Annotated in this window: 102 protein-coding genes, 1 tRNA gene and 8 pseudogenes (1 of these 111 running past the window's edge); 51 read left to right on the top strand and 60 right to left on the bottom strand. The window is 61.6% G+C overall.

Features of this window, described 5'->3' with window-relative positions; translation table 11 throughout:
- The 5 genes from NKJ20_RS13970 to pqqE all read left to right on the top strand — a co-directional run.
- Positions 1-426, top strand: partial view of a substrate-binding domain-containing protein gene (locus NKJ20_RS13970; protein WP_352744686.1) — the 3' end only. The gene continues 438 nt to the left of window position 1, outside the view; 426 of the gene's 864 nt are visible here — the last part of the coding sequence; its start codon lies beyond the left edge, outside the window; its stop codon occupies positions 424-426.
- Between the two features lie 463 nt (positions 427-889).
- Positions 890-1,828, top strand: a complete 939-nt coding sequence (gene pqqB, locus NKJ20_RS13965) for a pyrroloquinoline quinone biosynthesis protein PqqB (protein WP_352744684.1) — start codon at positions 890-892, stop codon at positions 1,826-1,828.
- Positions 1,825-2,583: a pyrroloquinoline-quinone synthase PqqC gene (pqqC, locus tag NKJ20_RS13960; protein WP_352744682.1), complete on the top strand. Its 759-nt coding sequence runs from the start codon at positions 1,825-1,827 to the stop codon at positions 2,581-2,583. The genes pqqB and pqqC overlap by 4 nt, the downstream gene beginning before the upstream one ends.
- Positions 2,580-2,876 (top strand): pyrroloquinoline quinone biosynthesis peptide chaperone PqqD, encoded by a 297-nt coding sequence (pqqD, locus tag NKJ20_RS13955; protein ID WP_352450661.1) that lies wholly within the window; start codon positions 2,580-2,582, stop codon positions 2,874-2,876. The genes pqqC and pqqD overlap by 4 nt, the downstream gene beginning before the upstream one ends.
- Complete coding sequence (gene pqqE, locus NKJ20_RS13950) at positions 2,873-3,994, top strand: pyrroloquinoline quinone biosynthesis protein PqqE (RefSeq protein WP_352620316.1); 1,122 nt, start codon at positions 2,873-2,875, stop codon at positions 3,992-3,994. The genes pqqD and pqqE overlap by 4 nt, the downstream gene beginning before the upstream one ends.
- 21 nt (positions 3,995-4,015) lie before the next feature.
- Here the strand turns inward: pqqE and fghA are convergent, their stop codons facing one another.
- The 5 genes from fghA to NKJ20_RS13925 all read right to left on the bottom strand — a co-directional run bounded on the left by fghA (position 4,016) and on the right by NKJ20_RS13925 (position 10,335).
- Complete coding sequence (fghA, locus tag NKJ20_RS13945) at positions 4,016-4,867, bottom strand: S-formylglutathione hydrolase (RefSeq protein ID WP_352646211.1); 852 nt, start codon at positions 4,865-4,867, stop codon at positions 4,016-4,018.
- A 459-nt stretch (positions 4,868-5,326) separates the two neighbouring features.
- Complete coding sequence (locus NKJ20_RS13940) at positions 5,327-6,781, bottom strand: aldehyde dehydrogenase family protein (protein ID WP_352638002.1); 1,455 nt, start codon at positions 6,779-6,781, stop codon at positions 5,327-5,329.
- A complete protein-coding gene (locus NKJ20_RS13935; protein WP_352744679.1) occupies positions 6,778-8,052 on the bottom strand; it encodes an NAD(P)/FAD-dependent oxidoreductase in 1,275 nt (424 codons plus the stop codon). The genes NKJ20_RS13940 and NKJ20_RS13935 overlap by 4 nt, the downstream gene beginning before the upstream one ends.
- A gap of 55 nt (positions 8,053-8,107) precedes the next feature.
- Positions 8,108-9,286: an alanine racemase gene (locus NKJ20_RS13930; RefSeq protein WP_352744676.1), complete on the bottom strand. Its 1,179-nt coding sequence runs from the start codon at positions 9,284-9,286 to the stop codon at positions 8,108-8,110.
- Positions 9,287-9,297: 11 nt separating this feature from the next.
- On the bottom strand, positions 9,298-10,335 hold the full coding sequence (locus tag NKJ20_RS13925) for a GNAT family N-acetyltransferase (protein ID WP_352744673.1): 1,038 nt from the start codon (positions 10,333-10,335) through the stop codon (positions 9,298-9,300).
- A 56-nt stretch (positions 10,336-10,391) separates the two neighbouring features.
- Between NKJ20_RS13925 and NKJ20_RS13920 the strand changes: the two genes are divergently transcribed.
- Entirely contained in the window at positions 10,392-11,330 is a 939-nt protein-coding gene (locus tag NKJ20_RS13920) for an ornithine cyclodeaminase family protein (protein WP_352744670.1), read from the top strand.
- A gap of 145 nt (positions 11,331-11,475) precedes the next feature.
- Here NKJ20_RS13920 and NKJ20_RS13915 read toward each other — a convergent pair whose 3' ends face one another.
- From NKJ20_RS13915 to NKJ20_RS13890, 6 genes are all read right to left on the bottom strand, one after another.
- Entirely contained in the window at positions 11,476-12,807 is a 1,332-nt protein-coding gene (locus tag NKJ20_RS13915; RefSeq protein ID WP_502902806.1) for an NAD(P)/FAD-dependent oxidoreductase, read from the bottom strand.
- Between the two features lie 29 nt (positions 12,808-12,836).
- On the bottom strand, positions 12,837-13,715 hold the full coding sequence (locus NKJ20_RS13910) for an ABC transporter permease (RefSeq protein WP_352450652.1): 879 nt from the start codon (positions 13,713-13,715) through the stop codon (positions 12,837-12,839).
- Positions 13,716-13,747: 32 nt separating this feature from the next.
- Entirely contained in the window at positions 13,748-14,698 is a 951-nt protein-coding gene (locus tag NKJ20_RS13905; protein WP_352744664.1) for an ABC transporter permease, read from the bottom strand.
- Positions 14,699-14,782: 84 nt separating this feature from the next.
- Positions 14,783-16,453 carry a peptide ABC transporter substrate-binding protein gene (locus NKJ20_RS13900; protein ID WP_352450650.1) on the bottom strand — a complete coding sequence of 557 codons (1,671 nt, stop codon included), beginning with the start codon at positions 16,451-16,453 and terminating at the stop codon, positions 14,783-14,785.
- A 23-nt stretch (positions 16,454-16,476) separates the two neighbouring features.
- Positions 16,477-18,141 carry an ABC transporter ATP-binding protein gene (locus tag NKJ20_RS13895; protein ID WP_352744660.1) on the bottom strand — a complete coding sequence of 555 codons (1,665 nt, stop codon included), beginning with the start codon at positions 18,139-18,141 and terminating at the stop codon, positions 16,477-16,479.
- Positions 18,142-18,557: 416 nt separating this feature from the next.
- Entirely contained in the window at positions 18,558-18,761 is a 204-nt protein-coding gene (locus NKJ20_RS13890; protein ID WP_352744657.1) for a hypothetical protein, read from the bottom strand.
- A 156-nt stretch (positions 18,762-18,917) separates the two neighbouring features.
- On the opposite strand from NKJ20_RS13890, the gene NKJ20_RS13885 reads away from it, so the two are divergent.
- The 6 genes from NKJ20_RS13885 to NKJ20_RS13860 all read left to right on the top strand — a co-directional run bounded on the left by NKJ20_RS13885 (position 18,918) and on the right by NKJ20_RS13860 (position 23,370).
- Complete coding sequence (locus NKJ20_RS13885; protein ID WP_352744655.1) at positions 18,918-20,243, top strand: NAD(P)/FAD-dependent oxidoreductase; 1,326 nt, start codon at positions 18,918-18,920, stop codon at positions 20,241-20,243.
- 84 nt (positions 20,244-20,327) lie between these two features.
- Entirely contained in the window at positions 20,328-21,401 is a 1,074-nt protein-coding gene (locus tag NKJ20_RS13880) for a tartrate dehydrogenase (RefSeq protein WP_352593981.1), read from the top strand.
- 10 nt (positions 21,402-21,411) lie between these two features.
- Positions 21,412-21,888, top strand: a complete 477-nt coding sequence (locus NKJ20_RS13875; protein WP_023678802.1) for an Lrp/AsnC family transcriptional regulator — start codon at positions 21,412-21,414, stop codon at positions 21,886-21,888.
- Between the two features lie 304 nt (positions 21,889-22,192).
- Complete coding sequence (locus tag NKJ20_RS13870; RefSeq protein ID WP_352450646.1) at positions 22,193-22,513, top strand: nucleotidyltransferase domain-containing protein; 321 nt, start codon at positions 22,193-22,195, stop codon at positions 22,511-22,513.
- Entirely contained in the window at positions 22,500-23,039 is a 540-nt protein-coding gene (locus NKJ20_RS13865) for a ribonuclease toxin HepT-like protein (protein ID WP_352744653.1), read from the top strand. Before NKJ20_RS13870 ends, NKJ20_RS13865 begins: the two co-directional genes overlap by 14 nt.
- Positions 22,993-23,370, top strand: coding sequence for an HVO_A0114 family putative DNA-binding protein (locus NKJ20_RS13860; protein WP_352744652.1), 378 nt, complete (start codon positions 22,993-22,995; stop codon positions 23,368-23,370). The genes NKJ20_RS13865 and NKJ20_RS13860 overlap by 47 nt, the downstream gene beginning before the upstream one ends.
- A gap of 348 nt (positions 23,371-23,718) precedes the next feature.
- On the opposite strand, the gene NKJ20_RS13855 is transcribed toward NKJ20_RS13860, so the two are convergent.
- A complete protein-coding gene (locus NKJ20_RS13855) occupies positions 23,719-25,095 on the bottom strand; it encodes an aspartate aminotransferase family protein (protein ID WP_352744650.1) in 1,377 nt (458 codons plus the stop codon).
- Positions 25,096-25,522: 427 nt separating this feature from the next.
- Between NKJ20_RS13855 and NKJ20_RS13850 the strand changes: the two genes are divergently transcribed.
- The 3 genes from NKJ20_RS13850 to NKJ20_RS13840 all read left to right on the top strand — a co-directional run bounded on the left by NKJ20_RS13850 (position 25,523) and on the right by NKJ20_RS13840 (position 28,680).
- Positions 25,523-26,212, top strand: coding sequence for a haloacid dehalogenase type II (locus tag NKJ20_RS13850; protein ID WP_352450642.1), 690 nt, complete (start codon positions 25,523-25,525; stop codon positions 26,210-26,212).
- 306 nt (positions 26,213-26,518) lie between these two features.
- Positions 26,519-27,394, top strand: coding sequence for an MBL fold metallo-hydrolase (locus NKJ20_RS13845; protein ID WP_352532727.1), 876 nt, complete (start codon positions 26,519-26,521; stop codon positions 27,392-27,394).
- 209 nt (positions 27,395-27,603) lie between these two features.
- On the top strand, positions 27,604-28,680 hold the full coding sequence (locus NKJ20_RS13840; protein WP_352744741.1) for an IS630 family transposase: 1,077 nt from the start codon (positions 27,604-27,606) through the stop codon (positions 28,678-28,680).
- On the opposite strand, the gene NKJ20_RS13835 is transcribed toward NKJ20_RS13840, so the two are convergent.
- From NKJ20_RS13835 to argE, 5 genes are all read right to left on the bottom strand, one after another.
- Entirely contained in the window at positions 28,677-30,152 is a 1,476-nt protein-coding gene (locus NKJ20_RS13835) for an NAD-dependent succinate-semialdehyde dehydrogenase (protein WP_352744647.1), read from the bottom strand. The genes NKJ20_RS13840 and NKJ20_RS13835 overlap by 4 nt on opposite strands.
- An 18-nt stretch (positions 30,153-30,170) precedes the next feature.
- Complete coding sequence (locus NKJ20_RS13830; protein WP_352744645.1) at positions 30,171-31,214, bottom strand: tartrate dehydrogenase; 1,044 nt, start codon at positions 31,212-31,214, stop codon at positions 30,171-30,173.
- A gap of 171 nt (positions 31,215-31,385) precedes the next feature.
- Positions 31,386-31,742 (bottom strand): cupin domain-containing protein, encoded by a 357-nt coding sequence (locus NKJ20_RS13825; RefSeq protein ID WP_023678793.1) that lies wholly within the window; start codon positions 31,740-31,742, stop codon positions 31,386-31,388.
- Positions 31,743-31,756: 14 nt separating this feature from the next.
- Positions 31,757-32,680: a 2-hydroxyacid dehydrogenase gene (locus NKJ20_RS13820; RefSeq protein ID WP_352744642.1), complete on the bottom strand. Its 924-nt coding sequence runs from the start codon at positions 32,678-32,680 to the stop codon at positions 31,757-31,759.
- A 16-nt stretch (positions 32,681-32,696) separates the two neighbouring features.
- Positions 32,697-33,821, bottom strand: a complete 1,125-nt coding sequence (gene argE, locus NKJ20_RS13815; RefSeq protein ID WP_352744639.1) for an acetylornithine deacetylase — start codon at positions 33,819-33,821, stop codon at positions 32,697-32,699.
- Positions 33,822-34,063: 242 nt separating this feature from the next.
- Here argE and NKJ20_RS13810 point away from each other — a divergent pair, with 242 nt between their 5' ends.
- Entirely contained in the window at positions 34,064-34,942 is an 879-nt protein-coding gene (locus NKJ20_RS13810) for a GNAT family N-acetyltransferase (RefSeq protein ID WP_352450636.1), read from the top strand.
- A gap of 88 nt (positions 34,943-35,030) precedes the next feature.
- Here NKJ20_RS13810 and NKJ20_RS13805 read toward each other — a convergent pair.
- The 3 genes and pseudogenes from NKJ20_RS13805 to NKJ20_RS13795 form a co-directional block, all read right to left on the bottom strand.
- Positions 35,031-35,423 (bottom strand): annotated as a pseudogene (locus NKJ20_RS13805) (ATP-binding cassette domain-containing protein); the annotation flags it as partial.
- Positions 35,424-35,545: 122 nt separating this feature from the next.
- Positions 35,546-35,943 (bottom strand): annotated as a pseudogene (locus NKJ20_RS13800) (type II toxin-antitoxin system VapC family toxin).
- Complete coding sequence (locus NKJ20_RS13795; protein WP_352744636.1) at positions 35,940-36,206, bottom strand: AbrB/MazE/SpoVT family DNA-binding domain-containing protein; 267 nt, start codon at positions 36,204-36,206, stop codon at positions 35,940-35,942. The pseudogene NKJ20_RS13800 and the gene NKJ20_RS13795 overlap by 4 nt, the downstream one beginning before the upstream one ends.
- Positions 36,207-36,743: 537 nt before the next feature.
- On the opposite strand from NKJ20_RS13795, the gene NKJ20_RS13790 reads away from it, so the two are divergent.
- The 10 genes from NKJ20_RS13790 to NKJ20_RS13745 all read left to right on the top strand — a co-directional run bounded on the left by NKJ20_RS13790 (position 36,744) and on the right by NKJ20_RS13745 (position 49,224).
- Positions 36,744-37,583 carry a succinate dehydrogenase/fumarate reductase transmembrane subunit gene (locus NKJ20_RS13790; RefSeq protein WP_352744633.1) on the top strand — a complete coding sequence of 280 codons (840 nt, stop codon included), beginning with the start codon at positions 36,744-36,746 and terminating at the stop codon, positions 37,581-37,583.
- A 665-nt stretch (positions 37,584-38,248) separates the two neighbouring features.
- Complete coding sequence (locus NKJ20_RS13785; protein ID WP_352744631.1) at positions 38,249-39,295, top strand: NAD(P)-dependent alcohol dehydrogenase; 1,047 nt, start codon at positions 38,249-38,251, stop codon at positions 39,293-39,295.
- A gap of 314 nt (positions 39,296-39,609) precedes the next feature.
- Complete coding sequence (locus tag NKJ20_RS13780) at positions 39,610-40,521, top strand: carbohydrate ABC transporter permease (RefSeq protein WP_352744628.1); 912 nt, start codon at positions 39,610-39,612, stop codon at positions 40,519-40,521.
- Positions 40,521-41,420: a carbohydrate ABC transporter permease gene (locus NKJ20_RS13775; RefSeq protein ID WP_352744626.1), complete on the top strand. Its 900-nt coding sequence runs from the start codon at positions 40,521-40,523 to the stop codon at positions 41,418-41,420. Before NKJ20_RS13780 ends, NKJ20_RS13775 begins: the two co-directional genes overlap by 1 nt.
- Positions 41,421-41,468: 48 nt before the next feature.
- Positions 41,469-42,998, top strand: coding sequence for an ABC transporter substrate-binding protein (locus tag NKJ20_RS13770; RefSeq protein WP_352744624.1), 1,530 nt, complete (start codon positions 41,469-41,471; stop codon positions 42,996-42,998).
- Between the two features lie 65 nt (positions 42,999-43,063).
- A complete protein-coding gene (locus tag NKJ20_RS13765) occupies positions 43,064-44,593 on the top strand; it encodes a xylulokinase (protein WP_352744623.1) in 1,530 nt (509 codons plus the stop codon).
- Entirely contained in the window at positions 44,586-45,911 is a 1,326-nt protein-coding gene (locus NKJ20_RS13760; protein WP_352744620.1) for an iron-containing alcohol dehydrogenase, read from the top strand. Before NKJ20_RS13765 ends, NKJ20_RS13760 begins: the two co-directional genes overlap by 8 nt.
- Before the next feature lie 77 nt (positions 45,912-45,988).
- Positions 45,989-47,071, top strand: a complete 1,083-nt coding sequence (locus NKJ20_RS13755; protein WP_352744618.1) for an ABC transporter ATP-binding protein — start codon at positions 45,989-45,991, stop codon at positions 47,069-47,071.
- Complete coding sequence (locus NKJ20_RS13750; RefSeq protein WP_352744615.1) at positions 47,072-48,127, top strand: hypothetical protein; 1,056 nt, start codon at positions 47,072-47,074, stop codon at positions 48,125-48,127. It begins immediately after the preceding gene.
- 182 nt (positions 48,128-48,309) lie between these two features.
- A complete protein-coding gene (locus NKJ20_RS13745) occupies positions 48,310-49,224 on the top strand; it encodes a sugar-binding transcriptional regulator (protein ID WP_352744612.1) in 915 nt (304 codons plus the stop codon).
- Positions 49,225-49,276: 52 nt separating this feature from the next.
- Here NKJ20_RS13745 and NKJ20_RS13740 read toward each other — a convergent pair whose 3' ends face one another.
- From NKJ20_RS13740 to NKJ20_RS13720, 5 genes are all read right to left on the bottom strand, one after another.
- A complete protein-coding gene (locus NKJ20_RS13740; protein ID WP_352744609.1) occupies positions 49,277-50,008 on the bottom strand; it encodes an ATP-binding cassette domain-containing protein in 732 nt (243 codons plus the stop codon).
- A gap of 2 nt (positions 50,009-50,010) precedes the next feature.
- Complete coding sequence (locus tag NKJ20_RS13735) at positions 50,011-50,991, bottom strand: ABC transporter permease (protein ID WP_352744607.1); 981 nt, start codon at positions 50,989-50,991, stop codon at positions 50,011-50,013.
- A gap of 202 nt (positions 50,992-51,193) precedes the next feature.
- A complete protein-coding gene (locus NKJ20_RS13730) occupies positions 51,194-52,177 on the bottom strand; it encodes a sugar ABC transporter substrate-binding protein (protein ID WP_502895713.1) in 984 nt (327 codons plus the stop codon).
- A 37-nt stretch (positions 52,178-52,214) separates the two neighbouring features.
- Complete coding sequence (locus NKJ20_RS13725; protein WP_352450623.1) at positions 52,215-53,420, bottom strand: mandelate racemase/muconate lactonizing enzyme family protein; 1,206 nt, start codon at positions 53,418-53,420, stop codon at positions 52,215-52,217.
- 14 nt (positions 53,421-53,434) lie between these two features.
- Entirely contained in the window at positions 53,435-54,154 is a 720-nt protein-coding gene (locus NKJ20_RS13720; RefSeq protein ID WP_352744605.1) for a FadR/GntR family transcriptional regulator, read from the bottom strand.
- A 144-nt stretch (positions 54,155-54,298) separates the two neighbouring features.
- On the opposite strand from NKJ20_RS13720, the gene NKJ20_RS13715 reads away from it, so the two are divergent.
- Both NKJ20_RS13715 and NKJ20_RS13710 read left to right on the top strand, forming a co-directional pair.
- Positions 54,299-54,505 (top strand): hypothetical protein, encoded by a 207-nt coding sequence (locus NKJ20_RS13715; protein WP_352744602.1) that lies wholly within the window; start codon positions 54,299-54,301, stop codon positions 54,503-54,505.
- A gap of 13 nt (positions 54,506-54,518) precedes the next feature.
- Positions 54,519-55,508, top strand: coding sequence for a Tim44 domain-containing protein (locus tag NKJ20_RS13710; RefSeq protein WP_352744738.1), 990 nt, complete (start codon positions 54,519-54,521; stop codon positions 55,506-55,508).
- 601 nt (positions 55,509-56,109) lie between these two features.
- On the opposite strand, the pseudogene NKJ20_RS34150 reads toward NKJ20_RS13710, so the two are convergent.
- A pseudogene (locus tag NKJ20_RS34150) lies at positions 56,110-56,243 on the bottom strand (IS21 family transposase); the annotation flags it as partial.
- Positions 56,244-56,397: 154 nt separating this feature from the next.
- On the opposite strand from NKJ20_RS34150, the gene xth reads away from it, so the two are divergent.
- Positions 56,398-57,186, top strand: coding sequence for an exodeoxyribonuclease III (xth, locus tag NKJ20_RS13705; RefSeq protein ID WP_352744601.1), 789 nt, complete (start codon positions 56,398-56,400; stop codon positions 57,184-57,186).
- Between the two features lie 74 nt (positions 57,187-57,260).
- Here the strand turns inward: xth and ligD are convergent, their stop codons facing one another.
- Complete coding sequence (ligD, locus tag NKJ20_RS13700) at positions 57,261-59,033, bottom strand: DNA ligase D (RefSeq protein WP_352682392.1); 1,773 nt, start codon at positions 59,031-59,033, stop codon at positions 57,261-57,263.
- Between the two features lie 637 nt (positions 59,034-59,670).
- Between ligD and NKJ20_RS13695 the strand changes: the two genes are divergently transcribed.
- Together NKJ20_RS13695 and NKJ20_RS13690 are read left to right on the top strand one after the other, a co-directional pair.
- Positions 59,671-60,822: a hypothetical protein gene (locus tag NKJ20_RS13695; RefSeq protein ID WP_352744600.1), complete on the top strand. Its 1,152-nt coding sequence runs from the start codon at positions 59,671-59,673 to the stop codon at positions 60,820-60,822.
- The gene (locus tag NKJ20_RS13690) at positions 60,789-61,622 is read left to right on the top strand and encodes an adenylate/guanylate cyclase domain-containing protein (protein ID WP_352744599.1); all 834 of its coding nucleotides are present in this window, start codon (positions 60,789-60,791) and stop codon (positions 61,620-61,622) included. Before NKJ20_RS13695 ends, NKJ20_RS13690 begins: the two co-directional genes overlap by 34 nt.
- A gap of 284 nt (positions 61,623-61,906) precedes the next feature.
- On the opposite strand, the gene NKJ20_RS13685 is transcribed toward NKJ20_RS13690, so the two are convergent.
- The 11 genes and pseudogenes from NKJ20_RS13685 to NKJ20_RS13635 form a co-directional block, all read right to left on the bottom strand.
- Positions 61,907-62,335 (bottom strand): nucleotidyl transferase AbiEii/AbiGii toxin family protein, encoded by a 429-nt coding sequence (locus NKJ20_RS13685; RefSeq protein ID WP_502902805.1) that lies wholly within the window; start codon positions 62,333-62,335, stop codon positions 61,907-61,909.
- 31 nt (positions 62,336-62,366) lie between these two features.
- Positions 62,367-62,597 carry a hypothetical protein gene (locus NKJ20_RS13680; protein WP_352450617.1) on the bottom strand — a complete coding sequence of 77 codons (231 nt, stop codon included), beginning with the start codon at positions 62,595-62,597 and terminating at the stop codon, positions 62,367-62,369.
- Between the two features lie 162 nt (positions 62,598-62,759).
- On the bottom strand, positions 62,760-62,993 hold the full coding sequence (locus tag NKJ20_RS13675) for an AbrB/MazE/SpoVT family DNA-binding domain-containing protein (RefSeq protein ID WP_352450616.1): 234 nt from the start codon (positions 62,991-62,993) through the stop codon (positions 62,760-62,762).
- A gap of 389 nt (positions 62,994-63,382) precedes the next feature.
- Complete coding sequence (locus NKJ20_RS13670; RefSeq protein WP_352450615.1) at positions 63,383-63,718, bottom strand: hypothetical protein; 336 nt, start codon at positions 63,716-63,718, stop codon at positions 63,383-63,385.
- Positions 63,719-63,849: 131 nt separating this feature from the next.
- Positions 63,850-64,965 carry an ABC transporter substrate-binding protein gene (locus NKJ20_RS13665; RefSeq protein WP_352744594.1) on the bottom strand — a complete coding sequence of 372 codons (1,116 nt, stop codon included), beginning with the start codon at positions 64,963-64,965 and terminating at the stop codon, positions 63,850-63,852.
- A gap of 74 nt (positions 64,966-65,039) precedes the next feature.
- Positions 65,040-65,975 carry an SMP-30/gluconolactonase/LRE family protein gene (locus tag NKJ20_RS13660; RefSeq protein WP_352744592.1) on the bottom strand — a complete coding sequence of 312 codons (936 nt, stop codon included), beginning with the start codon at positions 65,973-65,975 and terminating at the stop codon, positions 65,040-65,042.
- Positions 65,976-66,004: 29 nt separating this feature from the next.
- Complete coding sequence (locus tag NKJ20_RS13655; protein WP_352450612.1) at positions 66,005-67,060, bottom strand: ABC transporter permease; 1,056 nt, start codon at positions 67,058-67,060, stop codon at positions 66,005-66,007.
- A 19-nt stretch (positions 67,061-67,079) separates the two neighbouring features.
- Positions 67,080-68,575 (bottom strand): annotated as a pseudogene (locus NKJ20_RS13650) (sugar ABC transporter ATP-binding protein).
- Between the two features lie 82 nt (positions 68,576-68,657).
- On the bottom strand, positions 68,658-69,542 hold the full coding sequence (locus NKJ20_RS13645) for an NAD(P)-dependent oxidoreductase (protein ID WP_352450610.1): 885 nt from the start codon (positions 69,540-69,542) through the stop codon (positions 68,658-68,660).
- A complete protein-coding gene (locus NKJ20_RS13640) occupies positions 69,539-70,114 on the bottom strand; it encodes a gluconokinase (RefSeq protein ID WP_352693926.1) in 576 nt (191 codons plus the stop codon). The genes NKJ20_RS13645 and NKJ20_RS13640 overlap by 4 nt, the downstream gene beginning before the upstream one ends.
- On the bottom strand, positions 70,083-70,820 hold the full coding sequence (locus NKJ20_RS13635; RefSeq protein ID WP_352450688.1) for an SDR family oxidoreductase: 738 nt from the start codon (positions 70,818-70,820) through the stop codon (positions 70,083-70,085). The genes NKJ20_RS13640 and NKJ20_RS13635 overlap by 32 nt, the downstream gene beginning before the upstream one ends.
- A gap of 172 nt (positions 70,821-70,992) precedes the next feature.
- Between NKJ20_RS13635 and NKJ20_RS13630 the strand changes: the two genes are divergently transcribed.
- The gene (locus tag NKJ20_RS13630) at positions 70,993-71,913 is read left to right on the top strand and encodes a 2-hydroxyacid dehydrogenase (protein ID WP_352744735.1); all 921 of its coding nucleotides are present in this window, start codon (positions 70,993-70,995) and stop codon (positions 71,911-71,913) included.
- Positions 71,914-71,927: 14 nt separating this feature from the next.
- Positions 71,928-72,959, top strand: coding sequence for an L-idonate 5-dehydrogenase (locus NKJ20_RS13625; RefSeq protein ID WP_352450608.1), 1,032 nt, complete (start codon positions 71,928-71,930; stop codon positions 72,957-72,959).
- 40 nt (positions 72,960-72,999) lie between these two features.
- Here the strand turns inward: NKJ20_RS13625 and NKJ20_RS13620 are convergent, their stop codons facing one another.
- From NKJ20_RS13620 to NKJ20_RS13600, 5 genes and pseudogenes are all read right to left on the bottom strand, one after another.
- Positions 73,000-73,410: a heme-binding protein gene (locus NKJ20_RS13620; protein ID WP_502902804.1), complete on the bottom strand. Its 411-nt coding sequence runs from the start codon at positions 73,408-73,410 to the stop codon at positions 73,000-73,002.
- A 43-nt stretch (positions 73,411-73,453) separates the two neighbouring features.
- Entirely contained in the window at positions 73,454-74,494 is a 1,041-nt protein-coding gene (locus tag NKJ20_RS13615) for a LacI family DNA-binding transcriptional regulator (RefSeq protein ID WP_352450605.1), read from the bottom strand.
- A 233-nt stretch (positions 74,495-74,727) separates the two neighbouring features.
- Positions 74,728-75,336 (bottom strand): RES family NAD+ phosphorylase, encoded by a 609-nt coding sequence (locus NKJ20_RS13610; RefSeq protein WP_352744587.1) that lies wholly within the window; start codon positions 75,334-75,336, stop codon positions 74,728-74,730.
- Positions 75,337-76,020 carry an XRE family transcriptional regulator gene (locus NKJ20_RS13605; RefSeq protein WP_352744584.1) on the bottom strand — a complete coding sequence of 228 codons (684 nt, stop codon included), beginning with the start codon at positions 76,018-76,020 and terminating at the stop codon, positions 75,337-75,339.
- An 83-nt stretch (positions 76,021-76,103) separates the two neighbouring features.
- Positions 76,104-76,447, bottom strand: a pseudogene (locus NKJ20_RS13600) (helix-turn-helix domain-containing protein); the annotation flags it as partial.
- A 40-nt stretch (positions 76,448-76,487) separates the two neighbouring features.
- On the opposite strand from NKJ20_RS13600, the gene NKJ20_RS13595 reads away from it, so the two are divergent.
- Positions 76,488-76,730 (top strand): type II toxin-antitoxin system Phd/YefM family antitoxin, encoded by a 243-nt coding sequence (locus tag NKJ20_RS13595; RefSeq protein ID WP_352450602.1) that lies wholly within the window; start codon positions 76,488-76,490, stop codon positions 76,728-76,730.
- Between the two features lie 110 nt (positions 76,731-76,840).
- Positions 76,841-77,764: pseudogene (locus tag NKJ20_RS13590) on the top strand (tyrosine-type recombinase/integrase); the annotation flags it as partial.
- 28 nt (positions 77,765-77,792) lie between these two features.
- Here NKJ20_RS13590 and NKJ20_RS13585 read toward each other — a convergent pair.
- Together NKJ20_RS13585 and NKJ20_RS13580 are read right to left on the bottom strand one after the other, a co-directional pair.
- The gene (locus NKJ20_RS13585; RefSeq protein ID WP_352744582.1) at positions 77,793-78,311 is read right to left on the bottom strand and encodes an RES family NAD+ phosphorylase; all 519 of its coding nucleotides are present in this window, start codon (positions 78,309-78,311) and stop codon (positions 77,793-77,795) included.
- Entirely contained in the window at positions 78,308-78,697 is a 390-nt protein-coding gene (locus NKJ20_RS13580) for an antitoxin Xre/MbcA/ParS toxin-binding domain-containing protein (RefSeq protein WP_352744579.1), read from the bottom strand. Before NKJ20_RS13580 ends, NKJ20_RS13585 begins: the two co-directional genes overlap by 4 nt.
- Positions 78,698-78,883: 186 nt before the next feature.
- Between NKJ20_RS13580 and NKJ20_RS13575 the strand changes: the two are divergent.
- The 4 genes and pseudogenes from NKJ20_RS13575 to NKJ20_RS13560 form a co-directional block, all read left to right on the top strand.
- Positions 78,884-79,078, top strand: a pseudogene (locus tag NKJ20_RS13575) (recombinase family protein); the annotation flags it as partial.
- Positions 79,079-79,265: 187 nt separating this feature from the next.
- The gene (locus NKJ20_RS13570) at positions 79,266-79,940 is read left to right on the top strand and encodes a protein-L-isoaspartate(D-aspartate) O-methyltransferase (protein ID WP_352744733.1); all 675 of its coding nucleotides are present in this window, start codon (positions 79,266-79,268) and stop codon (positions 79,938-79,940) included.
- Between the two features lie 159 nt (positions 79,941-80,099).
- Positions 80,100-80,804, top strand: coding sequence for a Crp/Fnr family transcriptional regulator (locus NKJ20_RS13565; protein WP_352744577.1), 705 nt, complete (start codon positions 80,100-80,102; stop codon positions 80,802-80,804).
- Between the two features lie 993 nt (positions 80,805-81,797).
- Positions 81,798-82,496 (top strand): LuxR C-terminal-related transcriptional regulator, encoded by a 699-nt coding sequence (locus tag NKJ20_RS13560; RefSeq protein ID WP_352744730.1) that lies wholly within the window; start codon positions 81,798-81,800, stop codon positions 82,494-82,496.
- A gap of 810 nt (positions 82,497-83,306) precedes the next feature.
- Here NKJ20_RS13560 and NKJ20_RS13555 read toward each other — a convergent pair.
- The 5 genes and pseudogenes from NKJ20_RS13555 to NKJ20_RS13535 all read right to left on the bottom strand — a co-directional run bounded on the left by NKJ20_RS13555 (position 83,307) and on the right by NKJ20_RS13535 (position 86,057).
- Positions 83,307-83,603 (bottom strand): hypothetical protein, encoded by a 297-nt coding sequence (locus NKJ20_RS13555; protein ID WP_352450598.1) that lies wholly within the window; start codon positions 83,601-83,603, stop codon positions 83,307-83,309.
- Between the two features lie 218 nt (positions 83,604-83,821).
- Positions 83,822-84,128: pseudogene (locus NKJ20_RS34145) on the bottom strand (PIG-L family deacetylase); the annotation flags it as partial.
- Positions 84,129-84,229: 101 nt separating this feature from the next.
- Entirely contained in the window at positions 84,230-85,069 is an 840-nt protein-coding gene (locus NKJ20_RS13545) for a LuxR C-terminal-related transcriptional regulator (protein WP_352450597.1), read from the bottom strand.
- 321 nt (positions 85,070-85,390) lie between these two features.
- Positions 85,391-85,669, bottom strand: coding sequence for a hypothetical protein (locus NKJ20_RS13540; protein ID WP_352450596.1), 279 nt, complete (start codon positions 85,667-85,669; stop codon positions 85,391-85,393).
- Between the two features lie 193 nt (positions 85,670-85,862).
- Positions 85,863-86,057 (bottom strand): hypothetical protein, encoded by a 195-nt coding sequence (locus NKJ20_RS13535; protein WP_352450595.1) that lies wholly within the window; start codon positions 86,055-86,057, stop codon positions 85,863-85,865.
- 204 nt (positions 86,058-86,261) lie between these two features.
- On the opposite strand from NKJ20_RS13535, the gene NKJ20_RS13530 reads away from it, so the two are divergent.
- The 4 genes from NKJ20_RS13530 to NKJ20_RS13515 all read left to right on the top strand — a co-directional run bounded on the left by NKJ20_RS13530 (position 86,262) and on the right by NKJ20_RS13515 (position 91,147).
- A complete protein-coding gene (locus tag NKJ20_RS13530; RefSeq protein ID WP_352744574.1) occupies positions 86,262-88,253 on the top strand; it encodes a polysaccharide biosynthesis/export family protein in 1,992 nt (663 codons plus the stop codon).
- Positions 88,254-88,439: 186 nt separating this feature from the next.
- Positions 88,440-89,069: a class I SAM-dependent methyltransferase gene (locus NKJ20_RS13525; protein ID WP_352744572.1), complete on the top strand. Its 630-nt coding sequence runs from the start codon at positions 88,440-88,442 to the stop codon at positions 89,067-89,069.
- 453 nt (positions 89,070-89,522) lie between these two features.
- A complete protein-coding gene (locus NKJ20_RS13520; RefSeq protein WP_352450591.1) occupies positions 89,523-90,812 on the top strand; it encodes a GNAT family N-acetyltransferase in 1,290 nt (429 codons plus the stop codon).
- A gap of 250 nt (positions 90,813-91,062) precedes the next feature.
- A tRNA-Asn gene (locus NKJ20_RS13515) sits at positions 91,063-91,147 on the top strand.
- A gap of 313 nt (positions 91,148-91,460) precedes the next feature.
- Here NKJ20_RS13515 and NKJ20_RS13510 read toward each other — a convergent pair.
- Positions 91,461-91,658: a hypothetical protein gene (locus NKJ20_RS13510; RefSeq protein ID WP_352744570.1), complete on the bottom strand. Its 198-nt coding sequence runs from the start codon at positions 91,656-91,658 to the stop codon at positions 91,461-91,463.
- A gap of 796 nt (positions 91,659-92,454) precedes the next feature.
- On the opposite strand from NKJ20_RS13510, the gene NKJ20_RS13505 reads away from it, so the two are divergent.
- The 4 genes from NKJ20_RS13505 (at position 92,455) to NKJ20_RS13490 (ending at position 98,667) form a co-directional block, all read left to right on the top strand.
- Positions 92,455-93,084, top strand: coding sequence for a 4'-phosphopantetheinyl transferase family protein (locus NKJ20_RS13505; protein WP_352744568.1), 630 nt, complete (start codon positions 92,455-92,457; stop codon positions 93,082-93,084).
- Positions 93,085-93,340: 256 nt separating this feature from the next.
- Complete coding sequence (locus tag NKJ20_RS13500) at positions 93,341-94,387, top strand: TubC N-terminal docking domain-related protein (protein WP_352450588.1); 1,047 nt, start codon at positions 93,341-93,343, stop codon at positions 94,385-94,387.
- A 47-nt stretch (positions 94,388-94,434) separates the two neighbouring features.
- A complete protein-coding gene (locus NKJ20_RS13495) occupies positions 94,435-97,410 on the top strand; it encodes an amino acid adenylation domain-containing protein (protein ID WP_352744565.1) in 2,976 nt (991 codons plus the stop codon).
- Between the two features lie 78 nt (positions 97,411-97,488).
- A complete protein-coding gene (locus NKJ20_RS13490) occupies positions 97,489-98,667 on the top strand; it encodes an acyl-CoA dehydrogenase family protein (RefSeq protein WP_352744563.1) in 1,179 nt (392 codons plus the stop codon).
- 114 nt (positions 98,668-98,781) lie between these two features.
- Here the strand turns inward: NKJ20_RS13490 and NKJ20_RS13485 are convergent, their stop codons facing one another.
- From NKJ20_RS13485 to NKJ20_RS13450, 8 genes are all read right to left on the bottom strand, one after another.
- A complete protein-coding gene (locus NKJ20_RS13485) occupies positions 98,782-99,621 on the bottom strand; it encodes a class I SAM-dependent methyltransferase (protein WP_352744560.1) in 840 nt (279 codons plus the stop codon).
- 28 nt (positions 99,622-99,649) lie between these two features.
- A complete protein-coding gene (locus tag NKJ20_RS13480; protein ID WP_352744557.1) occupies positions 99,650-100,966 on the bottom strand; it encodes a lipopolysaccharide biosynthesis protein in 1,317 nt (438 codons plus the stop codon).
- Complete coding sequence (locus NKJ20_RS13475) at positions 100,957-102,234, bottom strand: glycosyltransferase family 4 protein (protein WP_352450583.1); 1,278 nt, start codon at positions 102,232-102,234, stop codon at positions 100,957-100,959. The genes NKJ20_RS13480 and NKJ20_RS13475 overlap by 10 nt, the downstream gene beginning before the upstream one ends.
- 14 nt (positions 102,235-102,248) lie before the next feature.
- Positions 102,249-102,893 carry a hypothetical protein gene (locus NKJ20_RS13470; RefSeq protein ID WP_352450582.1) on the bottom strand — a complete coding sequence of 215 codons (645 nt, stop codon included), beginning with the start codon at positions 102,891-102,893 and terminating at the stop codon, positions 102,249-102,251.
- Between the two features lie 100 nt (positions 102,894-102,993).
- The gene (locus NKJ20_RS13465; RefSeq protein WP_352744554.1) at positions 102,994-104,745 is read right to left on the bottom strand and encodes a putative glycosyltransferase family protein; all 1,752 of its coding nucleotides are present in this window, start codon (positions 104,743-104,745) and stop codon (positions 102,994-102,996) included.
- A gap of 224 nt (positions 104,746-104,969) precedes the next feature.
- Positions 104,970-106,115 (bottom strand): glycosyltransferase family 4 protein, encoded by a 1,146-nt coding sequence (locus NKJ20_RS13460; RefSeq protein ID WP_352450580.1) that lies wholly within the window; start codon positions 106,113-106,115, stop codon positions 104,970-104,972.
- On the bottom strand, positions 106,115-106,921 hold the full coding sequence (locus NKJ20_RS13455; protein ID WP_352450579.1) for a glycosyltransferase family 2 protein: 807 nt from the start codon (positions 106,919-106,921) through the stop codon (positions 106,115-106,117). The genes NKJ20_RS13460 and NKJ20_RS13455 overlap by 1 nt, the downstream gene beginning before the upstream one ends.
- A 666-nt stretch (positions 106,922-107,587) precedes the next feature.
- Positions 107,588-109,243, bottom strand: a complete 1,656-nt coding sequence (locus NKJ20_RS13450; protein ID WP_352744549.1) for a glucosamine inositolphosphorylceramide transferase family protein — start codon at positions 109,241-109,243, stop codon at positions 107,588-107,590.
- 399 nt (positions 109,244-109,642) lie between these two features.
- Between NKJ20_RS13450 and NKJ20_RS13445 the strand changes: the two genes are divergently transcribed.
- From NKJ20_RS13445 to NKJ20_RS13430, 4 genes are all read left to right on the top strand, one after another.
- Positions 109,643-109,873 (top strand): hypothetical protein, encoded by a 231-nt coding sequence (locus NKJ20_RS13445; RefSeq protein ID WP_352744548.1) that lies wholly within the window; start codon positions 109,643-109,645, stop codon positions 109,871-109,873.
- A gap of 192 nt (positions 109,874-110,065) precedes the next feature.
- Positions 110,066-111,232, top strand: a complete 1,167-nt coding sequence (locus tag NKJ20_RS13440; protein ID WP_352744546.1) for a glycosyltransferase family 2 protein — start codon at positions 110,066-110,068, stop codon at positions 111,230-111,232.
- Complete coding sequence (locus tag NKJ20_RS13435) at positions 111,233-112,849, top strand: Rossmann-fold NAD(P)-binding domain-containing protein (protein ID WP_352450575.1); 1,617 nt, start codon at positions 111,233-111,235, stop codon at positions 112,847-112,849.
- Positions 112,850-112,856: 7 nt separating this feature from the next.
- Positions 112,857-113,729: an NAD-dependent epimerase/dehydratase family protein gene (locus NKJ20_RS13430; protein WP_352744545.1), complete on the top strand. Its 873-nt coding sequence runs from the start codon at positions 112,857-112,859 to the stop codon at positions 113,727-113,729.
- A gap of 168 nt (positions 113,730-113,897) precedes the next feature.
- Here NKJ20_RS13430 and NKJ20_RS13425 read toward each other — a convergent pair.
- Positions 113,898-114,164: transposase (locus NKJ20_RS13425; protein WP_352744544.1), on the bottom strand; the 267-nt coding region annotated here is incomplete at its 5' end.

Genomic DNA, 114,164 nt, shown 5'->3' with positions numbered 1-114,164 from the left:
CTTTCCGGCAAGAGAATCGGCGTCGTCGAAAGCACGCCGCCAACCGCCAACATGGCCGCCAACAAGCTTCTGCGGACCGCCAAGATCTACCCGCTGGCGGTGGATACGCGCGTCACCCCTTCCATGGGGGAGGTCATGATCAAGGACATGCTCGCCGGCAAGATCGACGCGGCGGTCCTGTGGGGGCCGATGGCGGGTTACTATGCCAGGGAACTCGGAGCCGACGTCACCATTGTTCCGCTGCTGAAGGAAAAAACCGGCTCGCGCATGTCTTATCGCATCACCATGGGCGTACGTCCGTCCGACCAGGAATGGAAACGGACGCTCAACCGGGTGATCAGGGAAAACCAGGCGGAGATCACCAAGCTTCTGCTGGGTTACAACGTGCCGCTGATCGACGAGCACGACAATCCGATCACGCAATAGTCGGGATGGGTCAGGAGGAGGAAAAACCTACGCGATGAACAATTGAAGAGAAGACTACAGCTACTTTCGATAGTTTTGTTTTTCGGTCTTTCAAAACCTTGCGTTCATTTGTCCATTTTGAGAACGTGATGGACGAGCCATTGCTTCGGTGCCCTGCAATGGTTGGCTAACCACCGGATCGGCCCCTTCGGGCTGGTAGAAGAGGAGAAATGTTATGAAGAAGAGCTGGACTAAACCGACCATGTGTCAGGTTGCTGCGGGCTTTGAAATTTCGCGGTATCTGCCTGCTGAAATTACTCCCAAGAAGTAGGCCGCAGAGGTGCGTGTCCCTGGCAACAGGGGCACGCATCCCCTTGCCGTATGGGATTTTCGTGAAAGAGTTTGAGGCGCGCAAAGCGGGCGGGGCATTTTTTGCGGCTGCAAATTGGCTGCTGGTCAGGGAAGCCGCGGGGCGGGCGTTTTCATGCGCTTGAGAATCATCGGATCGGCGGCCGGCGGCGGCTTTCCGCAATGGAACTGCAATTATCGTCTGAGCCGTGCGGCTCGCACCGGGGTAGCTGGCGTGCATTCACGAACCCAATCGAGTGTCGCCGCGTCGGCGGATGGACTCGGCTGGGTTCTGTTCAACGCCTCGCCCGACATTCGCCAGCAGATCGCGGCAACGCCTGAATTGCAGCCCGCGCACGATGCGCCGCTGCGCTCGACACCTATTCGCGCGGTGGTGCTGACCAATGCCGATGTCGATCATGTGGCCGGCCTGCTCAGCCTGCGTGAGCGGCAGCCTTTCGCTATCTATGCAACGACACAGGTTCTGGCGACGCTGGAGGCGAATTCGATTTTCAATGTCCTCGATCCGGCGCTTGTGCCGCGACGCATCTTGCCGCCGGCGCAAGAACTGTCGATCTGCGACGCAGACGGCCACGACACCGGGGTGGCTGTCGAGAGCTTTCCCGTGCCCGGGAAGATAGCCCTCTATCTCGAAGAAAGAGGCCAGCCGGATGCCAATTTCAGCTCCGATGCCGGCGATACAATCGGCGTCCGTATCGCCGGTGCCGGCAGTCGCGGCTCCGTCTTCTACATCCCCGGCTGCGCCCGCATCGATGCGACCCTGCGCACGCGTCTAGCCGATGCCGCATGCCTTCTGTTCGACGGCACGGTCTTCGCCGACGACGAGATGATTGCTGCCGGCGTCGGCCAAAAGACCGGTGCGCGCATGGGGCATCTGGCAATGTCGGGAGACGCAGGGTCGATCGCCGGCTTGGCCGATGTGAGGATTGGCCGCCGTGTCTTCGTCCACATCAACAACACCAATCCTGTTCTGGACGAGAATTCTGCCGAGCATGCAGCAGTCGAAGCGGCTGGCTGGGTAGTGGCCCGCGACGGGATGGAGATGGACCTTTGAGTGATTTCCACGACGCAGCCAGCAACGGCCTGTCCTCAAGCGAGCTCGAAGCCGTGCTGCGGCAGGTCGGTGCCGAGCGCTATCACAACCGCCATCCTTTCCATCACAGGATGACCAGCGGTGCGCTGTCGAGGACCGAGATGCAGGCCTGGGCGCTGAACCGCTATTGCTATCAGGCTGTCATTCCGCGCAAGGACGCCATGATCCTCGCTCATGCCGAGGATCCGGCGTTTCGCGCCGCCTGGCGCAAACGCATCGAGGATCATGACGGCGAGGACGGCTGGAGCGGCGGTATTGCGCGCTGGTTGCACCTGGCGACCTCGCTCGGTCTCGATGCCGACGCGGTGAAGAGCGAGAGGCTGGCCCTGCCGGCGACACGTTTTGCGGTTGGCGCTTACCTCTCCTTTTGCACGAACCGGACCCTGCTGGAGGCGGTCGCGTCGTCGCTGACCGAGATGTTCTCGCCGCTCATCATCGGCGAGCGGGTACCCGCGATGCTGGCCAGATACGATTATATCACCGAGGACACGCTGGCCTATTTCACCCGACGGCCCGAACAGGCCTCGCGCGACGCCGACTTCGCCCTCGCCTATGTGCTCGAACGTGCCGACACGGCAGAACGCCAGCAGCAGGCGATCGATGCACTGGTGTTCAAATGCGATATACTCTGGGCCATGCTCGACGCGCTTCAACACGCCTATGGCGAGCCGGGCAATATCCCGCCCGGCGCCTTCCGCCCGGAGGCAACCCAATGATGGCACTGCGCGAAAGAGCCATAGTGTCGCTGCAGTCGGTTCCATCGCTGCCGAAGCACGTGCGCATACAGTATGACCCCGTGCGCCAGGCGTTCGCCGTGCTGTCGCCCGAAAAGGTGTTCTGGCCAAACGACATCAGCCTCGACATATTGCGCCGCTGCGATGGGCGGTCCACGGTCGGCCACATCATTGCCGGCCTTGCCGCAGATTATGATGCCGAACAGGAGGCTGTGGCAGCCGATGTCATCGCCTTCCTGCAGGAATGGTCTGACAAGCTGCTGGTGAAGCTATGAGCGAGCCCCCTCTCCCCCCGATCGGCATGCTTGCGGAACTGACGCATCGCTGCCCGCTGCAATGCCCCTATTGCTCCAATCCACTCGAATTGCTGAAGGCTAATCGCGAACTCGACACGCAGAGCTGGCTCGACTTGTTCTCGCAGGCGGCCGACCTTGGCGTTCTCCAGGTGCATCTGTCCGGCGGTGAACCGACGCTGCGTCGCGATCTCGAGCAATTGATCGCCGGGCTTTCGGCGCGCGGCGTCTACACCAACCTGATCACCGCCGGCGTCGGCATTGCGGATGGCCGCATCGAGGCATTTGCCGAAGCCGGGCTCGATCATCTGCAACTGAGCTTTCAAGGCGCACGGCCGGCGACCACCGAGCGCATCGGCAATCACAGGGGCAGCCACGAAAAGAAGCTGGAAACGGCACGCCGCACTCGCGCGGCCGGCTTGCCGCTTACCATCAACGCGCCGATCCATCGCCACAATATCGAGGAGGTACCGGAATTCATCGATCTGGCCCTTTCGCTGGGTGCGGAGCGTCTCGAGATCGCCAACGTGCAGTACGCCGGCTGGGCGCTGACCAATCGCGATCAACTGATGCCCGAGCGTGCTGCCGTCGACCGCCAGGCGGAGATCGTCGCGGCGGCGCGCGAACGGCTCACCGGCATCATGAACATCGATTTCGTCACGCCGGATTATTTCGCCATCTATCCCAAGCCGTGCATGGGCGGCTGGGCGCGCGACGCCTTCATGGTGACGCCAGACGGCACCGTACTGCCATGCCATGCCGCCCAGACCATACCGTCGCTCGGCTTCGAGCGTTTTGGATCACGCAGCCTGGCCGCGATCTGGACCGATTCCCCGGCATTTAATGCCTTTCGAGGCACGGACTGGATGCAGGAGCCCTGCCGCAACTGTGAGCGGCGCGAGATCGACTGGGGCGGCTGTCGCTGCCAGGCGATGGCAATCGCCGGCGATGCCGCCGCGACGGACCCGGCTTGCGCGAAATCGCCGATCCATGCGCGCATGGCAATGCTGATCGACGAGGCCCAGCGCGCTGCGACGGTTCCTTCGAAGGACGAACCATTCGTCTACCGGCGCATCGGCGTCGTCACCGAGCCCGCCTGACTGCCGACCTATTCCTACGGCCTACCCTCGTGAAAGCCGTTCGGCATGCCACGTGATATGGTCATGCATGAATGTCGAAATGAAAAAATAGGAGTGATCGTATTCGTCCTGCATGCGCAATTTCAACGGAATGCCTGCCTTGGAGCAGGCGTCTTCGAGCAGCCAAGGCCTGAGGCCCTCCTGGAGGAAACCGTCTGACGTTCCCTGATCGACCAGGAATTCCGGGAAACGGTGTCCATCCTCGATGAGCGAAGTGGCATCGTAGCGCCGCCACGACGCCTCATCCAGGCCGAGATATTTTTCGAAAGCCGGCTTCGACCAGCCGGCTGTGCTTGGCTGCACGATCGGCGCAAAGGCCGAGCAACTTCTGAAACGCGCGGGATTGTTCAGTGCGATCGTCAGCGCGCCATGCCCGCCCATCGAATGGCCGAAGATCGACTGGCGCGCCATATCGGCGGGAAATTCGCGCCCGATCACGGCTGGCAGCTCCTCGACGATATAGGAATACATGCGATAGTTCTTGGCATACGGCTCTTGCGTCGCGTCGAGGTAGAAACCGGCGCCGCTGCCGAACTGCCAATTGTCCTTTTCATCCGGAATGTCGGCACCACGCGGGCTGGTGTCGGGACAGACAACGATCAAGCCAAGTTCGGCGGCAATACGTCTGTATTCGCCTTTTTCCATTACATTCGCATGGGTGCAGCTGAGCCCGGAGAGGTACCACACCACGGGGCAACGGCTTTCCCGTGCCTGCGGAGGCACGAAAATGGCAAACGTCATTTCGCACGAGCAGCTCGTCGAAAGATGAGAGTAAACATGCTGGGCGCCGCCATGCGACTTGGCAGTCGAGACGAGTTTCGGGTGCTCTGGCATATATTCTTCTCCACCAATTTAACCGCCGACCGTAGGCTCTACGACATCAAGGGTGATCGCGGCAACCTTGGTGGGCCGGCTGGCGCGCGGGGCTCTTGATCGGAGCCGGGATGGCCTGCCTTCGCCGACCTTCTTGGCGCAGCAAGGCGCGAGAGGCCACTCGGTGGCGCAGCGTTGCCCAGCAAGCCATACGGGCCAGGCTGGGCGATTGTTGACGATGCTGGCTATAACAAGGACGCAGTCACTGCGCAGGCATCGGCGATGCTTCCGGGACGCCGAACTCTGCGCAAATGCACTTGCCCTGGCTTTCAGTGGCGACAGCCGCTTCGACGCGGCTATGGCGGACGAGCACGCACGCGTCATCGCGTGGGCTCGCAGCAAGCGCGCCAGGGTACCGAGCAAGAACTTGTGAGCCGACGGCTATTCCCGACCGTCGAAAGCCACGGACAGGCCCAGGGCCTAGAAATAGCCGAGTATGGATTTTACCTCGAGATACTCCAACATGCCCTCGATCCCATATTCGCGTCCGTTTCCGGACTGCTTGAAACCGCCAAACGGGGCGTGCGGATCCCAGGCCGGGTAGTTGAGATGCACCTGACCGGAGCGGATCCGCGAGGCCACGTCCCTGACGGCGTCCACATCCTGGCCCTGCACATGGGCCCCCAGACCGTAGACCGTGTCGTTGGCGATGGTGACGGCCTCCTCGATTGTGTCGTAGGGGATAATGCAGAGAACTGGCCCGAAGACCTCTTCCTGGGCAATGCGCATGGTCGTGCGCACGTCGGAAAAGATGGTCGGCCTCACATAGAACCCGACGTTCAGATCGTGCGCACGGCCCGGTCCGCCGGTGAGAAGCCTGGCGCCCTCAGAAATGCCGACGCCGATCATGGTTTGGATGCGGTCGAATTGGGCACGGTTTGCGATTGCACCATGAGTTGTGGCTTCGCAAAGCGGATCGCCAATGACGATCTGGGCTGCGGCCCTTTTGGCGATTGCCTCGATCTCGGAGAGCAGCGAGCGTGGCACGATCATGCGCGTCGGGGCGCTGCATGACTGGCCGAGATTGCGGAAGGCGGCGGCTACGCCCAGAGAAACGGCGCGATCGAGATCTGCGTCCGGCAGGATCACGTTCGGCGACTTGCCGCCCAGCTCCTGCGCGACACGCTTGACCGTCGTCGCTGCCGCCTGGGCCACCGCAATGCCCGCGCGGGTGGACCCGGTAATGGAGATCATGTCGACATCCGGATGGGAGGCGAGACCCATACCCACGCCTGGACCATCACCTTGCAGGAGGTTGAAAACCCCGGCAGGGAAGCCGGCTTCCTCGATTGCCTCGGCGAACAGCAGGGCGTCCAAGGGAGAAAGCTCACTCGGCTTCAGCACGACGGTGCAGCCTGCAGCGAGCGCCGGCGAAACCTTGGCGGTGATCTGGTAAAGTGGCCAGTTCCACGGAGTGATCAAGGCACAGACACCGATCGGTTCGTGGGTGACGGCGGTTTGCCCCCGTTGCTTGACGAAGCGAAAGTCTGTCAGCACATCGCGAGCGACCTTAACATGCGTGATCGCCAGCGGCACCTGGGCGCTGCGCGCATAGCCGATCGCCGCGCCCATTTCGAGGCTCAGGCATTGAGCCAGCAGTTCGCCGCGCGCCTCGAGCAGCGCTTGCAGGCGATCGAGCAGACCCGCGCGGTCTTCTGGCGTGGTCCGACTCCAGGAGGCGAATGCCCTGCGAGCCGCTGCAACGGCCGCGTCAACGTCCTCGCCATTTCCTAGCGGAAACTGGCTCACAACCTCTTCTGTGGCGGGATTGACGACGACGCCCGTCGCGGTGCCGCTCGGCTCAACCCATTGACCGTCGAAGAAGAACTTGTCCAGGTGGCCGTTGCGGGCCAGGTGTTCGAGGGGCGTCATCACCCTACAAGGTCCTTCATGCGGTAATAGGCGCCGAGAATCGGTAGGAACCAGGGGCGCCCGAAATAACCGGGGATCGCTGGCCAGTCGAAATCCTTCCAGGGATTGAGCTCGGGGCGCCCGTCCATGACGTCGGCCATGATGGTGCCCATCAACGTCGACATCTGGGTCCCGTGTCCGCTATAGCCCATCGAGTAATAGATGCCATCGCGCTCTCCGGCGCGCGGCAGGCGATCGCGGGTCATATCGACCATGCCGCCCCAGCAGTAGTCGATGCTGGTGCCGGCCAGTTCCGGAAAGACCTCGACCATCGCCGCCTTGAGTATCCGGCCGCTTTTTTCGTCGGATTGAGGGTTGGACACGGCAAAGCGCGCCCTCCCGCCGAACAGAAGGCGATTGTCCGGCGTGAGCCGCCAGTAGACAACGAGATTGCGCGTGTCGACGACCATGCGCCCAGTCGGCATGAGACGCCTAAGGTGGTCGGGCGACAGCGGCTCGGTCACGATCAGAAATGCGCCGACCGGGATCATGCGCCGGCGGATCCAGCCGAGCGGGCCAACCTGGGAAATGCCGCTTGCCAACAGGACCTGCCGCGCGACGATCTTGCCCTTTGGCGTCGTTACCTCATGCACGCCTGAAACCTTGCGCATCGCCATGACGGGCGAGCGTTCATGGACCTCTGCGCCACGCCGGGCAGCGGCGGTCGCGAGGCCCCGGACGAACCGGCCGACATGCATGCCCGCGCTCTTGGGAAAGAGCAGCCCGCCATGGTAGCGGTTGGTGCCGACTTCGGTTCCCAGGTCCTCACGCGCAATCATCCTGGTGTCGGGATCGACATTGGCAGCCAGTAGTTCCTGGCTGCGCGCCAGCACGTCGTAGTGCTCGGGCTTGGCGGCAAGCTTGAGCTTGCCGACGCGGGAGAAGCTGCAGTCGATCTTCTCTTCCTGCACCAGCCGCTCGACCATATCGACGCCGGTGTCAAAAGCCTTGTAGAGCGCATTTGCGGCCGGCTTGCCGTGCTTGCCAGCCATGATTGCATAGTTCTGGGCAAAGCCGTTGTTGCACATGCCGCCATTGCGGCCGGACGCGGCATTGCCGATCGTTTCGGCCTCCAACATGGCAACCCGGGCGCCCTTTTTGGCAAGGGCCAGCGCGGCGGAGGAGCCGGTCAAGCCGCCGCCCACAATCGCCACGTCGTAGTGGCCTTCGAGCGGTCTGGACGACCCTTCATTGAACGGCTGAGACGTATCCAGCCAGTAAGAGGTAAACTTCATTTTCTTGACCACCAGTGTTGATTGAGTGGGGCGACATCCGAGCGTAGTCGCGCGCCTACCAGCCGCGCATCCGCTCCCAACGCGCTTCAATCTTGGGGCTGTCCCCGTTGACAACGCTGTAGAAATCATGCTGGGCGGCCATCGCACACGCATGGTTGGGCAGAATGCGGACCCGAGTCCCGAGCGGCAACTCGGGCATGGACTTTCCAGAGCCGGCACGAATGGCGAGAATACCGTGTTCCTGGCTGGCCTGGGCCACGATCACATCTTCAAGCACCCGCCCCTTTTCGTCGCAGACCACGCCGTAACCCTGGTCGATCTGCTGGTTTGCGGTTCCCCGGTCGCGCGAAAGCGCCATCCATCCAGCGTCAACCAGCACCCATCCCTTTTCCGGCTTGGACCCGATCACCGTGGCCAATACGGAAATCGCGATGTCGTCGAGTTCGCACACCCCAACGCCGTGCTGGACCAGGTCGAAGAACATGTAGACCCCGGCGCGCAGCTCCGTGACCCCCTCGAGATTGTCGACGAAATGCGCTGTCGGCGTTGAGCCGACGCTGACGATCGGGCAGGCGTGGCCATGGGCGCGCAGGATTTCAGCGGCGCGCACCGTGGCTGAACGCTCGTTCTCGCCTGCCTTGACCAGCGCATCGGGCGTGTTCAAGCCATAGGATTCGCCTGCATGGGCGAGAACGCCGACGAGTTTGGCACTGGCCGCGACGACACTGCCGGCCACGTCGAGCAATTTCGGGTCGTCCGGCCTCAAGCCACCGCGATGGTCATCGCAGTCCAGTTCGATGAAAACAGATGGGGTCATACCGATGGCTTCGCGGACGCTGGCCAGGGCATCGGCCTGACCGACCGAATCGAGCAACAGCTTCACATCAGCGCCGGTGCGGCGACAAAGCTCCATGGCCCGCTTGGCCGAGGCCGGCGAGATGCCGACCGCGTAGGTCATGTCTCGAAAGCCATGGCCCGCGAAATACTCTGCCTCGGCGATGGTCGAGACCGTGATCGGACCGCGTTCGTGATGGAACGCGTATCGGGCGACATCGATGCTCTTGGCCGTCTTCATATGCGGGCGCAGCACCACGCCAAGCTTCCTGGCGCGCTCAGCCAGACCCTTGATGTTGCGCTCGAGCCGCCCACGGTCGAGAAGCAGCGCCGGGGTGACCAAGGCGTCGATCGTCCTAGCCGTCTCGCTCACCGCCAGGTTTGCCGCCATCTTATTCATAGTCTCGTTTCCTAAGTGAACGACTGGTTTGCCAACGCATACATATGGGCTGGCCCCTCGGCGACGGGTCGTTGTCCTTTGACCATGGCGGTCGCAGTGCCGGACCGCTGCAGGCCAAGGCTCGCAAGCCAGTCGCCCAATCCATCCTCGGCATAGACGTCGATGCGAACGAATTGATTGTGAAGCTTCGAAAGCTGGGTCAGGATCAGAAGCCGCGCGTCGTGGTCGCTCTCGGCTGCACAAGGGCCGACGACATAGCCGCGGCCAAACCTCCTCGCGACAGCGTAGCCTGCAATCCGTCCCCTGCGCTCAATGACCAATGCGTTGCCCACATCGGCGAGCGCAGCCACCATCGGCAGCCGGGGCATGCCCGTGGCCCGTTCGTCGAAGGCCTGGATTGCCGCGAGGTCAGAGGCTGTCGCTTGACGGATGTCGTCGCGGGTACTCCGCGTCACGGCGACAGCCAGCGAGCCCTGGTGCTGAAGCACCGTGCCCCAGGCAGTGAAGCCGCGTCGCTTGTAGAGCGCCAGCCCCTCCTCGGTTGAGTTGAGCAGCAGGTTGCGACCGTGTGTCGCCTCAAGCAATCCATCAAAGAGCCGGGCGCCGTTGCCACCGCCTTGCGCGGACCCAGTAACTATGATCATCCCGGCCGAGGCATAGGACTGTCCGTAATACCAGGACATGGCCGTGCCAATCACCTGTCCTGCCCGCTCAAGGACCAGGCCATTGCCGACCATCAGGGCAAATTCCCAATCCTCCTGACGGTAGGGCCAGGCGATCTCCTGCGACAGCTTCAGTGCGCCCGGCAAATGGCGGGTTTCCAATTTCATCAGCTCGATCGGGGCGCTGACGACATCTCTGTCATGCTCAAAAGCCATAAGGTGCAACGCTGTCAGTTGATCCAGAATCGGATTGAAGTCGGATCTTAGAGTCGCGCCCGGCGGACAGATTTCGCTGCTGTTTTGCCCCTGCAAATCAGCGGTATTATTCGTTTTATGCAGTTCCTCGGCATGCCAAATCGTGCAAATCGGGCGAGGAATACCTGGCACCTTGAATCGCCGCTTCGTGGTTGCCCGCGATCGCCGATGCCCAGGAGGAATTTTGGATGATCTACATCAGCGAAGAGGAGTCAGCCGACCTCGTCACGCATGAACTTGCTTTCGAGGCGGCGCGCGAGGCTCTCGTGGCGGCAGCATCGCGGCAGAGCTGGGTCTTTCCGGCCGTTCTCGGGCGCACACAGGAGGTGACCAATACCTTCTCAATCAAATCCGGTTCGTCGGGCGAGCTGACCGGCGTGAAAATTGGCTCCTTCTGGTCGGGCAACCCGACACGTGGCCTTCCCCGCCACAACTCGACCATCGTGCTGCTCGATCAGCATACAGGTCGGCTCGGCGCCGTAGTCGAGGCCGGGAAGGTCAACGCCTACAGGACGGCCGCCGCCGACGCGGTTGCGGCCGATCTTCTTGCGCGCAAGCAAGCCAAGGTTCTGGCGATCTTCGGGGCCGGCAACCAGGCGAGCTTCGAAGTGATGGCGCTGGCACGCATCCGCCCAATCGAAACCGTGCTGGTCGTGGCCCGGCCTTCGCCGCGGCGCGACGCTTTTGTCGATCAGATCGGCGAAAGGGGACTGAAGGCGCGCGCTGCCTTGCCGGAAGAAGCCGTGCGCACGGCCGACATCGTGGTGACGGCGACACCCGCACGCGAACCGCTGTTCGATGCCGCTTGGGTGGGACCCGGAACCCATATCGTCAGCATCGGGTCGGATGCTCCGGGTAAACGCGAATTGCCGAGCGAATTATTTCCGAAGGCACGTCTGTTTTGTGATCTGCTTTCCCAGTCCGTCCAGATCGGCGAGTTCCAATACGTGCGCGACGAAATCGACGCCGGCGTGCTCGCGGTAACACCAATCGGCGACGTTATTGAAAGGCGTGCGCTCGGCCGCCGCTTCGACAATGAGATCACGGTCTTCGACAGTTCCGGCATCTCCCTGCAGGACCTCTACATGGCCGACGCGCTGATCCGCGCAAAGGCGTCCCACCGCTGATCAGTTTCGCACCAGGCCCAGTCCCGACGGATTTTTCGACACTCTCCGGCAACAAGGTGACCTCGCGCGATCCTGCAGTCGTGTCAGCGGCGGGCGCGCCAAAGGGTTGCCCGCATGAACCACGGATCGCCCCGGATGTCGGCGACTAGCGTCTGGCGCGCCAGAAGGCGATACGGTCCTGCAACCGATAGCCCTGGATAATCGCCGGCATGAACCACGGATTGCCACGATAGAGCGGGACGGCCGAAGGCGGTCGAAAGTCGAACGCAGTGCGCGACTGCTCGCCATGCCCCATCAACTTGTGGGCCGCACGCATGCCAATCCAGGGCGCCCAGACCACGCCCGAACCGCAGAAGCCGGAGGCATAGACCACACCGCCCTTCTCGAAGATGCGGGGCAGCATGTCTCGGTTCATCGCCACGTTGCCGAACCAGCAATGCGAAAGGCGCACGTTCTCCAACTCCGGGAAAAGGTTCACCAGGCCCTTGCGAAGGAGAAGTTTCGGCGCCGCCGGATCGCCGACGCGGGAACTGTCACGGCCCCCCAGCAGGATACGTTTCCCGTCGGGCGAGGGACGATAATAGAAACCGAGTTGCCGGTTCTCGGTGATCGTCATCAGCTTCGGCATCAGCCGCGCCATGATATCGGGCGCAAGTTCTTCGGTCACGATGATCCGGCTGCGAACCGGAACCAGGCGGCGGCGCAGGAAGGGAGCGGCGCCGTCGGTATAGCCGTTGGTACAGACCAGAACCTGCCGTGCATCCACCGTCCCTGCCGAAGTCGCGACACGGAAGCCCGAACCGTTCCTCTCGATCGACTTGACCACTGTATGCGAATGAACCGTCAACCCGGATGCGAGCGCCACCCGCAGGAGCTCAGCATGGAATTTTGCGGGGTGCAGCCCGCCAATGTCCATCCGAACAGTCCCGCCGCGGTAGAAGTCGGTGCCGATATAATTTCGCTGCTCGGCATGCGGAACCGCGTAGGACTCGATCCCCAGTTTCTTCGCCAGCGTCTCGGCGCCCCGTGCCATCTTCTCATACTGTTCATATCCGAAAGCGCCTTTGAACTGGCCAACCAGTCGGAAGTCGCAGTCGAGCCCTTCGGTCTTGATGAAGTCGTAGAGGAATTCGCGTGCGACCTTGCCCTCGGCCTCGATCGCCATGGCCTTCTCTTCCCCAAAGCGCCGGGTGATCGTGGCATAGTCCGGCCGGATGGTCCCGCTCGTAATCCCGCCGTTGCGGGTGGAAGCACCCTCGCCCGGATTCATCGCATCAAAGGCTGCGACCGAGCGTCCTTCGCGCGCCAGCGCAAGCCCGGCCGAAAGCCCGGCATAACCGGCGCCGACAATTGCCACGTCAAGGTTCTTTGCGACCGGCTGCCGCGGCAGCGGCATGACGGGCGCTGCTTCCCACCAGTAGGGTGTGTTCTTGTCGGCGATATGAGGCTCTTGCACGTGGCTGACTTCTCGCTGCATTGCAGGGGTAATCTACGGTCGGTGAAACTTCAGATGTGGTCGTCTCGGACGTCGAGCGCATCACGCAGCCCGTCACCGATGAAATTGAAACTGGTTACGGCGATGGTGATTGCAGCTCCGGGAATGATTGCCAGCCAAGGTGCGCTGCCCAGATATTGCTGGGCGCCATTGAGCATGTTGCCCCAGCTGGGCAGTGGCGGCTGGATCCCGTAGCCGAGGAAACTGATGTAGGCTTCCATGAGAATGGCGCGCGCGACCGTCAAGGTGGAAGCGACGATAATCGGCCCCATGGCGTTGGGCAGTATCTCGCGGAACATGATGTGGGTGCCACTCAATCCCAGCATTCGCCCGGCCAGGACGAACTCGCGTTCGCGTAACGAGCGGACTTCCGCTTCGACTATGCGGGCAACCTCCATCCAACTGGTGAGAGCGATAATGACGGTGATCATCACAGGACTGGGCTTCAGTGCGGCAGCCAGCGCCAGCAGCAGAAAGATCGATGGGAATGACAGGAATCCATCGACCGTGCGCATCAGCGTGGCCCCGACCCAGCCGCCGCGATAGCCAGCAATTACGCCGACCAGGGTGCCGATGAGTGTCGACAAAACCATGGCAAAGAAACCGACCAGCAGCGAGATTCGTCCCGCCATCAAAAGCCTTGCCGCCACGTCGCGGCCAAGCGGATCGGTACCTAGAAAGTGGTAGCCCGTCAGCGGAGGGGCAAAGCGGGCCCGCAGATCGATGTACAGTGAGTTATAAGGCAGGAGATGGGGGCCGAGGACGCAAGCGAGGCTCAGGAAGATGATCATCGCTAACCCGAGCAGCGCCAAGCGATGCCGCATGAAACGACGTGCCGCGCGGTTGTTTCCCCATCGGCTTGGAGCTGCATTTGCGGTGAAAGCGGTCATATCGGCTGTCTCCTGTCGGGGAAGTTGCGCGCTCAAGCCAGACGAATGCGCGGATCGACAATAGCGACGACAATGTCGGCGATCAGGTTTCCAATCAGAACGAGAATGGCGGAGAACATCAGCAGCCCCATCACAACCGGATAGTCGCTGTAACCAAGGCTATCGAGGAACAACCGTCCCATTCCTGGCCAGGTAAAGACGGTTTCGGTCACGAGCGCGCCAGTGAGGACACTGGGAAGCTGCATCCCGGCCAAGGTAATCATCGGCAAAAGTGCGTTGCCGACGACATGCTTCATCAGAATCCGGCGTTCACTCAACCCCTTGGCCCGAGCGGTCTTGACGAAGTCCTGGCTAATGGCGTCGAGAGTGGCCGTCCGCATGTAGCGGCTCCAGATCGCGACATGGACCAGCGACAGCACGATACTTGGCAGGATCAGATGGTGGAGGTAGCCCAGGATCGAGGCGTCGCCGATCTCGGACATATTACCCGCAGGCAGCCAACCCAACTTCAGGGAAAAGACGTAGATGCCGACGAGTCCGAACCAGAAGGTGGGGACCGACAACGCAACCATGGCCCCGACAGTTGCAAGATAATCGAACAGCGAGTAGCGGCGCGTGGCGCCTCGGATCCCAATCCAGGCGCCAATGGAGATCGCAATTGCGGTTGAGGACCCCATCAGCAGCAGCGTGGCAAAGAGATGGCTGCCGATCACCTCCAATACCGGCGCTCCGTCGCGGAAGGAGTGACCCCAGTCGCCCAGCACCAGCCGCCATGCCCAGTCCAGATATTGGATCCATATGGGTCGATCGAGGCCCAGCAGCCCCTTGAGACGCTCGATATCCTGCTGGGTCATTCCGGGATCGAGCCCGAATTGCGCCAGCGGGCCGCCGGGAAGGAGGTTCAGAATGCCGAAGCCGATGATCGAAACGATCACAAGCAGCACCAGGCTCTGCGAGAGGCGATTGAGCAGGAAGCCGCGCATTCGAGTCCCTCCATTGTGGGTTGATGATTTTAGTCTGTTGCCGCCGCCGCGGCGGAATCGGCGGGGCGGCGGCAACTGCGTGGATCAGGCCTTCCACTGCCAGGCTGCGGCATCCCACGACGCGGTGCGGGTGTTGGCGTTGGGCTCGAAGCCGTCCAACCCTTTCTTGCGCCCGAGGACGATTGTGTACGCGAACAGCGGCAGGAAGGGCAGATCATGGCGCACCACTTCCTGCACGCGATTATAGATCCCGCGTCGTTCTTCCGGATCGAAGCTGCGAGCGCCCTTTTCGAGCAGGGCATCGACCTCAGGGTTGGAATATTGCCCGGTGTTCGAACCGTGTCCGCCTTGAGCGGCGATTGCCTTCGTATGGAGCCGGTTTGTGGCGTCGGGGTCCGCTGCAATCAGATAGGTGACGCCCACCATTGCGGTGTCGAATTGCGACTTCAGCCAGAACTCGCCCCACATAACTGCAGCCGGCAAATTCGAGATCGTCATCTCGACGCCGATCTCGGCAAACGTCTGCTGCAGGAACTGCTGCGTCTGCTCGCGGAGGTTGTTGCCAGAAGTTGTCGAGTTGGAGAAGGACAGTCGCACCCCATCCTTGGCGCGGATTCCATCCGGCCCCGGCGCCCAGCCGGCCTCATCAAGGATTTGGCGCGCCCGGTCCAGATTGAACTCCTGAACCGGCAGGTTCGGGTCGTAGTAGTAGGACTCCTTCGGCATGAAGGTCTCGGTGAGAGTGCCCACGCCGTAATAGATCGTGTCGACGATCGCTTTCCTATCCAAGGCGGCGTAGAGCGCCTGGCGCACTGCCAACTCCTTGAACTGCGGGCGGCCCAAATTGAGGTAGATCGACTCCAGGGATGACCCGGTCTCAAGTGTCACCACGCGGTCTGCTAGTTCGCGGGCTTCAGTATAATGGTCGGCGGTGATGTACGACTGATCGACCAGGTCCACGTCGCCGCTCTTGAACTGCGTGTAGAGCACCGTCATGTCGGGGATGTATTTGAAGATGAGCTGCTCGACATAGGGGCCTTCGCCCGCGTACTCAGGATTGGCGACGAGCTCGATGTGATCACCTGCGACGCGCTGGCTCCATTTGAATGCGCCGGTGCCGACCGGCGCCTGGTTGAAGGCGGCTGTATTCGGATCGGCCTCTTTCTCCAGAATGTGCTTGGGCACGATGAACGTTTCGGCCAAGAACGAAAGATAGGGCGCAAAAGCCTCCTTCATCCGCCATGTGATCTCGGTGGGCGAAACCACTGTGATGTCCTGCACGAGCGAATGGCCGCTCGTGCGCCAAGCGCGAAACTTCGGGTTCGTGATGAGTTCAAGGGTGAATTTCACGTCCTCGGCCGTGAAGGGCTCACCGTCGTGCCAGCGGGCATTGTCACGCAACCGGATGCGCCAGTTGAGACCGTCCTCCGAAATGCCGCCGTTCTTTTGGCTTGGCACCTCGGCTGCGAGGTTTGGATGTAGGCCACCTTGGGGATCCATGCGGACCAGCGCGTCGAAAACCGAGAAATGGACCGCGTCATCGACTTCGATATGCGCCATCAGCGGATTGAACACGGTCGGCTCTTGGGAGAGGCCGACGATGACGCGACCGGCCGGGCCTGCAGGAGGGGTCTTGGCGAAGGCGGGCTTGCCCAACAGATTGGGCGCGATGAGGCCTGCAGCCCCACCTATCGCCATCAGTCGCAGCGCTTCGCGCCTCGAGTAGTTGGACGTAGTCGATGAATTTTTGGTCATGGTAGTTCCTCTCTTGTTATTTCTTATGCGTTTGCTGCTACTGGACGGGCATTGCCCGGCCGCTCTCCTGGAATTGCCGCTACCAGTTGGCGGGTGTAGGCTGCCTGCGGGTTCAGGAATATTTGCGAGGGCGGCCCGCGCTCGACGATCCGGCCCTTCTGCATCACCGCGATTTCGTCGCAGATCTGGCTGGCGACGCGCAGGTCGTGCGTGATGAAGACCATTGACACGCCCGTCTCGCGCTGGATCTGGTCCAGAAGCTGCAGGATCTGCGCCTGGATCGACACGTCGAGTGCGGAGACCGCCTCGTCGGCAATCAACAGCTTCGGCTTGAACATCAGCGCACGAGCGATGCCGATGCGCTGGCGTTGCCCACCCGAGAACTCGTGCGGGTAGCGGCCAAAAGCGCCGGCATCGAGACCGACATGTGCCAGAAGTGCACGCGCTTTATCGCGCGCTTGAGCATAAGGCATCCCGTGCGCCACCGGACCTACCGTCATGATGTGGCCGACCGTCGAGCGTGGATTCAGAGAAGCGAAGGGATCCTGGAAGATCATCTGGATCCGCGGTCGAAGCGGGCGGAACTTCGCTTCGGAAAGCTTGGCTATGTCACAGCCCTCGAACAAGATCCCGCCGCCGTCACTGTCCAGCAGCTTGATCAGGAGCCGGCCGAGCGAGGATTTCCCCGAACCGCTCTCGCCTACGACCCCCAGCGTGCGGCCGGGCGCCAGTTCGAACGACACCTCGTTGACCGCTGTCACAACTCGTTGCGCGCCGAACAGCGCGCTGCCGCCGCGATAGGTCTTCACCAGACCCTCAACCTTCAGGATCGGCTCCTTGCTGGCAGCCTCCGGACGAGGGCGATCTTCGCCGGTCAAATGCGGTACGGCTGCAATCAGGCGCTGGGTATAAGGGTGCTTGGGCGACTTCAACACCTGTTCGGCGCTGCCTTGTTCGACGACATGGCCCTTTTCCATCACCACGACGCTGTCGGCGATCTCGGCCACCACGCCGAAATCGTGGGTGATGAACATCACGCTCATGCCCTTGCGCCGCTGAATGTCACGGATTAGTTGCAGGATCTGAGCCTGGGTGGTGACGTCGAGCGCGGTGGTTGGTTCATCCGCAATCAGCACCGTCGGCTCGAGCGCCAACGCCATGGCGATCATGACGCGCTGCCGCTGCCCGCCCGAAAGCCGGAAAGGGTACTGGTGATACATGAGTTCGGGATCTGGCAGGCCTACTTCAGTGAGCAGCTCGATAGCGCGGTTTCGACAGATTTGTGGCGTGCCGAAGCCATGCGCGGCCATGACCTCGTCAATCTGCGCGCCCACCGTCATCAGGGGATTGAGCGCCGAGAGCGGGTCCTGAAAGATCATCGACACGACCCGTCCACGCAGGTTGCGCAGCTTGTCGGGCGACATGCCGATGATGTTTATCCCCTCCAGCTGGATTATTCCCGATGAGAGGCGGATCACCTTGGGCAGTAGCCCCATGATCGCGTTCGCCGTGACCGACTTACCCGATCCGGACTCGCCTATGATGCAGAGTATCTGGCCGCGTTTCAGATCGAAGGAAATGTCCTTGACAGCATGGGTCCGTTCCATGCCTTGCGGCAAATTCACCGTGAGATCGCGCACCGAAAGCGCCACATCGTGGGGGGCTACAGCCTGGATGCTTGCGACCATCGAGATCACCTCCCCTTTCAACCGAGCGCGTCCACCCTATTGCGGACTGCATCATCGCCCTTTGAGCAGAAGCGCCTCAGCGTAGCGGCCGCAGTCTGGCCTTCTCGGCGCTTCGCGCGCTGAGTCTGCGAGAGACGGGTTCTGCTCATCCTGGCGGTTCCCTTATGAAATCCGGTCCGTGTACCGGACTCTGTTCCCTTTTTGCTTGGAGAACTCTCCGACGGGGCAAGCCCTGCCTGTCGGATGTCCTCTGGAGCCTGCCTGCCATAAGGAAGGGTGGCTCCGTTCTTCCAGCCAGTTTGACTGTTCTGTTTCCGCAGAGTCTTCGAAACTTGGCCCTCGCGCGGCAGGAACTTCTGAAAAGAACATCCAGTTCGGCATTTCACTCTGTTCCCGTTTCGGCGCGGAAACCGGGATCAGGCAACCATATCCTTCATCCGGCAATACGCGCCCAAGAGGGATAGGACCAAGGCCTTCCGGTGTACATCGGCACATGTGCAGGCCATGCCGCCGAGCGGATTGGTGACCGTGCGGCCCATCACAATGTCGGCCAAGGCGCTGCCGATCAAGGTCGACGACTGCGCCGTGTGCCGCTTATACCGCAGATGACGCGACTGCATGAAGTGTACTCCTGCTTGGCTCGCAGCGAGCTTTTCGCGCAATAATTGCCTGTCCTGGAGGCTGCTAAACGCAGGATATTCCGTCCAGGCACAAACTCCGCAGCCTGCCTCTGCGGGCGGCAGGTTAGGATGCTTCAACTTACCGGAGTCCCATCCATGCCCGCGCCGCTCATGCACATCGACTGCAGCCATTCCCTCCCTCGCGAGGCGGACGTCGTCGTTATCGGCGGCGGCGTGGTGGGCGTGTTCAGCGCATACTATCTGGCGCGCCGCGGCCTCAAGGTCGCCCTGGTCGAGAAGGGGCGCATCGCGGCCGAGCAGTCCAGCCGCAACTGGGGCTGGTGCCGCCAGCAGAACCGCGATGCGCGCGAGCTGCCGATGGCGACCAAGAGTCTCGACCTCTGGGAGAAGGTGGCACAGGAGACCGGCCAAGACACCGGCTTTCGCCGCTGCGGGCTCCTCTATCTCTCACAAGACGAAAATGAGCTGGCAGGCTGGGCGAAGTGGCGCGATTTTGCGAGAACGGTCGGGATCACCACGCACATGCTGAGCGCGGAAGAAGCCACCGAACGGGGCAAAGCGACGGGCCGCAAATGGAAAGGTGGCGTGTTCTCGCCAACTGACGGAACGGCGGATCCTTCCAAGGCAGTGCCGGTTGCGGCGCGCGGCATCATGGCGGCGGGCGGCACCGTACATCAGCATTGCGCGGCGCGCGGGCTGGAATTGAGCGCCGGCCGGGTGAGCGCTGTGGTGACCGAAGCGGGCACCATCCCTACAAAGACTGTTGTCATGGCCGGGGGCGCGTGGGCTTCTTCCTTCTGCAACCAACTTGGTGTGCGTTTCCCGCAAGCTGCCGTGCGTTCGTCCATTCTGGCCGTGGCACCCGGCGCAAGCAGCCTGCCGGATGCCCTGCATACCACGCGCGTCTCTCTGACGCGGCGTAGCAACGGTGGATACGCGCTGGCGATCAGCGGGCGGGCGCGTGTCGATCCAACGCCGCAGCAGTTCAGGTTCGGCCGCGAGTTTGTACCTATGTTCGCCCGCCGGTGGCGCAATCTCGCCCCTGGCGCCTTAGAGGGCTGGCGTCAAGGCCATGAAAACCTGCGCAAATGGGCCCTCGACGAGATCACGCCAATGGAACGGAACCGCATTCTCGACCCGAAGCCCGACATGGGACAGATTCGGCTGACATATCGAAGAGCCTGCGAGTTGATCCCCGAACTCCAACGCGTCGCGATCTCCGATGTGTGGGCGGGTTATATCGACAGTACACCCGATGGCATTCCCGCAGTCGGCGAAGTGGAGGGGATTCCGGGCTTCATCCTGGCGGCGGGATTCAGCGGTCACGGCTTCGGGATTGGCCCCGGCGCGGGGCATATGATCGCCGACATCATTACAGGCAGCGAGCCTATCGTCGATCCGCGTCCTTATAGGCCCGAGCGCCTGAAGACTGCTGCGTGGGGCAAGGTCGCTGAATTCTGAGAAGACCGTCTTGCCAACATACAATCGATCGCACACGAGATTGAGGTCACCAGGCGGCCAGCACCAAAAAACAGGGAAGTGACGATGCGCGAATATGAGATTGCCGCCATTCCGGCCGACGGGATCGGCCCAGAGGTGATTGCCGCAGGTCTCCAGGCGCTTGAGGCGCTGCAGCAGCGCTGCGGCGACTTCAAGCTGCGCCTCCAGCACTTCGACTGGGGCTCAGACTATTACAAGGTCCATGGTCGGATGATGCCCGAAGATGGGGTGGCGCAACTGAAGCGCTTCGACGCCATCTTCTTTGGCGCGGTGGGCGCCCCCGATCTGCCTGACGACATCACGCTCTGGGGCCTCCGGCTGCCGATCTGCCAAGGCTTTGATCAGTACGCCAACGTGCGGCCGACCAGGATATTGCCCGGGATTGTTTCGCCGCTGGCGGGCGTTGGCCCTGGCGATCTGGATTGGGTGATCGTGCGGGAGAATTCCGAGGGCGAGTATTCGGGCCACGGCGGCCGCGCCCATCGCGGACTCCCCGAGGAAGTCGGAACCGAGGTCGCGATCTTCACGCGCGTCGGCGTCACCCGCATCATGCGCTATGCATTCCGGCTGGCGCAGTCACGGCCGCGAAAGCTCCTGACAGTTGTTACGAAATCCAACGCGCAGCGTCACGGCATGGTAATGTGGGACGAAATCGCAGCCGAGGTGGCGCAGGAATTCCCGGACGTCGCGTGGGACAAGATGCTAGTCGATGCTATGACAGTGCGTATGACGTTGAAACCTCGGAGCCTCGATACGATCGTCGCCACCAATCTTCACGCCGACATATTGTCGGACCTTGCAGGCGCGCTCGCGGGCAGTCTCGGCGTTGCACCGACCGCCAACATTGATCCCGAGCGGCGCTATCCCTCGATGTTCGAGCCAATTCACGGCTCGGCATTCGACATCGCCGGCAAAGGTATTGCCAACCCGGTCGCCACCTTCTGGACCGCTGCCCAGATGCTCGAACATCTGGGCGAGAGCGCAGCGGCCGTGCGGTTGATGAGCGCTGTGGAAGCGGTGACGAGTGAAGGCGTGCTGACGCCGGACGTAGGAGGGACAGCGACCACGCAGGAGGTGACGGACGCCGTCTGTCGGGCGATCCGCGGTTCGAACCTGTGACAGGTTTCCAATGAAGCTCGACAGGATCGACATCAAGATCTTATCCCAACTGCAAAAGAACGGGCGGGTCACGAATGTCGAGCTTGCCGACCTGGTCAACCTTTCGCCGAGCCCTTGCCTGATGCGGGTGAAGAAGCTTCAGGCGGAAGGCTTCATCACCGGCTATTCCGCCCAGATCGATGTGTCCAAGCTCGGACAGACTCTAACGATCTTCACCGAAGTCACGCTCAAGCACCATCAACAGAACGACTTCGCGAGATTTCTCACCGCAATTCAGAAAGTCGATTCTGTCATCGAATGCCATCTGGTTTCAGGCGGCTACGACTATCTTGTGAAGTTTGTCACAGCGGGCATCAGCGAGTACCAGACGATCATGGAGCGCATGATCGAATTGGATATCGGAATCGACAAATATTTCAGCTTCGTCGTGCTGAAGTCACCGATCGTGAAATCCCATTTGCCTCTCGACATCATTTTCGACAAATGAGAAAGCTGCTCCGGCTCGGTCCTCAAGCGGCGGCGCTCGTGCCAAGCTCCATCTTGTTGCGCGCGCGGCATTTGTCGAATGACGGTGTCACGATTCGGCGGAGGCCGTCATTGCCACTCGCCTGAACGGCGCTTAGCCTAAAAACTTCGACTGCATCTGGACATTTCCAGCGAACGCCTGTTTTCGCCTTGTCCTCGTCAAATGGCTTGAATATATCATACGATGATATATAGGCAGGTAGCACGCACAGCTTGCGGAGTTGCGACAATCTCGCCTCGGGTCACCAAAGGCAACAGGCGAAAAGATGAACAAGATCAACACTTTGATCCACCGAAGAGCTGACGATCGCCGGAAGACCGCGCGAGCCTGTGTATCGCGTATTCTCCGGAACGCCAAAGCCCGCGGCGTCGATATCTCCGTTGTCGGATCCCTCGCGAAAAACCGTTTCCGCGTCCACTCGGACGTAGATCTGCTGGTGCACGGACGCACTGATCCCGCGCGCCGGGCCATGGTAGAGCGCTTGGTCGCAGACCAGCTTCGGGGAACGAACATTCCTTGTGACCTGATCTTTGCCTCAGACGTTTCGTCCGAACGAGTGCAGGAATTGCTTAATGACAGCGTTTAAGCATCCGGCATTCGCAAAACTGTCGCCAAAAATCGACCGCGCTGCGAAGGAACTGCAGCAAATCGAGGAATATCTGGCGGCTCATCGGAGTGAGCTGTCACGCGGCGAATGGGGCGCGGTCGCAGCAGTTTCGCTGGGAGTCCACAATGTCTACAATGGCATCGAGGACATCCTGCTCAGCCTCTCCAACGACATAGACGGCCTCGTTCCCCAAGGGCCTACGATGCACCAGGACGTCCTCGATCAGATGTCGGCGGAAATTGCAGGCATCCGGCCGGCTGTGCTCGACCCCGAGCTTTGTCAGTCCTTGAGTGAGCTAAAGGGATTCCGTTACCTGGTGAGGCATCGGTACGGTTTTGACCTGAAAACAGACAAGGTTCAGGAAAGCCTCGACAGGGTAAAAGAGGCATTTCCGTCTTTCGTCGAGGCCATTGTTTACTTGGAAAGCATCCTTACTGAGGAAAACACGCACGACAGTGATGGCGGCGGCGACGGCTCAGGCGGCGGGGCATCTGGTGGTCCCTGAACCAATGGCTCAGTCGTGCACGCCGGAAGAGGTTCTGCGGGCGTTGACCCCTGAGAATTGTCGGCTGGTGGCGCTGATCCATCGGTATCGACCGCAAAGCATCACGGAACTGTGCAGGTTGGCGGCGCGTCCGCAGCCGAACGTATCCCGCTCCTTGGCGGCCCTTGAGCGAGCGGGAATTGTCTCAATGGCGGGCTCCAGGCCGAAGAGACCCGAACTCGCCGTGCAACGAGTCACGATCGACCTCGCTGAGCTTCAGAATGGCCGATGCGAGGTCGACGATTCGTGGAGACAAATCGCCGGACCATCATCTTTGCTGCGCGATGGGTGACAGGGGCAAAAGTCGATCAGTGGGATGCGAAACCGCCGCTGACCAGGTTTGGCAAGTATTGGACGTGAAGCCTCGGTGACGCCGAGCCGATCGCCAAGCTAGTCCCAAAAGGAGGGCCGGAGGTTTTAGCGGTTTTCATTTGGCCAGGAAGATATCACGACAGGTGCGTCCTGCCTGTAAGCGGGTTTCGCCGGAAATCTTGGGCCGGGCCACATGGCGTTGAATGTCGTTCTCGGAGCCGTTCGTATAGCGGAGAAAGAAGCGTCTGGGCCGATACTTAGGCGGGGAAACATGCGAAAGACCCGGACGGCGTGAGTTTAGCCTTGGTCGATACAATGCGGCCGCTGATCAGCCCTTCATCGCTGCCCGCACATCCTTATCTTCGAGGGTTTGGTCCAGCGTCATCCGGGTGCGTTCGAGGATTCCATCAATATCGTCGTCCGTGCAGCAGAGCGGCGGCGCATAGCCGAGAATGCCGCTGTTGAAGGCGCGGATGACAAGGCCGTTCGCCCACGCGCGCTCGAAGATGCGGCGCCCCGGATCGGCCGCCGTGGGCAGCGGCGTTTTGCGCTCCTTGTCGATGACCAACTCGATTGCTGCCAGCATACCGCGACCGCGGATGTCGCCAACCAGCGGGTGGTCGGCGAGCGAGCGAAGGCCTTCCATCAAGCGCTTGCCCGCCTTGCGCCCATTCTCGAGCAAGCCATCTTCATAAAGACGCAGGCATTCGAGCCCAACTGCCGCGCTCACGGGATGGGCCGAATAGGTATAGCCATGGCCGACGGCCGCTTTGCCGGCTCCGTCCGCGATCGTATTGTACACGTGGTCCGACATGAAGACGGCGCCCATGGGCACGTAGCCCGAGGTCAGTCCCTTCGCCGTGGTCATGAAATCCGGCACGACCTCGTCTTCCTCACACGCGAAGAGGGGGCCGGTACGGCCAAAGGCAGTGATAACTTCGTCGGCAACGAACAGAATGGCGTGTTCCTTGCACACGGCGTGCAGAGCCTTCAGCCAACCTGTCGGTGGGACGAGGACACCGCCCGAACCCTGGATCGGTTCGGCGTAGAAGGCCGCAACGCGGCCGGCGCCGAGTTCCGCGATTTTGGCCCGCAGGGCCGCGACCGATGCATCGATGATCGCCTGCGGGTCGGAACCGACCGGATTGCGATAGGCGTAGTGCGAAGGAATTTTGTGCTGCCAGTCGTATGGCACGCCGAAACCCGCATGGAAGGCCGGGATCGCTGTCAGACCTGACCCTGCCGTCGAGGATCCATGGTAGCCATACTCAACCGAGATGAACTGGTCCTTTTGCGGCGTACCCTTGGCATGGTAGTAATAGCGAATAAAGCGGATCGTACTGTCGACTGCGTCGGAACCGCCAAGCGTGAAATAGACATGGTTCAAATCGCCGGGCGCCAGTTCGGCAAGCCTGGCAGCAAAGCGAATTGCAGGCTCGGATCCCAGCCCGAAATATCCCGTCGCATAGGGAAGCTCTCTTAGCTGCTTTGCGGCCGCCTCAACGACGCTTTCCTGGCCGTATCCGATGTTGACACACCATAGACCGGCGAACCCGTCCAGCAGGGTTTTCCCACTTGCATCGGTCACGGTTGCGCCTTTGGCGGATTTGAGCACCCGTACGCCCGTCTCCTCGTGGCTCCGATAGCATGAAAACGGGTGAACCAGATGTGCGCGATCGAGTTCGATCAGTGAGTTTGCCAGCATTTCTTCCTCCGATTCAGCGCAGTGCCTGACTGACGAGAGCATAAGTCCGGTGTGGTGTGGTTTCGTCCTTCAGCTCGTTTTCCAGCGTGATCTGCTGCGCGGTCATGGTTCATTCCGGGCCTGAATTCTCTAAGTCCAAGATAGGCTGCCGCGGGCAGCAGTTCCTCCCGACCAGAACCTGAGCGATAGGCGTTTTGACTTTCCTTTGCCGCTGGCACCGCATCTTATGCCACGCACGGCTGAGAGATCGCGCGCCCGCCGAAGCTCGAAACGAACTCAGGCGCAACTCTCTGCCAAAGCTCTCACGCAATACAAAACAATCTGCTTCAGGGCGCATCGAATGCGGCGACTAGTCTTCTCCGGTCCTCATTATGATCCATGCTGTTAAAGGCACGCAGTGCCGACAGGATTGGAAGGATCGACGCTCATGACCCAGTTCAGACCGAAATACATCACCTTCGACTGCTACGGTACACTGACCAACTTCGACATGGCCGGCGCGGCGAGACGCGCATACGGCGCGCAGCTCTCCCCAGCTATGATGGCGCAGTTCATCAAGGATTTCTCGGCCTATCGCCTCGATGAGGTTCTTGGCGCCTGGAAGCCGTACAGCGAGGTCGTGCACAATTCCGTGGAACGGACCTGCAAGCGCAACGGCGTCGCATTCCGGCCCGAGGATGCCCAGCGCATCTATGCGGAAGTGCCGACATGGGGTCCGCACCCGGATGTCCCGGCGGGCCTGGCCAAGGTCGCCAACGAGATTCCGCTGGTGATCCTGTCGAACTCCATGAAGAGCCTGATCATGTCGAACGTGGAGAAACTCGGCGCACCCTTTCACATAGTCATCACGGCCGAAGAGACGGGCGCCTACAAGCCGCAGATGAAGAGCTTCGAATATATGTTCGACAAACTAGGCTGCGGCCCGGAGGACATTACGCACGTGTCGTCCTCATTTCGCTACGATCTCATGACCGCCTATGATCTCGGTATCAAGAGCAAGGTCTGGGTGAACCGCGGCCACGAGCCTGCGAACCCCTTCTACGAATATACCGAAATCAAGGATATCGGCGGTCTGGCCGGCGCCGTCGGACTGGAGCCCGTTCGGGAATTCGCCTGAACGTTTGTTTGCTGGCGCAGTCGCACCAGACTGAGGCGCTCCCAAAACGTTAATGCTCACTGATCGCAATAGAGAAAGGGACGGTTTTCACCGCCCCTTTCTTTGTTGTTCCAACGCTTTATGGGCTGCAAGTGTTTCCACCTGCTTGCAAGATAACTAGTGGTTAATATCTAACCATTGGACCCGATCGTAAGCGCGGCCACATCGCGAGCGCCTCCGTCTTCGTATCGGAAGAAATGTCTGACGCCGTCTTGCCGCAAATGTTATCTCTAGCGATCCGTCCTCGATCGAAGAAGGATCGCATCAATGGACGATTGGAGAATCGGGAATATCTGGGTAACCAGAATTCTGGAGATGTGCGACCCTCTGGGGACGCCGTCGGAATGGTTCCCCGACTGCACCGACGAAGCACTCGAACCGCATCTTCATTGGCTCACGCCCCGATTGATATCGCCGGCAACCGGCCGGCTTATTCTTCCCATCCAGAGTTTTCTGGTTCGTACCGGCCACCACACCATTCTGGTCGACAGTTGCGTCGGCAACGACAAGACGTGCGCATACTTTCCGCATTGGCATCGCCGCAATGACGGCACCTTTTTGGCGCGCCTGGCGAATGCAGGTGTTGCTCCCGAGCAGATCGACTATGTGCTGTGCACCCATCTTCATATCGACCATTGCGGCTGGAACACACGATTGGTGGACGGGCGTTGGATACCGACATTCCCGAACGCCCGCTACATCATGGCGCGGCGCGAGTTCGAGGCCGCACAGGCCGCCTCCGGCGATGCCGACGAACGGACCTATGAGGACAATGTGCTGCCAATTGTCGAAGCTGGTCGGGCTGTGCTTGTCGATATGGATTATGAACTCGATGGCGAAGTGTGGCTGGAGCCGACGCCGGGCCACACCCCGGGGCACGTAGCCATCGGCCTGAGATCTCGAGGCGTAGGGGCAGTGTTTTCCGGCGATCTCATGCATTGGCCGATGCAATGCATATACCCCGACTGGAGCTTTCGGTACGACACGGACCCTGACCAGGCACGTCGGACGCGGTGGGCATTCCTGGAGGCTTGCTCGGACAATGGACGTATCGTCATGACATCGCATTTTCCCTTGCCGTCGGTGGGAACTATCTCGCGACGCCAGTCATCATTCTGGTTCGAGGATCATCAGCCGCCGTAATCGCCGAGGACGCCGACCACGCGAACCCGAACGGCGGGGGCGATCGCGCTCGGCATGTCCGGCGCGCGGATCGCCGGGAGGGCCGCGCTGGAGGCTTAGCAAATGCAAGGCTGGCTCGCGCTCGCCACGATGTGCATCGGCGTCGGACAGGGCGTGACATAAGAGTGGGGTGGGATTCCTTTTCACGAGTGCGCATGCGAGTCTGTTGCATCCGCGCAGGAATATCGTTCACCGTTTCGCCAACCGATCGCCAGCGACTGACGGCGCTCATCCGCGATCGCAATACGCCGCAGAAGCATGTCTGGCGCGCCGAGATCATCCTGCTGCGCGTCAACGGCACCGGCACCGTCGAGATCATGCGGCAAACCGGCAAATCGAAGACCTGCGTGTGGCGCTGGCAGGAGCGCTTCGCCACTGAAGGCTTCGAGAGGCTGTTGCGCGACAAGACGCGGCCCTCGCGCATTCCGCCCGGACCCGAGGTGGCCGAGCGCGTGGTGGCGCTGACGCTTGCCAATCTGCCGGGCGAGACGACGCACTGGACCGCCGACATGATGGCGCAAGCGGCTGGCATCAGCGCAAGCGCTGTGCGTCGCATCTGGAAGGCGCACGGGCTGCAGCCCAACCGCTGGCGCCAGTTCAAGCTCTCCAACGATCCCCAGTTCGTCAACAAGCTGCGCGACGTCGTCGGCCTCTATGTCGATCCGCCGGCTCACGCCATCGTGCTGTCGGTCGACGAGAAGAGCCAGATCCAGGCGCTCGACCGCACCCAGCCCGGCCTGCCCATGAAGAAGGGAAGGCTCGGCACCATGACCCACGACTACAAGCGGCATGGCACGACCACCCTGTTTGCCGCCCTCAACGTGCTCGACGGCACCGTTATCGGCAAGAACATGCAGCGGCATCGCCATCAGGAGTTCATCCGCTTCCTCAACGCCATCGAGGCGCAAATGCCGGCCAGCAAGGCCGTCCACGTCGTCCTCGACAACTACGCCGCCCACAAGCACCCCAAGGTGCGCGCTTGGCTCGACCGCCATCAGCGCTTCACCTTCCACTTCACGCCGACGTCGTGCTCGTGGCTCAACGCGGTCGAGGGTTTCTTCGCCAAGTTGTCGAAGCGTCGCCTCAAGCGCGGCGTCTTCCATTCCGTTGTCGACCTCCAAGCGGCAATCAACCGCTTCCTCGCAGAGCACAACCAGCAACCCAAGCCCTTCTCTTGGATCGCCGACCCCGACAAGATCATTGCCGCCGTCAAACGCGGGCACCAAGCGTTAGATTCCATCCACTAGTTAAGCCCGCCAACATGAAGCGCCTTGACCTCGAGATATTCCTCGATGCCGAGCTGCGATCCTTCGCGCCCCACTCCGGACTGCTTGACACCGCCGAAAGGCGCAACCTCGGTCGAGATCATGCCTGTGTTGAGCCCGACCATACCGAACTCCAGCGCCTCGGCAACACGCCATGAGCGCTTGAGGTTGTCGGTGTAGAAGTAAGCGGCAAGGCCGAACGGCGTACCGTTCGCGATAGCGATGGCCTCTTCCTCCGTCTCGAAGCGAAAAAGCGGCGCCACCGGACCGAACGTCTCTTCCGATGCCAGGAGCATCCCGGTAGTAGCCCCTCCCAGCACGACGGGCCGTGCATATTGCTTACCCTCCGGCACCGTCTCGCTTTGAGCGATGATCTGCGCACCTTTCGCCTGTGCATCCGCGATGTGACGCTCGATCTTGTCGATCGCGGCCGCGTTGATCATCGGGCCGATCTCAGTGCCCTCGTCGGTCCCTGCGCCAACCTTCATCCGCGTGACGCGCCGGCTCAGCTTTTCGGCGAACGCGTCGTAAACGCCTTCCTGTACAAGAATCCGGTTCGCGCAGACGCAGGTTTGACCGCCATTGCGGAACTTGGATGCGATCACCCCTTCAACTGCCTTATCCAGATCGGCGTCGTCAAAGACGATAAAGGGTGCGTTGCCGCCAAGCTCCAGGCTCAGCCGCTTGATACTATCGGCCGCACCACGCATGAGCAGCGCACCGACGCGGGTCGAACCGGTGAACGAGATCTTGCGCACCGTCTGATTGGCCATCAGTTCGTTGCCGATTTCGACGGGCATGCCCGTCACAATGTTGATCACGCCTGCAGGGATACCTGCCCGTTCCGCCAGAACGCCGAGCGCCAGCGCCGAGAATGGCGTAAATTCCGACGGCTTGATGACAACCGTACAACCTGCGGCCAGCGCCGGTGCTACTTTGCGTGCGATCATCGCGTTGGGGAAATTCCACGGCGTGATGATGGCGCAGACGCCGACGGGTTCTTTCAGCACCAGAATGCGGCGATCGGCCGTGGGTGACGGAATGGTCGAGCCACCGATCCGGCGCGCCTCCTCCGCAAACCATTTCACAAAAGATGCGCCGTAGCGGATTTCCGCCACCGCCTCGGCAAGCGGCTTGCCCTGTTCCAGCGTCAGCAGGAGCGCGAGATCCTGTTCGTGCTGGCGGATGAGGTCGTGCCAGCGCTCCAGAAATCCTGCACGCTCGGCATGGGTCCTTTTCCTCCAGCCTTTGAAGGCCTCGGCCGCGGCAGCGATTGCGGCTCTCGTCTCGTTCTCCCCCATTGCGGGAACGGTGCCGAGAACACTTTGGCTGGCAGGGTCAATGACATCGACCACGCCTTTGGTTTCGCCATCCCGCCAGACACCGCCAATCAGCGCCTGCTGGCGGAAAAGGTCGGAGTCGTTGAACATGCCAATCTTCGTCATCGCATTCATGGTCTTTCCTCTGCTCTTTCAGCTCAATCCTGCCAGCACGGCCTGCGTGATTGTTTCAGTCCTATCCTTGCCCGCGATCGTGCCAATCCCCCGCGCGGTTGCGGACTCGATTGCCGACATCACTTCGGCCGCAGCCTGCCCCTCGCCCAGATGCTCGAGCATCATCGCACCGGACCAGATCGCGGCGATCGGATTGGCGACACCGAGATGCGCGATGTCGGGCGCCGAACCATGGACCGGCTCGAACATGGAAGGCCCGCTGCGATCGGGATTGATATTGGCGGAGGCGGCGTAACCCAGCCCGCCCTGAATGGCCGCTCCAATATCCGTGAGGATGTCGCCGAAAAGGTTCGATGCGACGATTACGTCGAGGTTTTCCGGCGCCAGGACCATACGGGCGGCAATGGCGTCGATGTGGTAGTGCGAGACCTCCACATCGGCATAGTCTTTCGCCACCTCGCGCGTGACCTCATCCCAGAAAACCATGGAGTGTTTTTGCGCGTTGGATTTGGTGACAGATGCGAGCTTCTTGCGACGCGCCCGCGCCTGTTCGAAACCGAAACGGATGATCCGTTCGACACCCGTACGCGTAAAGATCGCAGTCTCAACCGCGACCTCATCGGCCGTGCCAGAATGAACGCGCCCACCGGCGCCGGAATATTCGCCTTCCGTATTCTCGCGGATGCACAGGATATCGAAAGCATCGGAGCGGAGGGGCCCCTGAACGCCCGGCAACAGCCGGTGCGGTCGTATGTTGGCGTACTGCGTGAACCCTTTCCGGATCGGCAGGAGCAGTCCGTGAAGCGATACTGAGTCGGGCACTTCCGCGGACCAGCCCACAGCGCCGAGATAGATCGCATCGAATTTTCGAAGTGTCTCGATGCCGTCTGACGGCATCATTGCACCGGTCTCCAGGTAGTAGGCGCACGACCACGGGAATCTTGTGTCATCAAGGGCGAAACCGCCCTGCTTAGCCGCCGCCTGCAGCACCTGCCATGCCGCCTGGGTGACGTCCTTGCCGATGCCGTCGCCGGGGATCAGCGCTATCTTGTAGGTCTTCATTGATGGAGGTCCTCATTCGCACTGGCGTCACCGGAACAGTAGTCGACCGCCCGCCGCATTTTCCGTCGAGGTTGAGCTCTCCGACGGCGTCGAATCGCGTCAGGCGGAACCTGGAAAGCCGATTGTTCTGGAACCGCCGCGCGCTATTCGGCCGGACCTTGAGCACTGAACTCAGTCATAAACGCAGACGTAGATTTTGCGCACGGTCTCGATAGTGCGCCAGACGCCGACGAAACCAGGCTTCATCACGAAACTGTCGCCGGCGCGGTAGGTCTTGGTCTCACCGCCCTTCTCCTCGATTTCGACGAGACCCGAAACGATGTGGCAGAACTCGTAGATCGTGCCCTTGATCGAATGCGTCTCGCCGGGCGTCGCCTCCCAGACACCGGTGAGCACCTTTTCTCCCTTCGAGGCATCCTGCGCCCAGGTCTTGAAGGATGGATTGCCGGAAATGAGCCGCTCCGGAGCCGGTAGTGCCTCCTTCGGCGCGAAGTCTGGAACTGTGTCGATCGTGATCAGAAGTGACATGTGATGTTTCCTGGTTAGTAGCCGAGTGTCCGATCGACGAGGCCGATCAGTTCTTCTCCGGCGCGGTGGCGCCGGATGTTGTCAACGACGGATTGTGCCGCCGTATGCGGTTGCGTCACCGAGGCGATGTGCGGCGTTATCATCACCTTCGGATGCGACCACAGCGGATGGTCTTCCGGGAGCGGTTCTGGATCGGTGACATCAAGCATCGCCGCAGATACGTGACCGGTGTCGAGCGCGTTGATCAGCGCGGCCTGGTCCAGTTGCGGACCCCTGCCGACATGCAGCAGCTGCGCCCTGACGGGCAGTAAGTCGAAGAACTCTGCATCGAGCATGCCGTGCGTTTGTTCCGTGAGCGGAAGCAGGCAGACGAGAATATCCGTTTGCTTCAAAAAGCCCGCGAGTTGGTCCGTGCCGTGAAAACAGGCGACGTCCTCTATCCGCTTTTCGCTGCGGCTCCACCCGGCAAGCGGAAACTGGAAGGGCTTCAAGCGCTCGATAGCCGCCTGGGCCAGCATGCCAAGGCCGAGGAAGCCAACCCGGCGTTCGGCCGCCTGTCGAGCGGCAATCGGTTGCCAGAGGCATCTTTTCTGCTGCTCAAGATAGGCGGGCATCTCGCGGTGGAGAGTCAACACGCCGAGCGCGATGTATTCCTGCATCATGCGTATGATGCCGTCCTCGACCATGCGCACAAGCTTCACATGGCTTGGCACCACGTCCTGCTCGAACTGGTCGACGCCCGCTCCGATGGAAAACAGCACTTCCAGATTGCGGTAGCGCGAGATCTCGTCCGGCACCGTCCAGGTGATGAGATAGCGCACCTTCTCCGGCTCCATCTCGTCGCCGGAATGGACGAATTCCAGATCCGGGAGCTGGCGCGCGAAGATCTCGCGGAAGACCGCAGCACGCGCCGCATCGGAATTGAAAAGAAACGCCATGGTGACCGCCCTTCCTTCAGGCCGCAAGACGCGCGCCGAGCCCCTCGATCATCTTCCGGCAAGCGGCGAGTTCACCGATCTCGATATATTCGTCGGGACGATGGGCACGGCCGATGTCGCCGGGTCCGCAAACGACCGCATCGATGCCGGCCTGCTGATAAAGTCCGGCCTCCGTGCCGTAACTCACAGCTGTCAGCGGCTCCTGCCCCGTCAGCTCCGTCAGAACGGCCGCTAGCTCGCTCCCGTTGGCGGGCGCAAGAGCGGGATAGGTACTCAACTCATGCCAGGCCACATCGAAGCCGCTGTCTCGCAGAGCGAAAAGCCGGGCCTTGACCGGCTCAAGCAGGGAGGCTGGAGAAACGCCGGGCACGGCACGCGCCTCGATATCGGCTGTGCAGTGGCCAGCGATGATGTTGACCGCCTGTCCACCGGCGATGACGCCCACCTGCAAGGAAGAATAAGGGGGCTCGAAATTGTCATCGAGCGGCCCGTCGGCGAGGGATCGGCCGTAGGCCACGGCGTGCGTGATGACGCCGGCCATGGCATGCACGGCATTGAGTCCGAGATCGGGGCGTGAGGAATGGCCGGATCGCCCGATCACCTCGAGCCGCGCGGCGGCCTTCCCCTTGTGCGCGCGCACAGGCTGCATCCGGCTCGGCTCGCCGACAATCGCGCCAAGCGGCCTCTCGCATAAGCTCGGCAACGCGGCTAGGAGATGCGGCACGCCACGGCACCCCGCCTCTTCGTCATATGAGAATGCGAGATGAACTGGCTGCCGCAGGTTCATCGCCGCAAGTCCTGGGAGCGCCGCCAATGCGCAGGCGAGGAAGCCCTTCATGTCGGAGGTGCCGCGGCCGTAAAGCCTGCCGCCCTCGCGGCGCAGAACGAACGGGTCCGAGCTCCATTCCGGCTCGCCGGCCGGGACGACATCCATATGCCCGGAGATGATGTAGCCCCGACCCTGGCGCGGGCCGATCGTGAGGAAAAGGTTGGACCGGTCGCCCTCGGGACCGGGGAGAACCGTCACCTCGGCTCCGGCTGCCTGACAGTAGTCGCGGATCCAATCGACGATCGCGCCGTTTGGCGTGCCCACAACAGAGGGAAATGCAACCAGGGTCGCGAGGATTTCTTCCACGTTCATGGCGGTCCGCTCTGCTTGCACACTATCACCGGGTGCAACCAGCCTATCCGCAGGCAGCAGTGTTCCCTGCCGAATTGCATCGTGCTTTGGCCGAAGATTGCGAAAAAGCACCTCGAACCAGCGAAACCTGCTGGCTTTCCCGTATAATGCTGCGGCAAAAGAGGTATGTCGCGACATGGCGATCGATGACAGGATCAACACCGCTTGCCTTGCGCATTCGTTGAAGGAGCGGATCGATTGAGATGCAGAGATCAGTACGCCTGAAATCCTTCGAACTGGTCGCGCGGGACATTGATGATGTCGACGTCAAGCTACTGCACGCGCTGTCGATCTCAGTCCGCTGGCCTCATCGGCCGAAGGATTGGGACTTTCTGCGCCGTGCCGGCCGCGGCATTGTTGCCGTTGATGGTATTGGACGCGTTTTCGGGAGCGCGATGTGGTTTCCCCACGGGGGCGACTTTGCCACCATTGGCCTGGTGATCACAACGCCACGCACACAAGCGCAAGGAGGCGGCCGATGGCTCATGGACCTAGTCCTTGAGCAGTGCGGCGATCGCAATTTGGCACTCAACGCGACCCATGCTGCCTACCCCCTCTACGTTTCACTCGGCTTCACGACCGAGGCGATCGTATACCAGCGCCAGGGGGAGGTCCCACAAACACTCCCGACTATGCCGGCCTTGAACGGGGAATTGCAGGCGCTGTCGAGCGACAGGCTTAAGGACATCACGCCGCTGGATACGCGCGCGTTAGGGATAAACCGCGAGAGGCTGCTCGCGTTGCTCGCAGCGGATGCCTCAATCTGCACTTTGAGCCGCGGCGGCGAAATCGTCGGCTATTCCATGTGTCGCGAGTTCGGACGTGGCCATGTGATCGGCCCCATGGTCGCGCGCAGCGATCTCGACGCGGTCCACCTCACAGCCGTGCATCTGAAGGAACTGGCAGGACGATTCGCCCGCGTCGACACCCGCGAGAAGGATGGCGTGTTTGCCGCGTTTCTCCAGCAGAGCGGCCTCGGCATTGCCGAGACCGTTACGACCATGTCCAAAGGGCGCCGCTTCCTGAACCGCCAAGACAATGGGCCTTGGGTCTATGGATTGGCCGGCCACGCCTTGAGCTGAATGCAAGCATACTGTCGCCTTCAACCAGCGGTCAGAGAATCAGGTCGATCAGTGCGCGCGTCGATCAACCGGCATAATGCGGTTGCCGTCACGCGGCCGGAACGGCTGCCGCTTCGAATCTGCTCCTAATCCCGGATTCGGCTTCCGCTGCCGACATAATGGCCGTCCGGCGCCCATCCGCCACGCCATCCACGATGACATGGCCGATGCCGCGCGAGCACGGCTCGATGCGCGCGTTGAGGTGATAAATGTCCCGCAGCAGATCGGATGTGATGACGTCCGGCGATGACCCGCATGCGACCAGCCGGCCGTCCGCGATGACCATTGTCTGATCGCTGAAGCGCAGGGCGTGATTGAGGTCGTGCAGGGCGATCAGCACGACCATGCCTCGCGCCTGAGCAAGTTGCCGCATGAGACCGAGCACTTCCACCTGCCGCGATAGATCGAGTGCTGATGTCGGTTCGTCCATCAGCAGGAAATCGGCGATTGTCGGCTCTCACCGCGCCATTCTTGATCTGACATCCGTACCGCAGACAGAATCCGATTGCTCGCAGCGCCTCTAAAGACGCGACAGCACAGGGCGAAAGACCACCGCGGAAAGACTTAGAAAAGAAGCTGTACGGATTGTCCCCGCGCCGAGAGCAGTTTGACGGCCCTCCGGTCAAACGAGACGAAAGTCTCCCCGCCAACCAGCCGCAGTCAAAAGCGATCACGCCGTCCGCGAAATCGCCGCCGGCATCGAGGACTGGCAGCCCTGCCTCAACTGCCGGCCGGCTGACGACAACATTCGCGGTGTTCAGCAACGCCCGGATCGCCGCGGCAATATCTTCGCGCTCTGTCTGGTACTGCTGGGCCAGAACCCAGGCGAACTCGCACAAGGCCTGCAAGCTCACCGCCACGATGTCCGCTTTGGCCAGCAGGTCGACGGCAATGGCCGCCTGCCCCTCATCATCGGCGACAGAGGCGCGCAGCAGCACATTCGTGTCGGCCGTAACCCTCATTCCTCGCCGGACCCGGCCACAGCGCCCGCTTCCGCTATCGCCTCGTTGATCTCCTCGATGCTGAGCACCCGGCCGTTCGTCTTGCCTCTGAGGAACCCGTGGAGGTCCCGGAACGACCCCTTCGACCGTGCAGCCCTCAATTCCGCCCGACCGTCGGGCAGCAGATCAAGCTCGATCTTCTCGCCCGGTTTGATGCCCAGATGTTGCAGCACGTCCTTGCGGAACGTCACCTGTCCCCTTGTCGTCACTGTCAACGTTGTCATCTTAAACATTCCTGTTCATCGCGATAAGACAATGCAAATCTGCATTATTATCAATGCAGATGGGTCGGGGCCAAGCTTGGCGTCCATGCGGCGACTGAATCGCGACCAGCGCTCTGCCAGAGTGAAGTCGCCAAACATCACCTGGAGGTCAGCATGCAAGCCAACACCACGGTCGCTATCCGCGTCGATCTTGCCGCAATGTTTGTCTCGTTAGAACTGTCTCGTTCAAAATCGCTCGTCACTTCGCTTCGGCTGGTGTCGGGAATGGCGCGACCGCCGCCGGGAAGCGAGGGAAGGCAGCGTCAAGTTCGAGCCAGAGATTAATAAGAACGAAGCCATCGCCGCATAGGCGTCTGCCTGCGTGGGTATGGACGGACTCACTCGTGCGCAATATGAATTATGAATGGAGATGAGGCCTGCCGTGGCGCTCACGCGTCGCTGAGGTAGGTGACGCTCGTTCAATGACGCTGCGCAGGGCGGGTTGGCCTTCTGGTCTAACGCCGCCCGCAGAAGTGTCGATATCAGGGGATCTGGTCAATGACCGACAACAAGCCAGACGTTACCAAGGATTGGCAAGCGACGCAGGGCCAGAAGTCCTCCGCCACGCGTCTTCGCCTTTTCGCCGCACTCTCGTGGGTCGTCGCCATTGGCGGCGAGATCTACGGAATTATGCTGCTTCGCCAGAACAAGTTCGACCAGGGACACCTGCCGCTGGTCATCGGCCTTCTGGTCGGCATCGCGATTTTCGCAATCGCCGGCAACTTGCTATGGAAGGCGGCCAACAGGCACGATCCGGCTCGTGCATCCGACGCGGCCAGGTTCTTCTTCCAAAACCAGCTCGGCGCAATTATCACACTGATTGCCTTCCTCCCGCTGGTTTTCCTGATTCTCACCGACAAGAACATGGATCCGCGGACCAAGAAGGTTGCCGGCGGCGTCGGCGCTGCGCTGGCCGTGCTCGCGACGGTCATAGGGATCAGTTTAAAACCCTCGTCGGTCGAACAATACACCCAGGATATGAACGCATGCGCAGCGCAGATCAAGTCGGGGCAGCCCACCACCGCCTGTTCGCCCGATGTCGCCGCTCAGGCGCAGGCGATCGCGACGGACACCGCCGCCGTGGCGGCGGCGACGCGGGACGCGAGCCACCCCGCCGGTCAGGATGTCGTTTACTGGATCGCGCCCGAAAACGGAGCCGCGAAGTCCACCGAGCCGCATGTTTTCCACCTCTGCGCAGGCGTGAGCCCGCTGAAGGACAAGACTGTGAATAGTGGCTCCGTGACGGAGGCCTACGCACAGAACGCCGTCCGCATCACGAAGCAGATCGATATGGAACAGAAGCAGTGCGGGTTCACCGCCACAACCAGCACCAACTGAACCCGTTTGCACTCGATCGGGTCCAGCCGTTGGTCTTGTCGAGAAGGATGGCGCGTAAGCGCAGGCTCAGTATTGACTCGCCGAAGCAACGCCAAATGCCGGGATCGCCCGGCTGGCCAATATTGTCCAGCTACAAACTTATCCGCGGCGGGCAATGACGTGGCGTCTTACGCACGGCAGCTTCCGGCCTGAGCGCTTCGAATGGAGAATGACGTTAATGAAGCGCATTGCCGCCCGGCAGCATTATGGGCCGGAAGCGAACCAGGAACTTCTGGCGCCCAAAAAATGATAGCGGACATTCTCCTGGTGGGCCGCATCGACCAGAAGCGGATTGGGCAAGCCTTCCATGGCATGTAGTGTCGGGTATCGCGCACCTGCTGGACCCCTATTGATGACTGACCGATGCCGGCCTGCTGGCTTGGAGGCTGGGGAGTGGGGAGTCTCGGGGCGAACGACTATTTCATTCCGCCGAGGGCATTCGGCAGCGGCATGGCCGGCCTTCAAAGTCCTTTGGCCGGGAAGTTGGTACGGATAGTCGGAATCAGGCAACACCCCTGTTTTCCGAGCTGGATTTTGAAGCCGTGAACGAGCGGCTATGATGAACGCGCCGAGTGCAAGTAAGGTCACGAAGGCCCCTACAATAAGCTTTAGAGGAGACTACGTCGATGACGAACGTGCGCGCCCTTGTCCTTGAACGCCAACACGAACTCAAGCTGCGTGATATCGATCTGCCACAGACCGTCGGCCCGGGCGAAGTTCGCCTCAAGATCCATACGGTGGGCATCTGCGGCTCCGACGTGCACTACTACACGCATGGCCGCATCGGCCCGTTCGTGGTCGAAGCGCCGATGGTCTTGGGCCATGAAGCCGCCGGCACCGTCGTCGAAACGGGGGAAGGCGTCGAGCATCTGAAGGTCGGCGACCGCGTCTGCATGGAGCCGGGTATCCCCGATCCCAATTCGCGGGCGAGCCGGCTCGGCCTCTACAACATCGATCCAGCGGTCAGGTTCTGGGCAACGCCGCCGATCCACGGCGTGCTGACGCCCTATGTCGTCCACCCCGCCAACTACACTTTCAAACTGCCCGACAATGTCAGCTTCGCCGAAGGCGCCATGGTGGAGCCCTTCGCCGTCGGAATGCAGGCGGCTGCCAAAGCAAAGATCGCGCCGGGCGACACGGCGGTGGTGATTGGCGCAGGGCCGATCGGCACGATGGTGGCGATCGCGGCGCTCGCCGGCGGCTGCGCCCGCGCCGTTGTTGCAGATCTCGCCCAACCCAAGCTCGACATTGCCGGCGGCTATCAAGGCGTGATCCCGGTCAACGTGCGCGACAAGAACCTGGCGGCGGAGGTAAAGCGCCTGACCGATGGCTGGGGCGCCGACGTGGTGTTTGAATGCTCGGGCTCGTCCAAGGCATGGGAGACCCTGCTCGATCTGCCGCGGCCCGGTGGCGCGGTAGTGGTGGTCGGCCTGCCGGTGGCGCCGATCGCATTCGATGTCGCCACCGCCTCGACCAAGGAAGTCCGCATCGAGACTGTGTTCCGATATGCCCACCAATATGAGCGGGCAATCGCGCTGATGGGGTCGGGCCGGGTCGACCTAAAGCCACTCATTTCGGCGACCTTCCCCTTCGAAGATTCCATCACCGCCTTCGACCGCGCAGTCGAAGCCCGGCCGGCGGACGTAAAGCTTCAGATCCTGTTGCCGGATTAAGGCGAGTTCCAACAGCGCCCGGGTTGTCCTCCCGATCTCCTCGATGCTTTCGTAGCCTTCCGGGCTGCCAAAATTGGCGGCGGCCCTGAGCGCGTTTGAGGCTGGTGCACGGCATTTGCCGGCGGCGTTTCCTCCAAAAACAACTCCATACCCGGTGATCCCTGGAGCGCTGACGGAACCGACTTGACAATTCGGCGGCCGTCCGACACGTTCTTAACAAAAGGCACAACAAACTTACAAAAGTTCAAGTTGGCACAATCTGGCCGATAAGGGAGAAGGCCGATGCGTCTGTGTGACCGAGCGGAGATTTGCGCGTGAGCACGGTGACGGTGACCCGCGAAACGCCTAGATGGGCCCTGCCCCGGTTCATGACGGCCGAGCATCCTTTCCCCTGGCTCGCGCCGATCACGGTGATGCTTCTCGTTTTCGGCATCTATCCCCTCGCCTATTCAGTCTGGCTGTCGTTACACAAACGCAATGTCGTTTCCCGTCAGCTTGACTTCGCCGGGCTCCACCAATGGACGCGCGCCTTCTCGGATGCTCGTATGTGGCATTCGCTGGAAACCACGCTGATCTACACCTTCGTCGCGCTTGCGGTTCAGCTTGCGCTCGGCATCCTCATCGCGCTTCTGCTTGACACCGATCGCAAAGGTTACGGCCTGCTGCGGGCGCTGATGACACTGCCGCTGGTGGTGCCGCCCGCGGTGACCGGAATGATGTTCCTGCTGATGCAGGACGGTTCTTTCGGTGTCCTGTCGTTCTACCTCTATGCCCTCGACCTGATCTCGCCGGCACAGCCGATCCTGACGCAGCCCGGAACCGCATTGGCGGCGATCCTGCTGGCAGACATATGGCAATGGACGCCGTTCATGGTGCTCATCATCCTGGCAGGGCTCAGGGCGCTGCCGAAGGAACCTTTCGAGGCAGCCGCGATCGACGGTGCCAACGGCATCCAGACGTTCTTGCGCCTCACATTGCCGATGCTGCGCAAGGTGATAGCGGTCGCGGTGCTGATCCGCGGCGTCGATCTCTTTCGCATCTACGACTACGTCTACATCATCACTGCCGGCGGGCCAGGCACGGCCACCGAGACGCTTTCATTCTACGCTGGCCGTATCTACTTCACCGGAGACTTTCCCTATGCCGCGACCCTGTCGCTGATCGTGCTCGTCGTCTTGATCGTCGTGTCGAACCTCTTCGTCAGGCTGTTCAAGGTGAGGTTCTGATGGAGCCGTCGCGCGCCCAAACGATCGCCCGTGACGTCCTCGCCGTCCTGGTGGTGGCGATCTTCATGTTCCCGATCGCGTGGTGGGCCCTGTCGTCCATCAAACCCTATTCGGCGATCTTCGACCGCAGCGGACCGGTCTACGTCGGATTCACACCGACGCCGGACAATTACCGCGTGACGTTGCTTGGCGTCTCACGTGTCGACATCGGCATGGAACAGGGCGGCGAGGCGGCCGGGGTAATCAAGGGTGGCGCCAGCTCCTACGATTCCCGTCAGTCGTTGCTCGACAGCGCCATCATAGCCGTCGGATCGACGGCGCTGACGCTGCTGCTGGCCACCCTGGCCGCCTATTGCCTGTCGCGAATGCAGTTCAGCGGCCAGCAGTCCTTCCTGTTCTGGATTCTCTCGCAGCGCTTCATGCCGCCAATCGCGATCGTCATTCCAATCGTCTTCATGTTCCGCGATCTCGGCTTGCGCGATACCTATACGGGCCTCGTCCTCGTTCACAGTTTGATCAACCTGCCGCTGGCGGTTCTGCTTTTGAAGTCGTTCTTCGACGATGTTCCGCGCGAGGTTGATGAGGCGGCGCTGATTGACGGCGCGACGCGCTGGCAGACGTTCCGACGCGTCGTCCTTCCCATGGTCAAGGGCGGCATCGCTGCGACGGCCGTGCTGTGTTTCATCTTTTCGTGGACCGAGTTCCTGCTCTCACTGTTCCTGACAACGTCGATCCGCACTGTGCCGGTGAAGATCTCGACCTTTGTCACCTCGACCGCGACCGAGTGGGGCTACATCACAGCGCTTGGCACGTCCGCGATCATACCCAGCTTCATCTTTATCCTGCTGGTTCAACGGCATCTGGTCCGCGGCCTCACCCTCGGATCGCTGAAGGAGTGAGGCGCAGACGAGAAGAACGACGACAAAAACGCAATGGAGGAAACGATCATGAGCTTCAGTGAACACGACAAGAAGACATTCGTCGCCGATACCTGCAATGACTTTACGGCGCGCCGGATAACCAAACGCGACTTCATGAGGAAGATGGCGCTCGCTGGTGTCGGCTTTTCCGCCTTCGGATCGGCCATGCTAGGTGGTGGCCGCACCAGTCGGGGGATGCTGGGCCTCGGGGTTGAAGAAGCCCGCGCCCAGGACGCCGATATGCTGAAGTGGCTGGCCGACGTCGGCAAACCATATGCCGGCACCAAAATCCGCTACACTTCGGAAGCGACGCCGCCAACGATTGTTGCCAACCAGCTTGTCGCGGGTGAATTCACCAAGGCAACTGGCATTGAGGTGGAAGTCGAGATCGTGCCGCTGGAGCAGGTTCTCGCCAAGGCGACGCAAGACGTACAGGGCCAGCTTGGCACCTACGATGTCTACTATCTCGACCAGTCCTGGATGGCGACATTTGCCCAGGATGTCGTCGATCCGCGCGAGTATTACGACCAGAACAAAGAACTGGCGATGCCCAACTTCGACTGGGACGATTTCTCCAAGCCGCTGGTCGACGGCATCGCCATGTACAACGGCAAACAGTGCGGAATTCCATTCGATATTCCGATCTTCATCCTGATGTACCGCAAGGATCTTTTCGACAAACACAACATTGCGCTGCCGACAGACCTCGACGCCTACCTCAAGGCCGTGCAGGCGCTCACAGAGGCAGAAAAAAGCAACGGCATCTTCGGCACCGCGTGCCAGGCGAAGTCCGGCCACTATTCGCTGGAATGCGACTGGACCTTCGCATTGTGGGGCCATGGCGGTTCTGTCTTCAACAAGGACAAGAAGTTTGTCGGCAATGACGAGCGCGGCGTGGCCGGGCTCAAATTCTATCAGGAGCTGGTCAAGAACTCGCCGCCGTCGGCGACGACTTGGACCTGGGACGGGCAGGGACAGGCACTGACACAGGGTCAGGCCGCCATGGCAATCACCTGGGGCGAGGATTTCCCCGGCTTCGATGCCAACGATTCCAAGGTCAAAGGCCTGTTCGAGGCCCTGCCCGCGCCCAAGGAAGTTCCTGGTCGTCGCGCCGCTGCCGATTGCGGCTTCAACGAAATCCCGGCCGTCGGCCACCAGGGCGGCTCGACGATCTCGCTGTCGCAATATTCCAAGAACAAGGAAGCGGCATGGCTGTTCATGCAGTGGGTCTGCTCGAAGGATGTGATGGCGCGGGTATCGACGCTCGGCGGCGGCGCCTCGCCGATGCGCAATTCCTCTTTTACAGATCCTCGGGTCAAGACGAAGGCTGTTGTCGGCCCCGGAACGACACGCCATTTCGACGCGATCAAATACACGATCGACAATCAGATGGGATCCGAGCCGGACATGCCGATCTGGGCGGATCTGTCGAACAACGACATTCCGGTTGAGCTCGGCAAGTTGCTTACGGGCCAAGACTATGGCGGCGATGCCAAGGCATGCCTGGATGCCATTGCCGGCATTGTCGACGGCAAAGTCAAGGACGCCGGTCTTTAGCGGCTAGTCGGTGATTTGGGCGAAGGCGGCTTCGGCCGCCCTCGCCGTTTGGCAACGTGGCGGCAATGGTTCCTGATCTCGTCATCGGCATTGATTCCTCGACCTCGGCAACCAAGGCGATCGCCTGGGACCGCAATGGTCTGGCCGTGGCCGAAGCTCGTGCACCGCTTGCAATGTCCAACCCGCGTTCGGGCTATTTCGAGCAGGATCCGGCCGAGTGGTGGACCTCGACGGTCGCAGCGCTGCGCGCCGTGACGTCAACGGTTTCGCCGGCACGCATTGCCGCCCTTGCGATTGCCAACCAGCGCGAGAGCTTCGGACTTTTCGACGAGCAAGGCGAAGCGGTCGGGCCGGCGACACTCTGGCTCGATGAGCGCGCCCGTGGCAAAGCACGCCGCTTCGGCGAGAGTTTCGGCTCGGCACGCGTCCACGCAATATCCGGCAAGCCGCTGGACGTCATTCCTTGCCTTTACCGCATGATCTGGTTCCGCGAGCAAGAGCCCGAGATTTTTGCCCGCGTGGAGCGGATGGCCGAAGTCCACGGCTATCTGGTCTTTCGCTTGAGCGGCCGGTGGGTGACGTCCACCGCATCCGCCGACCCGATGGGCATACTCGATATGCGGGCTATGGACTGGTCGAACGATATACTGGAGGCAGCGGGCGTCGCCCGGCGCATGATGTCGGATCTGGCGCGGCCCGGCACCGTTCTGGGCCAACTGACGTCGGAAGCGGCCATTTCGACGGGCCTGCGCGAGGGCACGCCGATCGTCGCCGGCGGCGGCGACGGTCAATGCGCCGGCACGGGCGCTGGTGTGTTGCAGCCGCGATGCGCCTACATCAACCTCGGCACGGCGGTCGTCTCCGGCAGCTTCGGCACGGACTACGTCCACGACCAGGCCTTCCGCACCGAAACGGCGGTCGCCGACAATGGCTATATCTATGAGACGTGCCTTCGCGCCGGCACTTTTCTTGTCGACTGGATGGCACGCGAGATGCTTGGCGTCGATCTGCATGGCGCAAGCGATGCCCTGGAGGCGCTCGAGGCCGAAGCCGCTGCCAGCCCGATCGGCGCAGGCGGCATAATGCTCCTGCCCTACTGGCAGGGCGTCATGGACCCACACTGGGACAGTGCGGCCCGTGGTGTGATTGCCGGGCTTTCGGGCTCGAACCGCCGCGGCGACATCTATCGCGCCGTGCTGGAAGGCATAGCGCTGCATCAGGCCGCGACAAGTCAGCGGGCGGCTGCGGCTGCCGCCCAGACTATCGACCAGTTCATAGCCATCGGCGGAGGAGCGAAGTCCGACCTGTGGATGCAGATTCTGGCGGATGCACTCGGCCGTCCCGTAAAACGTTCGACGACCGTCGAAGCCTCCTCGCTAGGCGCGGCGATGGCGGCGGCAAAGGGGGTGGGCTGGTTTTCGACCATCGCCGAAGCGTCGCTCGCAATGGCCAGCGAGCCGGCCAAAACCTTCGAACCGGACACGAAACGGGCCGCGCTCTACGCCGAACTTCTTGCGATCCATGCTGATCTTTGGCCAACGCTTGCAGCCTGGAACCAACGCCTCGCGGCCTTCATGGAGGCCGATCATGGCTGAAACGACCAACTGGAACGCGTTGATCGAGGACGTTGTCGCTGGACGCTGGACAGATCCCAAGACAGGCGCGGCCGCGGTCCTGCCGTTCCAGACGATCGAATTGCTGGAGACGACGGAAGGCCGCGAGGCGGATCTCGTTGCGCCGCTGAAGCTAGGCAGCCGCATCGCCGTGGTCTCCGATATCAACACCGTCGATGTGATGGGCAGGCGCGTCGCGAAGGCGCTGCGTGCCATCGCCGACATCGACGAAATCGTGCTGCCTGACGGCCTCGACTGTGATGAGGCGACGATCCAGATGGTCAGGGAGAAGACACGTCACGCCGAAGGGGTCGTGGCCGTCGGGTCGGGCGTCCTCAATGACAGCTGCAAGCATGCAACCTTCCTCGACGAGCGACCCTATGCCGTCTTCGGCACGGCCGCCTCGATGAATGGCTACGGCGCCTCGACAGCGTCGGTGACCTTGGCCTCCGGGCTCAAGATCTCGCTGCCTTCACACGCGCCCCGGGGCATCTTCCTGGACCTTGGCGTGTCGGCCGCAGCGCCCGCCTGGCTCAGCGCCGCCGGGCTTGGCGACAGCCTCTGCCGCTCCACGGCCCAGATCGACTGGTGGGCTTCGCATCGGCTGTTCGACACTTACTATTCCGAGGTGCCCTACCAGCTGCAGGCGGGCGATGAGGAGCCGATGCTGGCCCATGCGCCTGGCCTTGCCAGGCATGACGTCACCGCTGTCGGGCATCTCCAGCGCGTCCTGACGCTGTGCTCGATGGGCGTGTGCTTTGCCGGCGTTTCCCATCCCGGGTCCATGGGAGAGCACCAGATTTCCCATTGGGTCGACATGTTCGCGCAAGACCATCATCCCGGCACCACGCACGGCCAGCAGGTGGGGGTTGCCTCGTTGGTCATGGCGCGGCTGCAAGCGCGGCTGCTGGACATGGAAAAGCCGCCGCAGGTGAAGCCGACCGCCATCGACGAGGCGGCGATGCTGGCCCGTTATGGCGCGCAGCTTGGACCACTTTGCATTGCCGAGATGAAGAAGACGGCACTCGACGCCAGCCAGTCGGAAATCTTCAACCGCAGGCTTGCGGAAATCTGGCCGGCGCTGTGCCAGGAGGTTCGGCCCATGGCAATGCCGGTCGCCCGCATGGAGGCAGCACTCAAGGCTGCGGGAGGGCCGGTCACCGGCGCGGAACTAGACCTGCCGCGCGCGCTTTGGCACGACGCCATTCGCTATTCGCGGGAAATCCGCGGCCGATGGTCCTTTGTCAACCTGGCCGCCGATGCGGGACTCTTGGAAGAGTTTCTGGAGAGCGAATGGTGAGAGCGCATCCGATCGCCAATCGCTCGCATGGCGAAAATGAGATCCAACCGGCAAGGGCAATCGAAGGGTAGCAATTTATGGCGTCTGTCACCATCAGCAACATAAAGAAGGACTATGGCGCCCTCTCGATTATCGATGGACTCGATCTCTCGATCGAGGATGGCCAGTTCGTCGTTCTGCTGGGGCCGTCCGGCTGCGGCAAGTCCACTCTGTTGCGCATGATAGCCGGTCTCGAGCCCATCACGTCCGGTGAGATCGCCATAGGCGACAGGGTCGTCAACATGCTCCATCCCAAAGACCGCAATATCGCGATGGTCTTCCAGAATTACGCGCTTTACGCGCACATGACCGTCTTCGACAACATGGCCTTTTCCATGCAGTTGAAGAAGCGCCCCAACGAAGAAATCAAACAGAAGGTCGGGTGGGCGGCGTCGATCCTCAACCTGACACCCTATCTGGAACGGTATCCCCGCCAGCTTTCGGGCGGCCAGCGGCAGCGCGTCGCCATGGGTCGCGCCATCGTGCGGGACCCAACTGTGTTCCTGTTCGACGAACCGCTGTCCAATCTCGATGCCAAGCTGCGGGTGCAGATGCGCACCGAAATCAAGGAGCTCCACCAGCGGCTGAAGACCACCACAGTCTATGTCACGCATGACCAGATCGAGGCCATGACCATGGCCGATGTCATCGTCATTATGCGCGACGGCCATATCGAGCAGATCGGGCGCCCGCTCGATGTCTACGATCGCCCGGCAAACCTCTTCGTCGCCTCCTTCATCGGCTCGCCCGCAATGAACATGTTCCATGGCGAGGTGGCTTCCGAGCGCGACGCCTGGGTGGTGCGGACCGACGAGCTATCCCTCCCGCTGCCGCCAGGGGCTGCGGTCCGGCCCGGCCAAAAGGTGATCTACGGCATTCGCCCCGAACATCTTCGACCAGTGGCCGACGGGCGCGGCATTCCGGCGAGGATTACGGTTGTCGAGCCGACTGGCCCCGAAATCCACATCTTTGCCAGCATGGGCAACGCTGCAATCTGCTCGGTGCTGCACGACCGTATGGAAGTCTCTCCTGGAACTGTGATCCATCTGGAGCCGGCGCCTGAGCGAATCCACCTGTTCGACCAAGGTAGCGGCGAGCGGCTGGACAAGGGAAGAAGCTGAATGGCGCGGATCATCATCCTCGGCGCCGGCGTCATGGGCTCTGCCATGACGCTTCCGGCCGCTCACGCTGGTAACCGCATCACTCTTGTCGGGACCCATCTCGATGGGGAGATCGTCGGCTCGGTGGCCAGCACAAGTCATCACCCACGCCTCAACATCGCTCTGCCTGATGTGGTAACCGCCTGTTCCTGGACCGAATTCGCTGCGGCGATGAACGATGGACCCGATCTGCTTGTACTCGGCGTCTCGTCGGCCGGCATTCCTTGGGCGATCGACCGCATTGCAGAAAACATCAAGTCGCCCGTGCCGATACTGATGATTACGAAAGGACTTGCGGCAAGCGACGAAGGCGTGGAAATCCTGCCACATCTGCTTGCCCACGAGATCGAGCAACGCACTGGCTTGTCTGTCCCGGTCATGGCCGTCGGCGGACCGTGCATTGCCGGCGAACTGGCGACGCAGCGCGACACCTCTGTGATCGTGGCCGGGCATGATCCCGACCAGGTCGCCGCGGCGTCCCGCATTCTGCGCGCGCCTTTCTATCATGCGCGATCGTCATCCGATCTCGTCGGCGTCGAGATCTGCGCTGCGTTCAAGAATTTCTACACACTCGCCGTTGGAGCTCCCGTCGGGCTGCTCGAGCGCGACGGCAAGGCGCCCAATGGCGCACTGATGCACAATCTTGCCTCGTCGCTATTCTCGCAGTCCCTCGCCGAGATGGCGATTCTGGTCGAAGCTCTGGGTGGAAAGGTCGAAACAGTGCTGGGGCTGGCCGGCTCCGGCGATCTTTATGTGACCTGCCAGGCGGGCCGTAACGGTCGCATGGGGCGCCTGCTCGGCCGCGGCCTGCCCTATTCCGTGGCGAAGCGCGAACATATGAGTTCGGACACGGTCGAGGGCGCGCAACTGGCGCTGGACCTTGGTCCGACTTTGAAGAATATGATGGCCCGGGGTGTACTTCCCCACGATCGCCTGCCGCTGACGAGGGCCATCATCGACGCAATTTGCCATGATGCTCCGCTGGTTTTGTCCTTCGACCGCTATCATCGAGGCTAGCGGAGCCGGGAGACTCGATTGATGCCTCATATCGATGAGCACATGGCTCCGCCGAACCCGCTCGGGACCCGCTGCCGCGGAGTGGACAGGATGATCTGATGGAGAAACCAGCACGAAAGAAACGCGACGGCCGCCAAGCCGTAACGAGTTCCGTCACGGCCGATCGCGAGGAAGGGCTGCTCGTGCGCGCCGCCTGGCTTGCTTATGTCGGTGACCTGACGCAGGCGCAAATCGCCAAGTCTCTTGGCCTGACCCGCCTTCGCGTCAACCGGATGCTGGCGCATGCCCGTCAGCGGGGGATCGTTCAGATTCGCATCAATTCCAAGGTGGCGAACTGCATCGAGCTGGAGCACCGGCTGCGGGACGCCTATGGCGTTTCCGACCCAATCGTGGTTCCGACACCGCCCGATCCCGCCCTGGTGCCACAGGTGATCGCAGCCGCTGCCGGTGAAGCCCTGTCGCATAGAATCCGTGACGGGATATCGGTGGGCGTGGGATGGGGACGGACGCTCCAGCTTAGTCTGCGGTCAGTGACCGTACGCCCCGTCAGAGGGATGTCGGTCGTTTCCCTGCTTGGCGGGCTCACGCGTGGATCGGCGATCAACATCTATGAAATCGCCTCGCGGCTCGCGGCGCTTTTCGATGCGGAATGCTTCTACATCGCAGCACCGGTATTCACGGATACGGAGGCCACGCGCGATCTGCTTATGCGCCAGTCTATTCTGGAAGACGCCTTCACCCATGCCCGCGACGTTGACGCCGCTTTCGTTTCGGTGGGCGCGGTGCACAAGGACGCCACCATCTTTCGGATCGGACTGGTAGGAGACGATGATCTCAGATCGCTCCGCGAAGCCGGAGCCGTCGGCGATATTTGCGGCCACTGGATCGGCGCCGACGGACAACTCGTCGATCACCCGCTAAACAGCCGTGTCATCGGCCTCGCCCCCGAACATCTGCGCGACGTCGACACTGTGATCTTGCCCTCCGGCGGCCTCGACAAGGTTCCGGTGCTGCGCGCCGTGTTGCGTCTGGGAGTCGTCGATGTGCTGATCACCGACGAGAAAACCGCTGAGGCGATCCTTGCGGAAAAGCCGTAGCGCAGACTGACCTCTACCAGCAGAGCGGCTCGCGAGTGATCGCTTCTTCGCGTCACAGAACCTCGTGGATTTCCTCGATCGAAGTCTCGCCGATCCGCTTGTCGAGAACGATCTCTCCACGCGCCATGGCCACGACCCGGTCACAGCATTCGAAAACATGATGCATGTTGTGGCTGATGAAGACGCTGGTGATGTTCTGGGCCTTGAGGGCGCGAACGAAGCCGATCACCTTCCGCGTCTCCTTGACCGAGAGATGATTGGTCGGCTCGTCGAGGATCATGACTTTCGACTTGAAGTGCATGGCCCGGGCGATCGCCACGCCTTGGCGCTGGCCGCCCGACAGTTCGCCGACCAGCGCGTCGGGCGATCTCAGATGCAGATCGACGTCGGCGATCGCCTTGACGCTTTCGTCACGCATGCGCTTCTGGTCCAGGATGCCGATGCCGAAAACCGAGCCCTTCACCGGCTCGCGTCCGATGAAAACGTTGCGGGCGATGGTCATGGTCGGGACCATCGAATTGTACTGGTAGATCGTCTCGATGCCGCGATTCATGGCGTCGCGCGGGTTCGAGAAGCGGACCGGTTCACCTTCGATCCTGATCTCGCCGCCATCGGGCTTTTGGGTGCCTGACAGGATGTTGATCAGCGTCGATTTGCCGGCGCCGTTGTCGCCGACAAGGCCCAGCGCCTCGTCTGGATAAATGTCCAGAGTGACGTTCTTCAAGGCGTGGACGCCGGAATACCATTTCTGGAGTCCCTTGATCGCGATGATGGGTGCCGCCATGATCAGGTCTCCACCTTCATTGCCCTGCCCCGCTTTCGAAGCCAGGCGTTCACGACGACCGCGAAGATAGTCAGGAAGCCGATTGCCATCTTGAACCAGTTGGCGTCAACCTGGCTCAGCACCAGTCCGTTGTCGATGACGCGGATCAGGGCAGCCCCGATGATGCCGCCGAAGATGGTGCCAATGCCGCCAGTCAGCGAGGCGCCACCGATGACGGCAGCCGACACAGCTTGCAACTCCAGCCCCTCGCCGATCGAAGGCAGCGGCGCGCCGAGCCGCATCACCTGAATGGTGCCGGCAAAGCCGGCGAGCACCGAACAGATCATGAAGCAGGCGACCTTCACCCGGGCCGTCGGGATGCCCATCGATTGCGCGGCGGGCAGAAAGCCGCCGGTGGCGCGCACCCAGTTGCCGAAATTCGTGCGCGACAGAAGCACCGTCGCCAGGATTGCCACGGCGACAAACCAGAAGAACGACATGCGAAAGAGGTCGCCCGGCCCCACATAGATCGTAAACAGCCATTTGGGCAGAGCGTTGGCCGGGATGACAGGAGGGAAGCCACCGGAGATTACCACTGTCAGCGAACGCGCGATGAACAGCATGCCAAGCGTGGTGATGAAGCTTGGTATCGCGAAACGAATCGTTATGAACCCGTTGAAGAAGCCAATCAGGGCGGCAATGGCGAGCCCGGCGGCAAAGGCCGGCGCGAACGGCACGCCTGCCGCCAGGATCACCGCCATGGTCATCGGGGTCAGCGCAAATACCGAGCCTACGGAAAGATCAAACTCGCCGCATATCATCAGCAGGGTCACACCGATCGCGACCAGCCCCATTTCAGGCAGCAGCCCAAGCATTCCGCGCACGTTCTGTGTGTTCAGAAATACGCCGTTCGAGCGAATCTGAAAGACGAGGAGGAGGAGGAGCAGGAACACGACCGCCGCAAGCTCCGGCTTCTCCAGATAAATCTTCATCAAGCGCTTCATCATTCGCTCCGGCTTGGGATTGTTTGCGCTGGCTTGTCGCATCGGCAAGGGGATGGCGGCAGTCTGTCTTCTACCGCCCTCGACAAGGGAGATGCCGTTGGAGGATGGGACGGAGCCGACGCCCGAGGCCTTGCTCCCTGGCCCTCGCCCTCGCCCTCGCCCTCTCCGCGTAAAGAACGAGGAGAGGACGCCGGCTTCGCGCCTACCGCACGCCTTGTGCGGCCAGTTCCTTGAGCTTTGGCACGTCTTCCTTGACGATGATGCCCTTGCCGGTGTCGATGTCTGCCGGCAGCAGACCGACGTTCTTGGCGAGATAGGCTTCCATCACGGGCATGAAGCCCTGCATGTAGGGCTGCTGGTCGACCTGGACCTGGATGTAACCCGCTTCCATCTGTTGCAAGACTTCCGAGACGATGTCGAAGCCGCCCATCAGCACCTTGCCCGGCTCAATGCCGCGATCGATCAGGACCTGGGCCACGTAGGCATGCCAAAGGCCGGTGTCGAAATACACCGTGGTGTCCGGGTGGGCAGACAGATAGGCGCCAACACGATCGGCGACGACGGCGCCATCTGTGCCGGTGTCGAGCCGTTCAATGACCACTTCGCGTCCGGCATTCGCGGCCTTGTATTCCTCAAGGAACTTCATGACGCCGGCAGCGCGCTGTTCCGACCAGTTCTGACCGGGCGCGGAGACGCCGACGAGCGCCCTGATCTTGCCTTCCTTGGGGAAGAACTCGGACATCTTCTTGCCGAGTTCGTAGCCGGCGGGAATGAAGCCCTGGCCGATGAAAGCCTGGCGGGCATTGCCGGCTGCACCCTCGGTGTCGTCGACGTTGGACGCGATGACCGTGACGCCGGCAGCGCGCGCGTCGGCGATGATCTGGTCGAAGGCATTGTTGTCGACGATCGAGGTGATCAGCGCGTCCGGTTTTGCCGCGAGTGCCGCCTGCATGTTGGCCGATTGTTGCTCGATCGAGCCTTCGGTCTGCGTGAAGACCATCTGGCAATTGGCCTGGATCTTGGCGCAGGCGTCGTCAAACCCCTTCTTCACCGCCTGCCAGAACGGGTTCGACGCCGACGAATGATGCGTGAAGACGATGTTCATCGGCTCCTGTGCGCGTGAGCCGATTGCCGAGCCTCCAGCCAGTACTGCTGCCAAGGCTGCCGAGATAAGTAGCTTCTTCATGGTTCTCCTCCTCCGTAGAAAGCTGCTTCAGGTTGTTTCAGAGAGTAGATGCGTCGCTCACCCGTCGAAGCGCCGTGAAGGCGCGATCGATCTCCGGGTTCAGTTCCATGCCGAGGCCCGGTCCGGGAGGCACGGTGATCATGCCGTTCTTCACCTGCGGCAAAGCGGTCACAAGGTCGCGGTACCAGGTCTTGTAAAAGGCCCTGACACTCTCCTGGACAAGCGCGTTCGGCGCATTCAGCGACAGGTGGGTCGATGCGCCGAGCACCACTGGACCGGTGCAGTCGTGTGGCGCGACCGGCAGATGCCATGCTTCAGCCATGGCAGCGATCTTGCGCGCCTCCGAGAGCCCGCCGCACCAGCTGATATCAAGCATGATGACACCGGCCGCTCCAGTTTCGAGAAGGTCGCGGAAGGCCCACCGGGAACCGAGCGTTTCAGAAGCCGATATCGGCGCCAGCGAAGCCTCGGCATAGCGTTTCAGGCTGGACAGGCTGTCCATCCTGATCGGATCTTCGTGCCAGAAGGTCTTGTAGGGGGCAAGCTCGCGAGCGATCTGCATGGCCGGCAGCAGCTGCCACATTGAATGGAATTCAACCATGATGTCCATCTTGTCGCCGACCGCATTGCGGATTTTCTCGAATGGCGCCAGCGCGGAATTCAAGTCGGGCTGCGATATATACTGGCCGCGCGTTTTCTCGGCGGCCATGTCGAAGGGCCAGATCTTCATGGCCGTGATGCCTTCCTCCAATAACGAATGCGCCAGTTCGTCGGCGCGGTGAAGGAAGCCGTTCAGATCATCATAGGCGTCGCCGGGCTTATCGAGCCCGTAGTTGGCCGTCGTCTGCCCGGTGGCCTTCTTGATGTATTCGGTTCCGGCACAGGTGTTGTAGGTCCTGATCTCGTGCCTGGTGAACCCGCCGAGGAGTTGTGCGATCGGCTGACCCGTCGCCTTTCCGAACAGATCCCAAAGCGCGATATCGAAAGCGGAATTGCCCCTGACTTCCGCGCCCGTCGATCGGAAACCCAGATACCCGACGAGGTCGGCGGCAAGCAGGTCGATCTGCAAGGGGTCGCGCCCGATCACGCTCGGCGCGACATATTCGTGCAGATAGGTCTCGACGGTTTCAGCCATGAAGAAGGTCTCGCCCAGTCCGACGAGGCCTTCGTCCGTGTGAACCAGGACCCAGAGAAGGTTCGGCCGCTCCTTGAGCCGCAGCGTTTCCAGTTTCGTGATCTTCATTGCGCCCCTGCTCCTCAGGCGATGCCGGCCGCCAGCAGGGCCTTGACGCTCTCGTCAAAATGCCTCGCCATCAGGTCACGCGCCGACTGGGGATCACCGGTCTCGATTGCCTCGGCGAGGTCGATATGGATCTGGATCATCGCCAACTGCTCGGCATCCGAAGGGCGGGTCCGCCAGCCGATCGGCCAGGTCTGGCGCGATACGCGCTCGAACGCGCCGACGATGAGGCTGAAAACCGGATTCTTCGCAGCCTTGGCGATTTGGAGGTGAAAGGCGAGATCGTGCTCCATGACCTGTTCCGGCCGTTTGAAATTCTCGCGCATGGCGAGCGCGTGCGTCCTGATCATTTCCACTTCGTCGGCGGTTCTGCGCAAGGCCGCCAGCATGGCGGTGCGGGTCTCAATCGTGCGGCGCACGTCGTAGATTTGCTGCACCGTGATCTGCTCGGTGTGGACGCCATGCTCGATCACCAGTGACATGGCGCTATAATCCAGCTCGGCGACCGTAGCCCGTCTGCCCGCCCTCAGGTCGATAAGCCGCATGGCGGCGAGCGAGCTGAAGGCCTCGCGAACCACGGTACGCGAGACGCTCAATTGTCTCGAAAGCGCGGCCTCGCTGGGCAGCTGGTCGCCGGGCCCGAGCTCATGCGCGCGGATATGGCGCGTGATCTCGCCGATCGTATTGCTGACCAGGCTCGCTGCGTCGGAATGTTTTGCGGATACGGCCGTGCTCACGCAATCTCCAGTTCAGGAGGGGCAAACCTGTATGGCAGATTTTCCAGATATGTTGATAGTACATAGGAAAGCTGTATGTCAATCGAGTCTTCGCCGGGAGACCCTCGGCATCATCACCGGGGACATCGATGACCAGAGGCTTGCATGACCGATGCTGTTGACGCGACCGATTCCGGTCGGCCGGGTGCGGGAGCCTGCGTGGTCGAACAGCGATCATCGCGCTTGGGTAGGGCAGACATTCTCGTCGTGAACCGGCGGGCGGCCGACCATGCCGCCCGAAAATATCTCGCCGGACAGTTCACTGATATTTCGATCGACGCACCCCATATGAGCGGAAAGAGTGTCACTTGAGGACTTGCCTATGCTGATTTCGCGTTGGGGGCGGTTTGCAGTTTTGTTTGCGGGGTTGTTCCTGGCATTTTCCATGGTCGCTGTGGATCACGCCGATGCGCGCCGTGGCGGCAGCTTCGGCAGTCGCGGCATGCGCACTTTCCAGCCGGTCCCGCCGACCAGAGTTGCGCCGCAACCGGCCGCACCGGTCGAGCGCTCGATGACGCCCAATGCGGCCACGAACAATGCGGCCCGTCAGCCGCAGGCATTCCAGCGCCCGGGCTTCTTCAACGGCCTCGGCGGATCGATGATGCGTGGGCTGCTTCTCGGCGGTTTGATCGGCGTTCTTCTGGGCCATGGGTTCGGCGGCTTGGCCGGCATGTTGGGTCTTTTGCTCCAAGTACTGCTGTTCGGCGGCGCGATCATGCTGGCGATCCGCTTTTTCCGCTCGCAGGCGGCGCAAAACCCGGCACCCGCTATGGCCGGTGCCCCGCGAGGCACCCGGACCTTTGGGCGAAGCGCTGCAGCCCGGCCTGACCCGAGCAACACCACAGCGTTCCCCATTCCAGGCATTGGGTCAGGATATGGCGGAACGAACCAAGACAATGCTTCCGATGAGATCACTCTCACCCAAACCGATCTGGACACGTTCCAGCACCGGCTGACGGAAGTTCAGGAAGCATTCGGGCGCGAGGACCATGCTGCATTGCGCCGGTTGGTGACACCCGAGATGGTGTTCTATCTGTCCGAGGAACTTGCCGACAATGCCAAAAAGGGCGTCAGGAACGACGTGTCGGACGTCAGCCTGCTGGAGGCCGATATTGCGGAAAGTTGGCGGGAGGGTGATCGCGACTACGCGACGGCTGCTTTGCGCTATGAGTCTCGCGACGTGACCCGCGACCGCATCAGTGGCAAGATCGTTGAGGGCCAGGCCGATCAGCCGACGGAGACGGCCGAACTGTGGACCTTTACGCGGCAGAACGGCGGTGACTGGAAGCTTGCCGCAATACAGCAGCCTGGCTGATGTGCTTGCCTTCATTGAGATGTCTGCGCAGAGGCTGTTCAGGTTTCGCGCTACCACTCGAAGGCCAGCGCCCTTTTCGCGCGTTTGATCAATCCGTCACGGACTGATGCGGTAGCTCACCAGCGCGCGCCGGCGTCGCCTTGAGCCCGATGGACTTGGCCAGTGCCGAGCGACAAACGGCATATGCAAGATCATTTGCCGCAATTTCTGCGGTGAATAGACCAGCTAAACACCGCATGGTCACGGTTTATTATTCCCCATTATCAGCTTCTTCTTTCAAAGATATGCCATTTTGACGCTATATCTCGTCAGGTTATGAGGCATTTTGTGATTAGGCAGTGAGAATGGCACTGGTCCAGTACTCCCACATTGGCTTCTTCGCTCCGCGCACGATTGCGGACGTCTTTCGCACGACGAGCGACGAAGTCGGCCGACCTGCCGGGCAAGGGCAAGGACGCCGTCCAGCACAAGCTGCGGGTCCGGTCGGACAAGACCCATGGCCGATGTGGTCCACAAGATCGAGCCGTGCTTCGGTTCAACCCTTCGCAAGATCGCCCGCCTTGCCGCTACGAATTGAGAGCTGTGGCTCGGCCATATCGGATTCCTTCGCCAGTCGCTTCGCCCCCAGCCAAGCTCATGCAGCCGCAGCATCGTTGCCACCTCTTCAGGCTCAAGCATCTCCTCTCCCTGCATCGTTCTCGACAATGCAGGAATCGCCGAAATCCCAATCGTCATCCATGCCTCCTCTCATAACCGAGGGGGGTCAGTTCTTCATTTCGTCAGGGGGTCAGTTTCTCAATTCGGCCGACACTCCCTTTGCCGCCATGATGCAAGCATCAACATCTGAGCCTTCCATGCTCAAATCGCCAAGGGTTGTTGAGAACTTCGGATGACCCGTATCGCAACCTTTAACGTCAACGGCGTGAACGGTCGCCTGCCCTTGCTCATCAAGTGGCTGGGTCAGACCGACTATGACATCGTGTGCCTTCAAGAATTGAAGACTTCGGATGAGAAATTTCCCGCGGAAGCCGTCAGGAACGCCGGTTATGGCGCGATCTGGCACGGGCAAAAGTCCTACAACGGTGTAGCTATACTCGCACGGGGAAAGGAGCCCCTGGAGCGTCGACGCGGCCTGCCGGGTGACCCTGACGATACTCACAGCCGGTATATCGAGGCAGAGGTGGATGGGATCGTCGTGGGGTGCATCTACCTGCCCAACGGCAATCCAGCGCCCGGCCCGAAATTCGACTATAAGCTCCACTGGTTCGACCGTCTGATCAGCTACGGCCAGCTACTGCTTAAGGAGGGGATCACAAGCGTTCTGTGCGGCGACTACAACGTCGTGCCAACGCCGATCGATGCCGTGGTGCCGAGACGTTGGACAGGCGATGCAGTCTACTTTCCGGAGAGCAGGCAGGCCTACGCCGAAATGCTAGACAATGGCTGGATGGATGCCGTCCGCTGCATTCATCCGGAGAAAGGCATCTACACGTACTGGAACTTCTCCTACCGAGGCGGTTATGATCGGAGTTCCGGCCTCCGGATGGACCACCTCCTCGTCAGCCCATCACTTTCGAACAGGTTACGTGACGCGGGCGTGGACGCTGACCTGCGAGGCTGGGAAAAGCCGAGTGATCATGTGCCCGCCTGGATAGAGATCGACCCGTCCGGCAAGTAGTTGACATGATCGAATGTTCGGCGGAATCGCTGGGCGTCTTCGCCCACTGCTAATAGAATGCGCTGCGAGATTGCTCACGCTGCTTTTCTGGCAGCCGCCCTAAACGGACGGTCAATGGTGAACGCATCTGGACGGATGGCTGCCTCGACCTGGCTCCAGGTCACGGGACGGGCGATTGGGAAGCCGGGTCGCGCTCGTGGGGAGAAGGCGCCGACCGCCGTGTTGCCGCGCCCATTGCGAAGGTAGTCGATGAAGATGCGGCCCTTTCGGGCTGCCGGCGCGGCGGAGAGCAGATAGCGATCAGGATGGGCTTCAGCGAGGCGCTTGGCGAACGATCGGGCAAGGAGCCGGGCATTGTCGTGCGTGATCTTCGTCTCAAGTGGGGCCATCAGGTGAATTCCCTTGCCGCCCGTCACCTTCGGCCAGCTCTGCAGACCTTCCGCTTCCATGATGTCGCGGAGCGTTAGCGCGGTCTCGATCACTTTGTCCCACTCGACCCCCTCGCCCGGATCAAGGTCCAGAACAACCCGGTCGGCATGTTCGATGTCGTCAACAGTAGCGTTCCAGGGATGCAGCTCTACCGCATCCATCTCGACCAGCCCCAGCAAGCCGGCAAGGTCGTCCACCCACACGCGCACACCTTCGCCACCCTCGCGCTTTTGAACGCGCAACTGATGCACTGCTGCGGGGATCTTCGGCAGCGCGCCCTTGTGGTAGAAGGTTGCCCCGAGAGCATGGCGGACCAGCTTCAGCGGTCGGTGGCCGAGATGGACGAGTGCGTAATCGGCAACCCTCTGCCAGTAGCGCGCAAGCTCTTCCTTGGAGGGCGAGACCGCGTCGGGCAGCAATTGCAGGATGTTCTCCCTCGGAATGCCATGTTCCTGGGCTGGCCCACGTCGCTTTGATGGCGCCGGAGGCTTGGCCGGGATCGCCACGAGGTCTTCTCGCAGACCCTTGAATACTGCCTCGCGCAACACGCCGCGATCAGTGACGCCGCTGAACTGTACCTCGGCCAGCACCTCTGGTCTGACCCACGTCGCCTTCGGCTTCACGATGGGCTCTGACAGAGGCGACTTGCTGATGATCAGCGGGTCGAGCCGCTCTCGAACCAATTGAGCAACGCTCAAGGTATAGCCGCTGCGGGCCTTCCCGGCATAGAGCAGTCGGTCGCCCTCGCGGCGACCGATGTAGAGGGATGCGATGCGGCGCGGGTGAGCGCCCAGCTTCTCGACAAATGCCACGATGGGGAAAGTGTCGCTCTTGATGCACTTCACCTTGAGCCAACTCGTCTGGACCCCTGAGCGGTAGGTGGCATCGGTGCGCTTGGAGACGATGCCCTCCAACCCCATCCGGCAGGCATGTTCAAACACGTCCGTGCCGCCCAACTCCAGATGTTCGGCGTAGGTCAGTGTCGGGGCTGAGTTCTTCAGCAGCTTCTCTAGGGCTGCCTTGCGCCTTACCAGTGGCTGCTGCCGCAGATCGCGCCCGTTGAGGTGCAGCAGGTCGAATGCGTAGAAGATGAGCCTCGGCGAGTCTGGGTTGCTCAACTCCCGTTCCAACGCTTGGTAGTCCGGCAGGCCAGTGTCGCCGAGAACGACAGCCTCCCCGTCGATGATCGCCGCCTTCACCGGCAAGCCCGCCGCCGCTTGAACAATTCGTCGGTATCGGTGCGACCAGTCGTAGCCACGGCGCGTGAAGGCTCTCGCTTTGCCGCCCTCAATGATCAGTTCGGTGCGGTAGCCGTCGTACTTGATCTCATGAAGCCATTCGCCGCCCTCGGGCGCATTCTCGACCAGCGTCGGCGACTGGAACTCAATGAAAGAAAGCCCGTCTGTGGCGTTACGCATGCACCCTCCGACGGCGAGTCAAGACGCAGAGCAGCAATAGGTTCCGGGGCATTTTAGCGAAATTGTATGTTGGGGCAGTTTATGGTTCCGTTGGAATTAGCATCAATTATCAAGTCGCGCACATAGCAAGGACTGGCGCGAGCTGGAGGCGGATTTGCTATGGCTCGATCCGCCGCCAGCCAAAATGCAATGACAATAGCCAACGGCTTGGGAGGCTTGCGTGGCGCGGATCGTAGTCGCACCGCAATTGCACCGCCGTGGAGTCGTAGTCGAGGTGTCGGGGTCCGCCGAGCCTCCCTGCACCATCCTGATCTGATGTGCGTCCTGACATGGACTCTCCTTCCATGGCTGCATCGGGGCAAGCGGCAATTTCTGTCCTCACCAAAGGTCCGCTTTGTGAATAGCCGTTCATTGCGGCTGCCATGGATGAGCAACGGTTGGGTGGAAGCCTCACATTGCTGCGATCGATTTGAACCGGAACGGGCCGCCATGAGCAGAAGTTGAGAAACACCTTCCGAAGTGGACATTCGGGTGATGCGCTAGGCACGGAAGCAAGGAGGCTCGTGCATTCGGGGCGCGCCCTCTTTAAAGGCGTCACGGGGCTTGCAATTCGGTGGCGCATTGCGACACTCGCTGCATGAGCACGTCCGCACAACCTGTGCGTCTGGCCCGCCCCGAAAAGAAGCGGCGTCGCATCCCTATTGCGGTCATCATGGCGTTGAGTTTTGGCAGCCTCGTATTCCTGTCGGTCGGGGGCGTGCTCGCGTTGTCGGTCGGCGCCAATTTTCGCAACACGTTCGACTTGCTCGGCGCCCAGTCGACACTCCTGATCGATGCGATGGAGGACTCGCTGCGCGCAGAGATGGGGGACGCCGAGAACGCGGTCGACGGCATCGCGCAGCTGTATGCCCAGGGCGAGTTCCAGATCGACGACGAGGCGATGTCTGCAGCCGTTGCCGGTGCTCTGGCTACCGCCTCGGGGGTCGAGGCGATGCTGATCTGCACCCCCGACCTGGTCTGCCGCGGCGCCGCGCGCTCCGTCGAAAACAACGTTGCAACGGGCGCGATCGAGCATTTTCCGGCCAAGCCCGAGAAGTCGCCCCAAGTCCGCGCCGCCCTCGAACAACGCAGACGGGTCGGCGGCAGGCAATGGGGGGCATTCGTAGCCAACGAGTTCGGCCTGTACGCGCATGTCTCAGTGCCGCTGGCACGTGATGGCGTGACGCAGGCCTGGGTGATCGCGGCGGTCGAATTGCAGAAACTGTCCGATATCACGCGGGAGCTATCATCGCGATTTGGCACGCATGCCTTCATTCTCGACGGCGAAGACCGCGTGCTCGCCGACCAAAGGCTGGCCGATCCCGACGCTCTGAAGAACGGCGTCCTGCCGCTGACGCCGCTGGCCACGTATGGCGATCCGGTATTGACCGCCTATAGCGCGCGGAAGGTAGAGCGGGATTTCGACACGCGCCGCGCCCGCGACATAGAAATCGCCGAGATCGACCGCAGCGTGGACAATGCGTCCGAGTGGAGCGGCGACGCCACCTACATCGCCATCACCCGCAAGATCGCAGGTATGGCAACGAGCCCTGGACGCTCGGCGCGTATTTCGAGACCAGTCAGATCAGCAAGGAGATCGAGCGCGTGTTGGGATCGGCCCTGCTCGGTCTTGGGGCGATGGCCGTGGCGGTCATCGTCGCGATCCTGCTTGGCAGCCGCCTGTCGCGACCGATCCAGGCGATCGCCGGCCAGGCCATGCGCGTTGCCGATTTCGATCTCGACGGCGTGACTCCGCTGCCGCGCAGCAGGGTTCTGGAGTTGGACAACCAGGCTTCGGCCTTCAACGCCATGCTGATCGGTCTGCGTGCATTCTCGACCTATATTCCGCGCTCGCTGGTGGCCAAGCTGGTGCGCACCGGAGAGATCGGCATCGCCGAACCGCGCGAAGCGGTCGTCACCGTCATGTTTACCGACATCGTCGGGTTCACCACGCTGTCGGAGCAGATGGACGCCGCAGCCGCGGCCAGGCTGCTGAACCACCACTTCGCGATCCTGTGCGGCGCGGTCGATGCACATGGCGGTACTGTCGACAAGTTCCTGGGCGACGGCATGCTGGCGTTCTTCGGCGCGCCGGATCGTCTGAAGGGCCATGCCGCCGCGGCCGTCCGCGCCGCCGCGGCGATCCGCGAGGAGCTGGACAAGGACAATCTGGAAGCGGCTGGCGAAGGCCGGCCTCCGCTTCACGTCCGCATCGGCATCCACACGGGCTCCGTCATCGTCGGCAATATCGGCGCATCCGATCGCGTGAACTACACAATCGTCGGCGACACCGTGAACATCAGCCAGCGGCTTCAGGAACTCGGCAAGTTGCTCGCACCAGATACCGCGACCGCCATCGCGATTCCGGCGAGACTGTTTCGCGGCTCGACGAAAAGTTCGAAACGATCCCGGCGGGCAAGCACAGGTTGCGCGGGCGCGGCGAAGCGACGGAAGTCTTTCAGCTTCGCAAAGTCGCAACGTCAGCACCGCCCCGTATGGACGTTCGCCACGCCCAAGCAGGCTAGGGCCATGCCGCTTCCATGCCGTTGATCGGCGGCTTGGAGAAGCCGGCGCGAATGCTGGTTCCGGCTAATGTCGACTTCCAAAAAGAGAATTCGGCTCCGCAAGGTCTCGAAAGGGTCATCGGCGTGAATTCGTCCTGCGCGAACGACCTTCCCCTCGGGGTCGCTCAAAGACTCCCATCTTGCGGACCAACCTCACCAAGGCGTCTGGGCTCAAAAAGGTCCCGCTCGAAGCCGGCTGCCGGTGTTGGTCAGGATGATGTCGCTGGCGACAGCACCTCTTCGAGCAGGGCTGTTGCAATGGCAAGGCTATCAGCAGCCATCTCCTCGTAGTCTGGCATGATCATGAGCTGTGCGATCGTCCGTCTGACGAACTCCGGATTCAGCTCTGCAAGCCGCTCCCTTGTTCGAGCGACACGATCCGGAAATGCCCGGAGGACGCCGGGCCCCGGCCACGATGAAGTCAATCTCGCCCAGGCCCTCGAACGCGAATTTCTGAAACCTCGTCCCGTCGCCGTCATATACGGCAGGGCCCGTGCTGAAGCTCAGTTGGCTCTTGGATGGGTCAATGAAGCCGAGTAGCTGAGGGTCGTCGAGGAAGATATCGACGTCGTGGCTTTCGCGATGGTTGATCTGGATCATCATCGCCGTGCCGCCGCCAAACGACCATTCGAATTCAAAACCTCCTTCTCCCGGAGTTGGTCGATCAGATCGGCAGCAATGGCGAAAAGCCGCCGCCATTCGGACGGACGACGGCTATGGACCTCGATCATCAGGCAGCGAGTTGATAGCTCTCGCCGGACCAGGCAGAGAAATGGGCCGCGAAAGCCTTCAGATCATCGACCGCTATCTGGTGCGCGGCGGCGAACTCCATCTGCTGCTTGACCGGCACTTCTCCAAGGAAGGCACTGACCTGCCCAGGATACTGCTTCGCCAGATCTAGATCCGAAAGACAATGAGCCAGCGCCACCCCGTCGAGCTGTTCGCTGTAGGGCGCGTTCACTGTCGTCAGAACCAAGGCCAGATGCTCACTCGTAGTCATGCAAAATAGTCAATTCGTGGATCGGGCACAAGCTGCGAGACTCGGGCACTGCAAATGGCTCGCGAGACTCACAATCGCTACAGAAGCGCGCGGGATCGAGCAGAACGTTGGTGTCGACCAGCGTCACGCTTCGCCGCGCGTCAAAGCTATGATCGCCTCGGTGCTCAGCCCCTTGCCGGCATGGCCGCGCAGCTTGGCAAAGCGGCTCGCCGGCCGTTTTTCGTCCGCACGAACCAACACCACGCTGCCGTCGGCGGCGCGGCGAAAATCCACTTGGCTGCCCGGTGCGATCCCCAAGAGATCGCGCACGGGCTTGGGAATGGTCACCTGACCTTTTGCGGTTACGGTCGTTGTCATTGCAGCCTCTGTAAGGACACTTGGAAATACGGTATTACCTCCGCGCGATGGATTCAAGTATCGGGAGTTGCCTGAGCCGTTAGCCGCGAACGGGACATCCGCAGATCCTTCGCCGCTGACCTTCGGAACGCAGCATCGCCGCGACCATCTTGAGTTCATCTGGACTGGGGCAGGGCCATCCTCGCAAAGTGACTAGCAACAGTTCCGAACGTCCGCTTCACCAACTGTGCGCGAAGTCATTCCGAGCCGCTGCAAGTCCGCTTCCCGCCTTCTCACTCCTCTTTTTCGAGTCCCAACAACTGACTGCTTTCTGAATTAGACCGAGAACCAGGGGACGTCCGTCTTTGGACGTGCGTCGGCGATTGTCGTGTGGGGCTTTTTTGATCATCCTATCGAGCGGTTGGAAACTCGTTCGCTTCGAAAACATGGTGATGCACACGGCCGGTGAACATCTTGAGCAGCTCTCCAGTCACATCGCGGCTCTGAAAGCGAACATCGGACTGCAGCGCCTTCTTGCAGGCGTCCATGTCGGGATAACGGATGGCGAGCGCCATGGCATAGACGGGGGCGCCCTCATCCCGTGCCGTGCCATCCAGAACGCGCACCTCCTCGGCTCCAGGAAATTGCGTCCACAACGGCACTAGCCTTTCCCTGACAAAGCGCCGGAATTCGCTCTCTCGTCCGGGGTGGATTTCGCCTTCGAACAGGGCGTAGCGAATGATCATGGCGAGGGTTTCCTGATTTTCTGCGCTGGGATGGCCGCCGGGCGGCAAGGGCAGGTCGCGGTGCAATTCGTGGATTTGTCGCGCGAATGCGATGCGGGCGCATCGCGTATTGCGCCCGCATCGCCGGGCTCCTATTTGCCCCAGATCTTCTTGTATGCGTCGCGGTAGCCATTGCCGGGGTCGAATGCGTTATTCGGCCCACCGTCGAACTCGACATTGTCGGCCGTCACCACATGCAGCGGCGACAGATAGCCCGACCATTTTTCTCCAGCGATGGCGCGGTTCAGCTCGTCGACCAATTGCCAGCCCTGCAAGTTGAGCGGTTCGGCGACGGTCACCTTCTGGAACTGACCGGCGCGAATGCGCTGATAGGCCGATTCCGAACCGTCGCCGGCGGCGACATTGATCGGCGCGTCGGTACCGGCTTTGCCGGCGGCGGCAAGTGAGGGTCCCATGAAGTCGAAATAGAGATCGTTGATCGCCAGCGAATGCGTCCAGGCATCGCCGTATTTCTGCAGCAGCGAAGTGGTCAGCTGCGGCATGCGCTGCGAAGTCTCGGCGATCGGCGTGTCGACATATTCGAGCACCTTGCCGCCCAGCCGCTCGATCTCCGCCTTCATCTTGTCGGCTTTGGCGATGGCGATGGCATAGGTCGAATCGGTGAAGATGACGACGCCGGGCTTGCCCTTGGCATCGGCGTAGGCCCAGTCGGCCGCGGCCGTGGAGACTTGCATGGCATCCGTCGACACGTTGGCGAACACGCCGCTTTTCTCGTCGGGCCCGATCACCGGTCCGGCATGCCAGGAGACCAACGGGATACCTGCGGCCTTGGCCTGTTCCAGCGCCGGCGCCTGCTCGACCGCGTCAAAACCGTTGATGACGATGCCATTCGGCTTCAACGCCATGGCTTGGCCGAAGGCAGCGGTGCGGCCGCCGATCGAGCCGGCGCCGTCAATCACATTGACGTCCCAGCCGATCGCCTTGGCTGCTTCCTCGACGCCGTTGGTGACGCCCAGGATGCCGCCGTTCTTGAGGTCGCCGGCGAGCACGACGATCGTCTTGCCTTGCTGCGCCTTCGGACCGGTGGTCGGGCCATCCCAGGCCGTGACCTTCTGCGCATATTTCTGGACCACCGCCATGGCGTCGGCTGTGGCGTCCGCCCGTGCCTGGCCGGCGAACAGGACAGGAGCAGCGATTGTCATGGCCATCAAGGCGACGGATGATTTCAGGAATGTTCTGCGTTGCATGTTGGTACCTCCCTTGGTTTCAAGAAATTGCATGGTCTTTCAAAACTCGGCTTTCGATTGGAGTTGACGACATGTCACCGGCTGATGTCGCCCGCCACCGGACCAACGCCGGCCGGATGTGCGTTGACGTAGATGGAGTAAAGGGATGTCTGCGCAGTGATGTAGAGGCGGTTGCGCTTGGGACCGCCGAAACAGACATTGGAAACGAGCTCGGGAACCAGGATACGGCCGATCAGGGTTCCGTCCGGCGCATGGACGCGCACCGAGTCGGCGCTGGAGGCCCAGATGTTGCCGTCGCGATCGACGCGAAAACCATCGAAGAGGCCTGCCCCGCACTCGGCGAAGATGCCGCCTGCGCGCGCCGACCGGCCATCGGCGGCAAGGTCATAGGCCTTGATCGCGCGCGGCAGGCCGGGCACATGGCTGGCGCCGCTGTCCGACACGTAGAGGATCGTCTCGTCGGGCGAAAAAGCCAGGCCGTTCGGCTGCACCATGTTGGTGACAACGGCGCTCACCTCACCCGAAAGCTCGTCGAACCGGTAGACATGGGAGCCGCCGACCTCCGCTCTGGCGATCTTGCCCTCGTAGTGGCTTTCGATGCCGTAGACCGGGTCGGTGAACCAGATCGTACCGTCGGATTTGACCACCACGTCATTGGGTGAATTGAACCGCTTGCCTGCAACGGTTTCGACAAGCGTCTGCCAACGCCCGTCATGCTCGAGCCGGGAGACACGGCGCCCGCCATGCTCGCAAGCAACGACGCGGCCTTCGCGGTCGAGTGTGTGGCCGTTCTGGTAGTTACAATGGGCCTCGAAGATGCTGACGGAACCATCGCTTTCGTCGTAGCGCAGCAGCCGATCGTTCGGGATGTCCGACCACAGCAAATGCCTTGCGGCGGGGACATACACCGGTCCTTCCGCCCAACGGCTACCGCTCCATAGAAGTTCGAGCTTGGCATGCCCGATCATCAGCTTGCCGAACCGATCGTCGAGAACCTCGTAGTCGTTCATTCCATGATCCACGGGTTTGGCTCGATTTGTCACTTCGAGGGCTGCGCGACGGTCTTGGTCCTGTTTCTTTGCGCTGCGCCGCGCTTGCGCTGGGCGTAGCCGGCAATGCCTATGGCGACGAGCAGCGTGACGCCGTTGAACAATGGCTCGACGAAGAACGAGCCGCCGAACTGCTGGATGCCGGAAATGCCGACCGCCAGGATGATGACGCCCGTCATCGTGCCCCAGACGTTGACTCGTCCAGGCTTGATCGTGGTCGAGCCGAGAAAGGCGCCGACGAGAGCCGGCAGCAGATACTCCAGTCCGACGCTGGCTTGGCCAATGCGAAGCTTGGAGGCGAGCAACACTCCTGTCAGCGCCGTCAGGAAGCCCGAGGAGATGAACGCCCCAATGACGAAGCGGCGCACCGGAATGCCATTGAGAGCAGCCGCCTTCGGGTTGGCGCCGATGGCATAAACGTAGCGGCCGATCGGCAGATATTCGAGAATGATCCACAGTGCGACGGCGATGCCAAGCACGTAGAGGCCGGTGATCGGCAGCCCGAACACCATCGTGCCGTTGAGCGCGTAGAAGCCGTTGGGCAACACGCCGACAACCTGCCGGCCGCCAGTGTGCCAAAGCGCCAAGGAATAGAGCACGGTGCCGGTGCCCAGCGTGGCGATGAAAGAGTCGATGCGGGCGACTTCGACCAGCAGGCCGTTGAGGAAGCCGGTCGCGGCGCCGAGAACCAGCACTATCATCACTGCCAGCGGCCACGGAATGCCGAACATGGTCTGCAGACTGATGGCCAGGATGTGCCACAGCACAATGCCGTAGCCGACGGTGAGGTCGATGCGTCCCGACGCCATCGGGATCATCGCCGCCAGCGACAACAGCGCAATAATCGCCTTGTCGGAGATGATCGAGCGCAGGTTAAGCAGCGTCGGGAACGTGTTCGGCAGCAGGATCGAAAACAACAGGATCAGCAACACCGTCAGGATAACCAGCCCGTAGACCGGCAGCAGCCGGATGACCTTCTGCCCCATGGACAAATCAGCCATCTCGCCGCGGGTCGGTTCGAGGGCGCTGGATTCGATCGATTGCATGAGTTCGCTCCCAGAAAGATCAGGCGGCTTCGGAAACCGATGCCGCGGTGATCACGGCGGATGTGGTGAGGTCTTTGCCGGTGAGTTCGCGAACGATCTGTCCTCGCGAAAACACCAAAGCGCGGTGGCAGATGTGGGCAATCTCCTCGAAATCGGTCGACACCACGACGACGGCGAGGCCGGCTTCAAGCGCGCGGCCGATCAGCCGGTAGACCTCAGCCTTGGCGCCGACATCGACGCCGGCCGTCGGATCCTCGGCGATCAGCAACGTACGCCCGGTGTGCAGCCAGCGCCCGACGACCACCTTTTGCTGGTTGCCACCCGACAGCGCCTCTATCGGCAGGTTCGGATCGTTGGGGCGCAGCCCGACGGAACTGCCGATCGCCTGCGCCAGCGCAGCCTCCTTGTGAGGCGCAAGGAAGGAAAACAGGCCGCGCTTGCCGGCGCCGGGATTGAGGAAACTGTTCTCACGGATCACAAGGATCCAGCGATTGATTCTTCGGTCCTGTCACGCGCGATCAGGCCGATGCCGGACGACATCGCCGCGATCGGGCTGGACAGGTCCGGCGCAGCCCCGCGGATCGTCACCGTGCCGGAAAAGGCCTGGCAGCCAAACAGCGCCCGGCCAACCAGTTCCTGCCCGGCGCCGCGCAGGCCGACCAGGCCGAGCAACTCACCCTTGCGCACGTCGAAAGACACCGGGCCGGCACCGGCGCAGACCAGGTCGCGCACGGCGCAGATCGTCTCGCCGGCCTGCGTTTGAGCCTTGCTGAAAACCTGGCTGACCGGACGGCCGACGATCATCTCGACCAGTTCGTCCGGTTTTGTGTCGGCGACCTTCTTCTCGCCGACCAGCCTGCCGTCGCGCAGCACGGCGACGCGATCGGCGATGCGGAAAATTTCATCCAGGCGGTGCGAGACATAGATCATGCCGACGCCGCGCTGCTTGAGCGGACGGATGGCGTCGAACAGCCGCTCGACCTCGTCGGCGGGAAGGCTGGCGGTCGGCTCATCGAGCACCAGCACATCGGCCTCGGTAGCCAAGGCGCGAGCGATGGCGACCAGCGATTTTTCTGTACGCGTCAGATCCTGAACGCGTGTCGTCGGGTCGAAGTCACAGCCGACCAGCTTTAACGCCTCATGCGCCCTCGCCTCGGTCGATCGCCAGTCGATGAGCCCGGAGCGCAGCGAAAAGCCTTGGGCCAGACCGACATTCTCGCCGACCGTCATCCATTCGATAAGACCGAGATCCTGGTGAATGAAGGCGACGGGCTGGCGCTGGTTCGGCCGCGGCGGGCGATGATGGTAGGGCTCGCCGCGAAACAGGATTTGGCCGCCATCCGGCCGATAGATGCCGGCGAGCGTCTTGATCAGCGTCGACTTGCCGGCGCCATTCTCGCCGAGCAGCGCCAGGATCTCGCCCTTGTGCAGATCAAGCGTCACGTCGGAGAGCGCGCGGGTGCCGCCGAACTCCTTCGTAATTGCCTTGAACTCGATCAGTTTTTGCTCGGTCACAATGGGTTCCTCCCGAGATCGCCCAAATTATGTTATCGATAACATTTCTAGGCGTCAAGCATCAAAGAATAAGGCCAACGGATCAGCTGGTCTTGCCGTCGAGCAGACGCATCATCTCGGCCGAATCGTTCGGCCCCAATCCAGCGGCGCAGAGCAGGCGATGGATCTCGACCACCTGCCCGGTCATCGGCATCGGCGTCTTGGTTTTCAGCGCGAAGGCCTGCAGCGAATCCAGATCCTTCAGCATGTTGTCGATGCGGCCGGTGGCCGAAAAATCCCGGGCAGCGAATTTTGCCATGAATTCCTGCATGATGCTGGAATCGGCCCGCCCGCCCTTGAGTGCCGCGGGGATTGCCTTCGGGTCTACGCCGCCGGCTTCGGCAAGCTTCACGGCTTCGGCGACAGCCTGGAACAGTACGGCGCAGAACAGCTGGTTGATCAGCTTTGTCGTCTGCCCTGCCCCACTCGGCCCCATCAGTGTGTAGTTGGTGCAGAGATGCCGCATCACCGTGCGCGCCTGTTCGAAGTCTTCAGCCTCGCCACCCGCCATGACGGTCAGCCTGCCGGCCAGCGCGCCGGGAACGCCGCCCGAAAGCGGGCAGTCGAGCCATTTCATGCCGGTCTCGGCAGACAGCTTCCCGGCCATCCCAGCGGTGTCGGCCGGATCGATAGACGACATGTCGATCAGCAGCTTTTCGGGCGACGCAGCGGCCGCAACACCGGCGTCCCCGAACACCACCGAACGCACGATATCGGCATGGTTGAGACTGAGGATGACGAAGCTGCTCGCCCGCGTTGCTTCGGCAACCGATGCGGCGGCAGCCGCACCCTTGGCGGTCAGGGCGGCGACCTTGGCCTTGTCCAGATCGAATACCGTTACGGCTTGCCCAGTCTCGATCAGGCGGGTGGCTATCGCCGACCCCATGATGCCGGCACCGACAACGGCGACTTTTGTTGGTTGCGTCATTTCAACGTGCCTCTCTTTGATCTGGCAGGGCCGACCCCAAATGCACCAAGACCCTGCAACACTTTATCGGCAATCGTGTCGACAGGCGCGTCGATGTCCACTGTGACCACCAGCGGTTCGTCGCCGGGATGCTCCAGCGTAGCGAACTGGCTGTCGAGCAGCGCCGGCGGGAAGAAGTGGCCGCGGCGCTCGGCGAGCCTGGCTTGCAGCACCGCACGTGAACCGTCCAAAAATACGAAAAGCACCGGCCCGATAGCACCATGGCGAAGGCGATCGCGATAGGATTTCTTCAGCGCCGAGCAACTCGCGACGAGCCCGCGTCCTTGCTCATGTGCATGACGCAAGGCTGCGCCCAACAGGTCCAGCCAAGGCCAACGATCCTCGTCGGTAAGCGGTATGCCCGCCGACATTTTCTCGACATTCCCGCGCGGGTGCAGCGCGTCGCCTTCGACAAAAGCGAGCCCTAGACGAGCCGCGATCGCGATGCCAATGCTGGTCTTGCCGCAGCCGCTGACACCCATTACGACGATGGACCAGGACTCAGAGGCAGGTTGTGATGCCGCCATCGACATAGAGCGTGTGTCCATTGACAAAGGATGAGGCCCGTCCAGCCAGAAAGATCGCCGCGCCGACCAGTTCGCCGACATCGCCCCAACGACCCGCCGGTGTGCGGTTGGTCAGCCAGGCTGAAAACTCGGGATTGTCGACCAGCGCCTGGTTGAGCGGCGTCTTGAAGTAACCCGGCGCAATGGAATTGATCTGCAAGCCATGCTTCGCCCAATCGGCACACATTCCGCGCGTCAGGTTGCGCACAGCGCCTTTCGTGGCCGTATAGGGCGCGATGTTCGTCCGTGCCAGTTCGCTTTGCACCGAGGCGATATTGATGATCTTGCCGCGCCGCCGCGGGATCATGTGCCGCGCCACCGCTTGTCCCACGAAGAACACGCTGGAGATGTTGGTGCGCAAGAGTTCCTCCCATTTGTCGGCGGGGAAATCCTCGAGCGGCATTCGGAACTGCATGCCGGCATTGTTGATAAGGATATCGATGGCGCCGATCGTCGCCTCGATATCGGCGACGCCGTTCGCCACCGCAGCATGATCGGTGACGTCGAAGACGGCGCTATGGACCTTGTGTCCCTTCGCTGTCAGTGCATCCGCAGCCGTTTTCATTTTTTCGGCGCTGCGTCCGTTGAGCACGATTTCGGCGCCGTGCTGCGCCAACCCCTCGGCCAGCGCCAGGCCGATCCCCTGTCCCGAGCCGGTGACCAGCGCCCGCATGCCGGTCAAATCGAACAATGAACTGCCCAAATGCTCCTCCTGAGCAATGTTTCCTGAGCGGCCACGATTTGCAGCGCAGCGCCACCAGTCCCTATTGACATGGATGTTATCGATAACATAGTCAATGGAAAAATAAATCCGCACAGGAGATGATGCCGTGACCGACATTTTGATGACAGGTCCCTATCCGGATTGGGACATGGCAGATCTTGAGGCGAAATATCGCGTCCACAAACGTTGGCAGTCCGAGGACAAGGACGCGTTGCTCTCAAGCCACGCCGGCGCGATCCGCGCCATAGCTACGCGCGGCGAGCTTGGCGCAAGTGCTGCGCTGATGGGAAAGCTGCCGCAGCTCGAAATCGTTTCCTGCTACGGCGTGGGCACCGACGCCATCGACCTTGCCTATGCCAGGGCGAACGGCATTCGTGTCACCAATACACCTGATGTTCTAACCGAGGACGTAGCCGATATCGGCATCGGGCTGCTGCTCGCCGTGGCGCGAAAAATCCCGCAGGCCGACGCCTATGTACGCGATGGAAGCTGGCGCAAGGGCAATATGGGGCTGGTCACGCGTGTCTGTGGAAAAAGGCTGGGCATTGTCGGCATGGGCCGCGTCGGTGCGGCGGTGGCGAAGCGCGCCGCTGCATTCGACTGTACGATTTCCTATTTCGACAACCGCAAGCGCGACGATCTTCCTTATACTTTTGTCGGCGATCTGGTCGAACTGGCGCGCGACAGCGAATTTCTGATCGTAACGCTCGCCGGCGGCGAAAGCACAAAACACATGATTAATGCGTCGATCCTGGCAGCGCTCGGAGCAGACGGTATCGTCATAAATATTTCGCGCGGCAGCACGATCGACGAGACCGCGTTGCTCGCGGCCCTGGAATCCAGTGCCATCAAGGGTGCCGGGCTCGACGTGTTCTGGAACGAGCCAACCATCGACGAGCGCTTCCTGAAGCTTACCAACATCGTGCTGCAACCGCACCACGCCAGCGGCACGGTGGAGACCCGCAAGGCCATGGGTCAGCTCGTTCGCGATAATCTCGCGGCCCATTTCGGCGGACAGACCTTGCTGACACCGGTCGTCTGAGAAGGGATCACATCATGAAGTCGATCGTCATCCACGCGGCAAAAGACCTGCGGATCGAGGAGACCGATCCGGGCTCCCCTGGCGCCGGACAGGTCGAGATCGCGGTCGAGGCTGGCGGCATCTGCGGCTCGGACCTGCATTATTACAACCATGGCGGCTTCGGCGCGATCCGCCTTCGTGAACCCATGATTCTTGGCCACGAGGTTGCGGGCACGGTGCGGGCCCTCGGCGACGGCATCTCCACACTTGCGGTCGGCGATCGCGTGGCGATCTCGCCCAGCCGGCCCTGCAATGCCTGTCGCTACTGCCTGCAAGGCATGCAGAACCAGTGCCTCAACATGCGCTTCTATGGCAGCGCCATGCCGATGCCGCACATACAGGGGGCGTTCCGCCAGCGCCTGGTCGCCGAGGCGTGGCAGTGCCACAGAATAGCCGACCACATCTCCATCAACGAAGCCGCGTTTGCGGAGCCCTTCGCGGTGACGCTGCATGCCATGAACCGCGCCGGCTCGCTGCTCGGCAAGCGGGTTCTGGTCACCGGCTGCGGGCCGATCGGCGCGCTTTGCATCCTCGCCGCACGAGCCCACGGTGCGCGCGAAATCGTCGCCACCGATGTCATGGAGGGCGTGCTGGCGAAGGCCCTGGAGATCGGTGCCGACCGTACGATCAATGTCGCGATAAATAGCGAAAAGCTCGCCGCCTATAATGTCGACAAGGGTAGTTTCGACATAATGTTCGAGGCCTCTGGCAATGAGCGCGCGGTACGTGCAGGGCTCGATGTCCTGAAGCCGCGCGGAGTGCTCGTGCAGCTCGGTCTCGGCGGCGATCTGTCAATCCCGCAGAACCTCATCGTCGCGAAAGAGATCGAGATGCGGGGCACTTTCCGTTTCCACGAGGAGTTTGCGCTCGCCGTCGACCTGATCAATCGCCGCCGGGTGGATGTCAAACCGCTACTGACGGGCATCTATGCTCTCGACGAGGCGGTCGCGGCTTTCGACATCGCCGGTGACCGAAACAAATCCATGAAGGTTCAGATCGCGTTCTGAAGATCCTTCGGTTGCGCTGGAGGCGCATCGGCATATCGCATTAAATCACGTCGGCGCCAACCGCCGCCAAGGCGGCGTGTGCCACATCGAAATCCTGCTCGCCGGTTCCCGAACCGACGCCGATGCCGCCCGCAAGGCGTCCGCCGAAGCGGATCGGCAACCCCCCAGGCAAATTGGTCACGCCGCCCTGCGAAGCGATACCGGCTGAGTGCGCCGCTTCGAACGCCATACCGCCAGTAGCGGCATTTATTGACGCTGCGGTGCGCGCCTCGCCTGCGCCGTACGCATGCTGAGGAACCGCGCGCCATCCATGCGCAGGCTGGCGAGGACTTCGCCGCTCGCATCGACGACCATGAGACATTGCGGCACGCCCATCGTGACGGCGCGCTGCTCCGGCTGCAACGGCTTTCAAAGCACCGTCATGCGTGAGGGTGATGGTCTTGCGAAACATCGCTATTGGGCTGCATTCGCTGCGTTTGAATCGATGCAGGAACTCAGGTGCTTTCGCGCTCGACGACGCGATAGCCGGTGAGCACGATTTCTTCGCCGTGTCGTTTCTCGTCGCCTCGGATCACCTGGATCAATCTGCGGGCGGCCTGTTGCCCGATGCCGTAGCAGTCGACATTCACGGTGGTGATGCCGGGATGGCAAAAGGCGGCTACCTCGTAGTCGCCGAAGCCGGCAATGGCGATGTCCTGCGGGATCCGCATGCCCCGGCGCTTGCATTCCATCAGTGCGCCGAAGGCCGAAAGGTCCGAAACGCAGAGTACGGCTTGCGTGTCCGGCCAGCGCTCCAGCATGCTGACGACGGCCTGGCCTCCCTGCTCGATGGATATCGGCGGCACGCCAAAGGAAACGAGGCGCCCGGTTGGCAGGCCGAGCTCCTCAATGGCTCTGACAAAGCCTTCGCGCCGTTGGCTGCCGCGCGTGTCGCGCGAGGTCGTGCCACCGATGTAACCGAATTTATTGTAGCCTTTTCTGGCCAGCGTCTTGACGAGAAGCCCCATCGCCTCTTCGTTGGAGAATCCGACCACCTGATCGATGGGTTTCGCCGGCAACTCCCAGGTTTCGACTACAGGGATGCCCGCGTTTTTAAGAAGCCGGCGGGCGCGCTCCGTATGGGCGCCGCCGGTCAGAATGATGCCTTCGGGCCGCCGACGGAGCATCGCTTCGATCAGCTTTTCCTCCTTCTCGACCGTATAGTCGGTGTAGCCGAGCAGAAGCTGGAGTCCCGTGCTCTCCAGTTCATCCGTTATGCCGCGCGCCGTATCGGCGAAGTTGGAATTGTTGAGTGATGGAACCATCGCGGCAACAAATCCAGTCTTGCGCGAGGACAGGCTGCCGGCCGATTGGTCGAGCACGTAGCCGAGGTCGTTGACCGCGACCATGATCTTTTCCCGCGTCGCCTTGGAAACGAGGCTGCCCTCTTTCAGGGCGCGTGAAACCGTCATGGTGGACACACCTGCCCGCCGCGCCACGTCGACCATCGTCGGGGCGTGGCTCTCGCCCGGTCTCGATGAGGCTGCCTTGGCCATCAGCGCTCTCTACCGGCCGGCCGCGCCGGTCTGATCAAGGCGGAGCGCCAGACACTTGGGCACGAGGTTTATCTGGCGTCCGGCCGCGTTCATGCACCACCTCTTAGAATCGGATCGACTTCGATAATGTTATCGATATCACCGAGAGCTGGCAACAACCAGGTCGTCATGTCCGCCTTGGGTTCTGGCGCTACAGCCATCTTCGCCAAGCGATACGGATACGAGCTGCATCTTCACACCAACCCCACCCTGAAATCCTCCAGGACCTGAGCCAGCCCTCGCGCGCCGAGAAGGGTCACAACACGCTTCGCCTGAAGCTTCGGTACCGCGCGATCGTAAATGGCAAGATTGGTCGCCTCATTGAGGCGCGAGGGATAAATGATCCCGTCGGGCTGAGATGGGTGCTCGTGAAACGCCAGTGACCACCGGCGTGCCAGGTTCTGGCGCTGTGCCCGAACGACATCGGTCGGAACACCCATCCTGACGGCATTGTCGGCTCTGAGATCGACCAGGCGTAGGTCTGTCGTGGTCGCGATCTCCGCATATCGCCGTCGGGTCAACTCCACCTCCTCTATTGGAAGATCGTCAAGGATTCCTTCGCGGCGGTCGCGGAGCACGGTCTCGAGGAAGCACACCTTCAGGGAGTCGCCGAGGTAAAGAACGCCAAACCGGTTGGCGTCAACACGGCGTCGAGGATCGCTGAACCGGCTCGGCGACTTCCCGTATCCCAACGGATCGGGATAGGGACTCCAGTAGATCCGGCCGAACGTCCGACCCCGCGGTACGGTCTCGATTTCGAGCTTTGCGCGCGCGAAATCGGGTGGAGGTGGAACGCCGGGCATTCAGTCGAAATCGCCCCCGGCCAGGCCTTCCGCCGCGGCCAACACCGAGGCGTCATCGCCTTGTTGAAGGGCTCGAAGGCCCGTCCGCCCGTCAAGGACGCCATGGCGCGACACCAAAAACCGATAGACGGCCCAGGCACTGTTGCCCAACATGGCATGCAGCGCCGGCAATGCGCCGAAGGGACGACCGTTCTTGTCGAGTTGCCAGACAGGAAAGCGGAAACCGCGTTTGGCCCCATCGATGCCGAGCACCTGCCCACTCTGCCGCCTGGCGTTGACGGTCACGCGCGACGTGCCGAGCAGCTTGGCAAAGGCATCCGCGCTCAGCATGTCCTCGCCGGCGACAATTTCGGCGACACGCTTGCGGCCACGCGCGCGCGCTCCGGCAAGAGCCGCCTCGAGTTCGGCATCGGGCTTGCCTGTATCCTCGACGGGAAACACATCCGAAGCGATCGGTTGCTCTTCGACCGGCGTGATCGTCTGCGCATCGGCGGCCGGATCGACCTCTACCCGGAACGATACGCGATGGCCGATCTTGCGGCCGCGTGCGATCGCTTCCTGATAGCGTTCGAGCAATACCTTCTTGAAGTCTGCCTGTGCCGGCAGCTTTGTGGTGAAACTCAGGGCGGCGACTCCCGCATGCGATGCGGCCCCGCTATGATTACTGCGTTTTGGAGCGGCCATGATGAGAACCTCCTGCTGTCATCAATATGGTTGCAGAGCGCAAGTTCGTCAAGTTCGATAATTTCGTAAATCATGGAAGCGGACTAAACAATCCCCCAGGCGCGAAACCTTCCCCTGCCCGTCATCTCGCGCAGGCCGAGCTCGCCGACAAGATTGAGCGCCCCCTGTTTTGTCACGTTCAGGCTGTCCTGGATAAGGCCTGTCGAGACAAGTGGCCGCGACAGCACCAGTTCGATCAAGTCGGGCAGTTTCGAGCTGGCGCGGCGGTCGCGGAGTTTTCGCTCCATCTGGCTTTTGGCCAGCACCAGCCGATCATGTTCCTTCAGGCCGAGCAGGGCGGCGTCGTGGATGGCATCGACAGAGGCCAGCAACCGGTCGGACCGATTGCGCGCCGGCGCCGCTCGCGTGGAATGTTTTTGGCGCCGAGAGGCAGGCCAAAGCGTACAACGCCACACGAGGACGGAAAAATGACCATCACAGTGAAGGTCGCCGAGGCCAAGACCCATCTCTCCGAACTGCTGGCGAAAGTCGAGGCCGGCGAGGAATTGATTATTTCGCGCGGCAACGATCCGATCGCAAAACTCTCCCGAATCCACAAGGGTAACCGGCTGGACGTCTTGATCGACGAGGTTCGCGCCGCGCGCGCCAAGGCGAAGCCAGTGACCACCGAAGAGATCCTGGCCTGGCGTCACGAAGGGCATCGCTACTGACGATCCTGGCCCTCGACGCCTCCTTGCCGCTGCCTGGCTTTTGCCCGAGCAGCACAGTGAGGCGGCCGAAACAACAATCGCGGGACTGAGAGGCCAATCTCCAGTCCCTTCCCTGTTCTTGGCCGGCGCCGGAATCCCTGCTCCTCAAATTCGTCGCTCACCACGTTTGGGATTTTTCGAAACGCGAGGCCGACCCGGCAGGGCATGCCGGCTGACGTAGCGGCGTCGCTGGTAGCCCAAGGCCTGTTAAGGGTGACAAAAAAACCGCACGCGTCGTCCACCGTGCGCCGGCGGCTGTCGAGCTGGTCAATCTTGACAAATGGCGAAACCTGTCGGGAATTCAATGCGCCGGGGCTGCAGAGCGCAATCAAACTGGCGGTGCGCGCCAAGCCCATCCGCGGCCGCAAGAGCAGGAAGGCCGTGACCGCCGATATTCTGGCCGCCCTCCTGAAGACATGCGCCGGCGACCGTCTCGTTGACGTCAGGGATCGCGCGATTCTCATCACCGCCTTCGCCTCCGGCGGCCGGCGTCGCAGCGAAATTTCTGCTCTTCGCGTCGAACAGCTGGTCGACGAAGACCCGGTTCCGGCCGATCCCAACGCTCCCGGCGGCGATAAATTGCCGTGCCTGTCGATACGGCTCGGCCGCACAGAGAAGACGCAAGCCGACAGCGACGCTTTCGTGCTGCTGGTCGGCCGGCCTGTGCTGGTCTTGAATGACTGGCTGGCGTGCGCCGGGATCAGGGACGGCGCCGTGTTTGGCGGCATCGACCACGGGGCAATCTCGAAGCGCGCGTCCTGACGCCGCAGGCCGTCAATCTGATCCTGAAGCGGCGCACCGCCGAGGCCGGGCTCCATCCGCAAGCCTTCTCCGCCCACAGCTTGCGCTCCGGCTATCTCACCGAAACCGCACGCCGCGGCATTCCGCTGCCCGAAGCCTTGCAGCAGTCGCAGCATCGCTCCGTGCAGCAGGCCTCAAACTATTACAATGACGCGGAACGCACGCTCGCGCGGGCGGCGCGGATAATCGCCTGAGTCGCAATTCGATCCGACCCTTGCGGCGTTAGCTCCAGGACAATTGCTTCCGAGGCAGCCGGCCTCCCGGATCGATCACCTTGACCTGGTGCGGGAGCACCTCGCCCCAGCTCCATAGCACGAGGTTCTGATCACATGTGCCGGCACCTGGCGCGAAGCTGGGCACGACAATGCCGAACTTGCCTTCAGCAACGAGGCGGTCATGGATGCTCCATGAGGGCGGCCGTTTGCCATGGGCGAGAAAATCCATCCAGGCACAAGCCATATCTTCGAACCGGATCCCGGCGTCGGCCTGGCCTTGCGCCGTCCTCAGATCGACAATGTCATCGCAATCGATCTCGTATGAGCAAAGCACGCAGGGATCAATGCGATGTGCAAAACCCTGATTGGCCTCCTTCACGGCCGTCATGATGTCGAGCGCCAGATAAAGCGTAGGCACACCTTTCGGGTTGAACCTGGCACCCCGAATAGCCGCTCCGTCGCCTGAGATAGGCTGGAAGGACCACCGCGGATCATGGGCGCGGTAGCAAATTCCGGCAAACCTCAAGCAAAGCCACCAACGGCGACATGATCCAGATAGTCGCGAACCGCGCTGGCCTTGCCTTCCTTAACCAGAGCTTCCGCCGTCCGCCCGCCGAATGCCGGTATCGGCTGGGCCCGGTACCAGGCCATCGCCTGCTCCTTGCCTCCAGCCCAGTCGATCACTCTGCTGATGATCTCAAGCATTTCACGAAGGCGACCTTGCGTCTTTGCAGCACGGCTACGCTCAGCCCTATAGAGGGTTTCCCGCGCAAGACCCGCCGTCTCGGCAAGCTGACCTTTGGACATACCGAATCCATCCGCAACCTGGGCGACAGCGATCTTCCCAGCCCGATCCATATAGGACAGCACTAACGGTTCGTTCTGAACTGGAACTTTCAATGCTGGGGTCATCCCTGTCCCCTTTGCCATATCCAGAGACACATTTCTTGTGCGTAGGATATGGCATTAGTGACGGATTACAAGCCTCGGTTGGCTGATGAGACGTCGTTGAGGCCTCTCCAGACGCATTCACACGTTCATGTTCTGGCACATTCCTTGTGTGTACAAAAACCCAAAAACGGCCCCGAAACCGGCCAAATGCACGCACAACGTCCAGTTCTCCCGATCGGCCGCCCCATTGGCGATGCCCGCGTCTCGACAGAGGATCGGGCGACCGACGCCCAGGTCGACGAGATCAAGGCGGCTGGCTGCCGCCTCGTCCACCAGGAGCACGGCTCCGGCGCCTCGCCCTCTCGGCCGGCGCTGGCGAAGCTGATGCGCGAGATAGTCGCATGTGGGACACACCGCTATGGCGATATGAGCGCCCAGAATCTCCAGGGTCGCCGCCGGCGATAGCCCGCCAAGACGGTCACCCACGCTTGCCCTGGGCACCCGTAATGGAAACGATGGCGGGCGCTATCGTGACGAACAGGATATAATGCTCACCGGCAGCAAGCTGGTTGAGGAAGGCCCTACCGTCATGAAGCCAATGAACGAAGAGCACCTCGCGGTCCTACGCAGGCACATGGTCGAGATGATTGCAATCCATACCGACCTTGCAAGCGAAGAACTCGGCAAGGCGGCGCTCGATGAGCGGGTGATGGCAGCGATGCGGCGAGTGCCGCGGCATCGCTTCGTGCCAGCCTCGGTTGCACCTTATGCCTACCAGGACATGCCGCTGCCGATCGGCTTCGATAAAACCGTCTCGCAGCCATTCATCGTCGCTCTCATGACCGATCTCCTTGCTCCCCAATGGAACGAGGCGGTGCTCGAGATCGGCACTGGCCTGGGCTATCAAACCGCAATCCTCGCGGAACTCGCCGGGCAGGTTTGGAGCGTGGAAATCATCGAGGAATTCGTAAGCCGTGCGGAGGCTCTCCTGCAGGAGCTAGGCTTATCCAATGTCGGCATTCGTGTCGGAGACGGGTCTCGCGGCTGGCCCGAGCACGCCCCATTCGACAAGATCCTGGTCACGGCGGCGGCTGAGCAGACACCGCCGGCTTTTCTGAAGCAACTCAAGCCGGGGGGACGGCTGGTTCTGCCTTTGGGATCTAAAGAAGCACAGTTTCTGACTGTCATCGACAAGGATGCGGCAGGGCAGCTCGAGACCCGGAAAATCATCCCGGTTCGGTTCAGCCGGCTCGAAACCGTCTAGTGAGGTGCGACAACTGGCGCGACCGCGCTTTTCCGACCGTCAATCTACCTTCATTCAAACAGACGAGGACAGTAGGCCATCCTGCCTCTACCGTAGGTGGTCCTTCTGTCGAACTCGTACGGGAGTAATTGCTGTAGGTTGTGCGGAAATTGAAGCAACATGCAAACACTGTTGCAGTTCATAAACTCGCATCCCGTAGGGGGGACATTCTCGAAGGACGATTGGGGTAACAGCGATTTTCTCGGTGTTACCGCAAGAACTTACAAACCCCATTCGGTGATATGCCGCCAGGATGACAAGAACGATGAGATATTCATCGTAAAATCGGGTTGGGCCCTCCTTTACCGCGGGCTACTGGACGGAGAACGGCAGATCATCGACACTCCTCTGCGGGGGGACATTGTCGGTTTCCGTTCCGTAGACGGACCTCGTTTAGCGTCCCTGGCGTCCATAACCGAACTAGCTGTTTATGAAATTTCCAGCAAGAAATTGGTGGAGGCCATCTTGTCGGAAGGCCGGCTCGGCAAGACTATCGCCTGCTCCCTGGCCCGCCTGAACGCCATCCTTGCCGAACATCTCATGAATGCCGGGCGGCGGAACGCGATGAGCCGCACCGCCCATTTCCTGCTCGAGTTGGAGGAGAGGCTCTCGATCGTTGGCCTGTCGGCCCATGGACGATATGAGTGTCCCCTTACCCAGCACGAATTGGCCGACATCCTCGGAATGACCACCGTTCACCTCAATCGGACGTTGAGGGAACTCCGCAAGGCCGATCTCGTCGCTTTCAAGGCAGGCTATGTAGAGGTGATCAACCGCAAGAAGCTGGTCAAAACAGCCGGATTCGACAGCGAGTACCTCAGGTAAAGGTTATTCCCTCTAGCTCGGGTTCAATCGTCCCTAGCGGGGCTTTCGCGTCGCCCCCTGCGGCGCGGTGCGGGGCGCCAGTGCATGTGCCGTCAGCAAAATTTCTGCTGGAAGACGACAGTGCGCCGTCGTTCGAGCAGTTCCACACGAGTTTTCCGGGCCGGTAGTGCGCGGCTTACCTGGCGGGGCCGCAGTCTATCTTGACGAGGGCAGCCGCAAAGGCCCGATTATCATGATCGACGGCACCATGGCATATCGCATGAGCAGAAGGTGCTGCCGAAATGCGCGTAAGCTGCACCCATAAACGGCGGCAAATACAGCCGGGTGTTCTCGGACCTAGTGCGCTTGGCTACGGATGCCACGAACTGCACCCTGGTCATGCCAATATCCACCTTCAGGAATTCTCGTCCACAATCGCGAGGAACTACCGATCCTCCCTCGAATGGCTGCTGGACTTGGGGTTTGGCTGAGCGGTCCCATCCTGAGAATGGCATCATCGCCTAGCCGGTTAGTCAACCTCGCAGAGCTATCCCACTCCTTGGCATTCCTTGAGCGGTCGGGAATCATTTCAACGGTTGGCACATGGCCAAAGGGATTGAATCTGACCGGACCCGCGCGTCACGATCGAACTCGCGGGAGCTTCAACGCGGGGTGACGCGGTCTCAACACATGCCCTCAGGCGACCGTCGACGCGAAATTTTCTAAAAATTAACTTATGTTAGAGAACGCTTATAAATAGACGATAGGCTGCACAAGCTGTTCTCGGCTAGGGGCGAAGAACTGCTGAAACTGCTGGGTGAGCCTCACGCTTTCACAAGGGCTGGGTGTTCAATCACAAGTGCATTCAAACACAGGGCAGCGTATTCAAGCTTTCAGATTGCGAAGAATGAGGGGTGTTTTGGCAGCCGCAACGCGGCTTGTGCGAAAAGATTGGGGATTGACGTGGATTCCACAGCAGGACGGCATAAACACACGGCCAATCGGTCAGGAGTCCTGTCCAGAGGAACGAAAAGCGTCCACGGCCATGCAGGCAAAGGAAGCCTCCTCGTCCTGGACGGAAGGGCCCTAGACCGCGAGTGTCTCGTTCTTGCCCTCGCGGACCACGAACTCGGCATGGAAATCGCGGCCATGGGTTCGATCGATGAATGGCGCGTGAAGAAGGGCTCGGTCCCTCCCCTTGCAGCCATACTCTTGAACCTTGGCGGCCGGAAGGTCACCGATCATGGGATCGCAGACGAGATTAGGCATATTTCGTCCGAATTCAAATCAGTCCCTGTAGTTATCCTGGCCGACACCGAAGATCTTGCACACATATTGACCGCTCTCGAATGCGGCGCACGCGGCTACATTCCGACCTCGGTCGGAATTGATGTCTGTGTCGAGGCTATAAACCTTGCGGCAGCGGGAGGTATCTTCGTCACTGCGAGCAGTGTCCTTTGCATGCGCCACCTGATAGGTTCGGACAGCCGCGACACGCAGCCTTTGAAGGGCATGTTCACGCTTAGGCAGGCCGAGGTCGCCCAGGCGCTCCGGCGCGGAAAAGCGAACAAGATCATCGCCTACGAACTCAACCTGCGAGAAAGCACCGTGAAGGTCCACATCCGAAACATCATGAAGAAGCTGAAGGCGACCAACCGCACGGAAGTCGCCTACAAGGTCAACGATCTCATCGCGAGAAGGAACTCTTCCTGAAGCGTTCCCAAGCAATAAGACGGCCCGCCTCGGGTGAATCCCGCGGGCCGTCTTATTGACAGTCGCGGGATCTCCGTTGCAGAATTGCATCCGGGAAGCGCCCGAGATACAGCCGAGGTACAGGGGCCAGCCGCGGGTTGCCCCTAGCTTCCTGATACCATGCTGTAGGAGGATTTTGGCGGGGTGCTCCGAAGCCCCGGCTTCGTCGCGATGATCTTGTTCTCCAGTCCTTTGGAAAGCTGTTCCAAGGCCGCGGTGTCGTCGGCAGTGTGTCCGCCTCGGGCCTCCACCATAGGTGCCAACCGAGACCCAATAGGGAAGGCGTAAATCCTCAGCCGAGCATGTAGACCTTACAGCCGGAATGGAGGATCCGCATGGCCCCGGGTCCGGGGAGCATGCGGCCGCCGAAGCTCTCTGCGCTCGATCCCAACCGGCAGGGCGGCGTAGACATACCGTCCCCTGTTCCTGCAGGATGTTCAGGCGTGGAGTGCTCACGCCGCTCTCGTCGTCAGCTACACTGCGCCGAGACGGCTGGCATGAGGACGATAAGGGCCGCCGACGGTGCACTGCCGGTGATGAGCACGACCTCACTTCAGTTGCGGACCAATAATGCTGGCCAATAAGGTGACGGCGGGGCTAAGTCCCGCCCGGCGAGGGTAGGTATGAGACATGGGCCGAAAGACTTCGCTGGGACCTGCATGGGCACGCAAGCCAAGAAGCTTCCAGGCGACAGGAAACTTGCCTCGCGGACGATCGATTGAGAAGGGAATGCGCGACTTCCGCCAGGCGGGAAGCTGACCGCAAATCGGGTTAACTTTCTGCCGCTGAATCGGCCGATCCATCTGCACTGTCAGGGAAAGTGTGTCTGGCCACCCATCTTATGGCTTCTTCGATCGTATCGAAATTCTTGTGCTGCCCGCTCAGCAGCCCGAAGCCTGTCTCGAGGAACCATTTGCCCTTCGTGGAGTAGGCTTCCTCGTCGATCTGAGTAAGGACCGCAACCAGTTGATCCCGTTTCCACACCAAAACCCCGGACTCTCCGCCCTCGACCGTTCCGATCCGCGCTTTTTTGAACGAAAATCCAGGAGCTATTTTTCCCTTGCCCACTTTGATGCACCCTCAACTTCAAAATGGATAGTAGAAACGATCGGCTTGCACATGGCTAGTTCTGTACTATCTTTGCTTGTAGATGTCTTTTTTGCCGGACCACTGTAGAACAACTAGTTAAGCAGATCACACTGTGAGTTCAAGGCCCACTCCATTTTCGACGGTCGCCCCGTAAGTCTTTTGCGAGAGAATGTTCGCAAACTGCTAAGTATTTTTCCCTTCCGGAGCGTGAAAGCCTCGGCGAAATGCTCGGGTGCCCGGCATTCCATCCAGCGCAACCTCGCAAGCCCAGCGAGTGTCTGACGGTCGAACCAGTCCTTGGTGCGCCGCGTTCCGAAGTGCTTGTCGAGGAGCTCGATCTTGCGTTCCAGCACGTCGGCCGTGAGCGGCACGTAGGCATTGGGGTGGCACCAGATGATCGCGGAAGTGTTCCAGGTCAGTTGGTTGAACCTCCCGGGGGTCCTGATGGGCGTCGAACTTGGCCTGGGTTAACACCACGTCGCTATGAACCCGGCATCTGTCTGCGAAATCCGCGACTGCAATCACTAAAGGCCGGGTTGTGGTCCCGTTGGAGGGTCCACCTCAGCGCCCCATTGCGATCCGTCGCTGTCAAGACCCGGAGGCGGTCACACAGGATGAGTGTTCTTGAGAAGGTGGTACTCCTTTTGTCCTTCAAGTAGCTCTTGCGGATGGTGAGAAGGCTGAGTAGCCGTGTTTTCGGTCCCTGACGGACCTTTGCCAGGAGCGGAAGTGAGCATACCATGGTTCATCGCCCAAACTGCAGCCTGGGTACGGTTGCCGACCCGAATCTTTCGAAGGATGGCCTTCACGTGTACCTTCACCGTCGCTTCGGCGATGTTAATCTTGCGCGCGATTGTCTTGTTAGACTCCCCTCCGATCAGGCAACGTATAATACAATCTTCCCGAGCTGACAGCATTGATGGTTTTCGATCAGCGTTCTCCATTGTAACAGCCACATTTGTAAACTCATGTACTGCTATTTCATCATATTTCAAACCATGTCTTATGTCCTGAATAAACGTCGAAGTTTCCGCAGGTAGAACCGTCTGCCCTAGCATAACCAATTCGAGAGCTTTGATGAAGGTGTCGTGAGCGGCAACTTTTGTCAAATACGCGTCAGCTCCCGCACGAAGGGCTGAAACTATGTCGTTCGGTCGACAGTGATCGGCTAGCGCAACGACATGGCTGGTCGGATAAATCCCTTTAAATTCTGAAATTTGTGCGAATCCAGCATCTGCATCAATACCGTCGACATCCATGATGAGCAAGATGGACCGGTGCTTGGGCAGCGGCTTCTGCAGGAGGTCGTGAACACAAGCCGCAGAGAAAAGAATACGAAACTTTGCTGCATCCAGAATTAGAACAAGGCCCTCTCGGAGTAACTCGCTTTGGCTGACAAGCACTGTCATAAAAGACTTTGTGATCATCAAGGATTTCATTGTCATCGTAGCCTCCCCTGACGCGATTGAGGTACGCGCGTCTCGCAAGGCGCTCCTCGCATAGTTTCTTTTTTGACCGTGTTACCTTACGCTAGGAAAACCCTAGACAAGAACACCCTCTTTAGGCGTAGGGTAACTTCGTCGAGGGGTACCCCGGATTTTCAAGCCCGAGGCCTTAGTGAGGAGTGCGAGCCCTGGGTTTCAGCCGCTCCGGGCGGCAACCAGCACCATCGTGGCGCCGCATGCGCGGACCGCGAGAGTTGCCGGACTTGGTCTCCCGTGGGGCGTGGGTGGTGCCGCCGCTCTGGCGCGGGGGGGCGCGGCGTGTCAGGCGGGAGAACCGCTGGCCCAGGCGACCCGCGCCGCGACCAGCCGCCATTTTGGGATGACGGCGCAGGCCGAGGAGAAGGCGATCTTGGCGCGGCGCGCGCTGATCCTGACCAGCGCCCGAGCTTCACCAGCTTGAGGAGCAATGTGCCACAGCTGGCGTGGCGACTGGGTGTGGGCCAGCGCGATGAGCCGCAGCGCGCACAACAGCTCGGATACCTTCCGGGCATCGAAATGGGCGATGGTCTGCCTTCGTTGCGTTGCACCTGCGGTGAGCAACAGAGGAGTTGCCTGGCGCGCCCCCTGGGGCGGCCCATATCGGGGCAGCGCTGCCGGGGAAGTCCTTTGGGTGAGATCCGGCGAGAGAAATGAGTGAGGCGGGCCAGTTCTGCTATTGCTATCGCGGTAGAATTGCAAAGATTGGCGGCTTCGTCGAGGTTCGCCTCTTCAAATCAGGCGGGTCAGCCGTCGATCAGGGGATCGACGTAGCAGAATGATCGGAGCCGGAGATCGTGATCGGCTCGTTTTCCAGAGCCAGGACGACGAAGTTGGAGACGGCCAGCCATTCTGCGAATGCATGTTGGGGCCGCAGGGGGTTCGAGACGCTGCGTCGGACCACTATTTCCGGCTCTTCGTTGCGTTCGATCGCCTTTGTCCCGTTTGCCATCAAAGGGGTTCTCCTTCAGCGCAGCAACAATCTGCTCATTGGACGAGTTCGCCGGAGGGGGCGTTTATCCGGAAGGAGTGCCTACAAAGGGATAGTTGTGCCGCTAGCGGTGAAGGGTCACGATAAGGTAGAGCCTTCCCCGTCGACCGAATGCTCGCGACTTCGGGATGGGCTGGCTACCATTGAAATTGAAAGCCACGCGCCATGGCCATGGATGCAAAACACAATTCCGAGCCCGTCACTCCCTTGTCACAGGCGGCCCGCCGCAGCGGAATGAAGGCCGTCCTGCTTGTCTTGGGGATCTCCGGGGTCGCCGTCCTGGGAGCGGGAGCGGTCAGAAACTGGGAGCCCATCGAAGTTGTTTCCAGAGCCGTAATGGAGAAGGTCGAGGATGCCTCCGCAGCCGTGTTGCAGAAGGTCGAGGATACCTCCGGAGCCCTAATGGAGAAGGTCGAAGATGCCTCCGCAGCCGTGGTGCAGAAGGTGAAGGACGCCTCCGCAGCCGCGATGCAGAAGGTCAGGGACGCCTCCGGCACCGCGATGCAGAAGGTCGAGGATGTCTCCGGAACCGTGGTGCCGAGGATCCAGGATGTCTCCGAAGCCGTGGTGCAGAGGGTCGAGAATGTCTCCGGAGCCGTGATGCAGAAGGTGTCTGCTGCTATCGATAGCTGGCAAGAACAGCCGGGCCACGCCACGGCCGAACCCTCCCGTGCGCTCGTGTCGGGACCGGATGCGTCGGCCGCGACGTTCGTCGAACGGAGCGCCGTCCCTGAGGTCCCCGCTAGCGCCGAGCCCCCCCAAACCCTCAGCACGGGACCGGATGCATCGGCCGCGGCGTTGATCGAGCGGAGCGTCGTCCCTGCCGTTCCCACCAGTGCCGAGCGCCCCAAAACCCTCAGCAAGGCGCCAGGCATGCCAACCGGAGCCCTGTTTGGCGTCGGTGACCGCCTCAAGGTCGCATTCTACGAGCGCGTCGACGTCGAGGAAGACAAGTGGGGGGGCGCATCTTCGGCCTTGCACGGCATCCTGCAGCGTCCGGAACTGAGCGGCGAATATATTGTCCAAGAGGACGGCACGATTTCCGTGCCCTTGCTTGGCTCCATTCCGGTCGCCAACCGGTCAACGCAACAGGTACAGGCCGACCTGGTGGAAACCTTCAATCAACTGGTGGGCCGCGAGGGACTGGTCAACATCCTGCCGCTGGAGCGCCCGCCCATTTACGTACTGGGGCCGGTCAAGAATCCAGGCTCGTTCAAATACGCGGCCGGCATGACGGTCCTGCACGCGATCGCGCTGGCCGGCGGACTCGACCGCGCCGAGAGCGAGCCGTGGCAGAAGATCGAAGCCGTGCGTGAGACCCAGAAGCGGAGCGGGGCGATCGATGCCTTGTTGAAATTGCTCGCGCGCGCGGCAGTGCTGAAGGCCGAGCGCGACGGTACAGCACCCACTATCCCGCGCCAGTTGCTTGAACTGGCCGGCGCCACCGAAGCGGCTAACCTCGTCAACGAGCAGAGCGAGCGGCGCAAGGCCGTCGCCACGGCGCACAAGGATCGCGAGCGCGCGAACCTGCGGGCGCTGGAGGCCGCCAGGCAGGATGTTGTCGCTTATGGGCGCACGGAGTCGCTCGACAAACTCGTCAAGCTGCGCCAGGAGCGCGTCAACAGCATGCGCACGCTCGTGGACCGCAAAGTTCTCAGCATGACGGTGATGGATCAGATCCAGAGTGAGTTGTCCGACGCGGAACAGCGTCGGCAGGACGCCCTTAACCAATACGCAAGCGCCAAGCAGCGCCTCGCTTCGCTGGAGTCTGAGGTGTTGCGGACCCGGGCCGACCTCAGGAACGATCTGGAGATCGAGATCGAGACCGCGGAGAGCCAGATCGCGGCCAATGTGCGCGAGTTGAACGCCAGCGAAGGCGTCCTGTACACATTGCCCGTGGCCCGCGTCCAGTTTGCCAAGGACGCGAACAGCGCAACCTATCAAATCGTGCGGCAATCGGCAGCGGGGCCGGTCAGCATTGACTCCGTCGGGATGACCCTGTTGCAGCCAGGTGACCTCGTCAACATCATCGTGGGCGAAAGCGAGCCAAGAGAGCCGGCCGGTTCGCCGGTCCCGACCTCGTGGCCGACCGGCGAGAGCTTGCCGGCCGCGTCGAACCCCAACGATGTCGAGCCTTCCCGCGTGGTGAGGGAATAGAGGATCGGTCCGAAATTGATGCCCGGCAAGGAGATTGGTCTGCATGGCTGGTCTGCGTAGTGAACTCGTCGGGACGAAAGTGGGAAGCGAAACGACCACTCGCCGTCGCCGACAGCTTGAGCCGCTTCATAAGGAGCATGTCCGCCTCCGCTCAGGAGTTCGGATCACTGACAAAGGTGCAGTGAGATGACATCGAACGGGATACAGGTGCCTATCAAGCGGGATTGGTCAAAGATTTCGGAATTTTGTCACGACGCGCGCACGCCCGAGCGGATATTTGCGCACTATCAAATCGAGAAAGCTCTGGCTGCTCAGCTGCTGAATTCAGATCAAGACGCTCGGCTCAGCCTCTATGCTGAAGTATACGGCAAACTTTTCACTTCCCTTGAAGATCATCCCCAAAATAGAAATGAATACAGAGACGATCGTATAGTCAATCTTCAGACCACCCTTTTAAGAACGCTTATCCAGAAAGGCGCGCGTTTCGGCGAATTGGGGGCCGGTGATTGTAAGCTTAGCCTCAGCATGTGCAGTCATTGCTCGTCAGTAAATGCAATCGACGTAACTGACGCGTTACTGCCACCTGGGGAGAAGCCCGTCAATTTTCAATTTGTTAGGATCGATGGTATTCATCTACCTTTCGCAGATAATAGTCTCGATTTTATGTTCAGCGATCAGTTGATGGAGCACCTACACCCCGACGACGCAGTAAGGCAGCTTTCCGAGGTCTATCGTGTTCTTTCACCCGGCGGTGCTTACTATTGCATCACTCCAAACGCCGTCACGGGACCCTCACGACATTTCGGTATACTTTGACAACGTTGCATGTGGATTCCACCTGAAGGAATATAGCTATCGTGAGCTGTCACGCGCGTTTACGGGAATTGGCCTTCGAAAGCAGGCTGTGCTGTTCGGCAATGGGGCCGTTAATGTGCTCGTTCCTGCCAAAATTGGGATCATGCTCGAAATGATCATGCAAGGAGTTTGGCGGCGGCGATCGAGACCCACTACGAATTCGGTTCTTCGGCATCTGATGGGGATTCGCCTGCTCGGCTATAAATGAGCGCGCGAGCCGCTGCGGTTTGAGACAATGCCTCGGAAACGCCTTCGCTGGTCCCGGCCGCTTTAAAAGGCGCCGTGTGAAGCGGTCGCTCGTCCTCCTGCAGCCGGCACAGACTAGGCTCTCCGTGAGTAGTCAAGAATAGGGTCTTCACTTTTAGCGCCTCCCGACATGAAGTCTTCTCCAAACAGGAAAACCCCGGGTGCTCCATGGACGAACAGCAGCGTGCAGCGAGGATACTCCTGGCATTCCCGCCGCAATGCGCAAAGTATCAGGAAGATGGTTGTATATCAGGACCTCTTGGTGTCTCAGCCATCGGTGCGGAACCCTATCGCGTGGCTTCAGTAGAACAAGCCATGCGCCAGGATATGGTCATCGACGTTACCGTGGAGGACTTGCCGGACATCGCGACACTCGAGACCGCTTGGAATGAGCTCGAAGCGCGAGCAACGCACTCATTCTATCTGTCCTGGCTCTGGATCGGAACTTGGCTGCGGCATCTGCCGGGGGGCGCGCAACCACATGTTCTAGTCGCTCGGACGTCAAGCAGGATCGTTGGCTTGGCGATTATTTGCCGGCGGAGGGCGTGGAGTTTCGGGCGGCATGCGCGGGCGCGTTGGCTGCTCAATGAAACCGGAGATGTTCGATTCGATCGATTGTTCATCGAGTATAACGATATTCTTGCGGAGCGATCCCTGGCCGATGCCACTCGAGCGGCATGCGTCGAGGCCTTGGCGCATCACTTGCGCCGCTCTGACCAACTGGTGTTCTCCGGGATTGATTCCGACTTCGAATTGGCCGCTTGTCGCACCGCGGGCCGGGCCGGGCTCCTTACTGAGGTGAAAGCAGAAGATACGGCACGGTGGATCGATTTCGCCAAAGTCCGCCAGAAAGGCGCAAATTACCGCGCCACATTAGGCCGCAATACTCGCCAAGCGGTAAGCCGTGCCATGCGGTTATATGCGGAACGCGGCCCCGTTGCGTTCCGGACTGTCGAAGTGACGTCGGAGGCGCTCGCCGCGTTTGATTTGCTGGCCGAGCTTCATCAGGCGCGATGGGGACGCAGGGGAGCCTTTGCCAACCCGAGCTTCCGTCGATTTCACGAGGAGCTCATTGCGCGCGGCGTTCCCACGGGGACCGTCCGCATTTCACAGACGTTGGCCGGGGACCAGACAGTCGGGGTCCTGTACAATTTCGTGTGTGACGGCCGTGTTCTCAACTATCAAAGCGGCTTTCTTTATGAGCGCGATGGCCGGCTCAAGCCAGGGCTTATCAGCCATGTGCTGGCTATTGAGGACAGCATCGGACGCGGCGAGTGCGGCTACGATTTTCTGGCAGGCTTCGCCGGGCACAAGTCCCACCTGGCCAATGCGGAGCATCCCATGAAGTGGATCGCAATAGGCAGAGACAGTCCAGAGCGCCGCATCGAGGCACAGCTGCGCGGTGCCAAGCGGGTGCTAGGGACCATTGCTGCTCACATGAAACAGGCCGCGGCTTGAAGCGTCGACTGAAAAAAGGAGCCGCCACTTTGTATCAAGTATTGGGCAGGCTCTTCCACAATCGATCGGCGGGTTCGGCCCTTCGGCAGGCGAGGACCAAGGGGAGGTTGGATTTGCTTACTTTATGCGATGTGACCGTTGTCGGTGCTGGCCACTTTGGACTATCGGCAGTGCCGGATAAGCACAGCGCGTATTCCGTTCAATTCGGGATCAGAGCACCAGTTCGCGCGGCGGGCTCCCTAATCTATGTTTCAGCGTGGCGGAATTGGTAGACGCACCGCACGGTTAATGCGACGCCGAAAGGCTTGTAGGTTCGACTCCTACCGCTGGAGCCATAGATTACAAGTAGCCGCGTAGCCACCATTTTAAGTGGTTGAATAAGCGCCTTTCGGCCGCCTTTCTTCCCGTGCAGGAGTACCCTTGGTCCACCAGATCCGCCGCCGGCAGGGCGAGGTTCACCGCAGCGGCCGCGGCGCTCGTCATCCGTCATCCAGCAGTTGGAGCTCCGCTGCAGCGAGATCGCCCGCGGGGCGATGATGGGCTTTGCCGGCGCCACGCAGGTTGCAATCCTCACCATCGACGTCCACGGTGTCATCCGGTTCGCCAACCATGCGGCCGGCGCGCTGTTTGGCTGGGATCTTACGGAGATTATCGGGCACCGATCGTCATGATCGTCCCCGAGCGGCTGCGTAACGCCCACAATGCGGGACTGGCGCGCGTCGCCCGCTGGGCGGCGAATCCAAGCTCGCCGGAAAGACGGTCGAGATCGCCGCCCGCCTCGCCCAACTCTATCTGCGTGCCTCCACCGCCGAGCAGGACGCCAGCCGGGCCCGCTGTGGAAACCAAGCCGAAATCGGCGATGTTCGAACGGGACTGGCGATGCGGACCTATTGAGAACCGATCAATTACTCAGAAGAGGTAATCCGAATTGGATCTTTAACGACGGCGCTATCGCGTCGTCCCCAGAAACCAAGTCTTCCATAAGGCATAAAAGCCGCGCGGCCAGGCCGGGAGGCTTCCGTCGTCCAGCAGCAAAAGCGCATCGCCCAGGCGCCCACTCAGCCGCACAAGCGAAGCGCGGAGATTGCTTTGATCTGATGTAATTCCGCATCCAGGTAACTGCTTTTTGGCAAAAGCCGGCGCAGCAGCCTTGCTCGTCAGAGCAGGAGATCATTGGAGCGCCAGTTCATTGTCAATCCGGCAAGATAAAGTTGGCAGTTTCGCCTCCGGCAGACCCCTTTGGGAGCAGCAGCATGTCTGGGTCGTTTGATGTAGCCCATCCATACCTCGAAATAGCCACCAGGCGCTCCTTGTTTTCGCCCTTACGCGGTTGTTTCACTAGGGAAATCCGCAAGAATGGCGCTGCCGTTCATTAGAAAGAATTGCACTTGTGCGCATGAGCGCTCCCAGCGATCGGAATCCACGTATGACTTCTGACTGCTGCCCTGAGTTCGACTTTATCCAATTTTGTGGCGCGGGCGGGGACGAGGGCCATGACGCATTGGGCACGAGCTGGAATTTTCATGCTGTCTCGGGACATCGATCAATTCGACCCGTCAGATTCGGCGTCAGTCAGCCTCTTGCGGAGCCGGCACCGCCCCCTCCAAACTTGGATAAACTCGAGCTGAGACCCGGGATCATAATGCCGGTCCTCGAGAACGATGGTTTGGAGATCCTGGCATTCATGCTCGATGCGGAGCAGAACGTCATCCGCGAGATAGGCGTTTGCCTCAACGAAGAGGAACGTCGGCGCGCCGAGGGGTTGAGACTGGAGCGGGACCGCCGCCGCTATGTCGCTACCCGCGGGCAGCTGCGCCGGGTCCTCGCCTCCAAACTGGGAATCTCGCCGTCCGACATCGAACTAGAATATGGACGCCTAGGCAAACCCCACCTCTCGCACCGCATGCCTGCTCGCGATTTGCGCTTCAGTGTCTCGCGATCCGGAGATGTCGCGGTCGTCGCCCTCTCGACCAGGCAGGAGGTTGGGGTGGACATCGAGGCAGTTCTGGCTGTGCCCGAAGCGGACGAGATCGCAGCGCATTGCTTTTCTGCCTCCGAGTATGGGTCTTACATCGCCCTTGGTCCGAAAGACCGGCTGGAAGGCTTCCTCCGGCGCTGGACCCGGCTGGAGGCTATCTCTAAGGCCCTGGGGTGCGGCTTAGGGCAATCCCTTTCTTGGGATGAAAGGGAATGGGCTGTCCGTAGGTTCGTACCGAAACCTGGGTACATCGGGACCGTGGTAGTCCGGAATTGGGTGGTAGTCCGGAATTGAAGTGCCCGCGATGCCATAATTCACTTACGATGCACCGCGGATAAACGAGGAGCTCAACCAATTCCATTGGACTGCACGCAAGTTCATTCGAACCGGACTTGTTCCCCACACTTCGCGGTGGGTCGCGGTTGAGAACACGGGACAGCGCTTCACTGACATGTCCCGGGCGTATGGAGAAAGCGCGGCAGTTTCATCGATGAAACCGTCGTGCTGGAGAAACTGGGACGCGGGAACCACTTCGGCTCCGTCGTGAATCATGAAGAAAGTGATCGGAAGACCTATGTCGGCGGACGTGATGCAGTTCCCGGAGCTTCTCGCAGACCTCGCGGTCAAGGACATCAAGATCTGGGTAGAGGGCGACCGGCTGCGGTGCAACGCCCCAGCTGGCGCACTGACGGCGGAGTTTCGCGACCAGTTGCGGGACCGGAAGGGCGAGATCATCGCGTTTCTGAATATGGCCACGGCGGCGGCCCGGCAACAGCCTGCAATCATTCCCCTGCAGTCTGGCGGAACACGCACGCCCATTTACGCCGTACCCGGCCATATCGGGGCGCCGTTCTCATTCTCGGACCTGTCGAAGCACCTGGGCGGCGATCAACCGTTTTACGCACTCCAACCGTCTGGCTTCGATGGGCAGAGCGATCCGATGGACCGCGTCGAAGATATCGCCGAGTACTTCGCCCGCCAGATCGTCGAATATCAGCCCACCGGTCCGTACATCATCGCCGGTTACTGCTCCGGCGCTGCAACCGCTTTCGAACTGGCGAAAATGCTGGGTCAAAGCGGAGCGGAGGTCCCGTGCATAGCGCTCTTTGGCCCTCTTCACCCCACCACCTATAAGGAATTGCCGCGTCTGCTGTATTTCTATGCCAGGCGGAGCGCCGATTCGTGCCTGCGAGAGATGGCGAAGCTGCCGACATTCGGCGCCCGTCTCCGATATTTCGGCAGTCGCCTCCGGAATCTCGGCGAGCGCGTCCGCGCCGCCCTCGTGCCCCTCGTTCGCAAAAGCAAAGAGCCTGTCACGACAGATCCGGTGCTGGCGAGCAGAGCTCGACTCAAATCGACGGCGATCACGGCTTTGCGGCGGTACATTCCCACTCCGTATTCGGGTCGAGTATGCATATTTCTTCCGAACAAGGCCTGGCTGCGATCGGGTGCAGCACCGCACCGATGGCTTCGAGTGGTGCCGCATGCCGAATTTTATTTCGGGCCCGAGGACTGCAACGGTCCCCTTATGCTGGAGGAACCGGACGCGCCTGCCATTGCAGAGCTTTATCGCCGGGCAACCCAAAAAGCTGAATGATTGACGTGATTTGATTTTTTTGACTTCCGCAATGGGGAGCGTATCTCATGAATGAAGTCCTTCCTATCGCGGCGGAGGGCGTAATGCTTCCCCTGCTGAAAGATGCCGATCATCAGGCGCTGGTTGTCGAGTACAACGCCACGGCAGCGCCCTACCCGTCGGACAGGACAATCATCGATCTCTTCCGCGACCAGGCGACGCGTAGTCCTGACGCTGAAGCGATCCGCTTCGGCGATGCAACGCTGACGTACCAGCAGCTCAACGAACGCTCCAACCAGATGGCCATGCATCTGACATCGACCGGCGTGGGGCCGGGTCGGATTGCCGTTGTGTTCATGGAGCACTCCATTGAAGTCGTCGTCGCGATCTTAGGCGTCCTGAAGTCCGGCGCAGCCTATGTGCCGGTGGATGCGGCAACGCCGAAGGGGCGTCTGGCAACAATCCTGAAGGACATTGCCAACGGGACCGACGGGCGGGCGCCGGTGGCGATCACTCAGGCGCGCCTGCAATCCGTCATTTCCCCGAACTTTGCCGACATTTTCGTGCTCGACGCCGATTTCGGGTCGATTTTACATCAGCCGGACTCGGCCCGACCGTCCGCTGCCACTCCGGACGGCGCCGCCTATATCATCTTCACCTCCGGCTCGACCGGCACGCCCAAGGGCGTCGTGATCGAGCACCGGAATCTGGTGAACTACATCGGGTGGGCCGCTCGGGTGTACAGTTGCGGCGAACGTCTCGCATGGCCCCTTTTCTCATCCCTCGCCTTCGATCTGACCGTCACGACGCTCTTCACGTCACTCATCACCGGCGGCCGCATCGTGGTCTATCTTGGTGATCCCGGAGTCCAGAGCATGGTCGTGCTCAAGGTCATCGACGACAATGCCGTCGATGTCATGAAGCTGACGCCGGCGCATCTCGCGATGATCCGCGACCGCAATCTTGAGACCTCAAGGCTGCGCAAGTTCATCGTGGGTGGCGAGGACTTCAAGACCGAGTTGGCTCGCGATATCACGAAAGCCATCCCCCACCCTATCGAGATCTACAACGAGTACGGACCAACCGAAGCCACTGTGGGCTGCATGATTCACCGTTTCGACATTGACCGGGATCAATCCGCATCGGTGCCGATCGGGGTTCCGGCCGCCAATGCGGGCATCTACGTCCTCAATAAGGCACATCAGCCCACCGCCCCCGGCATCATCGGTGAGATGTTCATTGCCGGCGACGGTCTCGCGAGAGGCTATTTCAATCGCCCTGACCTGACCGACGAGCGTTTCCTCACGGCGATCGATCCCCGAGATGGGTTTTCGAAGCTGCGGCTGTACAAGACGGGCGATCTCGCCCGCTGGAACTCGGAAGGGCGCCTGGACTTTCTCGGCCGCGCCGATCACCAGGTGAAGGTTGGTGGCGCGCGTATCGAGCTGGGCGAGATCGAAGCCCGGCTTCTGCAGCACCCGCACGTTCAGGAATGCGCTGTCGCTGCCATCGCCACCTCGGTGGCGAAACCAGAGACACAAGTGCGTTATTGCGAACGGTGCGGTGTTGCGTCCGGCCTGCCCGGCACGACGTTCGATGCGGCAGGCGTCTGCAATCTGTGCCGGGCCTTCGACACCTATGTCGACAAGGCGCAGACCTATTTCAAGACATCGGATGACCTCCAGGTTCTCATCGCGGAGATGCAGGCTAACCGGAAGGGACCTTACGACTGTATCGTGCTGTTGAGCGGCGGCAAAGACAGCAGTTTTATGCTGTGCAAGCTCGTCGCCATGGGGGTGAAGCCGCTTACCTTCACCCTTGACAACGGTTTCATTTCGGAAGGAGCCAAGGCCAATATCAGGCGGCTCGTGAACTCCCTCGGCGTGGATCACCACTGGGGAAGCACGCCGCATATGAACGAGATCTTCGTCGACAGCCTGAAACGGTTCGCGAACGTCTGCAACGGCTGCTTCAAGACGATCTACACCCTGGCCACGAACGTCGCCCGCGAACGAGGGATCGGGTACATCGTGACTGGGTTGTCCCGCGGCCAGTTCTTTGAGACGCGCCTGACCGAGGAGGTCTTCAAGCGGGACGACTACGATCCGGCCCGTCTGGACGCGCTCATCGCCGAGGCGCGCAAGGAGTATCACCGCCGCGAGGATGCTGTGTCGCGCTATCTCGACGTGGATGCCTTCCGGAACGACTCAGTATTCGAGGAAGTGAAGTTCATCGACTTCTACCGCTACTGGAGCGTCCCTCTTGAGGACATGCTCGATTTCCTGAAGACGCAGGCGGGATGGGATCGGCCTGCGGATACAGGACGCTCCACGAACTGTCTCATCAACGATGTCGGCATCTACGTTCATAAGAAGCAGCGGGGACATCACAACTACGCCCTTCCCTACAGCTGGGATGTGCGTCTCGGCCAGAAGACGCGCGATGAAGCCATTGACGAACTCAACGACGAGCTGGACCTATCCCGCATCAAGGAGATCATGGCCCAAATCGGCTATGTCGAACCGCCAGCGGCCGAAGACGGCATCGCACGACTTGTGGCCTACTATGTCTCGTCCAAACCCCTGACCGTGGCGGACCTGCGCACCCACCTCGCCGAAGAACTCTTGGAGTCCATGATTCCGACGCAGTATGTTCGCCTCGAACGGATGCCACTCACGTCCAACGGCAAGATCGACCGCTCTGCGCTTCCCGAGCCGACGGCGGAAAACATCCAGCCTGCACAAGACTTCGTCGCCCCCTCGACGGCGACCGAGAAGACGCTGGCCGCGCTGTGGTGCGATCTCCTCAAGGTCGAGTCGATCGGCCGTGACGACAACTTCTTCGGCCTGGGTGGGCACTCGCTGCTGGTGATGCGGGCAGTGTCGCGCATGCGGCAGAGCTTCGGCGTCGACGTGCAGCTTCGCAACCTTTTCGAGCGCCCGACAGTGGCCGGACTGGCGGAAGTGATCGACGGAATGCTCTGGGTGGCCGATTCCGGAGCCCCTTCAGTCTCGGAAGGACCGAGAGAGGAAATCGAACTCTAGCTTTCCGCAAGGCCTCCGAATGGCCTTTGGGTACCAATCTGGACGGAAGCTTTTGCGTTGGACTGCAGAGCAGAGCGGATGAAGATGATGGACAAAGCTTGGGTACCGGCGCGAGGATCGGGGCTGCCTTGGGCGGCGGGGGAATATGAGCTCTTACGCGACCAGGTGCGCCGGTTCGTCGAGGAGGAGATCAAGCCGCGTGCGGATCGCTGGGAGGAGGACGGGTTCATTCCCCGTCCGATCCTGCGCCGCATGGGTGAACTCGGCTTCTTCGGCATCCGCTACCCGGCCGAGTACGGTGGTTCCGAGATGGACGCGGTCGCATCGACGATCTTCGCCGAGGAGCTCGGGCGCTCGACTTATGGCGGCGTCGCAAGCGCGACGCTGGTCCATACCGACATGGCTTCCGTGCATGTCTTTCACGACGGGACCAAAGCCCAGCGGGCCCGCTGGATGCCGGGCATTATCAGCGGCGAGGTGATCACCGCGGTCGCCATCACGGAGCCGGATACGGGCTCGGACGTGAAGGCGATCCGCACGCGCGCCCGCCGAGAGGGCGACTCTTACGTCCTCGACGGCACGAAGCTCTACATCACGAACGGCGTCCACGCGGATCTCTACTGCGTCGCCGCCAAGACCGATCCCTCGGCAGGAAGCCACGGGATCACGATGTTCCTCGTCGAGAAGGGCACGCCAGGCTTCAGCGTCGCCCGCGAGCTGGACAAGCACGGCTGGCGCTCCTCCGATACGGCGGAGCTCGTCTTCGACGGTTGCCGCATCCCCGCCGAGAACGTGCTCGGCGCGGAGGGACAGGGCTTCTACTCCATCATGCGCAACTTCCAGAACGAGCGCCTTGTCCTCGCCGGCATGGCGATAGGGGCGGCCGAGGCGGCGATCGATATGACCCTCGCCTGGGTGAAAGCTCGCCGCGCATTCGGAGGCGTCCTATGGGACATGCAGGCGATCCGTGAACGTCTCGCGATGCTCTCTGCGAAGGTGGAGGCAGGCCGCCAGTTTCTCTATGCCACCGCTTGGCGCATGGCGGCGGACGAAGATTGCCTGCGCGAGGTCTCGATGGTGAAGGCCATCTGCGGCGAACTCGTCAACGAGGTCACGTATACGTGCGTGCAGTTCCACGGCGCTATGGGCCTCATGCGCGAGAGCCCGATCGAGCGCATAGCGCGTGACGCCCGCGTCCTATCCATCGGCGGCGGCGCGACGGAGGTGATGCTGGAGGTGGTCGCGTCGATGTCGTGAGCCTGATGCGCAGCATCCCACCGCGCCAACCGTCCGGCTCTCCAGTTCGTTTCAACTCGAATACAATTCGTCATGGCTCGGCGGAGTGGAGCACCGGTCTCCGAAGCTGGCCAGTTAAGTGTGGCCGACGGGGCGGGTCGCTACGACCAGGGTTGAAACGCCGAATTTCCGCAAAGCCGTTTTTTCGATCCGTGGCATGAGCCGCCGGTAGGTCGGTATCACGCTAGCCGGCAGCCATTGATAACGCTCCAACACCGGCAGCACATAGTCGACCTTCTGTATCTCGAAACCCGCCGCAGCCACAATATTCCGCAATTCATGCGGCCAGTAGTTCCGTGCCGCCATAACGCGAGCCGACCACGAACTCGGCAGCCAAGGAAGCAGTGGGATAGGGAAACCGAAATTGCGGCCCAGAAACCGCATCCCATGGCCCTCGAATGGAAACCAGCGATTTGGACTCATCACGACCAGATGACCGCCGGGCCGCAGGACTCGCCAAATTTCGCGCAGCGTGGCCGCCTCATTGGCGACGTGCTCAAGAACCTCATTCAACAATGTCGCATCAACGGACGCATCCGGTAATGGGAAGTCGTCGGTGCAGCAGTGGTATTCGATCGCATCTGGCCGCCGATTAAGCTTCTCATCATTCACCAGCTTGCGAGCGATGGCCTCGTCGATCCTCGATCGTTCAGGATCGACACCAATGACTTTCTGGGCACCCCAGGCGACCAGGGCCTCGGTGTAGCCGCCCTCGGCACAGCCGCAGTCGAGCCAGACTCCCTGTAGCAGTCCCAGGTCTCTCAACTTGCCGAGCCTGTAAGCAACATTGCTTCCGATCGCGGTCGAGTCGCCGCGATGGGGGTAGCGTGGCGCAGTACGCGCGCGCGATAAAGAATTCTCGCTTGTCGCGATGACCCGCAGGCCATCCAATTGCGGTCGATAACGTTGCGCCATGAGCGGTGTCTCCTCAAGTCTCAGATGGTTACGCAACCGGCGGCCCTTCGTGCACAGGACCGCCGGCGGAATTCAGGTTCATCGCGAAGGCCAAAGTCAGGGCCGCGCACACGCCCTCGATGCTAACGGCGAGCGTCCAGCCCAGGACCAGGCCTTGAAGTCCGCCAAGCTTCGCCCCCGCGATCACGAGGCACAGCTCCAGCAACCCGCCCAGCGCGAACCAGCGAGATGCCTTGCGCATCCTGTCGCCCAGCCGCGCCAGCGTGCAGGCATGAAATTTGAGCGTTGATCCCAACAGGCTGAAGCCGAGGAAGCGCAGGCTCGAACCGGCGATCTCAGGATAGGCCGGATTGAAGACCGCAAGGATCTCCTGCGAATAGGTGAAGACGAAGACGGCGCAGACCAGCGAGAAGAGCAATGACGCCGTCAGCGACATAAGGATGTCGCGTCTCGATTGTTTCGGGCTTGTTCTGACCACGGGGAACAGGATCGTGGCCATGGCTGCGGGAATCAACGAGGCCAAGGAGACCAGCATCCACAACGGCATGAAGGCGGCATTGGTGGTCGGCGACAGGAGAACCAGCACAAGGTAGGGCATGATGGTGCCCGGGGCCTGCAAAGCTACATCGAGCGCGTAGTGGTCGAACACCTTGCGTCGGAGCGCATGGAGCAGCTGGAAATCGGGGGTCCCAAAGAGGCGACGCGCGCCGCCCCGGGTCAAGAGATCGACGCCGATACAGGCCGCCAGCAAGCCGGCCACCCAGGTCAGAAGAAGCGCGGCATTGGAGGCGTAGCCGGCGGCCGCGGCGAGCAGCATCAGCTTGAACGTGGAGAACAGCACTTGCCGGATCATCTTGCCGGTGCTGCGCAGGTTGCCCATGAACGCCGTATCGGCCACGATCCCGAGAACGGTCAGGCCGCAGCCGAGGACGAAGGTAGCGCCCACGAACAAGCCGTCGATCGGCCCGGTCGGGCTGTTGAGGTACGCCTCCCCGAAGACAAACAACAAGGCCAGGCCGACCGCCAGCGCCACCCCGACGCACGCTGCAGCGGCCACGAGGCCGCGCTCCTTGCCGGGATGCCGGACGATTTCACCCATCAGCAACGTCCCCAGCCCGGCGTCCCCCAGCAGGCCGATGAGCGCCATCACGGACAGGAGGGCGGAGACGTTGCCGATCACCTCAGGCGGAAACAGCCGGGCCGCGAGCCACCAATAGACAAACCCGAGACCGGCCGTTGCAGTCGTTCCGATCGCCAGAGCGCCGGAATTCATGACGAACGCGGCGCTCTTTCGAAGCTCCCGGCGCAGGCGAATAATGGCCGTCCCGGCGGGGTCTACCGGCATGACGGCTCTCCCGAACCTTGGTTTGCCGGCACCGCAGGCCTGCTGGCGGCTGGGCGCAGGACGTCCCGGTAGACCTGCTCGATCCGGGTCACGACCGCTCCGGCCTTGAGGCATCCAACCCTGGCGAGGCTTGTCGTCTCCAGGCGGGCCAGCAAGGCGCGGTCATCCAGAAGTGTCTGCATTGCGTGGGCGAGGGCGTGCGCGTCGCCGGGCGGCACGAGAAGCCCTGTTTCCCCATGATCGACGATATCCGGCATGCCGCCGACATCGGTTGCGATGACTGCCTTGCCGGAAGCCATGGCTTCCATGATGACCGTCGCGCAGGCTTCAGGTCCCACCGATGGTAGCACGCCGAACAGTGAGCGCCGCCATGCATGCATGATGGCGGAATGCGGCCACGTACCGAAGACGCGGACGTTCGGCGGAAACTCGGTTGGTGTATCGGCGGCCCGGCGCCCGATCAGGACCAGCTGCGGCGCCCGCTCTAGGCCGGCATAGGCTTGCAGGAGAACGTCAATGCCCTTGAGGCGCGCCATGTCGCCGACGAACAGGATGAATCCATGCCCAGGTAGCTCCCGCAGGCAGGGATCTTCCGGGCCAAGTACCTCGACATTGTCGGGCACGAAGTTGGGAATGACCTCGTAGGGGGCGCGGCCTTGGGTGAGGCCGGTGTGGCTGGCCACCGCGTGGCTCACCGCGATGAAGCGGTCCACAGCGCGCCGAGCGCCGAAGCTCGAAGCCCAGTTGCCCAAGGTGGTCGCGGCTGCCTTCACGGCTCCGTAATGCCCGGTGGCGCAAGGTAAGCACTTGGCCGGTGCTGGGCCACTGCAGAGATGGGTCCCCAAGTGCATGAAGTTCTTCTTGGCGCAGACAAGGCCGTAGTCGTGCAGAGTGACCACGAGGCGTGCCCCACTGAGAACTTTGACCGGCAGGAAGGACGCGTAGATCCAGTTGTGGGCGTGGACGATGTCCGGCCTCTCCTGAGCGACCAGCCGCTTCAGGGCTAGCACCAGTTCGGGATCCGGGAAAGGTGGTGCGTGGCGGCGCTCGGGATCGGTGTGGAGGCCTGACAGACGCTGGAGCGTGCCGCGCAAGCGGTGCACGCGAACCGCGCCGTCCAGCTCGGTTGCGGGCGATCCGGGATGCATCAAGGTCCCGACGCTGACATGATGGCCCCGCTCCACCAACGCCGCGCCGAGGTTGCGGACGTGCCGCTCCTCTCCCCCGATCACCGGAGGATAGAACTGCGATAGCAGCAGGATGCGCATGGTACAGCCTCGTTTTAGATCCGCGGCACAAGCGTCGAAACGCTGCGATAGAGCCGGTTGTCTTCCGGTCGATAAAGCCGCGCCTCGGCCGTCTGGCGAGTTGCCAAGACGGGCACCGGGATTTCCCGCGCCCAAGTGTCGCCCGGCGCGATGGTGAGCGATCGGAAAACGGCGAACGGCTGCCCATCGAGGGTGATTTCCAGGTCGAATCGCTGAGGTCGAGTCTCGGCGCTCCTGATGCCGACGGTGATCCGGCCGGACTCGCCACCGGCCGACGGCAACAACCAGAACGCGGTGTATTTGAATTCCCGGTAGGCCGCTTCGTCTCGGACGGCCAACGCATAGGCTCCGGTCGCTACAAGCAGCGCTAGCATGAGCGCAGCCCCCTGCCAGAGCCGGACCCGCGCCGGAGCCGGCCAGGCTGGCAGATCGGGAGTGTCGCGGCGGCCGGCGGCCACCAGTGCCGCGGCGGCCGTCACCGCCCAGAACCACACCGCCCAGCCGAGCGGCGTAAGGAAGCCTGCGGCGTTCAGGGCAAAGCCCCCGGCGATGCTGGCGGCCAGGCTTGCTCCGACCGCGTAGACGAAGTGTTCCAACGCGGAGGTTGTCCTGACGCCAATGGCCCGCAGCACCGTGTGGCCCGAGACGAGGAACACCATGGGCGCGCCCAGGGCAGTACGGAGGAGCAAGCTGTCGCTGACCGCAACGGCCGCCACCGCGGCCCCCGCCCACAGGCACGCGGCCAGAAGGTCCCACTTGCTACAAAATCTCATGCAATCCCCTCACGTCATAGATGACGATCCAGCCGTTGTCGTAGATGCGGGTGACGCCCTTGACGTCATTGAACTTGAGCAGCGCTGCGCCCGAGAGCGGCGCTCCCTGCCGCGCTTCCCACGGCTGGAAGTAAAAGCCGAGCACCGGCGGAGCCGTAGTCAGGCGCAGGTCAATCAGCAGGAAATCGATGTTGCTTCGCGCCAAGGCCCAAAACTCGTCGGGCCCCAATGTCTCGGCCTCGAAAATTCGCGCGGGATCGACGCCTTCGACGATGGTGACCCTAACGTCCTGCCGGCCGTAGCCCGCAAGCAGAAGGCGGTTGATGCGGTCGGTGGTGAAGCGGTTGCCAGCACCGAGCCATTCCTTGGCCCAGCGTGCCGTTTCGATCCCCATCGGCTCGATGGATTCGTGATCCGCGGCCACCCTGTAGCGCCCATGGATCGGATTAATCGAAGAGCTCGTGACGCCGCCCAGGACGATGATCACCAGAGCAACGGCCGGTGCGATGCGGCGCCACCCGCGTGGCGTGCGGCCCTGCCAGAAGTGGACGATGCTCACCGCGACGACCAGCCCGACGGCGATGAACACGAACGTTCCCATGCGGTTGCCGACTTCCCATCCGGCGACGGTCAGTCGGAAGGCCACCGAGACTGGGAGCCCGAAGGCCAGCAAGCTGAGGAGCACGAGGCGGCTATCGCGCCAGCGGCGTTTAAGAATGTCCTGGATCGGACGCCAACCGGACCGCGCACCACTCGGCGCTGCCATGGCCAGCGACCGAAAGAATCCCGTTGCCAGTCCGAGGGCCACCAGCAGGAGCGCCAGCAAGGTGGTCAGCCGCATGTAGAGCGCCTTGTCCGGCGCTCCGAGGTGCTCCGACCGCGGGGTGGGCGCGCCCAGGATGTTCCGGAGCAATGTGTCGAGACCGGACTCGATCACCGGGCCGAGATAGCCTGTGAGAGGGATGCCACGGGCCTGCACCCACAGGGACGGCAGGGCTATGGCGAGGATCGCCGCGAGGCCCACGGCAGTGCTGGTCTTGATCCGCAGGGGATCGTGCCGGCGCAACGTCTCGAGCGTCGCCAGCGCTCCGAAATAGATGGCGGCGAAGGCGGCAGAGAGGTGATGCGTGACCGCGAGGCTTGCCAACAGCAAGGCAATCAGCCCGAACGACTTCAGCCTCGGTCGCCCGACGAGATCCTTGGACGCTGCTTCGACCGCGAAGGTCAGCACGCATAGCACGATACCGAGGCTCTCGTAGGAGAACATCGAATCGAACAGGAAGAAGGTTGAGCAGCCCATATAGGCCAGACAGGCGATGGCCGAGATACGCGGCGACCCAGCGATGCTTTCGAGGAACAGAAACAGGGCACCGATGAACGTGCCCTTGAGGATGGCCAACAAGAGCGTCCCCGCCACAAACAAGGGCAGTCCCGTCAGATCGACGATCGCCGTCGTCAGGATTTCCAGGGCGGGATAGGTTGGCCCGATCGGGAAAAGCGGGTTGGACAGGAACAGCCGGCGGGCCGTGATGAGATCCTGGGCCGCGATCCAGTGCAAGACCTCGTCGTAACCGCTGAAGCTCGTCGGGGAATAGACGTTCTTGCAATAGAACAGGGCTTCGGCAAGCAGCAACAGGAGGAACAGGCGCTCACCCCGGGCTGTTGTCGGCCAGGCGATGCGAAGGCTGGTCGGAGCGACCAGGAGAACGACACCGGACCAGAAGAGCGGCGGCGCCACGTCATAGCCGCGGCGCCCGGCCGCGTGACCGGCCACGACCAGGAGTAGAGCCGCGGCGATCGTCAGGCATAGAACCGCAATCCATCCGGAATTGGCGCGTTGCGACGGGGCATCGGCGCTGCCGTCGCGAAGGTCGGGACCGACAACGGCCGAGACGAATCGTATCCCGGCCTGAAGCGGGTTGATCCTGGTTCCCGCGCTGAAATGAGCCGGCATCATCAGCATCATGCCCTCGTCGCAGGAGGCCACGATGTCACGCCGCCGGGGCCCAAGCGGAGCATGGATCGGCTGCCGAGAACATCATAATAAACGTGGTTCAGCGCATGCGCGCAGGCATCCCAGTCCGGCAGGGCCAAATCCGGGACCTCCCGATGCGCCTCCAGTTCCTGGGCCATGGCGGCGGCCAGCTCTCCAGGACCGGCGTTGGGCGGAATCGCCCGGCACAGGCCATTGGCGGCCAGCTCCCGCAGACCGGACGTGTCGCTGACGAGGACCGGACGGCGCAGCGACAGGGCTTCCATCACAGCGATCGGATGGGCTTCGTATTCGCTGAACAGCACGAATAGCGCGGCGCTCGCCAGCAGGTCTGCCATTTTCTGCCGCTCGGATCCGGGGATGCCCGCAATGGTGACCCGCTTCTCGAGGCCGAGCGTCGCGACGAGGCGCCGCAATTCTCCCTCGTACGGGCCTGTTCCAACGATGTGCAGTCGCACGTCCGGTACCCGGCGGATCAGTTCGGGCAAGGCCGCGATCGCCCGGTGATGGCCCTTGTAGCGCTCCAGCCTGCCGCCCGAGACGATCAGATGCGGATCGACCTTGATGCCGGGGCTCGGAGCCGGCATCGCAGCGCCGTTCGGGATGACGACAAACCGTTCGCGCGGCACGCGCATTCTGGCGCTGAAGAAGCTGGCCTCGAATTCGGAGACGCCGATCAGCCGCGCGGCGCGGGCCACCAGCGGTCGAAGCAGCGCGTGCTGTGTGCCGCGCACGGCATTGCGCAGCCGGGAGGAATGCCCGCCGCTGTGGAAGGTCAGGATGAACGGCAGGTCCCCGCGAAGGGTCGCGAGCAGCCCGATCGGCGCCACGAAGCTGTTGTAACCTTGGAAATGGATCAGATCCCATGCCCCGCGCCGGATCGCGGTATAAATGCCGGGCGCAACATAGAGGTCCAGCTCCCTCGGCCAGGCCGGCACGCGCTGCACGCGCATACCGCGCACCTCCTCCTCAGCCGGCAACTCCCCCGAGGGATCGGTAGTGAGCACGTCGACGGCGTGGCCACGCGCCACCAAGCGGGGACCGACTTCCTGGATGTGAGTTTCGATGCCACCTATGAGGGGGTAGCAGCGAGCGGCAACCATCAGGATTCGCATCAGGTCTGTCCACCGACAACACAGGCTGTCGCGCTCCGCCTGCGCTGTTGGTGCACCCTCTCGCGCAGGATGGTTTTCAGGACGCGCCAGCCGTCCGGCATGGCGCGCAGATGGCTCACGCCGCTGATGCGCGGAGCCTCGAAACTCGCCACCTCGACGATATTGAGGTGGTTCTTCAAGGCCCGCACGTTGATGAGGGTCTCGATCTCGAACCCATCGCAATCGCAGTCCAGCGTGGCGACGTGCTTGGTCCAGAAGGCTATGTATCCGTAGCATAGATCGGAGAACCAACCGCCATAGAGCAGCCGCACGAACAGGGTCAGCCCCTTATTGCCGAACATCCGGAACAGCGACATGTCGTCGGTGCCGGCGCCCTGGATAAAGCGTGAACCCTTAACGAGATCCGCGCCGGCCATCAGCGCACTGACAAAGACGATCGCCTCCTCCGGCACCATGGAGCCGTCAGCATCCAGCATGACGATGATTTCGCCTGTGGCGGCCAGGAATCCCGCTTGCAGTGCAGCGCCCTTGCCCCGCCGGGGCTCCATCACGACCTTCACGTCCTCTCGCAGGCGGCGCGCGACCGCGACCGTATCGTCAGTCGAACGACCATCTACGATAATGATCTCATGCGCCCAGTTGGGGATGCGCGGCAGAAGCCACGGGAGGTTCTCGGCTTCATTGAGCGTCGGGACGACGAAGCTGACTCGGGGCAGAGTCAGTGATCCCCGCAGCGCGACATTTAACGGGTCAGGCGGCGATGTGGCACCGACGGGGGCGAGAATGCCGGAGAGACGGGCGTTCATGGCAGCGCTTTGAGGTCGTACGATGGGACCCATCCGGGGAGCATATTGTGCTTCCATGACCCCATGAGCTCCCCGAAAATCCGGTGCTCCACATATCGCGCACGCAAATGCGCGGCCAGCGACAAGCCGCGGCGGCCAGCTCCAATGACCGCCACATCCACGGATGTGCTTGATCCAACCATATGCGGACTCCCGGCCATTATGAAATGAAGATGAAATGAAAGAGGATTGGCAAGCTTGTCGCCCCCTAATATTGGGTTGTGATGCGACGATTACTGATGCAGATCTGAAATGGAAGGACGATAGATGGTTATGAAAAGCAAATAGATGATTAGCTCTTTTGGGGTATCCCTACAGGTTATTTCCAGCCATACGACCAGCGCGGATAGTACGGCAGCGGCACCGATCACCTTCAGCAGCTGTGTTGGCAGCGTTGCCAAACCCGTTTTAGACCTCTGGGTCCACCTTCAACCCCAGCGAGGACATTCATCGACCCGCGGCTGGGACTAGCTCACAGCGACACTTTCTATTGAGCGAACCGTGCAGAAGGCAGCGAAGCTCGCCGGCGCGAAGAAATGAACGTCCAGCGCAACGCTGACCTGCCACTGGCCAGAAGCTGCGAAGTGCAGGTGGGCTCGCTCCTTCACTCGGCCGTGATTTCCGAGCTTATTTTGTGCCCGAGAAGGGTCGAGCGCGCCCGGCCCTTCGCAGGCGGGGCACCTTGCGCTCGACCGCCTGGCTACGGGTAACTAACCCGGGCAAAACCGGCCAAGAGAGCGACCGCCCACGCGGTCCCGAGACCCCGCGCGGTCCCGAGACCGGCGCGTTGGGTATCAGCACACGATACGAGGTCGTGACCTCTCGCAAACCCCGGATATGCCCGAACAGGTCGATCACCTCCAGGCCAGACCGGCGATTGTAGGTGTGACACCCCAACGCTCCGGACCAAATGCGACCGACCGGGGTCTGGGCAAACTCCGACGCGCCGAGCGCATCAATCTGGCAGAACGTCACCGCGCCGCCATAACCGCGCGCGCAGTCTTGGACCGGGCGTAGCGTGCGTCCGCCATGTCGGATGACGGCGCCTGCGGGACGGCTGAGCCTTGCATCGAGCAGGACGGGGTTGGCGGCATGGGGCGTCCAGGACCCAGTCAGGCTCTCGGCACGGTAGAGGCTGAGAAGATCCCAGGATGTGGACCTCCAAAGCCTTGGGCTGACGAAAAACCAAAAGCCGCCCTCATGGCAGAGCGGCGTGGTATCGTAGCCCTCAATGCCTTCCATGAGACAGGCCTCCCGCGTCCACCGGTAAGGGAATTCCACTGCCCTGTAGAGGCTGACATTCTTGGCCGCCCCCGATTCGGGGATCATCCAGATCTGCCCATCCTGCTCGAACACGAACGGGTACGAGAGGTGATGCGGTTCCTCTACGACGATCCGGGATGCGCCGGCTGTCCCGTCCCGGTTCACTGCCACGACCGCAATGCACCCCCGGTTCTTCGAGTAGAGGTACTGTTCGACAAAGATGAAATTCTGCCCCTGGTGCCGGAACGGGAACGGGTCGGCAAGGTAGCTGTCGGCATTTCCGGTGAGCACCCGGAAGGCTGCTTCGCCTTTGTCGAGCAGGCTCGCCGATTCATCGAAGCGCCAGCCAATCCCCCACATCCTGCCGCCCCTCGCCAGGACGTCCAAAAGCCCGATCGCCTTCGATGCAACCGTGCCGCTCGCCCTTGCAAGCGCCGAAAGCGCGCCAAACGAGGGCACTGCCGTCCGCGGACCGCGGATACCGGACGCAGTTGAACCGCTTTCCTCGCACAGGGCTTTGAGGATCAGCGGCACAGCGCAGGAAAGGGCGCTGTCGAGCCTCGCTGCCAATAATTCACGGTCTGCACTGGCCGGACGCGCCGTCCACGGCCGCAACGGGCGCGCCGTGTCATGCAGGTCGACGAGAAGATCCTGATGATTCACCCAGGCCGCCACAACTCCGATCTCGCCGGGTGCGCCGTTGAAGACCGGGGTGAGCACGCGCCGCCCCGCCGGGAGCGATTCTGCGCCGCTCAAATCGATCACCACATCCACTTGGTCGGCCGGAGGCGGCGGCAGGCACCGCAGCGCCGCCTGGACGGGGTCGATGGCGCCGTTCCCGCGAAAGCCACAGACCAGTTGTTCGAGTTCCAGCAGCAGACGGCAGATTATCGGCAGCGGGCAGCGACCGGCCGCCAAAGCGCAGAAGACTTCGTTGCCGGGCACTTCAGCGAGCGCTTCTGCCAGCCAGAGGTGCCACCGCAGCAGCCGGGACGAATCGAGACTCAGGCAAATGCGCATTGTTGTTCTCACGGCCGATTTCAAAAAGCCAGCTTACAGCTTCCACGAGAACCACCTCAGGCGATCCGCCTACCCTGGATTCCGCCGCAGGCACGCGAGCCAAGGGCGGCAGATAGAAAGCCGCAGCGCGAGGATGGTTTCCACCCACCATGGTTGCGGGGACTCGCCATGTCGGGAGCCGAACACTTGATTGGGAGATGCCTGAGCACGGGTCCATACTCGAGCGACTGGAAACGGCTAAGCACCACTATGCCCGAACGACGCCGTGGCTGTGTGAGGTCAGAGGAGGTAATCCTTAGGGGCCATTGCACCCTGTGGCCGGCGAGAGCCAAATGCCAGGATGATCATCGACTGGCAACGAGTGAAAATGGGCTGCGGAACGCCGGACTGCGGGTGCTGGTGTCCGCGTTGCTGTCCGTTCCGGCAGTCGCGAGCGCCGCGGACGATCCGTCGGCAACATCCCTCATCAAGACTTCCGGAACGAACTTTGCGTTGGACGGCAGGCCGTTCTTCGTGACCGGCGTAAACAACCACTATCTGACCTACCGGTTGCAGGCTGAGGTCACCCGCGTGCTCGACGACGCGGTGGCGATGGGCGCCAATGTGGTCCGCACCTTCTCCAGCCGGTGATCGGGTCGCTCGACGGAAGCAAGCCTACGATGGCGCAAACCTCGGCCCTGGTTGGTAACTTTTTATGCTGAAAACCGGCTTCCGGGTAGGCCGAATCCCGCGTGGAAGCCTGCGTTTCAAAAACCAAGACCATCGCACGTCTATCAAAGAGTTTGGACAGACATTGGCAGCTCAAGTCGGGAGAATTCCTAGATGCGTATTCTGATGCTTGCGCAATCCTATATGTCGATTGGCGTTGGCCAGCGGGGCCACGTCCGCAACCTAACTATCGGTCTCGCCCGCCGCGGTCATGACGTTGCCGTTGCCACAACCGGTCAGCCTGGATCCAAAACCGGGCAGCCCGAGGATGGCGTCAGCAGCGAATGCCGGCAGCCGCCCCCTACCATCTCAGTGATTATCTGTGCCTACTCCGAGGACAGATGGGAGCTGTTGCTTCAGTCGGTGGCCTCGGTTCAGGAGCAGACCTTGCAACCCCGCGAGATCATCGTATCTGTCGACCAGCCCCTGTTCCACCGTTGTGCCGCGCACTGGGCTGACTTCGCAGCATCCGCCCCTCCGATACGGGTGATCCAGAACAAGTATGACGGGCACCTGGGGGCGGCCCGAAACACGGCAGCCGAGACAGCCACTGGAGAGATCCTGGCGTTCCTGGACGACGATGCGGCGGCCGACAGGGACTGGCTCGAGATTCTCATCGAACCCTACCGGGATAAGCGCATCGGCGCCGTCGGCGGGCGCCCCATACCGGTTTTCGAGACGAGCCGCCCGGCCTGGTTTCCTGTGCAGTTCGACTGGGTGTTCGGATGCGCTTATGACGGCCTTCCGACCAGCCGAGGTCCTTTGGCTCACCTCATAGGAGCCAACATGTCGGTGCGGCGGACCCTCCTCGAGCAGGTGGGAGGGTTCCACTCCGACCGTCACGACGACATGGACATGTGTCACCGCGTGGCGCACCTCAGGGGCAGTGAGGCAGTCATCTACGAACCAGCGGCGACCGTTCGCCACTTCGTGCCCGCCTCACGGCCGACCTGGAGGTACTTCTGGCGCCGCTGCCTGTTCGTCAACAAGGGGAAGGTCGAGGCCTTTGCCCAGATGGGCGACGCGGCCACACTGGGTGCAGAGGCCCGCTTCGCCTGGTACGCGCTGACCAAGGGCCTACCGCGGGAGATTTTGCAGGCGGCCAAGGGTGACGCCCACGGGCTGGCCCGGTCCGCGGCGATAGTCGCTGGCGTGGGGCTGGCCGCGGTAGGCCACGTCGCCGGCCGGATCGAGCTGGTGCGGCGCTTGCGCCGGCGGCGCCAACAGGCAACCAAGCAGATACTGGACACAGCCGCGCAAGGCGATGGGCGCGGCAAGTAGATGCCGTCTTCGATAATCATTGGTTCGGGTCCGGCTGCAGCCGCCGCCGTGTTGGCGCTGTCCGATAAACCGGACGAGAAGGTAACCGTGTTCGATCCGGGCACCGTGCTTGACGCGGAGACGCAAGAGGTAATCTCCAGGATGTCCAAGCTGCGTGTCGACAACTGGGATGAGGAGGACGTCCGCGGGGTCAGCCTGCAACCCAAGCGGATCCGGTCCGATTCGCTGCCTGAAAAGAGAAGCTACGGATCCGATTTCCCGTTTGTCAACAAGGGCCAGCTCGACGGCGTCCACTCCGAGGGTAGAGTCAACTCAGCTGTCATATCAAGCGCCTACGGGGGGTTCAGCAACGTCTGGGGAGCCCAGATCATGCCCTTCAGCGCCGCCTCGTTCAAGGGATGGCCGTTCGACTTCTCGGATATGGAAGAGCACTATCGGACGATCCTGGGTCACATTCCTTTCGCTGGAGAGTCCGACGATCTCGAGGAGTGGTTCCCGCTCATCGGATCCCCGGACCCGCTTCCGCCGCTGGCGCCGCGGACGCAGATGGTCCTGGCCAACTACGACCGGCACCGCGATCGAGTGCGCTCCACGGGAATAACGATAGGCCGCGCCCGCCTCGCCTTCTCAGCGCCCGAATGCCAGCCCTGCGGGCTGTGCATGACTGGGTGCCCGCGGTCGCTAGTCTATTCGGCCTCGCACAGCTTCGATCGCTTCAGGCGCAGCGGGAGGATCGCCTACCACAGCGGGCTGCTCGCGGTGCGAGTTGACCAGGAGGGCGACACGGCCGTCGTGCAGGCCCGGGAGCTGTCCAGCGGCCGGATCCAGCGATTCACCGCCGACCGGGTCTTCGTGGGCTGCGGAGCAGTCGGGACCACCCGGCTGATCCTGGGCTCGCTCGGATCGGACCAGCCGGTATATCTTTCGGAATCGGCTCAATTCGTTCTTCCAATGATGTCCATGAAGCCGACCCCCGACCCACGTACAAGGCGCGAGTTCACACTCAACCAGTTCAACATGGTCATCGTCCGGGACGACGAAGGCTTCGATGTCTCACAGATTCACTTCTATCCGTTCAACCAGGCATACTACGATGCGCTTCCCGGCTTCCTCCAACACCGCGCCGCCGCCTTCGTGACGGATCGGCTCCTGAGCCGGTTGACGGTAGGCCTGGGCTACTTGCCGTCCTGGGCATCACCCAAGGTCCGGGTCACCGCCCAGGTGTCCGCAGCTCCTGATGAGCTACCCAAGATCACCCTCACTTCAGAGGGCTTCGGCGAGGCCAGGGTCAGGGGCAAAGACGTGCCTCCGATGCTGCCTGACGTAATAAAGCGGATCCGCAGGGCGGCACCTTACCTTGACTTGTGGCCAGTCACGCCGCGGATGCTGTGGTCGGGCGGGGCTAAGAGCTACCACTTTGGCGGCAGCTTTCCCCACGCCAGTGAGCCGGATACCGGGAGTGCGACGACAGACCGCCTCGGGCGGCTGGCGCGCTGGGACCGTATCCATCTCATCGACGGGTCGGTTTTCCCAAATGTTCCAGCTACTACCTTTACCCTGACTGTGATGGCCAATTCTCATCGCATCGCCTGCGAAGCGATGCAGCTGACGGGTTGAGCGTTCTATGCGTGTCGGTATCACCGGAGCCAACGGATATGTCGGGACCATTCTGCGTGCCGCCTTCGCCGAAGAAGGGCATGAGGTCATCGCGTTCGCCCGTTCGAACCGGGTGACCTCCGACTCTGCCGCCGCAATGGTTGGCGTCGCCGAGTGGCGCCCATACGAGATCAAGCGCCCGCCGTCGGGGGCCGCATTGAGCGACCTAGATGTGCTCATCCACGGTGCATGGGACCTGGCTCTCGTCAGCGCCGGCGATGTGTGGGGTGTCAATGTGTCCGGCTCGCAGCACCTCCTGCGTAATGCCGCCGACGCAGGGGTTCGCCGGGTCATTTTTATCTCCTCGATGTCCGCCTGTAAGGGAACCCGACAGTTGTACGGTCAGGCGAAGCTGGCCTGCGAGCGCACCGCCAGCAGTCTGGGAGGTGTCTCCACCCGCCTCGGACTGGTGTACGGCCCCGGTTGGGGCGGGATGGCAGGCGCGCTCCGCAAGCTCACCAACCTGCCAGTCACACCTCTCATCGGAGCGCGCTCCCATCAGTTCACCGTGCATGAGGCGGACATGGCAGCCGCCATGGTGCGTATTGCCGAGTCGGACATGCCCCTGCCGGAACCGGTAGGGCTGGCCAACCCCGAACCGGTACCGTTCCGACGGCTCATGAAAGAGATCGCCGCATCACAAGGCAGAACACTGCGCGCCGTCGCCGTGCCCTGGCAGCTTGTCAGTGGCGTCCTCAAGGCAGCTGAGGCCCTGCATGTCCCCCTACCCTTCCGATCCGACTCCATCCTTGGGCTCGTGCACCCGGCGGCAGAGGTTCCCGGTGTAGAGCGGCTCAAGCAACTCGGAATCGAGTTTCGGAGCTTCTCGCTGGAGCCCTAAACAGTATGGGAGATCCCACGGCCTTGCCGTGTGACACTAGCAGTTTGACGTTTCCGGGCGTCGACGACTTTCGCCTTCGTGAGCCTCCACGCTTGAGCCGCTTGAGAGGCTCAAGTCTGAAGGCCCCCGGCTTTGCCGGGTGGATGGCTACTCTAGAGCGGCGGACTTTCATGTGAGTCCATACCCTGCGGCTGCGAAGTAATTTCTGCATTCTGTTGGAGAGAAGAGATTGCAGATATCGCCAATGGCCTGCCACAGGGCGTCGATGGTTCTGATGGCCTTTGCGCGCAGGTGCGCCTTGAGCTTGGCGAATGCCATTTCGATGGGATTGAGATCTGGGCTGTAGGGCGGCAGGAAGAGCAGCCATGCGCCTCTGGCCCGGATCGCTGCCTCGGCGGCCGGGCTCTTGTGGGCAGCGAGATTGTCGAGGATGAC

It is taken from the genome of Mesorhizobium sp. M0185 (assembly GCF_040322175.1).
Taxonomy (GTDB): domain Bacteria; phylum Pseudomonadota; class Alphaproteobacteria; order Rhizobiales; family Rhizobiaceae; genus Mesorhizobium.
Note: the sequence above shows the minus strand (reverse complement) of the source record. Positions and strands in the feature narration are given on the sequence as shown.

Excerpts from the sequence above, each read along its gene's own strand:
- NKJ20_RS13910 (WP_352450652.1), bottom strand. The coding sequence starts at position 13,715 with ATGACCGCTTTCACCGCAAATGCAGCTCCAAGCCGATGGGGAAACAAC.
- NKJ20_RS13770 (WP_352744624.1), top strand. The coding sequence starts at position 41,469 with ATGAGCTTCAGTGAACACGACAAGAAGACATTCGTCGCCGATACCTGC.
- NKJ20_RS13665 (WP_352744594.1), bottom strand. The coding sequence starts at position 64,965 with ATGCAACGCAGAACATTCCTGAAATCATCCGTCGCCTTGATGGCCATG.
- NKJ20_RS13565 (WP_352744577.1), top strand. The coding sequence starts at position 80,100 with ATGCAAACACTGTTGCAGTTCATAAACTCGCATCCCGTAGGGGGGACA.
- ligD (WP_352682392.1), bottom strand. The coding sequence starts at position 59,033 with ATGCGTAACGCCACAGACGGGCTTTCTTTCATTGAGTTCCAGTCGCCG.
- NKJ20_RS13440 (WP_352744546.1), top strand. The coding sequence starts at position 110,066 with ATGCGTATTCTGATGCTTGCGCAATCCTATATGTCGATTGGCGTTGGC.
- NKJ20_RS13755 (WP_352744618.1), top strand. The coding sequence starts at position 45,989 with ATGGCGTCTGTCACCATCAGCAACATAAAGAAGGACTATGGCGCCCTC.
- NKJ20_RS13820 (WP_352744642.1), bottom strand. The coding sequence starts at position 32,680 with ATGGCGTTTCTTTTCAATTCCGATGCGGCGCGTGCTGCGGTCTTCCGC.
- NKJ20_RS13520 (WP_352450591.1), top strand. The coding sequence starts at position 89,523 with ATGGACGAACAGCAGCGTGCAGCGAGGATACTCCTGGCATTCCCGCCG.
- NKJ20_RS13580 (WP_352744579.1), bottom strand. The coding sequence starts at position 78,697 with ATGACCCCAGCATTGAAAGTTCCAGTTCAGAACGAACCGTTAGTGCTG.
- NKJ20_RS13930 (WP_352744676.1), bottom strand. The coding sequence starts at position 9,286 with ATGAATAAGATGGCGGCAAACCTGGCGGTGAGCGAGACGGCTAGGACG.
- NKJ20_RS13740 (WP_352744609.1), bottom strand. The coding sequence starts at position 50,008 with ATGGCGGCACCCATCATCGCGATCAAGGGACTCCAGAAATGGTATTCC.
- NKJ20_RS13905 (WP_352744664.1), bottom strand. The coding sequence starts at position 14,698 with ATGCGCGGCTTCCTGCTCAATCGCCTCTCGCAGAGCCTGGTGCTGCTT.
- NKJ20_RS13455 (WP_352450579.1), bottom strand. The coding sequence starts at position 106,921 with ATGAACGCCCGTCTCTCCGGCATTCTCGCCCCCGTCGGTGCCACATCG.
- NKJ20_RS13885 (WP_352744655.1), top strand. The coding sequence starts at position 18,918 with ATGCCCGCGCCGCTCATGCACATCGACTGCAGCCATTCCCTCCCTCGC.
- NKJ20_RS13480 (WP_352744557.1), bottom strand. The coding sequence starts at position 100,966 with ATGCCGGTAGACCCCGCCGGGACGGCCATTATTCGCCTGCGCCGGGAG.
- NKJ20_RS13450 (WP_352744549.1), bottom strand. The coding sequence starts at position 109,243 with ATGCGCATTTGCCTGAGTCTCGATTCGTCCCGGCTGCTGCGGTGGCAC.
- NKJ20_RS13860 (WP_352744652.1), top strand. The coding sequence starts at position 22,993 with ATGGCGGCGGCGACGGCTCAGGCGGCGGGGCATCTGGTGGTCCCTGAA.
- NKJ20_RS13690 (WP_352744599.1), top strand. The coding sequence starts at position 60,789 with ATGCGCGTTGCCGATTTCGATCTCGACGGCGTGACTCCGCTGCCGCGC.
- NKJ20_RS13785 (WP_352744631.1), top strand. The coding sequence starts at position 38,249 with ATGACGAACGTGCGCGCCCTTGTCCTTGAACGCCAACACGAACTCAAG.
- NKJ20_RS13825 (WP_023678793.1), bottom strand. The coding sequence starts at position 31,742 with ATGTCACTTCTGATCACGATCGACACAGTTCCAGACTTCGCGCCGAAG.
- xth (WP_352744601.1), top strand. The coding sequence starts at position 56,398 with ATGACCCGTATCGCAACCTTTAACGTCAACGGCGTGAACGGTCGCCTG.
- NKJ20_RS13790 (WP_352744633.1), top strand. The coding sequence starts at position 36,744 with ATGACCGACAACAAGCCAGACGTTACCAAGGATTGGCAAGCGACGCAG.
- NKJ20_RS13625 (WP_352450608.1), top strand. The coding sequence starts at position 71,928 with ATGAAGTCGATCGTCATCCACGCGGCAAAAGACCTGCGGATCGAGGAG.
- NKJ20_RS13855 (WP_352744650.1), bottom strand. The coding sequence starts at position 25,095 with ATGCTGGCAAACTCACTGATCGAACTCGATCGCGCACATCTGGTTCAC.
- NKJ20_RS13535 (WP_352450595.1), bottom strand. The coding sequence starts at position 86,057 with ATGGCAAACGGGACAAAGGCGATCGAACGCAACGAAGAGCCGGAAATA.
- pqqE (WP_352620316.1), top strand. The coding sequence starts at position 2,873 with ATGAGCGAGCCCCCTCTCCCCCCGATCGGCATGCTTGCGGAACTGACG.
- NKJ20_RS13670 (WP_352450615.1), bottom strand. The coding sequence starts at position 63,718 with ATGATCATTCGCTACGCCCTGTTCGAAGGCGAAATCCACCCCGGACGA.
- NKJ20_RS13750 (WP_352744615.1), top strand. The coding sequence starts at position 47,072 with ATGGCGCGGATCATCATCCTCGGCGCCGGCGTCATGGGCTCTGCCATG.
- NKJ20_RS13695 (WP_352744600.1), top strand. The coding sequence starts at position 59,671 with ATGAGCACGTCCGCACAACCTGTGCGTCTGGCCCGCCCCGAAAAGAAG.
- NKJ20_RS13685 (WP_502902805.1), bottom strand. The coding sequence starts at position 62,335 with ATGGCGGCGGCTTTTCGCCATTGCTGCCGATCTGATCGACCAACTCCG.
- NKJ20_RS13865 (WP_352744653.1), top strand. The coding sequence starts at position 22,500 with ATGACAGCGTTTAAGCATCCGGCATTCGCAAAACTGTCGCCAAAAATC.
- NKJ20_RS13715 (WP_352744602.1), top strand. The coding sequence starts at position 54,299 with ATGACCGATGCTGTTGACGCGACCGATTCCGGTCGGCCGGGTGCGGGA.
- pqqB (WP_352744684.1), top strand. The coding sequence starts at position 890 with ATGCGCTTGAGAATCATCGGATCGGCGGCCGGCGGCGGCTTTCCGCAA.
- NKJ20_RS13500 (WP_352450588.1), top strand. The coding sequence starts at position 93,341 with ATGAAGAAAGTGATCGGAAGACCTATGTCGGCGGACGTGATGCAGTTC.
- NKJ20_RS13595 (WP_352450602.1), top strand. The coding sequence starts at position 76,488 with ATGACCATCACAGTGAAGGTCGCCGAGGCCAAGACCCATCTCTCCGAA.
- NKJ20_RS13935 (WP_352744679.1), bottom strand. The coding sequence starts at position 8,052 with ATGAAGTTTACCTCTTACTGGCTGGATACGTCTCAGCCGTTCAATGAA.
- NKJ20_RS13505 (WP_352744568.1), top strand. The coding sequence starts at position 92,455 with ATGCCGGTCCTCGAGAACGATGGTTTGGAGATCCTGGCATTCATGCTC.
- NKJ20_RS13615 (WP_352450605.1), bottom strand. The coding sequence starts at position 74,494 with ATGGCCAAGGCAGCCTCATCGAGACCGGGCGAGAGCCACGCCCCGACG.
- NKJ20_RS13545 (WP_352450597.1), bottom strand. The coding sequence starts at position 85,069 with ATGACAATGAAATCCTTGATGATCACAAAGTCTTTTATGACAGTGCTT.
- NKJ20_RS13795 (WP_352744636.1), bottom strand. The coding sequence starts at position 36,206 with ATGACAACGTTGACAGTGACGACAAGGGGACAGGTGACGTTCCGCAAG.
- argE (WP_352744639.1), bottom strand. The coding sequence starts at position 33,821 with ATGAACGTGGAAGAAATCCTCGCGACCCTGGTTGCATTTCCCTCTGTT.
- NKJ20_RS13760 (WP_352744620.1), top strand. The coding sequence starts at position 44,586 with ATGGCTGAAACGACCAACTGGAACGCGTTGATCGAGGACGTTGTCGCT.
- NKJ20_RS13435 (WP_352450575.1), top strand. The coding sequence starts at position 111,233 with ATGCCGTCTTCGATAATCATTGGTTCGGGTCCGGCTGCAGCCGCCGCC.
- NKJ20_RS13620 (WP_502902804.1), bottom strand. The coding sequence starts at position 73,410 with ATGTTTCGCAAGACCATCACCCTCACGCATGACGGTGCTTTGAAAGCC.
- NKJ20_RS13530 (WP_352744574.1), top strand. The coding sequence starts at position 86,262 with ATGGCCATGGATGCAAAACACAATTCCGAGCCCGTCACTCCCTTGTCA.
- NKJ20_RS13605 (WP_352744584.1), bottom strand. The coding sequence starts at position 76,020 with ATGGCCGCTCCAAAACGCAGTAATCATAGCGGGGCCGCATCGCATGCG.
- NKJ20_RS13850 (WP_352450642.1), top strand. The coding sequence starts at position 25,523 with ATGACCCAGTTCAGACCGAAATACATCACCTTCGACTGCTACGGTACA.
- NKJ20_RS13735 (WP_352744607.1), bottom strand. The coding sequence starts at position 50,991 with ATGAAGCGCTTGATGAAGATTTATCTGGAGAAGCCGGAGCTTGCGGCG.
- NKJ20_RS13875 (WP_023678802.1), top strand. The coding sequence starts at position 21,412 with ATGAAGCTCGACAGGATCGACATCAAGATCTTATCCCAACTGCAAAAG.
- NKJ20_RS13845 (WP_352532727.1), top strand. The coding sequence starts at position 26,519 with ATGGACGATTGGAGAATCGGGAATATCTGGGTAACCAGAATTCTGGAG.
- NKJ20_RS13765 (WP_352744623.1), top strand. The coding sequence starts at position 43,064 with ATGGTTCCTGATCTCGTCATCGGCATTGATTCCTCGACCTCGGCAACC.
- pqqD (WP_352450661.1), top strand. The coding sequence starts at position 2,580 with ATGATGGCACTGCGCGAAAGAGCCATAGTGTCGCTGCAGTCGGTTCCA.
- NKJ20_RS13655 (WP_352450612.1), bottom strand. The coding sequence starts at position 67,060 with ATGCAATCGATCGAATCCAGCGCCCTCGAACCGACCCGCGGCGAGATG.
- NKJ20_RS13900 (WP_352450650.1), bottom strand. The coding sequence starts at position 16,453 with ATGACCAAAAATTCATCGACTACGTCCAACTACTCGAGGCGCGAAGCG.
- NKJ20_RS13430 (WP_352744545.1), top strand. The coding sequence starts at position 112,857 with ATGCGTGTCGGTATCACCGGAGCCAACGGATATGTCGGGACCATTCTG.
- NKJ20_RS13890 (WP_352744657.1), bottom strand. The coding sequence starts at position 18,761 with ATGCAGTCGCGTCATCTGCGGTATAAGCGGCACACGGCGCAGTCGTCG.
- NKJ20_RS13660 (WP_352744592.1), bottom strand. The coding sequence starts at position 65,975 with ATGAACGACTACGAGGTTCTCGACGATCGGTTCGGCAAGCTGATGATC.
- NKJ20_RS13725 (WP_352450623.1), bottom strand. The coding sequence starts at position 53,420 with ATGAAGATCACGAAACTGGAAACGCTGCGGCTCAAGGAGCGGCCGAAC.
- NKJ20_RS13610 (WP_352744587.1), bottom strand. The coding sequence starts at position 75,336 with ATGCCCGGCGTTCCACCTCCACCCGATTTCGCGCGCGCAAAGCTCGAA.
- NKJ20_RS13475 (WP_352450583.1), bottom strand. The coding sequence starts at position 102,234 with ATGCGCATCCTGCTGCTATCGCAGTTCTATCCTCCGGTGATCGGGGGA.
- NKJ20_RS13525 (WP_352744572.1), top strand. The coding sequence starts at position 88,440 with ATGACATCGAACGGGATACAGGTGCCTATCAAGCGGGATTGGTCAAAG.
- NKJ20_RS13640 (WP_352693926.1), bottom strand. The coding sequence starts at position 70,114 with ATGTCGATGGCGGCATCACAACCTGCCTCTGAGTCCTGGTCCATCGTC.
- NKJ20_RS13915 (WP_502902806.1), bottom strand. The coding sequence starts at position 12,807 with ATGCAGCGAGAAGTCAGCCACGTGCAAGAGCCTCATATCGCCGACAAG.
- NKJ20_RS13830 (WP_352744645.1), bottom strand. The coding sequence starts at position 31,214 with ATGAAGACCTACAAGATAGCGCTGATCCCCGGCGACGGCATCGGCAAG.
- NKJ20_RS13675 (WP_352450616.1), bottom strand. The coding sequence starts at position 62,993 with ATGACAACGACCGTAACCGCAAAAGGTCAGGTGACCATTCCCAAGCCC.
- NKJ20_RS13730 (WP_502895713.1), bottom strand. The coding sequence starts at position 52,177 with ATGAAGAAGCTACTTATCTCGGCAGCCTTGGCAGCAGTACTGGCTGGA.
- NKJ20_RS13810 (WP_352450636.1), top strand. The coding sequence starts at position 34,064 with ATGCAGAGATCAGTACGCCTGAAATCCTTCGAACTGGTCGCGCGGGAC.
- NKJ20_RS13490 (WP_352744563.1), top strand. The coding sequence starts at position 97,489 with ATGAAGATGATGGACAAAGCTTGGGTACCGGCGCGAGGATCGGGGCTG.
- NKJ20_RS13460 (WP_352450580.1), bottom strand. The coding sequence starts at position 106,115 with ATGCGAATCCTGATGGTTGCCGCTCGCTGCTACCCCCTCATAGGTGGC.
- NKJ20_RS13635 (WP_352450688.1), bottom strand. The coding sequence starts at position 70,820 with ATGCGGGCGCTGGTCACCGGCTCGGGACAGGGGATCGGCCTGGCGCTG.
- NKJ20_RS13895 (WP_352744660.1), bottom strand. The coding sequence starts at position 18,141 with ATGGTCGCAAGCATCCAGGCTGTAGCCCCCCACGATGTGGCGCTTTCG.
- NKJ20_RS13630 (WP_352744735.1), top strand. The coding sequence starts at position 70,993 with ATGACAGGTCCCTATCCGGATTGGGACATGGCAGATCTTGAGGCGAAA.
- NKJ20_RS13775 (WP_352744626.1), top strand. The coding sequence starts at position 40,521 with ATGGAGCCGTCGCGCGCCCAAACGATCGCCCGTGACGTCCTCGCCGTC.
- NKJ20_RS13880 (WP_352593981.1), top strand. The coding sequence starts at position 20,328 with ATGCGCGAATATGAGATTGCCGCCATTCCGGCCGACGGGATCGGCCCA.
- NKJ20_RS13645 (WP_352450610.1), bottom strand. The coding sequence starts at position 69,542 with ATGACGCAACCAACAAAAGTCGCCGTTGTCGGTGCCGGCATCATGGGG.
- NKJ20_RS13870 (WP_352450646.1), top strand. The coding sequence starts at position 22,193 with ATGAACAAGATCAACACTTTGATCCACCGAAGAGCTGACGATCGCCGG.
- NKJ20_RS13470 (WP_352450582.1), bottom strand. The coding sequence starts at position 102,893 with ATGGTGTTCCTCGTCTCGGGCCACACGGTGCTGCGGGCCATTGGCGTC.
- NKJ20_RS13495 (WP_352744565.1), top strand. The coding sequence starts at position 94,435 with ATGAATGAAGTCCTTCCTATCGCGGCGGAGGGCGTAATGCTTCCCCTG.
- fghA (WP_352646211.1), bottom strand. The coding sequence starts at position 4,867 with ATGCCAGAGCACCCGAAACTCGTCTCGACTGCCAAGTCGCATGGCGGC.
- NKJ20_RS13920 (WP_352744670.1), top strand. The coding sequence starts at position 10,392 with ATGATCTACATCAGCGAAGAGGAGTCAGCCGACCTCGTCACGCATGAA.
- NKJ20_RS13485 (WP_352744560.1), bottom strand. The coding sequence starts at position 99,621 with ATGGCGCAACGTTATCGACCGCAATTGGATGGCCTGCGGGTCATCGCG.
- NKJ20_RS13835 (WP_352744647.1), bottom strand. The coding sequence starts at position 30,152 with ATGAATGCGATGACGAAGATTGGCATGTTCAACGACTCCGACCTTTTC.
- NKJ20_RS13570 (WP_352744733.1), top strand. The coding sequence starts at position 79,266 with ATGAAGCCAATGAACGAAGAGCACCTCGCGGTCCTACGCAGGCACATG.